Annotated in this window: 88 protein-coding genes, 1 tRNA gene and 5 pseudogenes (1 of these 94 cut by a window edge); 75 read left to right on the forward strand and 19 right to left on the reverse strand. The window is 69.5% G+C overall.

Features of this window, described 5'->3' with window-relative positions:
* From ACIQFU_RS03865 to ACIQFU_RS03885, 5 genes are all read left to right on the forward strand, one after another.
* Positions 1–82, forward strand: the 3' portion of a protein-coding gene (locus tag ACIQFU_RS03865) for a TetR/AcrR family transcriptional regulator (protein WP_402548759.1). It extends 524 nt beyond the left edge of the window; only the last 82 of its 606 coding nucleotides appear in the window; the start codon falls outside the window, past its left edge; its stop codon occupies positions 80–82.
* Positions 83–151: 69 nt separating this feature from the next.
* Complete coding sequence (locus ACIQFU_RS03870) at positions 152–730, forward strand: TetR/AcrR family transcriptional regulator (RefSeq protein ID WP_402548760.1); 579 nt, start codon at positions 152–154, stop codon at positions 728–730.
* A gap of 114 nt (positions 731–844) precedes the next feature.
* On the forward strand, positions 845–2326 hold the full coding sequence (locus ACIQFU_RS03875; RefSeq protein ID WP_402548761.1) for an MFS transporter: 1482 nt from the start codon (positions 845–847) through the stop codon (positions 2324–2326).
* Between the two features lie 141 nt (positions 2327–2467).
* A complete protein-coding gene (locus ACIQFU_RS03880) occupies positions 2468–2848 on the forward strand; it encodes a DUF3291 domain-containing protein (RefSeq protein ID WP_402548763.1) in 381 nt (126 codons plus the stop codon).
* Positions 2849–2976: 128 nt separating this feature from the next.
* On the forward strand, positions 2977–4032 hold the full coding sequence (locus ACIQFU_RS03885; protein WP_402548765.1) for a UDP-N-acetylmuramate dehydrogenase: 1056 nt from the start codon (positions 2977–2979) through the stop codon (positions 4030–4032).
* Positions 4033–4451: 419 nt separating this feature from the next.
* Here the strand turns inward: ACIQFU_RS03885 and ACIQFU_RS03890 are convergent, their stop codons facing one another.
* Entirely contained in the window at positions 4452–5516 is a 1065-nt protein-coding gene (locus tag ACIQFU_RS03890) for an adenosine deaminase (protein ID WP_402548766.1), read from the reverse strand.
* 124 nt (positions 5517–5640) lie between these two features.
* Complete coding sequence (locus ACIQFU_RS03895) at positions 5641–6867, reverse strand: pyridoxal phosphate-dependent aminotransferase (protein ID WP_402548768.1); 1227 nt, start codon at positions 6865–6867, stop codon at positions 5641–5643.
* 239 nt (positions 6868–7106) lie between these two features.
* On the opposite strand from ACIQFU_RS03895, the gene ACIQFU_RS03900 reads away from it, so the two are divergent.
* The 15 genes from ACIQFU_RS03900 (at position 7107) to tuf (ending at position 26258) form a co-directional block, all read left to right on the forward strand.
* Positions 7107–7179 (forward strand) — tRNA-Trp (locus ACIQFU_RS03900).
* 108 nt (positions 7180–7287) lie between these two features.
* On the forward strand, positions 7288–7575 hold the full coding sequence (gene secE, locus ACIQFU_RS03905) for a preprotein translocase subunit SecE (protein ID WP_007443916.1): 288 nt from the start codon (positions 7288–7290) through the stop codon (positions 7573–7575).
* 80 nt (positions 7576–7655) lie between these two features.
* Positions 7656–8528, forward strand: coding sequence for a transcription termination/antitermination protein NusG (gene nusG, locus ACIQFU_RS03910; protein WP_402548771.1), 873 nt, complete (start codon positions 7656–7658; stop codon positions 8526–8528).
* A 180-nt stretch (positions 8529–8708) separates the two neighbouring features.
* Positions 8709–9143 (forward strand): 50S ribosomal protein L11, encoded by a 435-nt coding sequence (rplK, locus tag ACIQFU_RS03915; RefSeq protein WP_003974315.1) that lies wholly within the window; start codon positions 8709–8711, stop codon positions 9141–9143.
* Between the two features lie 77 nt (positions 9144–9220).
* Positions 9221–9946 (forward strand): 50S ribosomal protein L1, encoded by a 726-nt coding sequence (rplA, locus tag ACIQFU_RS03920; protein ID WP_402548773.1) that lies wholly within the window; start codon positions 9221–9223, stop codon positions 9944–9946.
* Positions 9947–10105: 159 nt separating this feature from the next.
* Positions 10106–10948, forward strand: a complete 843-nt coding sequence (locus tag ACIQFU_RS03925) for a hypothetical protein (RefSeq protein ID WP_402548775.1) — start codon at positions 10106–10108, stop codon at positions 10946–10948.
* A 182-nt stretch (positions 10949–11130) separates the two neighbouring features.
* Complete coding sequence (locus ACIQFU_RS03930; protein WP_402548777.1) at positions 11131–11979, forward strand: DUF1396 domain-containing protein; 849 nt, start codon at positions 11131–11133, stop codon at positions 11977–11979.
* Positions 11980–12298: 319 nt separating this feature from the next.
* Positions 12299–12829 (forward strand): 50S ribosomal protein L10, encoded by a 531-nt coding sequence (rplJ, locus tag ACIQFU_RS03935; protein WP_003974311.1) that lies wholly within the window; start codon positions 12299–12301, stop codon positions 12827–12829.
* Positions 12830–12947: 118 nt separating this feature from the next.
* Positions 12948–13328, forward strand: a complete 381-nt coding sequence (rplL, locus tag ACIQFU_RS03940) for a 50S ribosomal protein L7/L12 (RefSeq protein ID WP_087807759.1) — start codon at positions 12948–12950, stop codon at positions 13326–13328.
* A gap of 588 nt (positions 13329–13916) precedes the next feature.
* Complete coding sequence (rpoB, locus tag ACIQFU_RS03945; protein ID WP_402548779.1) at positions 13917–17402, forward strand: DNA-directed RNA polymerase subunit beta; 3486 nt, start codon at positions 13917–13919, stop codon at positions 17400–17402.
* Positions 17403–17499: 97 nt separating this feature from the next.
* Entirely contained in the window at positions 17500–21399 is a 3900-nt protein-coding gene (locus tag ACIQFU_RS03950; RefSeq protein ID WP_402548780.1) for a DNA-directed RNA polymerase subunit beta', read from the forward strand.
* 483 nt (positions 21400–21882) lie between these two features.
* Entirely contained in the window at positions 21883–22254 is a 372-nt protein-coding gene (gene rpsL, locus ACIQFU_RS03955) for a 30S ribosomal protein S12 (protein ID WP_003948652.1), read from the forward strand.
* A gap of 2 nt (positions 22255–22256) precedes the next feature.
* On the forward strand, positions 22257–22727 hold the full coding sequence (gene rpsG, locus ACIQFU_RS03960; protein WP_003974303.1) for a 30S ribosomal protein S7: 471 nt from the start codon (positions 22257–22259) through the stop codon (positions 22725–22727).
* 39 nt (positions 22728–22766) lie between these two features.
* The gene (gene fusA, locus ACIQFU_RS03965) at positions 22767–24893 is read left to right on the forward strand and encodes an elongation factor G (RefSeq protein WP_153178415.1); all 2127 of its coding nucleotides are present in this window, start codon (positions 22767–22769) and stop codon (positions 24891–24893) included.
* A gap of 171 nt (positions 24894–25064) precedes the next feature.
* Positions 25065–26258 (forward strand): elongation factor Tu, encoded by a 1194-nt coding sequence (gene tuf / locus ACIQFU_RS03970; protein ID WP_007443930.1) that lies wholly within the window; start codon positions 25065–25067, stop codon positions 26256–26258.
* Positions 26259–26444: 186 nt separating this feature from the next.
* On the opposite strand, the pseudogene ACIQFU_RS03975 reads toward tuf, so the two are convergent.
* The 3 genes and pseudogenes from ACIQFU_RS03975 to ACIQFU_RS03985 form a co-directional block, all read right to left on the reverse strand.
* Positions 26445–26963 (reverse strand): annotated as a pseudogene (locus tag ACIQFU_RS03975) (winged helix-turn-helix domain-containing protein); the annotation flags it as partial.
* 93 nt (positions 26964–27056) lie between these two features.
* Positions 27057–29525, reverse strand: a complete 2469-nt coding sequence (locus tag ACIQFU_RS03980; RefSeq protein ID WP_402548782.1) for an ABC transporter permease — start codon at positions 29523–29525, stop codon at positions 27057–27059.
* Entirely contained in the window at positions 29519–30259 is a 741-nt protein-coding gene (locus ACIQFU_RS03985; RefSeq protein WP_402548783.1) for an ABC transporter ATP-binding protein, read from the reverse strand. The genes ACIQFU_RS03980 and ACIQFU_RS03985 overlap by 7 nt, the downstream gene beginning before the upstream one ends.
* A 180-nt stretch (positions 30260–30439) precedes the next feature.
* On the opposite strand from ACIQFU_RS03985, the gene ACIQFU_RS03990 reads away from it, so the two are divergent.
* The 3 genes from ACIQFU_RS03990 to ACIQFU_RS04000 all read left to right on the forward strand — a co-directional run bounded on the left by ACIQFU_RS03990 (position 30440) and on the right by ACIQFU_RS04000 (position 33674).
* A complete protein-coding gene (locus ACIQFU_RS03990) occupies positions 30440–31735 on the forward strand; it encodes a sensor domain-containing protein (protein WP_402548784.1) in 1296 nt (431 codons plus the stop codon).
* Positions 31735–32367, forward strand: coding sequence for a response regulator (locus tag ACIQFU_RS03995; RefSeq protein WP_402549244.1), 633 nt, complete (start codon positions 31735–31737; stop codon positions 32365–32367). Before ACIQFU_RS03990 ends, ACIQFU_RS03995 begins: the two co-directional genes overlap by 1 nt.
* A gap of 167 nt (positions 32368–32534) precedes the next feature.
* The gene (locus ACIQFU_RS04000; protein ID WP_402548786.1) at positions 32535–33674 is read left to right on the forward strand and encodes a hypothetical protein; all 1140 of its coding nucleotides are present in this window, start codon (positions 32535–32537) and stop codon (positions 33672–33674) included.
* A gap of 84 nt (positions 33675–33758) precedes the next feature.
* Here ACIQFU_RS04000 and ACIQFU_RS04005 read toward each other — a convergent pair whose 3' ends face one another.
* The 4 genes from ACIQFU_RS04005 to ACIQFU_RS04020 all read right to left on the reverse strand — a co-directional run bounded on the left by ACIQFU_RS04005 (position 33759) and on the right by ACIQFU_RS04020 (position 37237).
* On the reverse strand, positions 33759–35132 hold the full coding sequence (locus ACIQFU_RS04005; protein WP_402548788.1) for an alpha-lytic protease prodomain-containing protein: 1374 nt from the start codon (positions 35130–35132) through the stop codon (positions 33759–33761).
* 123 nt (positions 35133–35255) lie between these two features.
* On the reverse strand, positions 35256–36203 hold the full coding sequence (locus ACIQFU_RS04010) for a LysR family transcriptional regulator (RefSeq protein WP_402548790.1): 948 nt from the start codon (positions 36201–36203) through the stop codon (positions 35256–35258).
* Between the two features lie 64 nt (positions 36204–36267).
* Complete coding sequence (locus ACIQFU_RS04015) at positions 36268–36492, reverse strand: WYL domain-containing protein (RefSeq protein ID WP_402549246.1); 225 nt, start codon at positions 36490–36492, stop codon at positions 36268–36270.
* Positions 36493–36637: 145 nt separating this feature from the next.
* Positions 36638–37237: a hypothetical protein gene (locus ACIQFU_RS04020; protein ID WP_402548792.1), complete on the reverse strand. Its 600-nt coding sequence runs from the start codon at positions 37235–37237 to the stop codon at positions 36638–36640.
* 297 nt (positions 37238–37534) lie between these two features.
* Here ACIQFU_RS04020 and ACIQFU_RS04025 point away from each other — a divergent pair, with 297 nt between their 5' ends.
* From ACIQFU_RS04025 to ACIQFU_RS04035, 3 genes are read left to right on the forward strand one after another with little or no spacing between them, the layout of a single operon-like run.
* Positions 37535–37807: a hypothetical protein gene (locus ACIQFU_RS04025; protein ID WP_402548793.1), complete on the forward strand. Its 273-nt coding sequence runs from the start codon at positions 37535–37537 to the stop codon at positions 37805–37807.
* Positions 37804–39168, forward strand: coding sequence for a putative T7SS-secreted protein (locus tag ACIQFU_RS04030; RefSeq protein WP_402548795.1), 1365 nt, complete (start codon positions 37804–37806; stop codon positions 39166–39168). Before ACIQFU_RS04025 ends, ACIQFU_RS04030 begins: the two co-directional genes overlap by 4 nt.
* A 26-nt stretch (positions 39169–39194) precedes the next feature.
* Complete coding sequence (locus ACIQFU_RS04035) at positions 39195–39899, forward strand: hypothetical protein (protein ID WP_402548796.1); 705 nt, start codon at positions 39195–39197, stop codon at positions 39897–39899.
* 32 nt (positions 39900–39931) lie between these two features.
* Here ACIQFU_RS04035 and ACIQFU_RS04040 read toward each other — a convergent pair whose 3' ends face one another.
* The 5 genes and pseudogenes from ACIQFU_RS04040 to ACIQFU_RS04060 form a co-directional block, all read right to left on the reverse strand.
* The gene (locus ACIQFU_RS04040) at positions 39932–40132 is read right to left on the reverse strand and encodes a hypothetical protein (protein WP_402548798.1); all 201 of its coding nucleotides are present in this window, start codon (positions 40130–40132) and stop codon (positions 39932–39934) included.
* Positions 40133–40166: 34 nt separating this feature from the next.
* Positions 40167–40517: a hypothetical protein gene (locus ACIQFU_RS04045; RefSeq protein WP_402548800.1), complete on the reverse strand. Its 351-nt coding sequence runs from the start codon at positions 40515–40517 to the stop codon at positions 40167–40169.
* Positions 40518–40605: 88 nt separating this feature from the next.
* The gene (locus tag ACIQFU_RS04050) at positions 40606–41613 is read right to left on the reverse strand and encodes a helix-turn-helix domain-containing protein (RefSeq protein ID WP_402548802.1); all 1008 of its coding nucleotides are present in this window, start codon (positions 41611–41613) and stop codon (positions 40606–40608) included.
* A gap of 253 nt (positions 41614–41866) precedes the next feature.
* A pseudogene (locus ACIQFU_RS04055) lies at positions 41867–42278 on the reverse strand (ATP-binding protein).
* Positions 42279–42718: 440 nt separating this feature from the next.
* Positions 42719–43636 (reverse strand): helix-turn-helix transcriptional regulator, encoded by a 918-nt coding sequence (locus ACIQFU_RS04060; protein WP_402548803.1) that lies wholly within the window; start codon positions 43634–43636, stop codon positions 42719–42721.
* 77 nt (positions 43637–43713) lie between these two features.
* On the opposite strand from ACIQFU_RS04060, the gene ACIQFU_RS04065 reads away from it, so the two are divergent.
* From ACIQFU_RS04065 to ACIQFU_RS04090, 6 genes and pseudogenes are all read left to right on the forward strand, one after another.
* A complete protein-coding gene (locus ACIQFU_RS04065) occupies positions 43714–44475 on the forward strand; it encodes an SDR family oxidoreductase (RefSeq protein ID WP_402548805.1) in 762 nt (253 codons plus the stop codon).
* A gap of 1 nt (position 44476) precedes the next feature.
* Positions 44477–44695: a 4-oxalocrotonate tautomerase family protein gene (locus ACIQFU_RS04070; protein ID WP_402548807.1), complete on the forward strand. Its 219-nt coding sequence runs from the start codon at positions 44477–44479 to the stop codon at positions 44693–44695.
* A gap of 268 nt (positions 44696–44963) precedes the next feature.
* Complete coding sequence (gdhA, locus tag ACIQFU_RS04075; protein WP_402548809.1) at positions 44964–46322, forward strand: NADP-specific glutamate dehydrogenase; 1359 nt, start codon at positions 44964–44966, stop codon at positions 46320–46322.
* A 205-nt stretch (positions 46323–46527) separates the two neighbouring features.
* A pseudogene (locus ACIQFU_RS04080) lies at positions 46528–47660 on the forward strand (FAD-dependent monooxygenase).
* Positions 47661–47747: 87 nt separating this feature from the next.
* Positions 47748–48077, forward strand: a complete 330-nt coding sequence (locus ACIQFU_RS04085; RefSeq protein ID WP_402548810.1) for a cupin domain-containing protein — start codon at positions 47748–47750, stop codon at positions 48075–48077.
* Between the two features lie 322 nt (positions 48078–48399).
* Complete coding sequence (locus tag ACIQFU_RS04090) at positions 48400–48603, forward strand: cold-shock protein (protein ID WP_402548811.1); 204 nt, start codon at positions 48400–48402, stop codon at positions 48601–48603.
* Positions 48604–48833: 230 nt separating this feature from the next.
* On the opposite strand, the gene ACIQFU_RS04095 is transcribed toward ACIQFU_RS04090, so the two are convergent.
* Positions 48834–49193 carry a hypothetical protein gene (locus ACIQFU_RS04095; RefSeq protein WP_402548812.1) on the reverse strand — a complete coding sequence of 120 codons (360 nt, stop codon included), beginning with the start codon at positions 49191–49193 and terminating at the stop codon, positions 48834–48836.
* Positions 49194–49246: 53 nt separating this feature from the next.
* A complete protein-coding gene (locus ACIQFU_RS04100; RefSeq protein WP_402548813.1) occupies positions 49247–49606 on the reverse strand; it encodes a MerR family transcriptional regulator in 360 nt (119 codons plus the stop codon).
* A gap of 486 nt (positions 49607–50092) precedes the next feature.
* On the opposite strand from ACIQFU_RS04100, the gene ACIQFU_RS04105 reads away from it, so the two are divergent.
* The 37 genes and pseudogenes from ACIQFU_RS04105 to truA all read left to right on the forward strand — a co-directional run bounded on the left by ACIQFU_RS04105 (position 50093) and on the right by truA (position 75112).
* A complete protein-coding gene (locus ACIQFU_RS04105; RefSeq protein WP_402548814.1) occupies positions 50093–50740 on the forward strand; it encodes a hypothetical protein in 648 nt (215 codons plus the stop codon).
* Positions 50741–50807: 67 nt separating this feature from the next.
* Positions 50808–51275, forward strand: coding sequence for a hypothetical protein (locus ACIQFU_RS04110; protein ID WP_402548815.1), 468 nt, complete (start codon positions 50808–50810; stop codon positions 51273–51275).
* Between the two features lie 230 nt (positions 51276–51505).
* Positions 51506–56035, forward strand: coding sequence for an RHS repeat-associated core domain-containing protein (locus ACIQFU_RS04115; RefSeq protein WP_402548817.1), 4530 nt, complete (start codon positions 51506–51508; stop codon positions 56033–56035).
* 21 nt (positions 56036–56056) lie between these two features.
* A complete protein-coding gene (locus ACIQFU_RS04120) occupies positions 56057–56701 on the forward strand; it encodes a hypothetical protein (RefSeq protein ID WP_402548819.1) in 645 nt (214 codons plus the stop codon).
* A gap of 433 nt (positions 56702–57134) precedes the next feature.
* Positions 57135–57443 (forward strand): 30S ribosomal protein S10, encoded by a 309-nt coding sequence (gene rpsJ / locus ACIQFU_RS04125; RefSeq protein WP_003948644.1) that lies wholly within the window; start codon positions 57135–57137, stop codon positions 57441–57443.
* Between the two features lie 16 nt (positions 57444–57459).
* The gene (gene rplC, locus ACIQFU_RS04130) at positions 57460–58104 is read left to right on the forward strand and encodes a 50S ribosomal protein L3 (protein WP_121748660.1); all 645 of its coding nucleotides are present in this window, start codon (positions 57460–57462) and stop codon (positions 58102–58104) included.
* 8 nt (positions 58105–58112) lie between these two features.
* Positions 58113–58772 (forward strand): 50S ribosomal protein L4, encoded by a 660-nt coding sequence (gene rplD / locus ACIQFU_RS04135; protein WP_402548821.1) that lies wholly within the window; start codon positions 58113–58115, stop codon positions 58770–58772.
* Positions 58772–59191, forward strand: a complete 420-nt coding sequence (gene rplW, locus ACIQFU_RS04140) for a 50S ribosomal protein L23 (RefSeq protein ID WP_007443985.1) — start codon at positions 58772–58774, stop codon at positions 59189–59191. Before rplD ends, rplW begins: the two co-directional genes overlap by 1 nt.
* A gap of 40 nt (positions 59192–59231) precedes the next feature.
* Positions 59232–60068 carry a 50S ribosomal protein L2 gene (gene rplB / locus ACIQFU_RS04145; RefSeq protein ID WP_030400225.1) on the forward strand — a complete coding sequence of 279 codons (837 nt, stop codon included), beginning with the start codon at positions 59232–59234 and terminating at the stop codon, positions 60066–60068.
* 12 nt (positions 60069–60080) lie between these two features.
* The gene (rpsS, locus tag ACIQFU_RS04150) at positions 60081–60362 is read left to right on the forward strand and encodes a 30S ribosomal protein S19 (protein ID WP_003974263.1); all 282 of its coding nucleotides are present in this window, start codon (positions 60081–60083) and stop codon (positions 60360–60362) included.
* A 42-nt stretch (positions 60363–60404) separates the two neighbouring features.
* Positions 60405–60752, forward strand: a complete 348-nt coding sequence (rplV, locus tag ACIQFU_RS04155; RefSeq protein ID WP_003974262.1) for a 50S ribosomal protein L22 — start codon at positions 60405–60407, stop codon at positions 60750–60752.
* Positions 60752–61582: a 30S ribosomal protein S3 gene (gene rpsC / locus ACIQFU_RS04160; protein ID WP_030400226.1), complete on the forward strand. Its 831-nt coding sequence runs from the start codon at positions 60752–60754 to the stop codon at positions 61580–61582. The genes rplV and rpsC overlap by 1 nt, the downstream gene beginning before the upstream one ends.
* Before the next feature lie 5 nt (positions 61583–61587).
* A complete protein-coding gene (rplP, locus tag ACIQFU_RS04165) occupies positions 61588–62007 on the forward strand; it encodes a 50S ribosomal protein L16 (RefSeq protein WP_003974260.1) in 420 nt (139 codons plus the stop codon).
* A complete protein-coding gene (gene rpmC, locus ACIQFU_RS04170) occupies positions 62007–62231 on the forward strand; it encodes a 50S ribosomal protein L29 (RefSeq protein ID WP_003974259.1) in 225 nt (74 codons plus the stop codon). The genes rplP and rpmC overlap by 1 nt, the downstream gene beginning before the upstream one ends.
* Positions 62231–62518, forward strand: a complete 288-nt coding sequence (gene rpsQ / locus ACIQFU_RS04175; RefSeq protein WP_003974258.1) for a 30S ribosomal protein S17 — start codon at positions 62231–62233, stop codon at positions 62516–62518. The genes rpmC and rpsQ overlap by 1 nt, the downstream gene beginning before the upstream one ends.
* A gap of 107 nt (positions 62519–62625) precedes the next feature.
* Complete coding sequence (gene rplN, locus ACIQFU_RS04180; RefSeq protein WP_003974257.1) at positions 62626–62994, forward strand: 50S ribosomal protein L14; 369 nt, start codon at positions 62626–62628, stop codon at positions 62992–62994.
* 2 nt (positions 62995–62996) lie between these two features.
* Positions 62997–63320, forward strand: coding sequence for a 50S ribosomal protein L24 (gene rplX, locus ACIQFU_RS04185; RefSeq protein WP_003992365.1), 324 nt, complete (start codon positions 62997–62999; stop codon positions 63318–63320).
* A complete protein-coding gene (rplE, locus tag ACIQFU_RS04190; RefSeq protein ID WP_003974255.1) occupies positions 63320–63877 on the forward strand; it encodes a 50S ribosomal protein L5 in 558 nt (185 codons plus the stop codon). The genes rplX and rplE overlap by 1 nt, the downstream gene beginning before the upstream one ends.
* A 5-nt stretch (positions 63878–63882) precedes the next feature.
* A complete protein-coding gene (locus ACIQFU_RS04195; protein ID WP_003948630.1) occupies positions 63883–64068 on the forward strand; it encodes a type Z 30S ribosomal protein S14 in 186 nt (61 codons plus the stop codon).
* A gap of 211 nt (positions 64069–64279) precedes the next feature.
* Positions 64280–64678, forward strand: a complete 399-nt coding sequence (rpsH, locus tag ACIQFU_RS04200; protein WP_026248232.1) for a 30S ribosomal protein S8 — start codon at positions 64280–64282, stop codon at positions 64676–64678.
* Between the two features lie 24 nt (positions 64679–64702).
* Entirely contained in the window at positions 64703–65242 is a 540-nt protein-coding gene (gene rplF, locus ACIQFU_RS04205; RefSeq protein WP_003974253.1) for a 50S ribosomal protein L6, read from the forward strand.
* A gap of 3 nt (positions 65243–65245) precedes the next feature.
* On the forward strand, positions 65246–65629 hold the full coding sequence (rplR, locus tag ACIQFU_RS04210; RefSeq protein ID WP_402548823.1) for a 50S ribosomal protein L18: 384 nt from the start codon (positions 65246–65248) through the stop codon (positions 65627–65629).
* A 43-nt stretch (positions 65630–65672) separates the two neighbouring features.
* The gene (rpsE, locus tag ACIQFU_RS04215) at positions 65673–66278 is read left to right on the forward strand and encodes a 30S ribosomal protein S5 (RefSeq protein ID WP_003974251.1); all 606 of its coding nucleotides are present in this window, start codon (positions 65673–65675) and stop codon (positions 66276–66278) included.
* Between the two features lie 2 nt (positions 66279–66280).
* Positions 66281–66463 (forward strand): 50S ribosomal protein L30, encoded by a 183-nt coding sequence (gene rpmD, locus ACIQFU_RS04220; protein WP_003974250.1) that lies wholly within the window; start codon positions 66281–66283, stop codon positions 66461–66463.
* 2 nt (positions 66464–66465) lie between these two features.
* The gene (gene rplO / locus ACIQFU_RS04225; RefSeq protein WP_023547373.1) at positions 66466–66921 is read left to right on the forward strand and encodes a 50S ribosomal protein L15; all 456 of its coding nucleotides are present in this window, start codon (positions 66466–66468) and stop codon (positions 66919–66921) included.
* Between the two features lie 256 nt (positions 66922–67177).
* Positions 67178–68491, forward strand: a complete 1314-nt coding sequence (gene secY, locus ACIQFU_RS04230) for a preprotein translocase subunit SecY (RefSeq protein ID WP_402548825.1) — start codon at positions 67178–67180, stop codon at positions 68489–68491.
* A complete protein-coding gene (locus ACIQFU_RS04235; RefSeq protein ID WP_356855190.1) occupies positions 68491–69144 on the forward strand; it encodes an adenylate kinase in 654 nt (217 codons plus the stop codon). The genes secY and ACIQFU_RS04235 overlap by 1 nt, the downstream gene beginning before the upstream one ends.
* 147 nt (positions 69145–69291) lie before the next feature.
* Positions 69292–70128 (forward strand): type I methionyl aminopeptidase, encoded by an 837-nt coding sequence (gene map, locus ACIQFU_RS04240; protein WP_402548827.1) that lies wholly within the window; start codon positions 69292–69294, stop codon positions 70126–70128.
* 104 nt (positions 70129–70232) lie between these two features.
* Positions 70233–70391 (forward strand): annotated as a pseudogene (locus ACIQFU_RS04245) (type I methionyl aminopeptidase); the annotation flags it as partial.
* Between the two features lie 104 nt (positions 70392–70495).
* Positions 70496–70654: pseudogene (locus tag ACIQFU_RS04250) on the forward strand (type I methionyl aminopeptidase); the annotation flags it as partial.
* Between the two features lie 164 nt (positions 70655–70818).
* A complete protein-coding gene (infA, locus tag ACIQFU_RS04255) occupies positions 70819–71040 on the forward strand; it encodes a translation initiation factor IF-1 (RefSeq protein ID WP_003948620.1) in 222 nt (73 codons plus the stop codon).
* 68 nt (positions 71041–71108) lie between these two features.
* A complete protein-coding gene (gene rpmJ / locus ACIQFU_RS04260) occupies positions 71109–71222 on the forward strand; it encodes a 50S ribosomal protein L36 (protein ID WP_003974245.1) in 114 nt (37 codons plus the stop codon).
* A 221-nt stretch (positions 71223–71443) separates the two neighbouring features.
* The gene (gene rpsM / locus ACIQFU_RS04265; RefSeq protein WP_003974244.1) at positions 71444–71824 is read left to right on the forward strand and encodes a 30S ribosomal protein S13; all 381 of its coding nucleotides are present in this window, start codon (positions 71444–71446) and stop codon (positions 71822–71824) included.
* A gap of 66 nt (positions 71825–71890) precedes the next feature.
* Positions 71891–72295: a 30S ribosomal protein S11 gene (gene rpsK / locus ACIQFU_RS04270; RefSeq protein WP_007443997.1), complete on the forward strand. Its 405-nt coding sequence runs from the start codon at positions 71891–71893 to the stop codon at positions 72293–72295.
* A gap of 131 nt (positions 72296–72426) precedes the next feature.
* Positions 72427–73449 carry a DNA-directed RNA polymerase subunit alpha gene (locus ACIQFU_RS04275; protein WP_003966937.1) on the forward strand — a complete coding sequence of 341 codons (1023 nt, stop codon included), beginning with the start codon at positions 72427–72429 and terminating at the stop codon, positions 73447–73449.
* Between the two features lie 161 nt (positions 73450–73610).
* Positions 73611–74117 carry a 50S ribosomal protein L17 gene (gene rplQ / locus ACIQFU_RS04280; RefSeq protein WP_402548828.1) on the forward strand — a complete coding sequence of 169 codons (507 nt, stop codon included), beginning with the start codon at positions 73611–73613 and terminating at the stop codon, positions 74115–74117.
* A gap of 140 nt (positions 74118–74257) precedes the next feature.
* A complete protein-coding gene (truA, locus tag ACIQFU_RS04285; RefSeq protein ID WP_402548829.1) occupies positions 74258–75112 on the forward strand; it encodes a tRNA pseudouridine(38-40) synthase TruA in 855 nt (284 codons plus the stop codon).
* Positions 75113–75131: 19 nt separating this feature from the next.
* Here truA and ACIQFU_RS04290 read toward each other — a convergent pair whose 3' ends face one another.
* Entirely contained in the window at positions 75132–76040 is a 909-nt protein-coding gene (locus ACIQFU_RS04290; RefSeq protein WP_402548831.1) for a hypothetical protein, read from the reverse strand.
* 74 nt (positions 76041–76114) lie between these two features.
* On the opposite strand from ACIQFU_RS04290, the gene ACIQFU_RS04295 reads away from it, so the two are divergent.
* From ACIQFU_RS04295 to glmM, 4 genes are all read left to right on the forward strand, one after another.
* Complete coding sequence (locus ACIQFU_RS04295) at positions 76115–77320, forward strand: glycosyltransferase 87 family protein (protein WP_402548832.1); 1206 nt, start codon at positions 76115–76117, stop codon at positions 77318–77320.
* 207 nt (positions 77321–77527) lie between these two features.
* On the forward strand, positions 77528–77971 hold the full coding sequence (rplM, locus tag ACIQFU_RS04300) for a 50S ribosomal protein L13 (protein WP_402548833.1): 444 nt from the start codon (positions 77528–77530) through the stop codon (positions 77969–77971).
* Positions 77972–78013: 42 nt separating this feature from the next.
* Entirely contained in the window at positions 78014–78526 is a 513-nt protein-coding gene (rpsI, locus tag ACIQFU_RS04305; protein ID WP_402548834.1) for a 30S ribosomal protein S9, read from the forward strand.
* Positions 78527–78749: 223 nt separating this feature from the next.
* Positions 78750–80108 carry a phosphoglucosamine mutase gene (gene glmM / locus ACIQFU_RS04310; protein ID WP_402548836.1) on the forward strand — a complete coding sequence of 453 codons (1359 nt, stop codon included), beginning with the start codon at positions 78750–78752 and terminating at the stop codon, positions 80106–80108.
* Between the two features lie 84 nt (positions 80109–80192).
* On the opposite strand, the gene ACIQFU_RS04315 is transcribed toward glmM, so the two are convergent.
* Complete coding sequence (locus ACIQFU_RS04315; protein ID WP_402548838.1) at positions 80193–81134, reverse strand: DUF389 domain-containing protein; 942 nt, start codon at positions 81132–81134, stop codon at positions 80193–80195.
* A gap of 28 nt (positions 81135–81162) precedes the next feature.
* Positions 81163–82152: a type I pantothenate kinase gene (gene coaA / locus ACIQFU_RS04320; protein WP_385348319.1), complete on the reverse strand. Its 990-nt coding sequence runs from the start codon at positions 82150–82152 to the stop codon at positions 81163–81165.
* A 197-nt stretch (positions 82153–82349) separates the two neighbouring features.
* Here coaA and ACIQFU_RS04325 point away from each other — a divergent pair, with 197 nt between their 5' ends.
* Complete coding sequence (locus ACIQFU_RS04325; protein WP_402548839.1) at positions 82350–83138, forward strand: hypothetical protein; 789 nt, start codon at positions 82350–82352, stop codon at positions 83136–83138.
* Positions 83139–83248: 110 nt separating this feature from the next.
* The gene (gene glmS / locus ACIQFU_RS04330; protein WP_402548841.1) at positions 83249–85096 is read left to right on the forward strand and encodes a glutamine--fructose-6-phosphate transaminase (isomerizing); all 1848 of its coding nucleotides are present in this window, start codon (positions 83249–83251) and stop codon (positions 85094–85096) included.
* The last annotated feature ends 506 nt before the right edge of the window (positions 85097–85602 follow it).

The following is an 85602-nucleotide window of genomic DNA, read 5'->3' on the forward strand; positions in this document are numbered from 1 at the left end:
GGGCCGTCCGCCGGCCGCGGCGGCCGTCGGCAAGCTGGTCGACACGGTGATCGCCGACGTCGTACAGCGGCGCCCGCGCTGACGCGTCGTCGCCCGCCGGGCGGACGTATCGCCCTTGACGTAGTTAGTGATTGAGTACTAACTTCCTCTCATGGTCAGGATGAGCGCAGAGGAACGGCGTGAAAGCGTCATCCGCGCGGCGACGAGCGAGTTCGCCCGTGGCGGCTATCACGGCACGTCCACGGAGGACATCGCCAAGCGCGTGGGTGTTTCGCAGCCGTACCTCTTCCGGCTCTTCCCGGGCAAGAAGGCGATCTTCCTCGCGGTGGCGGAACGCTGCCTCCGGGACACTCGCGAGGTCTTCGAGAAGGCGTCCGAGGGTCTGCGCGGCGAAGAAGCCCGGCACGCCATGGCCGAGGCCTACTCGCGGCTGATCGCGGACCACCCCGAGAAGCTCCAGATGCAGTTGCAGGTGTACGTCACCGTCGCCGCCGCCGAGGCGGCCGGGGACCACGAGTTCGGCGAGATGGTCCGCAAGGGCTGGCTCGAAATCCGGGACACCGTGCACCTGCCTCTGGGGGCCGACGTCGGCGAGACGACGACCTTCCTGGCGTACGGCATGCTGATCAACACCCTGGTCGGTATGGGGTTCCCGCCGGGGCACCGCGTCTACGGCGGCATCTACGAGTCGGGGCAGGCCAAGCCGGGCCAGGAAGACGCGGACACGTAGGAGAACGCGGGCGGCACGCGGAGCGGTGGCCGTCGGCCGCTTCCGCATGCCCCGCAAAGTTAGTCATCAATTACTAATTGAATCCACGTCGAGTGCACACCCTCTGGGGGAGAGATGTCACAGCACGGAGCACGTCAGAACGCACGGGGCGGGGGAGCGGTCTGGGCCCTCGTCATCACCAGCGTCGCCGGTTTCATGGCGGCCCTGGACAATCTCGTCGTCACCACCGCCCTGCCCTCCATCCGTGAAGACCTGGGCGGCGCGCTGCACGACCTGGAATGGACCGTGAGCGCCTACACGCTCACCTTCGCCGTCCTCCTGATGTTCGGTGCGGCCCTCGGTGACCGCTTCGGCCGCCGCAGGCTCTTCCTCGTCGGCCTCACCGTCTTCACCGGGGCCTCCGCGGCCGCGGCCCTGTCGCCCGGCATCGACTCGCTCATCGCCGCCCGAGCGGTGCAGGGCGTGGGCGCGGCGATCATGATGCCGCTGACGCTGACCCTGCTCACGGCCGCGGTACCCGCCGAACGCCGCGGAATGGCGTACGGCATCTGGGGTGCGGTCAACGGACTCGCCGTGGCCTCCGGGCCACTGGTCGGCGGCAGCCTCACCGAGCACATCTCGTGGCAGTTCATCTTCTGGCTGAACGTCCCGCTGGGCCTGGCCCTGCTGCCCCTCGCCCGCCTCCGCCTCGCCGAGTCGCACGGCACCGGCGCCCCGCTCGACATACCCGGCACCCTGCTCGCCAGCGGCGGACTCTTCGGCATCGTCTACGGCCTGGTCCGCGGACCCGTCGACGGCTGGACCGGCACCGTGGTGCTGACCGCTCTGTTCGCGGGGGCCGCGCTCCTCGTCGGCTTCGTCCTCTACAGCACCCGGGCCAAGAACCCGATGCTCCCCATGCGGCTGTTCCGCTCCCGTGCCTTCTCCGGCATCAACGCGGCGAGTCTGCTGATGTTCCTGGGGATGTTCGGCTCGATCTTCCTGCTCAGCCAGTACATGCAGGGCGTGCTCGGCTACTCGCCGACCGAGGCGGGCCTGCGCATGCTGCCCTGGACCGGCATGCCGATGCTGGTCGCGCCGATCGCCGGCATCCTCTCGGACCGGCTCGGAGGCCGCCCGGTCGTCGCGACCGGACTCTTCCTCCAGGCGGCCGGCCTCGGTTACCTGGCCTACGTGATCACGGCCGACGCCTCCTACGCCGTCCAGCTGCCCGGTCTGATCATCAGCGGGATCGGTATGGCCCTCTACTTCGCCCCCGCCTCCGCGCTGGTGATGTCCAGCGTCGCCGCGAAGGAGCAGGGCATCGCGTCCGGCGCCAACAACGCACTGCGCGAGGTGGGCGGCGCGCTCGGCATCGCGGTCATGTCGTCGATCTTCGCGGCGCAGGGCGGTTACGAGTCCGCGCAGTCCTTCGTCGACGGACTGCGGCCGGCGGTGGCGGTGGGCGCCGGGATGGTGGCCCTCGGCGGTGTCGCGGTCCTGCTGATCCCGGCCCGCCGGACCGGAGGCGCCGGCCCCGCGGCCGGACCGGACGCCGAGCCGGGCACCGTCCCGGTCCCCGAGCCTGAGCTCGCCACGGCGCCGTCCGCGCCCTGACCCAAGAACGCGCGACGCACGGCACGCAGCGCACGGCACGCAGCGCACGGCACGCAGTACACGCCACGACGCACACGGCACGAACCGCACGACACAGAACGCACAGGACACAGAACGCACACGACACGAGAGGAGTACGTCATGCCCTCCCTTCCCTGGACGGTGCCGAACCGGCCGCCGCGGGCCACCGAGGTCCACGTCTTCGCCTCCCGCTTCGAGACCCGCACCCTGTGGGGAGCGCTCAAGTTCCTCGCGCGCACGCCGGGCGTGTGGCGGCAGGTCAGGAGCGCCCCGGGAGCGTACGGCGCCTCCCTGAAGGCGGAACCGTTCAAGCGGACCTTCTGGACGCTCTCCGCCTGGGAGTCGCCCGAGGCCCTCAAGACCTTCGCCCGCTCCGGCACCCACGCGCCGGCCTCCCGCGGGCTGTCGGCGCAGATGAGGGGGTCGAAGTTCGCCTCCTGGCCGGCGTCGAGCGGCGAGCTTCCGGTTGACTGGGCGGAGGTCCGCAAACGCCTGGCATGAGGCGCATCCGGGCACCGGCCCGGCGTGCACCGGAGCACGCGCCCGGCAACGCCCCGGCCTCCGGTCCGGGGCGTTCCCGTGTTTCCCTCCGCCCCGGCCCGCCGGTGCCGTCTCGTAGTCTTGAGCGCGTGCAGGAACTCCACGACGCCCCCCTCGCCCCGCTGACCACCTTCCGCCTGGGCGGCCCCGCGACCCGGCTGGTCACGGCCACGACCGACGCCGAGGTGATCGCCGCCGTCCGCGAGGCCGACGACACCGGGACCCCGCTGCTGCTCATCGGCGGCGGATCCAACCTGGTCATCGGCGACAAGGGCTTCGACGGCACCGCCCTGCACATCGCCACGCGCGGCTTCCGCCTCGACGGCACGACGCTCGAGCTGGCGGCCGGCGAGATCTGGACCGACGCGGTCGCCCGTACCGTCGAGGCGGGCCTTGCGGGCGTCGAGTGCCTGGCCGGCATCCCCGGCTCGGCCGGCGCGACCCCGATCCAGAACGTCGGCGCGTACGGCCAGGAGGTGTCCGCCACGATCACCGAGGTCACCGCCTACGACCGCAGGAGCCGCGAGACGGTCGCCCTCTCGGGCGCCGACTGCGCCTTCTCCTACCGCCACAGCCGCTTCAAGGCCGAGCCCGACCGGTACGTCGTCCTGCGTGTCCGCTTCGAGCTGGAGGACGCCGGAGGTCTCTCCGCGCCGCTGCGCTACGCCGAGACGGCCCGGGCCCTCGGTGTCGAGGCGGGCGACCGGGTGCCGCTGACGGCCGCCCGGGAGACGGTGCTGAAGCTGCGCTCGGGGAAGGGCATGGTGCTGGACCCCGAGGACCACGACACCTGGTCGGCCGGGTCGTTCTTCACCAACCCGGTCCTCACGGACGTGGAGTTCGCCGCGTTCCGCTCACGCGTCGCCGAGTGCCTCGGCGACGCCGTCGAGCCGCCCGCCTTCCCGGCCGGGGAGGGCCGACTCAAGACCTCGGCGGCCTGGCTGATCGACAAGGCGGGCTTCACCAAGGGCTACGGCACCGGTCCCGCCCGTATCTCCACCAAGCACACCCTCGCCCTCACCAACCGCGGTGGGGCGACCACCGAGGACCTGCTCGCGCTCGCCCGCGAGGTCGTCGCCGGGGTCCACGAGGCGTTCGGCGTCACCCTGGTCAACGAACCGGTGACGGTGGGCGTCGCCCTCTAGCGGGGGCCGGCGCGGGGGTGGGGTGCGCGGCCCGGCGCTGACGGGGTGCCGCTGCGCCCACCCTCCCCCACTCTCGGCTTCGCTAGAGCGGGGGCCCCATCGCCCCAGCGGCACGACCGCCCGCAGCCACGGCGGTGTGGTGGCGGGCCGCAGCGACGGCGGCGTGGCGGCTGCCCGCAGCTGGGGCGACGCGGCGGGAGAGGCGCGTACGGCGGGAAGGGGGCGGGTCGGGGGTGTCCCGCCCGCAGCGGTTGGCGCGTCGACGGAGTCCACTTCTGTGGTCGACCGATTCCGCGCCGTTCCGAGGACGGACACCCCCCGACCCGGCCCCGGCCCCGGCCCACCCACCGAACCCAGGGCGCTACGCGCACCCCCGCCGAACCCGCACAGGCGCCGCAGGCATCCCGCACCCGCACCACCTACACCGCAAGCCAGTCGTCCACCCCCGCCAGCAGCTTGCCCTTCGTCTCCTCCGGCGCCGCGGATCCCCGCACCGACTGCCGTGCCAGTTCCGCCAGCTCCGCGTCCGTGAACCCGTGGTGCTCGCGCGCGATCTCGTACTGGGCGGCCAGCCGCGCCCCGAACAGCAGCGGGTCGTCCGCGCCCAGCGCCATCGGCACGCCCGCCTCGAAGAGCCTGCGCAGCGGCACGTCCTCCGGCTTCTCGTACACGCCCAGCGCGACGTTCGACGACGGGCACACCTCGCACGTCACCTGCCGGTCCGCCAGCCGCTTCAGCAGCCGGGGATCCTCCGCCGCCCGCACGCCGTGCCCGATCCGGTCGGCCTCCAGGTCGTCCAGGCAGTCCCGCACCGACGCGGGACCGGTCAGCTCACCCCCGTGCGGCGCGGACAGCAGCCCCCCGTCCCGCGCGATAGCGAACGCCCGGTCGAAGTCGCGGGCCATCCCGCGCCGTTCGTCGTTCGACAGCCCGAAGCCGACCACGCCCCGCTCCGCGTACCGCACGGCCAGCCGCGCCAGCGTCCGCGCGTCCAGCGGATGCTTCATCCGGTTCGCGGCCACCAGCAGGCGCATCCCGATCCCGGTGTCCCGCACGGTCGTCTCCACCGCGTCCAGGATGATCTCCAGCGCCGGAATCAGCCCGCCCAGCCGCGGCGCGTACGAGGTCGGGTCGACCTGGATCTCCAGCCACCCCGACCCGTCCTTCAGGTCCTCCTCCGCGGCCTCCCGCACCAGCCGCTGGATGTCCTCCGGGGTCTGCAGGCACGACCGCGCCGCGTCGTACAGCCGCTGGAAGCGGAACCAGCCCCGCTCGTCCGTCGCCCGCAGCTTCGGCGACTCCCCGCGGCCCAGCGCCTCGGTCAGCGTCTCGGGCAGCCGCACCCCGTGCCTGTCGGCCAGTTCCAGCAGGGTGGTGGGCCGCATCGACCCGGTGAAGTGCAGGTGGAGATGGGCCTTGGGCAGTTCAGAGACATCACGTACACGCGGGGGGTTCGGGGGGTGTCCCCCTGAAGAGCACTGCATTCCGTGATCCTGCCGCACGACACGCCCGGCCGGACAGCACTTTCCCCGTACGTGGTCTTGCTCGCACAAACAAACAGGGCCACCCCTCAACGTCGAGGGGTGGCCCCGCGGGACAACGGGACGGTCAGTCCCGCGCCTCCGCCAGCAGCTTCTGGATCCGGCTCACGCCCTCGACGAGGTCCTCGTCCCCGAGCGCGTACGACAGCCGCAGATACCCCGGCGTGCCGAACGCCTCACCCGGCACCACCGCGACCTCGGCCTCCTCCAGGACGAGCGCGGCCAGCTCGACCGAGTCCTGCGGACGCCTGCCGCGGATCTCCTTGCCGAGCAGCGCCTTCACCGACGGGTAGGCGTAGAACGCGCCCTCGGGCTCCGGGCACAGCACGCCGTCGATCTCGTTGAGCATCCGCACGATGGTCTGGCGGCGGCGGTCGAAGGCCTCCCGCATCTTCGCCACGGCGTCCAGGTCGCCGGAGACCGCGGCCAGCGCCGCCGCCTGGGACACGTTGGCGACGTTGGACGTGGCGTGCGACTGGAGGTTGGTCGCGGCCTTGACGACGTCCTTCGGGCCGATGACCCAGCCGACCCGCCAGCCGGTCATCGCGTACGTCTTCGCCACGCCGTTGACCACGACGCACTTGTCGCGCAGCTCGGGCAGCAGCGCGGGCAGGGACACGGAGACGGCGTCGCCGTACACCAGGTGCTCGTAGATCTCGTCGGTCAGCACCCACAGTCCGTGCTCGACGGCCCAGCGGCCGATCGCCTCGGTCTCGGCCTCGCTGTACACGGCACCCGTCGGGTTCGACGGCGACACGAAGAGGACGACCTTGGTCTTCTCGGTGCGCGCGGCCTCCAGCTGCTCCACCGTCACCCGGTAGCCGGTCGTCTCGTCGGCGACCACCTCGACGGGGACACCGCCGGCCAGCCGGATCGACTCGGGGTACGTGGTCCAGTACGGCGCCGGGACGATGACCTCGTCGCCCGGGTCGAGGATTGCGGCGAACGCCTCGTAGATCGCCTGCTTGCCGCCGTTGGTGACGAGGATCTGCGACGGGTCGACCTCGTAGCCGGAGTCGCGCAGCGTCTTCGCGGCGATGGCGGCCTTCAGCTCGGGCAGCCCGCCGGCCGGCGTGTAGCGGTGGAACTTCGGGTTCTTGCACGCCTCGACGGCGGCCTCGACGATGTAGTCCGGCGTCGGGAAGTCGGGCTCACCCGCGCCGAAGCCGATCACGGGACGCCCGGCGGCCTTGAGGGCCTTGGCCTTGGCGTCCACGGCGAGGGTCGCGGACTCGGAGATCGCGCCGACTCGGGCGGAGACCCGGCGCTCGGTGGGAGGGGTTGCAGCGCTCATGGCCCCATCGTTCCAGACCGGAAACCTCCCGGGCACAGGGGTTTCACGGACTGAACCGGACCGGTCCAGGACCTGAACGCCAGTCCGGTCTGCGGCCTGAACATCAGTCCGGACACGCTTTCTGTTCGACGCCCGGCCCCCGAGCACGTACACTCTCACCTCGTTGGCCTTCAGCGGCCCGCGATCACCCGGTGCACACCAAGCATCCGGGCGAATGCGGTACGTTGGGGGACGAACAAAGGGTCGTAGCTCAATTGGTAGAGCACTGGTCTCCAAAACCAGCGGTTGGGGGTTCAAGTCCCTCCGGCCCTGCTACACACACCATCGCCAGGATGTGTGCGCATGTACGTACAGCAATGCACCGCCGTGCGGCTCCAACCGGGCGCGGCGCGGCCACGACCCGGAATCAGGTGAGGACGAGTGACGGACGCCGTGGGCTCCATCGACATGCCTGATGCCCAGGACGAGGCGCCGGACTCCAAGAAGAAGTCCCGCAAGGGCGGCAAGCGAGGCAAGAAGGGCCCGCTGAAGCGACTCGCGCTCTTCTACCGCCAGATCGTCGCGGAACTGCGCAAGGTCGTCTGGCCCAGCCGCAACCAGCTGACGACGTACACCACCGTGGTGATCATCTTCGTGGTCATCATGATCGGCCTGGTGACTCTGATTGACTATGGCTTCTCTCACGCCGCCAAGTACGTCTTCGGCTGAGTCGAGAGCGAAGGGCGCCGAGGTACCCGGCGCCCCTTTCGCGTGTTCCACCCCTATGTATCCAGGAAGAAGCAGCCACAGTGTCTGACCCGAACGTGAACGACGCCATCGAGCCGGTCGAGTCCGTCGAGGACGAGCTCGGCACCGTCGAGGGCGCCGACAACGAGGACACCGAGGCCTCCGCCGAGGCCGAGGCTGCCGACGACACCGTCGTCGCGGAGGCGGACGAGACGGTCGCGGACGAGACCGTCGCGGACGAGACCGCCGAGACGGCCGGTGAAGCCGAGACCGACGCCGAAGCCGGTGAGGCCGAGGCCGAGGCGGACGAGCCCGACGTCGACCCGATCGAGAAGCTCCGCCAGGAGCTGCGCGTCCTGCCCGGCGAGTGGTACGTCATCCACACCTACGCCGGTTACGAGAACCGCGTGAAGACCAACCTCGAGCAGCGCGCCGTCTCCCTCAACGTCGAGGACTACATCTTCCAGGCCGAGGTGCCGCAGGAAGAGGTCGTCCAGATCAAGAACGGCGACCGCAAGACGATCCGCCAGAACAAGCTCCCCGGCTACGTGCTGGTCCGCATGGACCTCACCAACGAGTCCTGGGGCGTCGTCCGCAACACCCCCGGCGTCACCGGCTTCGTCGGCAACGCCTACGACCCGTACCCGCTGACGCTGGACGAGATCGTCAAGATGCTCGCCCCGGAGGCCGAGGAGAAGGCCGCCCGCGAGGCCGCCGAGGCCGAGGGCAAGCCGGCTCCGCAGCGCAAGGTCGAGGTCCAGGTGCTGGACTTCGAGGTCGGCGACTCGGTCACCGTCACCGACGGCCCCTTCGCCACCCTCCAGGCCACGATCAACGAGATCAACGCCGACTCGAAGAAGGTCAAGGGCCTCGTCGAGATCTTCGGCCGCGAGACCCCGGTCGAGCTGAGCTTCGACCAGATCCAGAAGAACTAGTACCTCACCGGTACTTCTCTGGACGTACTGCTTCCGACCAGGTCAGGCGACCGCTCGCGCGGCGTCTGACCTGGTCGGTTTTTGGCCGCGCATCCATACCCGTTATCGTTGTGCGGTATGCCTGTGTCCGGGTAGCTCCCGAACGCGGGCAGGACCCGAATCGAAAGGACCCGGAGAGCTATGCCTCCCAAGAAGAAGAAGGTCACGGGGCTCATCAAGCTCCAGATCCAGGCCGGTGCCGCGAACCCGGCTCCGCCGGTCGGCCCCGCGCTGGGTCAGCACGGCGTCAACATCATGGAGTTCTGCAAGGCCTACAACGCCGCGACCGAGTCGCAGCGCGGTTGGGTCATCCCGGTGGAGATCACGGTCTACGAGGACCGCTCCTTCACCTTCATCACCAAGACGCCGCCGGCCGCCAAGATGATCCTCAAGGCCGCGGGCGTGGAGAAGGGCTCCGGCGAGCCGCACAAGACCAAGGTCGCGAAGATCACGCGTGACCAGGTCCGTGAGATCGCCACCACCAAGATGCCCGACCTCAACGCCAACGACCTGGACCAGGCGGAGAAGATCATCGCCGGTACCGCCCGTTCCATGGGCGTCACGGTCGAGGGCTGAACCCCACCTTCCAGCAGCAGAAGTGGCGGGGCCTGCTCGGCCCGGACCACGACTCCTAAGAAGCCACAGGAGCAGTAGTGAGCAAGCGCAGCAAGTCTCTCCGCGCTGCGGACGCCAAGATCGACCGGGACAAGTTCTACGCCCCGCTCGAGGCCGTCCGCCTCGCCAAGGAGACCTCCACGAGCAAGTTCGACGGCACCGTCGAGGTTGCCTTCCGTCTGGGTGTCGACCCGCGCAAGGCCGACCAGATGGTCCGTGGCACCGTGAACCTCCCGCACGGCACCGGTAAGACCGCCCGGGTCCTGGTCTTCGCGACCGGTGACCGTGCCGAGGCCGCGCGTGCCGCGGGCGCCGACATCGTCGGCGCCGACGAGCTGATCGACGAGGTGTCGAAGGGGCGTCTGGACTTCGACGCCGTCGTCGCCACCCCGGACCTCATGGGCAAGGTCGGCCGCCTCGGCCGCGTGCTCGGTCCCCGTGGTCTCATGCCGAACCCCAAGACCGGCACCGTGACCCCGGACGTCGCCAAGGCTGTCAACGACATCAAGGGCGGCAAGATCGAGTTCCGCGTCGACAAGCACTCGAACCTGCACTTCATCATCGGCAAGACGTCGTTCGACGACACCAAGCTGGTGGAGAACTACGGCGCGGCGCTGGAGGAGATCCTCCGTCTGAAGCCGTCCGCCGCCAAGGGCCGCTACATCAAGAAGGCCGCCATCAGCACCACGATGGGTCCCGGCATTCCGCTCGACTCCAACCGCACCCGCAACCTCCTCGTCGAGGAGGACCCGGCCGCGGTCTGAGCGAGCAGCTCGCCCCACCGGTTCACGGGCCCCGCACCTTCCGAGGTGCGGGGCCCGTCCCTTTTGGCCCGTCCCCTTTTCCGGCGCCCTGCGTTAGCGTGCGGGCACCGGACCCGCGCATGGGGCGCAGGAGCCGTACGGGGCGCAAGGGGTGGGCGGATGACGGGCACGAAGGCACGCCGTACGGTCGTCTCGGTCGCGGTGTCGGCGGCACTGGCGTGCGGCACCGCGTGCACCTCCGGCGAAGCGCCCGCGTCTCCGTCGCCCGCCTCCGCTCCACCGGGCTCCGCCGCACCGTCGTCCCGGCCCCCGGCCCCCACCGGCCCCGCGGCGGACGCCCTGCGGTCGGTCGAGCGGGCCACCGGGCGGGCGGGGTCCGCGCGGGTGGAGTCCACGACCGTGATGGGCCGGGAGCTCTCCCTGGAGGCCGAGGGCGCTCTCGGCTGGCGCGACGACGGCCTCACCGGCACCCTGACGATCACCTACACGGGCGGCACGACCGCCGAGACCATGCGCCGCCTCGGCACCACCGCGATGGAGGCCCGGTACCTGCCCGACGCCTACTACGCCGAGATGGGCGACGAGTTCGCCGGCCGAGTGGGCGGCAGGCACTGGATCAAGTACGTGTACGAGGACCTGGAGGACCTCGGCGCCGGCGCGGGCGCCGGGTTCGCCGAGCAGATGCGCAACACCACGCCCAACCAGGCGGTGAAACTGCTGCTGTCGGCCCGGGACGCGCGCAAGGTGGGTGAGGAGACGACGCGCGGCCGGCGCACCACCCACTGGTCCGGCACGGTCGGCGGGGACGGCCCCCAGACCGTCGACATCTGGGTCGACGACCGGGACCTGCTGGTCAAGAAGGTCGAGCGGGGACACACGAAGACCGGGGAGCTGACCCAGACCGCCTACTACAGCGACTACGGCGTCAGGGTCTCGGCCGAACGCCCCCCGGCCGCGGACACGGCGGACTTCAAGGAGCTGCTGGCATCGCAGGCGCGGTAGCCCCCCCAGGACCGGGGCCGGTCCGGGCCGGGGAGAAATCACAAGATCGTTCGAACCGTTTCGGATACGCTCGCGTCCTTGTTGTGGAGAACTGCTGTGGAGCAGCGGTGCGTCTCCTGTGTCCCGCGCGCTCCCGTGTGCTCGTGCTCCGTGTGCTCCTTGAATCCCGTGGGGGGATACCGATGAAGACTTCCGTACGCGTGCCCGTGGGCGCCGGCCTCGCCGCACTGCTGCTCGCCGCCGGGGCGGTGGGCTGTGCCAAGGAGGACAAGGCCTCCGAGTCCCCGGCGATGACGCCCGCGGCCGCCGTCGCCGAGGCGGCGAAGAATTCCCAGGACATCGACTCCCTCCACTACCGCCTGACCGGCAAGGTCCCCGAGGAGGGCCGGGTCGAGGCGGAGGCGAAGATGCGGATCAAGCCGACGCTCGCGATGAGCATGAAGATGACGGCGCTCGACCAGGGTGCCGAGGGCACCGCGGAGATCCGGCTCGTCGACAAGGCCATGTACATCGGCGGCAGTCCCGAGGCGGCCAAGGAGCTGGACGGCAAGCGCTGGATCAAGTTCGACCTCTCCGGCACGGGCGCCGACGAGCAGCTGAACCAGCTGGGCGGCGCCTCCCAGGCCGACAAGAACCCGGCGACCGAGTCCACCTTCCTCACCGGGGCCAAGGACGTCGAGAAGGTCGGCACCGAGACCGTCGACGGTGTGAAGACCACCCACTACAAGGGCACCGTCACCCTGGCCGACCTGGAGAAGTCCATCGGTGACGAGGGCGAGGCCACCCGCGCGCAGCGCGAGAAGAGCCTTGAGCAGTACGAGAAGATGGGCGTCGACAAGCTCACCATGGACATGTGGGTCGACGGCGACGACCAGACCAAGCAGTTCCGCATGCGGGCCGACGCGGACAAGGGCCCGCTGGACATGACCTTCACCTTCCTCGGCGTCAACGAGCCGGTGGAGGTCACCGCCCCGCCGGCCGGGGAGGTCGCCGACCTGGCCGAGATGATGAAGGAGGCCCAGCAGGGCTGAGGCGCGGGGCGCCCGGCCCGTCCGGGTCGCCGGGGGGGGCGGATTTGCTTGACACTGCCCCGTTCACGTACGCTTCCACAGAAGCCAAAGACCGCTGGTCGTTGCCGTGTGTTCGAAAGAGGACACGGTGGCCGAAGGATCCGCTGAACTGCGGACGACCCGCGCAGGTGACTGTGGATGAGCTCCCGGAAGTCCCCGCCCCGTGCGGATGGCGAACGGTCGAGCCACGCCCCGTGCGCCTGCGCCGGGGCGTTTCGTTTTCCCCAGTCCTCCTTCGGGTCCGCGCGGTCCGAATCACCCGGAAGGAGGCCGAGGCTCTATGGCGACGCCCGAAAAGGCTGCCGCGGTTGCCGAGCTGACGGACAAGTTCCGCAGCTCCAACGCCGCCGTGCTGACCGAGTACCGCGGTCTCACCGTGGCGCAGCTCAAGACGCTGCGCCGGTCGCTCGGTGAGAACGCCCAGTACGCCGTGGTGAAGAACACGCTGACCAAGATTGCGGCCAACGAGGCCGGGATCACGCTCGACGACCAGCTCTTCGCTGGTCCGACGGCGGTCGCCTTCGTCACCGGTGACCCGGTGGAGTCGGCGAAGGGTCTGCGCGACTTCGCCAAGGACAACCCGAATCTCGTCATCAAGGGCGGTGTCCTTGACGGCAAGGCGATGTCCGCCGACGAGATCAAGAAGCTTGCGGACCTCGAGTCCCGCGAGGTTCTGCTCTCCAAGCTGGCGGGTGCCTTCAAGGGCAAGCAGTCCCAGACTGCTCAGCTCTTCCAGGCGCTTCCCTCGAAGCTCGTCCGCACCGTGGACGCGCTCCGTGCCAAGCAGGACGAGCAGGGCGGTGCCGAGTAACTCGGCTCGCTTTCTGATCCGGGCCGCCTGAGCGCGGCACGGGTCGCAGCGGGCCCGACGTACGCCCGCCACACCCCGTACATCCGGCACCTGCCGAATTAGTGGAAGGACCGCCATCATGGCGAAGCTCAGCCAGGACGACCTGCTCGCCCAGTTCGAGGAGATGACCCTCATCGAGCTCTCCGAGTTCGTGAAGGCCTTCGAGGAAAAGTTCGACGTCACCGCCGCCGCCGCGGTCGCCGCCGCCCCGGCCGCCGCCGCCGCTCCGGCCGAGGCCGCTGCCGAGCAGGACGAGTTCGACGTCATCCTCACGGGTGCCGGCGACAAGAAGATCCAGGTCATCAAGGTCGTGCGCGAGCTGACCTCCCTGGGTCTGAAGGAGGCCAAGGACCTCGTGGACGGCGCCCCGAAGCCCGTCCTCGAGAAGGTCGCCAAGGACGCCGCCGAGAAGGCCGCCGAGTCCCTCAAGGGCGCCGGCGCCTCCGTCGAGGTCAAGTAAGACCGCACCGGCACGACGGATCCGTCAGGGTCTGTAACGCCGTAGCACCGAAGAGCGATCATCCATCCGGGTGGTCGCTCTTCGGCGTACCGGGGGTCCGGCGGCGGCTGCCTTGCACGTGTGACGGTGAAGAGTAGGGTGATCTTCGTCGTGCCGTCTCCGGGGCCCTGAGAGCCGCTGGAGACAACCGGTTCGGGCCAAGGGGGGCCTTGACGAACCGCACGCAGCGCGCAATTCTCAGGGCGTCGTCAAAGGATCCGAATCCGAGGCATGGATCGACGGCGAAGAGGGCAGTATCTGGGTGCGTTGAGGGCGAGGCCTTGCCGCACAGGTGGTGAGAACAACGAGGAGCGAACACGGTCCCCGAGAACCGCACTGGACATCAGTGTGCCAAGTGGCTACACTGACCCTTTGCGCTGCCTGTTAGCTGCCCCCTGCCCGTCACCAGGGGTCTGCCCTCGCCCGAGCACTGACGACCAGAGCATGCCCGACCTGGCTCTTTAGCCACATCAGGCACCCCCTGTCTCCGTGCACGGAAGAGGGGCCGGTACGCGCGTAGTGAGTCCGAGCCCTCGGAAGGACCCCCTCTTGGCCGCCTCGCGCAATGCCTCGACCGCGAATACGAACAACGCTGCCAGCACCGCCCCGCTGCGCATCTCCTTTGCAAAGATCAAGGAGCCCCTCGAGGTTCCGAACCTTCTCGCGCTGCAAACCGAGAGCTTCGACTGGCTGCTCGGCAACGACGCCTGGAAGGCTCGCGTCGAGTCGGCTCTGGAGTCCGGTCAGGACGTCCCCACCAAGTCCGGTCTGGAGGAGATCTTCGAGGAGATCTCCCCGATCGAGGACTTCTCCGGGTCGATGTCGCTGACGTTCCGCGACCACCGCTTCGAGCCCCCGAAGAACAGCATCGACGAGTGCAAGGACCGCGACTTCACGTACGCGGCGCCGCTCTTCGTCACCGCCGAGTTCACCAACAACGAGACCGGCGAGATCAAGTCCCAGACGGTCTTCATGGGCGACTTCCCGCTCATGACCAACAAGGGCACCTTCGTCATCAACGGCACCGAGCGTGTCGTCGTGTCGCAGCTGGTCCGTTCGCCGGGCGTCTACTTCGACTCCTCCATCGACAAGACGTCCGACAAGGACATCTTCTCGGCCAAGATCATCCCGTCCCGGGGTGCCTGGCTGGAGATGGAGATCGACAAGCGCGACATGGTCGGTGTGCGCATCGACCGCAAGCGCAAGCAGTCCGTGACCGTCCTCCTCAAGGCCCTCGGCTGGACCACCGAGCAGATCCTCGAGGAGTTCGGCGAGTACGAGTCCATGCGCGCCACCCTGGAGAAGGACCACACCCAGGGCCAGGACGACGCGCTGCTCGACATCTACCGCAAGCTGCGTCCGGGCGAGCCCCCCACGCGTGAGGCAGCGCAGACGCTGCTCGAGAACCTCTACTTCAACCCGAAGCGCTACGACCTCGCCAAGGTCGGCCGCTACAAGGTGAACAAGAAGCTCGGTGCGGACGAGCCGCTGGACGCCGGCGTCCTCACCACCGACGACGTCATCGCCACCATCAAGTACCTGGTGAAGCTGCACGCCGGTGAGACCGAGACGGTCGGCGAGTCGGGCCGGGAGATCGTCGTCGAGACCGACGACATCGACCACTTCGGCAACCGCCGCATCCGCAACGTCGGCGAGCTGATCCAGAACCAGGTCCGTACGGGTCTCGCCCGTATGGAGCGCGTCGTGCGCGAGCGCATGACCACCCAGGACGTCGAGGCGATCACGCCGCAGACCCTGATCAACATCCGGCCGGTCGTCGCCTCCATCAAGGAGTTCTTCGGCACCAGCCAGCTGTCCCAGTTCATGGACCAGAACAACCCGCTGTCGGGGCTGACGCACAAGCGCCGTCTGAACGCCCTGGGCCCGGGTGGTCTCTCCCGTGAGCGGGCCGGCTTCGAGGTCCGCGACGTGCACCCGTCGCACTACGGCCGCATGTGCCCGATCGAGACGCCCGAAGGCCCGAACATCGGTCTGATCGGCTCGCTCGCCTCGTACGGCCGGATCAACCCCTTCGGTTTCATCGAGACGCCGTACCGCAAGGTCGTCGACGGCCAGGTCACGGACGACGTGGACTACCTGACCGCCGACGAGGAGGACCGCTTCGTCATCGCGCAGGCCAACGCCGCGCTGGGCGACGACATGCGGTTCGCCGAGGCCCGCGTCCTGGTCCGCCGCCGTGGCGGCGAGGTCGACTACGTCCCCGGTGACGACGTCGACTACATGGACGTCTCGCCGCGCCAGATGGTGTCGGTCGCGACCGCGATGATCCCGTTCCTGGAGCACGACGACGCCAACCGTGCCCTCATGGGCGCGAACATGATGCGTCAGGCCGTGCCGCTCATCAAGAGCGAGTCCCCGCTCGTCGGCACCGGCATGGAGTACCGCTCCGCAGCCGACGCCGGTGACGTGGTCAAGGCCGAGAAGGCGGGTGTGGTCCAGGAGGTCTCCGCGGACTACATCACCACGACCAACGACGACGGCACGTACATCACGTACCGCCTGGCCAAGTTCTCCCGGTCCAACCAGGGCACCTCGGTCAACCAGAAGGTCATCGTCGCCGAGGGCGACCGGATCATCGAGGGCCAGGTCCTGGCCGACGGTCCGGCCACCGAGAACGGCGAGATGGCGCTCGGCAAGAACCTGCTGGTCGCGTTCATGCCGTGGGAGGGTCACAACTACGAGGACGCGATCATCCTGTCGCAGCGCCTCGTGCAGGACGACGTCCTCTCCTCGATCCACATCGAGGAGCACGAGGTCGACGCCCGTGACACCAAGCTCGGCCCCGAGGAGATCACCCGGGACATCCCGAACGTCTCCGAGGAGGTCCTCGCCGACCTCGACGAGCGCGGCATCATCCGCATCGGTGCCGAGGTCGTCGCCGGCGACATCCTCGTCGGCAAGGTCACGCCCAAGGGCGAGACCGAGCTGACCCCCGAGGAGCGCCTGCTCCGTGCGATCTTCGGTGAGAAGGCCCGTGAGGTCCGCGACACCTCGCTGAAGGTCCCGCACGGCGAGATCGGCAAGGTCATCGGCGTCCGCGTCTTCGACCGCGAGGAGGGCGACGAGCTTCCCCCCGGTGTGAACCAGCTGGTGCGCGTGTACGTGGCGCAGAAGCGGAAGATCACCGACGGTGACAAGCTCGCCGGCCGTCACGGCAACAAGGGCGTCATCTCCAAGATCAACCCGATCGAGGACATGCCGTTCCTGGAGGACGGCACCCCGGTCGACATCATCCTGAACCCGCTGGGTGTCCCGTCCCGAATGAACCCGGGACAGGTCCTGGAGATCCACCTCGGCTGGCTCGCCAGCCGCGGCTGGGACGTCTCCGGCCTCGCGGAGGAGTGGGCGCAGCGCCTCCAGGTGATCGGCGCCGACAAGGTCGAGCCCGGCACCAACGTCGCCACCCCGGTCTTCGACGGTGCGCGCGAGGACGAGCTGGCCGGCCTGCTCCAGCACACCATCCCGAACCGCGACGGCGAGCGCATGGTGCTCCCGTCCGGCAAGGCGCGGCTGTTCGACGGCCGCAGCGGTGAGCCGTTCCCGGAGCCGATCTCGGTCGGCTACATGTACATCCTCAAGCTCCACCACCTGGTCGACGACAAGCTGCACGCCCGCTCGACCGGCCCGTACTCGATGATCACCCAGCAGCCGCTGGGTGGTAAGGCCCAGTTCGGTGGCCAGCGCTTCGGTGAGATGGAGGTGTGGGCGCTGGAGGCTTACGGCGCCGCGTACGCCCTCCAGGAGCTGCTGACCATCAAGTCCGACGACGTGACCGGCCGCGTGAAGGTCTACGAGGCCATCGTCAAGGGCGAGAACATCCCTGAGCCCGGCATCCCCGAGTCCTTCAAGGTGCTCATCAAGGAGATGCAGTCCCTGTGCCTCAACGTGGAGGTGCTGTCCTCGGACGGCATGTCCATCGAGATGCGTGACACCGACGAGGACGTCTTCCGCGCGGCGGAGGAGCTCGGCATCGACCTGTCGCGGCGCGAGCCGAGCAGCGTCGAAGAGGTCTGACGGGAGTCAGGCGGGGCCTGTCACCCACAGGCCCCGCCGATCCCGCGACCCCCGTTTCAGACCACAGACTTACAACCCTGAGAGGGATTGACGCATAGTGCTCGACGTCAACTTCTTCGACGAGCTCCGGATCGGTCTGGCCACCGCTGACGACATCCGTCAGTGGAGCCACGGCGAGGTCAAGAAGCCCGAGACCATCAACTACCGCACCCTCAAGCCCGAGAAGGACGGACTCTTCTGCGAGAAGATCTTCGGTCCGACCCGGGACTGGGAGTGCTACTGCGGCAAGTACAAGCGCGTCCGCTTCAAGGGCATCATCTGTGAGCGCTGCGGCGTCGAGGTCACTCGCGCCAAGGTGCGCCGTGAGCGGATGGGCCACATCGAACTGGCCGCTCCCGTCACCCACATCTGGTACTTCAAGGGTGTCCCGTCGCGTCTGGGCTACCTGCTCGACCTGGCGCCGAAGGACCTCGAGAAGGTCATCTACTTCGCCGCGTACATGATCACCTTCGTGGACGAGGAGCGCCGCACGCGCGACCTGCCCTCGCTGGAGGCCCACGTCTCCGTCGAGCGCCAGCAGATCGAGCAGCGCCGCGACTCCGACCTGGAGGCCCGCGCCAAGAAGCTCGAGACGGACCTTGCCGAGCTGGAGGCCGAGGGCGCCAAGGCCGACGTGCGCCGCAAGGTGCGCGAGGGTGCCGAGCGCGAGATGAAGCAGCTGCGCGACCGTGCGCAGCGCGAGATCGACCGCCTCGACGAGGTGTGGAACCGGTTCAAGAACCTCAAGGTCCAGGACCTGGAGGGCGACGAGCTGCTCTACCGCGAGCTGCGCGACCGCTTCGGCACCTACTTCGACGGCTCGATGGGCGCCGCCGCGCTGCAGAAGCGCCTGGAGTCCTTCGACCTCGACGAGGAGGCCGAGCGCCTCCGCGAGATCATCCGCACCGGCAAGGGCCAGAAGAAGACCCGTGCGCTCAAGCGCCTCAAGGTCGTCTCCGCGTTCCTGCAGACCAGCAACAGCCCCAAGGGCATGGTGCTCGACTGCGTGCCGGTCATCCCGCCGGACCTGCGTCCGATGGTGCAGCTGGACGGTGGCCGCTTCGCGACCTCCGACCTGAACGACCTGTACCGCCGTGTCATCAACCGCAACAACCGCCTGAAGCGGCTTCTCGACCTCGGCGCGCCCGAGATCATCGTGAACAACGAGAAGCGCATGCTCCAGGAGGCCGTCGACGCGCTCTTCGACAACGGCCGCCGCGGCCGCCCGGTCACGGGCCCCGGCAACCGTCCGCTGAAGTCGCTGTCCGACATGCTCAAGGGCAAGCAGGGCCGCTTCCGTCAGAACCTGCTCGGCAAGCGAGTCGACTACTCGGCGCGTTCCGTCATCGTCGTCGGCCCGCAGCTGAAGCTGCACCAGTGCGGCCTGCCCAAGGCCATGGCGCTGGAGCTCTTCAAGCCGTTCGTGATGAAGCGCCTGGTCGACCTGAACCACGCGCAGAACATCAAGAGCGCCAAGCGCATGGTCGAGCGCGGCCGCACGGTCGTGTACGACGTGCTCGAAGAGGTCATCGCGGAGCACCCGGTTCTGCTGAACCGTGCGCCCACCCTGCACCGCCTCGGCATCCAGGCCTTCGAGCCGCAGCTGGTCGAGGGCAAGGCCATCCAGATCCACCCGCTCGTGTGCACCGCGTTCAACGCGGACTTCGACGGTGACCAGATGGCCGTGCACCTGCCGCTGTCCGCGGAGGCGCAGGCCGAGGCCCGCATCCTGATGCTGTCCTCGAACAACATCCTGAAGCCGGCCGACGGCCGTCCGGTGACGATGCCGACCCAGGACATGGTCCTCGGTCTGTTCTTCCTCACCACCGACGGCGAGGGCCGGGACCTCAAGGGTGAGAACCGTGCCTTCGGTTCCGCCGCCGAGGCGATCATGGCGTTCGACGCGGGCGACCTGTCGCTCCAGTCGAAGGTCGACATCCGCTTCCCGGTGGGCACCATCCCGCCCCGCGGCTGGGAGCCCCCGGCCCGCGAGGAGGGCGAGCCGGAGTGGCAGCAGGGCGACACCTTCACCCTGCGCACCACGCTGGGTCGCGCGCTCTTCAACGAGCTGCTGCCCGAGGACTACCCGTTCGTCGACTACGAGGTCGGCAAGAAGCAGCTCTCCGAGATCGTCAACGACCTCGCCGAGCGCTACCCCAAGGTCATCGTGGCGGCGACGCTCGACAACCTGAAGGCGGCCGGCTTCTTCTGGGCGACCCGTTCCGGCGTCACCGTGGCCATCTCCGACGTCGTCGTTCCCGAGGCGAAGAAGGAGATCGTCCGCGGCTACGAGGCGCAGGACGAGAAGGTCCAGAAGCAGTACGAGCGCGGTCTGATCACCAAGGACGAGCGCACGCAGGAGCTCATCGCGATCTGGACCAAGGCGACCAACGAGGTCGCCGAGGCGATGAACGACAACTTCCCGAAGACCAACCCGATCTTCATGATGGTGAACTCGGGCGCACGAGGCAACATGATGCAGATGCGTCAGATCGCCGGTATGCGTGGTCTGGTGTCGAACGCGAAGAACGAGACGATCCCGCGTCCCATCAAGGCCTCCTTCCGTGAGGGCCTGTCCGTGCTGGAGTACTTCATCTCCACGCACGGTGCCCGTAAGGGTCTGGCGGACACCGCTCTGCGTACCGCCGACTCGGGTTACCTCACGCGTCGTCTGGTCGACGTCTCCCAGGACGTCATCATCCGCGAGGAGGACTGCGGCACCGAGCGCGGTCTGCGGCTGCGGATCGCCGAGCGCGGCGCCGACGGCGTGCTGCGCAAGGCGGAGGACGTCGAGACCAGCGTCTACGCCCGCATGCTCGCCGAGGACGTCGTCATCGACGGCAAGGTCATCGCGCCGGCCAACGTCGACCTCGGTGACGTGCTCATCGACGCCCTGGTCGCCCACGGCGTCGAGGAGGTCAAGACCCGCTCGATCCTGACCTGTGAGTCGCAGGTCGGCACGTGCGCCATGTGCTACGGCCGCTCGCTGGCCACCGGCAAGCTGGTCGACATCGGTGAGGCGGTCGGCATCATCGCCGCCCAGTCCATCGGTGAGCCCGGCACCCAGCTGACGATGCGCACCTTCCACACCGGTGGTGTGGCCGGTGACGACATCACGCAGGGTCTGCCGCGTGTCGTCGAGCTCTTCGAGGCCCGTACCCCGAAGGGTGTCGCCCCGATCTCCGAGGCCTCCGGCCGCGTCCGGATCGAGGAGACCGAGAAGACCAAGAAGATCGTCGTCACCCCCGACGACGGCAGCGACGAGACGGCGTTCCCGATCTCGAAGCGTGCCCGTCTGCTGGTGGGCGAGGGCGACCACGTCGAGGTGGGCCAGAAGCTCACCGTGGGTGCCACCAACCCGCACGACGTGCTGCGCATCCTGGGTCAGCGTGCCGTCCAGGTCCACCTGGTCGGCGAGGTCCAGAAGGTCTACAACTCGCAGGGCGTGTCGATCCACGACAAGCACATCGAGATCATCATCCGGCAGATGCTGCGCCGCGTGACGATCATCGAGTCCGGCGACGCCGAGCTGCTGCCCGGCGAGCTGGTCGAGCGGACCAAGTTCGAGACCGAGAACCGTCGTGTGGTCCAGGAGGGCGGTCACCCGGCCTCCGGCCGTCCGCAGCTGATGGGTATCACCAAGGCCTCGCTGGCGACGGAGTCCTGGCTGTCGGCCGCCTCCTTCCAGGAGACGACCAGGGTCCTGACGGACGCGGCGATCAACGCCAAGTCCGACAGCCTCATCGGCCTCAAGGAGAACGTCATCATCGGTAAGCTCATCCCGGCCGGTACGGGCCTGTCCCGCTACCGCAACATCCGGGTGGAGCCGACCGAGGAGGCCAAGGCCGCGATGTACTCGGCCGTCGGCTACGACGACATCGACTACTCGCCGTTCGGCACGGGCTCCGGCCAGGCCGTTCCGCTGGAGGACTACGACTACGGTCCGTACAACCAGTAGGCGGGTCGCCTGACAAGGCCGCCACGACCGAAGGGCGGTCACCCGAGCCGGGGTGGCCGCCCTTCGGCGTCGCCGTGCCCGCATGGCGACAGCCGTGCCGGCGGGACGGCGTAGGTGCCCGTAGGACCGCCGTACGCGGCCGCTGGGGGCCGCGTACGGGCCGGAGCGCGGCGGCCGGCACCGCCCACCGTCTGATTCGTCACCCTGCCGATCACGACAAAGGCGGGTGAAACGGGCGCGGAGGTCGGTGTCGCCCATTTGTTTTGACCGCAGCGAATGCGATAGGTACGCTCAGACCTTGTGCCTGGGGTGTGCCCTGGCCTCGTGCGTGCCTACAACCGCACCGGGGCCGTATGTGGCCACCGTATTTCGCGTCTCCTACCGCCTCGCGGGCGGAGCTCGCGGTTTCGACACACCCGACCGCGTGGGTCGGTGGCGTTCCAGGTTAGCTTCACCATTCGGCACACAGAAACCGGAGAAGTAGTGCCTACGATCCAGCAGCTGGTCCGGAAGGGCCGGCAGGACAAGGTCGAGAAGAACAAGACGCCCGCACTCGAGGGTTCCCCTCAGCGTCGTGGCGTCTGCACGCGTGTGTTCACGACCACCCCGAAGAAGCCGAACTCGGCCCTGCGTAAGGTCGCGCGTGTGCGTCTGACCAGCGGGATCGAGGTCACCGCTTACATTCCGGGTGAGGGGCACAACCTGCAGGAGCACTCCATCGTGCTCGTGCGCGGCGGCCGTGTGAAGGACCTGCCGGGTGTTCGCTACAAGATCATCCGCGGTTCGCTTGACACCCAGGGTGTGAAGAACCGCAAGCAGGCCCGCAGCCGCTACGGCGCCAAGAAGGAGAAGTAAGAATGCCTCGTAAGGGCCCCGCCCCGAAGCGCCCGGTCATCATCGACCCGGTCTACGGTTCTCCTCTGGTGACCTCCCTGATCAACAAGGTGCTGCTGAACGGTAAGCGCTCCACCGCCGAGCGCATCGTCTACGGCGCCATGGAGGGTCTGCGCGAGAAGACCGGCAACGACCCGGTCATCACGCTCAAGCGCGCTCTCGAGAACATCAAGCCGACCCTCGAGGTCAAGTCCCGCCGTGTCGGTGGCGCGACGTACCAGGTGCCGATCGAGGTCAAGCCCGGTCGTGCCAACACCCTGGCGCTGCGCTGGCTCGTCGGTTACTCCCGCGCCCGTCGCGAGAAGACCATGACCGAGCGTCTGCTCAACGAGCTCCTCGACGCCTCCAACGGCCTGGGTGCCGCTGTGAAGAAGCGCGAGGACACGCACAAGATGGCCGAGTCCAACAAGGCCTTCGCGCACTACCGCTGGTAGTCGCTACCCACATCGAGACCGAGAGAAGACTGAAGCCTTATGGCTACCACTTCACTTGACCTGGCCAAGGTCCGCAACATCGGGATCATGGCCCACATCGACGCGGGCAAGACGACCACCACCGAGCGGATCCTGTTCTACACCGGCGTCTCCTACAAGATCGGTGAAGTCCACGACGGCGCCGCCACGATGGACTGGATGGAGCAGGAGCAGGAGCGTGGCATCACGATCACGTCTGCTGCGACCACCTGTCACTGGCCGCTCGAGGACAACGACTACACGATCAACATCATCGACACCCCGGGGCACGTCGACTTCACCGTCGAGGTGGAGCGTTCCCTGCGTGTGCTCGACGGTGCCGTGACCGTGTTCGACGGTGTCGCCGGTGTCGAGCCGCAGTCCGAGACGGTGTGGCGTCAGGCCGACCGTTACGGCGTGCCCCGCATCTGCTTCGTGAACAAGCTGGACCGTACCGGCGCCGACTTCCACCGCTGTGTGGGGATGATCTCGGACCGTCTGGGCGCCCAGCCGCTGGTCATGCAGCTCCCGATCGGTGCCGAGGCCGACTTCCACGGCGTCGTGGACCTCGTCCGCATGAAGGCGCTGGTCTACTCCGCCGAGGCCGCCAAGGGCGAGATGTACGACGTCCTCGACGTGCCGGCCGAGCTCCAGGAGCTGGCCGAGGAGTACCGCGGCAAGCTGATCGAGGCCGTCGCGGAGAACGACGAAGAGATCATGGAGCTGTTCCTGGAGGGCCAGGAGCCCACCGAGGAGCAGCTGTACGCCGCGATCCGTCGTATCACCATCGCGTCCGGCAAGTCCGACGAGACCACGGTCACCCCCGTGTTCTGCGGCACCGCGTTCAAGAACAAGGGCGTCCAGCCCCTGCTCGACGCGGTCGTGCGCTACCTGCCGACCCCGCTCGACGTCGAGGCCATCGAGGGCCACGACGTCAAGGACCCCGAGGTCGTCGTCTCGCGCAAGCCGTCCGAGGACGAGCCGCTGGCCGCGCTCGCGTTCAAGATCATGAGCGACCCGCACCTCGGCAAGCTCACCTTCGTCCGGGTCTACTCGGGCCGCCTGGTGTCCGGCACCGCCGTGCTGAACTCCGTCAAGGGCAAGAAGGAGCGCATCGGCAAGATCTACCGCATGCACGCCAACAAGCGTGAGGAGATCGAGTCGGTGGGCGCCGGCGACATCGTCGCCGTCATGGGCCTGAAGCAGACCACCACCGGTGAGACGCTGTCCGACGACAAGAACCCGGTGATCCTGGAGTCCATGGACTTCCCGGCGCCGGTCATCGAGGTCGCGATCGAGCCCAAGTCCAAGGGCGACCAGGAGAAGCTGGGTGTCGCCATCCAGCGTCTCGCGGAGGAGGACCCCTCCTTCCAGGTGCACACCAACGAGGAGACCGGCCAGACCGTCATCGGCGGCATGGGCGAGCTTCACCTCGAGGTGCTGGTCGACCGGATGAAGCGCGAGTTCAAGGTCGAGGCCAACGTCGGTAAGCCGCAGGTCGCTTACCGCGAGACGATCCGCAAGACCGTCGAGCGCGTGGACTACACCCACAAGAAGCAGACCGGTGGTACCGGTCAGTTCGCCAAGGTGCAGATCGCGATCGAGCCGATCGAGGGCGGCGACGCCTCGTACGAGTTCGTGAACAAGGTCACCGGTGGCCGCATCCCCAGGGAGTACATCCCTTCGGTGGACGCCGGTGCGCAGGAGGCCATGCAGTTCGGCATCCTGGCCGGCTACGAGATGACGGGCGTCCGCGTCACGCTCATCGACGGTGGCTACCACGAGGTCGACTCCTCCGAGCTCGCCTTCAAGATCGCCGGTTCGCAGGCCTTCAAGGAGGCCGCGCGCAAGGCTTCGCCCGTGCTCCTGGAGCCGATGATGGCCGTCGAGGTCACCACGCCCGAGGACTACATGGGTGAGGTCATCGGCGACATCAACTCCCGCCGTGGCCAGATCCAGGCCATGGAGGAGCGTGCGGGCGCCCGCGTCGTCAAGGGCCTCGTGCCCCTGTCGGAGATGTTCGGCTACGTCGGCGACCTCCGCAGCAAGACGTCGGGTCGCGCAAGCTACTCGATGCAGTTCGACTCCTACGCCGAGGTTCCCCGGAACGTCGCCGAGGAGATCATCGCGAAGGCCAAGGGCGAGTAACGGGCTACTCCGTTTAACGGACCCCGTTCACACGCTTTAGGCTTGACCCCGGAGCCTGCAAGGGGCATTCCGCCGCCAATCCGGCGGAATGCCCCGGGCCCGGGTTTCCCAGCAAAGATCACCTGGCGCCGATGAGTAAGGCGTACAGAACCACTCCACAGGAGGACCCCAGTGGCGAAGGCGAAGTTCGAGCGGACTAAGCCGCACGTCAACATCGGCACCATCGGTCACATCGACCACGGTAAGACGACCCTCACGGCCGCCATTACCAAGGTGCTGCACGACGCGTACCCGGACCTGAACGAGGCCTCGGCCTTCGACCAGATCGACAAGGCTCCCGAAGAGCGCCAGCGCGGTATCACCATCTCGATCGCGCACGTCGAGTACCAGACCGAGGCGCGTCACTACGCCCACGTCGACTGCCCCGGTCACGCGGACTACATCAAGAACATGATCACGGGTGCGGCGCAGATGGACGGTGCCATCCTCGTGGTCGCCGCCACCGACGGCCCGATGCCGCAGACCAAGGAGCACGTGCTCCTGGCCCGCCAGGTCGGCGTTCCGTACATCGTCGTCGCCCTGAACAAGGCCGACATGGTGGACGACGAGGAGATCCTGGAGCTCGTCGAGCTCGAGGTGCGTGAGCTCCTCTCCGAGTACGAGTTCCCGGGCGACGACGTTCCGGTCGTCAAGGTCTCCGCTCTGAAGGCCCTCGAGGGCGACAAGGAGTGGGGCAACTCGGTCCTCGAGCTCATGAAGGCCGTGGACGAGGCCATCCCGGAGCCCGAGCGCGACGTCGACAAGCCGTTCCTGATGCCGATCGAGGACGTCTTCACCATCACCGGTCGCGGTACGGTCGTCACCGGCCGCATCGAGCGTGGTGTCCTCAAGGTCAACGAGACCGTCGACATCATCGGCATCAAGCAGGAGAAGACCACCACCACGGTCACCGGCATCGAGATGTTCCGGAAGCTCCTCGACGAGGGCCAGGCCGGTGAGAACGTCGGTCTGCTGCTCCGCGGCATCAAGCGCGAGGACGTCGAGCGCGGCCAGGTCATCATCAAGCCGGGCTCGGTCACCCCGCACACCGAGTTCGAGGCCCAGGCCTACATCCTGTCGAAGGACGAGGGTGGCCGTCACACCCCCTTCTTCAACAACTACCGTCCGCAGTTCTACTTCCGTACGACGGACGTGACCGGCGTCGTGACCCTCCCCGAGGGCACCGAGATGGTCATGCCGGGTGACAACACCGAGATGAAGGTGGAGCTCATCCAGCCCGTCGCCATGGAAGAGGGCCTGAAGTTCGCCATCCGCGAGGGTGGCCGGACCGTGGGCGCCGGCCAGGTCACCAAGATCAACAAGTAAGCTCCGCTTGCTTGTCGGTCGACCCGACCTGACATGGGCTGATGCCTGAGAGGGCCCGTACGACTTCGGTCGTACGGGCCCTTTCGTCATGTGCGGTCGGGGCCGGCCGCTTTCCGGGCGGTGGCCGTGAAGGCGCGGAGTCGACGCCGTGATCGTCCGGCGGACGGTGCCCGGCCGATGATGGGACACCGGGGCGCCGGCGTCGTCCCGCCAGAGTGCCGCGGCCGTGCGCAGCCGGGCCACCGCCTCTTCCCGGCGGCCCTCGTGGCCGAGCCGTCTGGCCCCGGCCACGAGGGCGGTGAAGAGTACGGCGTCCACGTTGCCGGGCTCCGTGGTGAGGACGTAGCCGGAGGGCCGGGTCGCGACGGTCGCCGGGCGGGCCGCCCGGCCGAGGAGGGTGCGCAGCCGGGAGACGCAGATCTGCACCTGGGCGCGAGCCGTCTTCGGCGGGGCGTCGCCCCAGACGGGATCCACCAGGTGGTCCGTGCCGGCGACCTGATTGGCGCGCAGGAGCAGGGCGGCGAGGATGACCTGCTGCCGTCCCGGCGTCACGTGGAGCGGGCCGTCGGGTCCGTGCGCCTGCAGCGGTCCGAGAAGGGTGAGGGCGGGGCGCTCCGCGTCCGACGCCGCTCCTGGTGATTCCCCGACCACGCGTCCCCCCAACGCTCCCCGCGACACACCGGGAGCGACCGTCCGTTCGATCACTGCTTTCCCTGTCCGCCGTTTCCCGAGTGTTCGCCTCCCCCCGCCCCCTCGCTGCCTGCGCCGTGCTGCCGCCGCACCGCCCGTTCCGCCGTGTCACCCGCCGTGCCGCCGCAGCGCCATCGCGGCCGGGACGACCGACGCGGTGGCCGCGAGCACCGCGCAGACACCCGCGACCGTGCCGGCGGCCGCCCACGGCATTACCGGCGGGGCGGACACCGAGAGAAGGGCGAGCGCCGCCCACATCCCGGCCAGGTCGAGCCCGGCGACGGCCAGGCCCAGGACGGTGCCGACCGCGACCACCGTCAGGGACTCGGCGGCCACCACGCGCAGCACCTGCCCGTAGGTGGCCCCGGCGAGGCGCAGGACCGCCTGCTCGCGGGCCCGGGCGGGCGCCGCCATCAGCACGGTGTTGACCACCGAGATCCCCGTGTAGAGCAGCGCGATGCCGAGGACCAGGAGGAGGCCCGCCCGCGTCGCGCCCTCGGAAGCCGGGGACGCCGCGTCGGCCCACGCGTGCCCGCTCGACACCCGCCCGCCGGACGGCGCGACCGCCGCCCGCAGCCCGGCGGCGACCGCGTCCGGGTCGGCGCCGTCGGCGAGCGCGACGTCCACCCGGTCGACGGGGGCGCCGGCCGCGTTGGCCGCGGTGACGTAGACGCCGTTGTCACCGGTGCCGGTGTCCATCACGGCGGCGATGCGCAGCACCCGCTCGGTGCCGTCCCCGAGCCAGACCCGCACGCTCCGGCCGACCGTGTGCTCCCGCCACTCCTCGTTCACGATGATCGAGCGGTCGTCGAGGTCGGCGACCCGGCCCTCCGCCACCGGCAGCCGGCTGGTCGCCGCGAGGGCCCCGGGGTCGCCGACGGCTCGGGCTTCGGACCGGACGAGGGCCACGCCGTCCTCCAGGACGTACACCTCGCCCGCCGCGCTCGGGGAGATCCGCGCCCCGGGGACCGCGCGCAGGCGGTCCAGCGTCGCCGGGTCGAAGCCCGCGTCGGACGGCGCCGCGGCCACGAACGCCGCAGTGGTCCGGGCCCGGGTCTCGGCGGCCTTCGCCCCGTCCAGCGTCGCGACGGCGCCGAGCAAGGAGCCCGTGAGCGCGACCGTGACCAGCACGGGCGCCGCGAGGGCCGCGGTGCGGCGGACCCCGGTCGCGGTGTTCTCCCGGACCAGCAGGCCCGTGGCGCCCGGCAGGCGGGTCGGCAGCCGGGTGAGCAGCCGCGTCAGCGGGCGCACCACGACCGGTGCGAGCAGCGCGACCGCGGTGATCAGCAGCATCGGCCGGGTGACGTAGGTCTTGCGGTGCAGCAGGTCGCCGGGGTCGGACGCGAGCGCGAGGACCAGCGTCACCAGCGCGGTCAGCAGCAGCGCCAGCCCGGACAGCCACCGCCCCCGGGTCGTCGCCCCGGCGTCCGCCGCCGCTTCCCGCAGCGCTTCGACGGGGCCGGTGCGCCCGGCCCGCCAGGAGGCGGCGGTCGCCCCGCACAGGGCGACCAGGAGCCCGGTCCAGAAGGCGAGGTGATAGGGCCAGGTGTGGTCGCCGAGGGTGAACCAGGCCGGGGCGAGGCCCTCGCCGACGACCCGGCGGGTCAGCGGCGGCGCCGCGTACGCGCCCAGCACGCAGCCGGTGCCGGAGGCGAGTACGCCGACCACCGCGGCCTCGGCGAGCACCGTCCGCCGCAGCTGGCCCGGCGTCGCGCCCGCGGTGCGCAGCAGCCCGAACTCCCGGCGGCGCTGGGCGACCGCGAAGGCGAAGGTGGAGGACACGACGAACACCGACACGAAGGCGGAGACGCCGCCGGCCGTGCCGAACAGGGCGTTGAGGGCGGTCAGCGCCTCCTCGTCCCGGTGCGGGTCGGCGTCCGCGTACCGCCGCTCGGCGCCGGTGAGCACCCGGACGCCCGCACCGTCCGGCACCCTGTCCCGTACGGCCTCCCGCACCGCGTCCCGTACCGCGGAGGCCTCCGCGTCCACCGCCAACTGCACGCTGAGCGGGGCGAGGTCGGCGGCCCGTGCGTCGGTGAAGAAGACCGCGTCCTCGAAGCCGAGGCCGGGTACGGTCCCCACCACCCGCAGGGTGCCCCGGTCCGTGCGCAGCCGCTCGCCCGGCGCGGCCCAGCCGCCGGTGACGACGACCTCGTCGGCGGCGCGGGGCGCACGGCCGGCGTCGAGCCGGTACGGAGCGAACGCGGCGGTGGACCAGGGGTGGCCGACCAGCCCGCCGGGCCCGCCCTCGCCCCGCACGCGCACCGGGAAGGACCCGTCCTCGACGACGGTGCCGAGCCGCTCCAGCCGGGCCACGACCGCAGCCGGCACGGGGCGAACCCGCGCCTGCTCCGCCGTACGGTCGCCGGAGGGCGTCGGCACCCGCAAGGTGTCCTGCCCCCGGACCACCACCGGCGCCGCGGCGAACCGTTCCGGTGCCCGCTCGGGCGAGTCCAGCGAGGCCGCCAGGGCCCGGCCCGTCACGGCCAGCAGCGCGACCCCCAGCGCCAGCGCGACGAAGCTTCCGGTGAAGGTGACCCAGCGGGTGCGCAGCGTGCACAGGGCGACGGTCAGCACGGCGCGGCCTCCAGGCGGGTCATGCGGGTGGCGATGCCGTCCGGTCCGGCGCCGGTCAGTTCGTCGTGGACCCGGCCGTCGACGAGGAACAGCACGCGGTCGGCGTAGGAGGCGGCCACCGGATCGTGGGTGACCATGACGACCGTCCGGCCCTCGCCGTCGGCCATGGCGCGCAGCAGGGCCAGCACCTCCCGGCCGGCGCGCGAGTCCAGCGCCCCCGTCGGCTCGTCGGCGAACAGCACCTCCGGGCGGGTGATCAGCGCGCGGGCCAGGGCGACGCGTTGCTGCTGGCCGCCGGAGAGCTCGGCCGGCCGGTGCCGGGCGCGGTCGGCCAGCCCGACCTGGCGCAGCGCCTCGCGCACCCGGCCCCGCGGCGGGCGGCGTCCGGCCAGCCGCAGGGGGAGCGCCACGTTCTGCGCTGCCGTCAGCGACGGCAGCAAATTGAACGCCTGGAAGACGAAGCCGACGCGTTCCCGGCGCAGCAGGGTCAGCCGCCGCTGGCTCAGCCCGGTCAGCTCCGTGCCGCCGAGGACGACCGATCCCGACGTGGGCCGGTCCAGTCCGGCGGCGCACTGGAGCAGTGTCGACTTGCCCGAGCCCGAGGGGCCCATGACGGCGGTGAAGCTGCCGCGGCGCAGGGAGAGGGACACGTCGTCGAGGGCGGTCACGGTGCCGTCGCCCGCGCCGTACCGTCTGCTGACGGAACTCAGTCGGATCGCGTCGTCGCTGGTCATCAGTCTCCACTTCCAGATGTCCGAGCTGTTCGATGGGGCGCCCGGTGCACCAACGAAACCGTGCGGGGCGGCACCGGCGCAGTGCGGCAGGGGCTAGAGCGGGGGTATGGCCTGCCCTACCTCCGTTGCTCCGCCTGAGCCGATGGCCGCGCCGCCCGTGGCGGTCCTACGGTGAGCCGCATGCGCTCTCGCGACCTGTGGCAGGCCCTGTCCGCCCGCCGCTATCTGCTGTCCGCCTGGCCGTGGCGGGCGACCGCCTACCTGGTGACCGGGGCGGTGGCCGGCGCCGCGACCCTGATGGGGCTGGCGGTCGCCCTCGTCGTCGGGGGTGTCCTCACCGTGGTGCTGGTGGGGCTGCCGCTGCTGGTGCTCACCGCCCTCGCCGGTATCCCCCTGGCCCGCCTGGAGCGGCGGCGGCTGCGCCTGATCGACCGCGCTCCCGCTCCCGCCCGGCCGGTACGGCAGCCGCCCGCCACCGGGCCGTGGCCCTGGCTGATCACCCGGCTGCGCGAGCGGGCGACCTGGCGGGAGCTGGGCCACGCGCTGCTGTTCGCCCTCGTCCTGTGGCCGCTGGACGCCCTGGCCGTCGCCCTCGCTCTGGGGGTGCCGCTCCACCTGGCCGGCACGCCGCTGGTGATGGCCACGGCGGGCGGGGGAGAGGAGGCGAAGGTCCTCAAGCAGTGGACGGTCACCACCTGGCCGGCCGCGTCCGGCGTCGCCGTACTCGGGCTGCTGCTCCTCGTCCTGGGCGGCTACGCGCTGGGCCTGGCGGCGGGCGTGCGGGCCGAGCTGGCCCGGGTGCTCGTGGGCGCCCAGGGCGAGGGCGATCCGGAGGCCAGGGTCGTCGAACTCACCCGCTCACGGGCCCGGTTGGTGGACGCCTTCGAGGCCGAGCGGCGCCGCATCGAACGCGACCTGCACGACGGCGCCCAGCAGCGCCTGGTCGCCCTGACGATGGCTCTGGGCCTGGCCCGCCTGGACGCGCCGCCCGGTCCGCTGGCCGACCAGCTGGCCAAGGCGCACGGGGAGGCGGGCCGGGCCCTGGAGGAACTGCGCGAGCTGATCCACGGCATCCATCCCAAGGTCCTCGCCGACTACGGCCTGCCCGCGGCGGTCGCCGACGCCGCCGACCGCTCCGCCGTGCCCGTCGACGTCGCCCTGGAACTGCCCGGACGGCTGCCCCGGGCGGTGGAGGCCGCCGCCTACTTCGTGGTCTGCGAGGCCCTCGCCAACGTCGGCAGGCACAGCGGCGCCGACCGCGCGGAGGTGACCGGCGGCCACCGCGACGGGCAGCTCCTCCTCTGCGTCCGCGACGACGGCCGGGGCGGGGCCGACGTCGCGGCGGGCAGCGGGTTGACCGGACTCGCCGACCGGGTGTCGGTCCTGGATGGCAGACTCTCCCTGTCCAGCCCGCCGGGCGGACCGACCCTGCTGAGCGTGGAGATTCCTTGCGAGTGGACCGAACGCTTCGCGTAGTGCTCGCCGAGGACAGCGTGCTGCTGCGGGATGGCCTGACCGGCCTGCTGGCCCGCTTCGGCCACGAGGTGGTGGCGGCCGTCGGCGACGCGGAGGCACTCGTCGCCGCGGTCGCGGAGCACGTCCCGGACGTCGTCGTCACCGACGTGCGCATGCCGCCCGGCTTCCATGACGAGGGCCTGCACGCGGCGGTGCGGCTGCGCGGGGAGCGGCCTGCCCTGCCCGTGCTGGTCCTCAGCCAGTACGTGCAACGGGCCTACGCGGCCGAGCTGCTGGACTCCGGAGACGGCACCGGCGTCGGCTATCTGCTCAAGGACCGCGTCGGCCAGGTCGAGGAGTTCGTCGACGCGCTGGCCGAGGTGGCGGCGGGCGGCACGGTCGTCGACCCGGAGGTGGTACGCCAGTTGCTGCGCCGCCGCCGGGACCCGCTGGAGCGGCTCAGCCCGCGCGAGCGCGAGGTGCTCGCCCTGATCGCGCAGGGCCGGTCCAACGCGGCGATCGCCCGTCAACTCGTCGTCTCCGAGGCGGCCGTGGGCAAGCACATCGGCAGCATCCTCACCAAGCTCGACCTGCCCCCGGCGACCGAGACGCACCGCAGGGTGCTGGCGGTGCTGACGTATCTGCGGGGCTGACGCGGTTCCGCGTCGCGGGACGGACGAAGGTGTACGGATTTGGTCACGAATCCTGCACGGGACGGCACTTCACCTCCACACGGCGGCACGATTGATCGCCGCATGCCCCGCCCCGGCGGTGGTCCCGGCCCGTACCCACTCGGCACCGCTACCAGGAAAGTGAGCCCGTGAGTTCCGTCCCGCCTCCCGACCGTTCCGACGACGAACCGGCCCCCTCGATCTCCGACGAGCAGTTGGCGGCGTTCCTGCGGGAGGCCGCCGACGGCGGTGGTGGCTCCGCTCCCAAGGAGCCGTCGGCGCGGGCGCGGATGGTGGCCCGGCGGTTGCGCGAGGAGGCGGAGCCGACGCCCTGGCGGGCCCCGCAGGGCAACCCGAAGGGCGACGGCCGCGGCCGTTGGCGCCTGGTGGGCACGGTGGCCGGCGCGGTGGTGCTGGCGGCGCTCGCCGTCGTCGCCGTACGGCCCTCCCTGGTCCTGGACCGGCTGCCCGGCGGGGACGACGCCTCCGCGACGCCCACCCTGGCGGCCGAGTCGGCGCAGCCGACCGGCGCCCCCGGGGAGGCGGCCGGGGCGGAGCGCGCCACGCGCGAGCACCCGTTCCGCGGCTCGCCCGCCGAGCGGTGGGCCGAGGGCGCCGACGCCATCGAGGTACCGGCGGCGAAGCCGCTGTCCGGCATGAGCAAGGACGACGTGGCGTTCGCGCTGCGCCGCACCAAGGAACTCCTGGTCGCCGCCAACCTGGACCCCGCGGTCCTGCGCGGGGAACGGCCGGACGAGGCGCTGGACGTGCTCGACCCGAAGCAGCCGGAGCTGCTGCCCAAGCTGCGCCGCTCGCTGAGCGCCCCCGACGCGGACCACGATCCGCTCCGGCTCTTCACCCGCTTCGACCCCGACGAGACCCGCCTGGCCGGCGACGTCGTGAAGGTCCGCGGCCGCATGACGCTCGCCGCGGGCGAACCGGGCGTGGTGAAGGTCGACGCGGACTACACCTTCGTCTACCCGCTGGTGCGGGCCGACGACGCCGACGGGCCGGTCGCCCGCACGATCATCCGCCGCGTGCTCACCCTGACCCTGAACGACCCGGCGAAGTGGAACGTGACCGAGGGCAAGCTCCTGGTGGAGAAGTACTTCTCCGAGTACGGCAACACCGACTGCGACGTCTACGACGGCTACCTGCACCCCGGCTTCCCCGACGACGACGGTCCCGGCGGCGCGCGGCCCACCGGCCCGCCGACCGACCCCTACGACCGGAGCCGCCCCCTCACCGGTTCCGGTTCGGAAGGCTGCGGCCAGGTCACCCGTACCTGACGCGGACGTGACCGGGCCCGGGCGCTCTCCCTCACGCACGCCCGGACCCGTCCCCCGTTGTCCCCTGTGGGGGTCAGTGGGGTGTCACACTCGCTGCCACAGCGCGGGAACGTTCGACGGCTCCCAGCCCGGCTGGGCCTGGTGGCCCTGCAGGCAGCGGTAGGTGGCGCCGCCGTACGTCACGGTGTCGCCCGGCTGGTAGACGGTGCCGGCCGCCCAGGTGCCGCCGGGCTCCTCGCCGCCGCCGGGCTCCTCGCCGCCGTCGTCGCCGCCGGTGGTCTTGAGCGTGAGCCCGTAGTTCTGGAGCAGGGCGTTGATCGGCTGGAAGAAGGTCTCGCCGCCGGACCGGCAGTCGCCGGAGCCGCCCGAGGTGACGCCCTGCGCCTGGCTGCCGGAGATGTAGGAGCCGCCGGAGTCCCCGGGCTCGGCGCACACCGTGGTCTTGGTGACCGGGGAGATGGTGCCTTCCTGGTAGGTGACGCTGGTGTTCAGCTGCGTGACGGTGCCGCAGTGCCAGCCGGTCGTCGACCCGGAGCGGCAGACCGACGCGCCGACCGGAGCCGCCGTGGAACCGGTGACCTGGACACTCTGGCCGCCCGCGCCGTTGACGTACGGGGTCGCCGTCCAGCTGGAGTTGGTGGCCACCCACGCCATGTCGCGGCCGGGGAAGATCGAGCCCTGGAAGGTGCCCTGGGCCACCTGGTTGGAGCCCGTGGTGCCGGCGCCGGCCCGGCCGCAGTGGCCCGCGGTGGCGAAGCCCTGCTGGGTGCCCTTGGTGATCGGGAAGCCGATCGAGCAGCGGCTGCTGTTGTTGATGTAGTACGCCTCGCCGCCGCGCAGGTCGTAGAAGGTGCGGGGCCGCTCGGTGCGGCTCTCGACGCGGGCGAGGGAACGGTCGACACCGGCCGCCGCCAGCAGCGAACGCGCCGCCGCCGGGCGTATCGCCTCGACGACGACGGTGTTGGTGCGCGTGTCGACGTACCAGACGGGCGCGTCGGCGGTGTCGCGCTTCGCCGCCGCGCGGTCCAGGCGGGCCTTGGCCGCGTCCAGGTCGGCGAGCGAGTGGCGCACGACCTTCGCCTCGGCGCCCCGGGCCTCGATCGCGGAGACGTCGCCCGCGTCGGTCGTCGCGACGGTCAGCGTGCCGGACTCGGCACCGGTCACCCACGCCCCCGCGAAGTCGCCGCCGAGCGCGGCGCGCAGGCGGGCCGCCGTGGCACCCGCCTCGGCCTCGTTGCCGAGGCGGCGCTCGGCCTGCCCGCGGTCGAGGCCGAGGTCCCGCTGCATGGCCTTGAGCAGAGCGGGCGGCGCGGCGTCGGTGCGCAGGGTCTCGGCGGCGGTGGGGGCGGGGTCGACGGGTGCCGTCCCGGCGCTCGCGGAGCCGCTGAGCCCGGCCACGAGCAGGGCCGCGGTCGCGGCGACGGCGGCACCCATGGCTCTGTGGTGTCGGTGGTGCATGGGGGATCTCCTCGGTCTCGGTGGGGAGGTGCCGAAACCGTAGGGAGGGACGACCGGCCGTCATAAGAGCTCAGCCGTCCCTCTCCCCGGTGTTATGGAATGCCGGGGGGAGGGGAGGACGCGTCAGGGAACCCGGTGTGCCGACATCCACTCCGTGTAGCTGTCGCTGCTCGCCGCCACGCTCGCGTGCGCCATGCGCGCCTGGGAGAGCACGGCGCCCGCCGTGTCCTGCCGCTGCGTCGCCGCGTGCCAGCCCAGCAGGTGCCGCCAGGTCAGCGGGGTGCCGGTGAGCGGCCGGGTCACGATCCGGGGCGTGGTCGGGAAGGTCGCCCGGCACAGCCCGACCGCCCGCCCCACCTGCACCAGGTGGACCAGGGACGCGGTGTCCGTCTCGTACATGCGGCGCGGGGTGAAGCCGGCGCGGGCGCAGGACGCGGTGAAGCAGTCGCCGAAACAGCCGTCTCCGGGTACGCAGGCCCACTCCTCGTCCGCCAGCTCGGTCAGGTCCACCTCGGCACGGTCGGCGAGCGGGTGGCCCTCGGGCACCATGACGAACACCGGGTCCACGGCGACCTCCCGCCACACCAGCCCCTCGCCGCCGGGCGGTGACGCGGTGCCGCAGGTCCCGGCCAGGGCGAAGTCCAGCCGCCCCTCCGCGAGCTGACCGGCCAGCTCGCGCTCGGACCAGGAGGTGCAGGTCGTCATCCGGGCGTCGGGCGCCACACCGGCCAGCCGGTCGAGGAGGGCACCCAGTAAAGGACCGTGGGTGCCGCCGATCCGCAGCCGTTCCGTGGTGCGCGGCGCGCGGGCGAACCGGGCCGCCTCCTGCTGCAGCTCGGTCACCGCCGGGAGCACGATCCGGCTGCGCTCCAGCACCAGTTCGCCCAGCGCGGTGGCCCGCACGCCGTGCCGTCCCCGTACGAACAGCGCGCCGCCCAGGGCCCGTTCGATCCGCTTGAGCTGTGCGCTCAGCGCGGGCTGCGCGAGACCGAGAGCCGTCGCCGCCCTGGTGAGGCTCCCGGCGTCGGCGATGGCCCGGACCGTCTTGAGATGCCGCAACTCCAGCTCCATGAGGGGAGCTTGCGACGCGGTGAAGGCGGGGGCAAGAGGTTGGTACGGACCTCTGGAGGAAACTTCAAGTACTTGCGTCGTCGTTCGCGGCGAGCAGCTCCCGCGTCCGGCGCAACAGCGCCGCCCGTACAGAGTCCGGAGCCAGGACGCGCAACGGAGTGGCGAGGCTGAACAGGTACCGGGCCAGCCCCTCCGCGCTCGACCCACCGACCTCGACGACCGTGGCGTCCGGTCCGTCGGCCCGGTGCAACCCGACCGTGGCGGAAATGGACCGCAGCGCCTGTTCCATGGGCACCGGCGCTGAGCAGGACGTGGTCGTGCAGGAGATCCAGGCCATCAACCGGTAGGACGGTCGGTCACCGACCGATTGGTTTGCCTCGCCCCTTCAGTGAACATGGCAGCTGCTCCGTCCAGCGAGCGCTCAGCGCCAGGGGTCAGCTCTCCGGTGTGGTCCAGCCCGCGGATTTCAGGATCCGCGCGTACTTGGCATACCTGCGCCGAGCGAGCCACAGCCCCATGAAGTACAGGCCGAAAACAGCGAGCCAAACCCCCGTTCCGACGGTCGCACTCGTCACCGTGAATCCCACTTTGGCCAGGACGATGACGATGACGATCGGCACGATGAAGAGGTAGGGCAGCGTGCGCTTCCTCTGCACATCGCCACTGAGGTCGACTTCAATGCGCGCGCGCAGAAGATCGACGGCGGGTCGAGCTTCCGGCAGCGGCCGCAGCCCGCTCGCCACCGGTTTCATGCCCGGCGTGGGGCCACCGCGGGGTGCGGACGCGTACCGGGCGTGAGTTTCCGCAGCGCGCTGATGCGCCTCTGGGCTCCGGTCGCGTCTGAAGAGGAACACCGGGCGGGCGCTGCCCGACAGCGTTGGCTCAAGACCGCAGTAGAGGTAGCCGTACTGTTCGGCGATGTAGGCGAACGACGCGAACTTCCGCTTCGAGTTCCAGGGGCTCTGGAGGGTGAAAGTCTCTGCGCCGCGTGCGTCTTCGCTCAACAGAGCCCTGATCTGCCGCTCGACGCCCATCTCGCCTCCCGTCATCCGGTGACCACCGGAGGCGATTGGCCGCCTTCCGGCTGTCCGGCCCGTGATCCGTGCGCAACATCATATGGCGTACCCGTCGGGTCGGATCAGTCGCGAATGCAATTCCGAAGCCTCGGCCCTGTGGCGCGTTCCAGCCCAGCCGATCTGGCGTCGGTGATCGCACCAGCGATACCTTCCGACTGACAGGACCAGTCAACGCTGGATAGCAAACGGGGCAATCCGGCATAAGGGGGGGCAGCGGTGTCGTTCCTGCGATTCGCCGGCGCCGAGGTCAGAGAGATGGCACGCAAGCTTGAGACCGGCGGCGGCCATATGAAGGGCGCCTCCAAGAAGATGGCGACTACCGACGCGACCCAGATCGGCCACGGCGATCTTCAGAAGGCGTGTGACGACTTCTCGGACTCCTGGGACTACGGCTTCGGCCAGCTTTCGAAGATGACGAAGGGCGTCTCGAAGTTCGCCAAGCACGCGGCGGACACGTTCGATGAGCTGGACCAGAAGTTGCGGGACGACCTGAAGAACGCCGGCAAGAAGGGGAAGTACGGCAAGTGAGTAAGCACGGCTACCCCAATCTGGGCTTCGATCCCGCCCCTGGCGACCTGGAAGCCATCAACGACCTCGTTCTCGCAGTCGGCACGGTCAGTAGCGACGGCACCACGACGAAGACGGAACTGGACAAGATAGGCACGGACGACGGCCTGTGGGTCGGCAAGGCGGCCAACGCTTTCACGGATACCTACAGCGAGGTGCCGCCATACCTCAAGACTGCCCTGTCGGCGATGGAAGAGGCGTCACGTGCCCTGAACACCTGGCACAGGGAGGTCAGCAACTTCCAGGCACGTGCCCGACGACTTGAGGAAGAGGCGGCTGCGGCGGCCAGGAAGGCGGGCAGCGCAAGGAGTACGCTCGACGGCCTTCCCAGCGAAACGACCTCCATGTCCGCCAAGGAGCTCGAAGAGCACGACAAGGACAAGAGGGAGAAGAAGAAGGCCTGCGAAGCGGCCGAGGACGAGTTGGCCTCCATCCGCAACCGTGCCCATTCGCTGAACGACGAGTTCAATACGTCGGCAGCGCACGCCGCGTCGCAACTCAGGAAGGCCACCGACTACGCACCCCCCGAACCGGGACTCTTCGACCAACTCGTCGGAATCGCCAGTGACATGCTCGAAGGAGCATGGGACTGCGTCACCGACCCCGACTGGTGGAAAGCGCTGGGCGACGTGCTCGCAGACATTGCCATGGTTATCGGTGTGATCTGTTTCATCACCATCTTCACCGGGGGCCTGGGCTGGTTGGCCGTGGCCGGTTGCATCGTCGCCGCCGGGGCCCTCGCTTCCCATGCGATCGCCATGAAGATGGGCGCGGACGTCACATGGGAGACGTTGGCCTGGGACGCGGCGGGCCTCTTTGCCGCCGGTACCGGCCTCGCAGGCGCAAAGCTGGCAGGGGCGGGACGAGGGCTGGTGGCCGCCGGCCGGGAACTGAGGGCAGCCGAGGGACTGGTGAGCCGCTTCAGCGGGATGGGATTGAACCCCAGGACCTGGATCTATCCGCTCTCCGCACCTTCCGGGGCTGTGAGGTCTCTCGAAGGCTTCGTGATGAGCGGAGGCGGACGCGTCGCGGCCGGCGTGGGCGAGGTGATCGACAAGCTCAGCAACGGATCCGGCCTGACGTTGGCCGGGGGTTCCAACATCGAGCGCTGGTTCGGCGACAGCCTCAGCAAGCAGGACATACCCGTTCTCGGGCCGATCCTCGACTACATGAACCCGCCGGACAAGTACGACGACAACTACGACGACACCGACCTCGTCGGCCCTCCGAAGAAGGTCGATCCTCCGGTGATGCTCAGTTCCGCCGGCGACAGCTTCCTCAACGGCCTCAAGCCGGCCAGTGGTGGGGTAGTGGTCGCATGAGTCCGCACGCCTACGAGCCCCGCGGGGTGTCCGGCAAGGCGGTGGCCGGGGAGCATTTCAGGTACGCCTTCAAGTACGAGGTGCCTCAGGCGTTCGTACGCTTTCCGGAGGCGTCGGACGAAGCGGGCTGGGCAACCGCCATGGACGAGCTCATGCCCGGCAGCGACGAACAGGCCCGCCTCAACGCCACGGCGCAGATGCGCACCGTACTTCCGCTGATGACCCAGCCCAACACGATCGAGACGTCGGCGTGTCTCGGCATGGAAGATGACGCGATCTCGATGGGATTCCTCATCGTGTCGGTCCAGCACACCGGGCATGACAACCGACTGCTGGCGGCAGAGGGCATATTCCGCGCCAAGGAACAGCACTACTTCGCCCAAGACTCGGCCACAGAGGACGTCGACCATGAGCTGGGGAAGGGAACAAGGGGCGCACAGGATCTTCTGCTCGCAACACAGTTGCCCTGTGGGCCCGGAATCACTTCCGTGTCGATGCGCTCACTGACGCTGCCCATGGGTGACAGCGGAATGAAAGCCCCCATCATGGCCATCGGCCTGCTCCAGTTGATCATTCCTGCCCCGCACGATTACTGCGTCTACGTAACTCTCGCGGTCCCCACGATCTACCACCTGGACGCATACAGCGCACGATTGGCCCACATCGCCCGCACGATGTCGTTCGACGTCCCTCGGGAGGAGAGCGTCGCCCCCGCCGCAACGACGACCTGACCACGCTCGCCGGCTGGGACTCGGCTCCGCGCTCACTGCCCGGCACGTATGGCGCTGAACTTCGTCACCAGGGTGGAGTGGGGGGCCTTCGACACTACGACGAAGTCCACGGCCTGGTCGGCGCGTAAGCGGTCCCGTACGGCGAGCGCGCACTGGACCCCCAGGGAACGGTGGTGGTCGACGAGCGCCGACAGGGAGCGGGCGAAGTCGCGCCGGGCGAGGTCGTCCTGCAAGCAGATGAACAGCCACCGCGCTTTCAGGCCCAGCTCAAGCGTGTACTGCTTTCATCGCCTCGTCCAGGACAGCACTCAGCTCTCGCAGGGCTTCATGGGCCACGTCCGCGTCGTCGTGTTCCAGGTTGTTCTTGGCCCTGGAGTGGCGGGCCGCGAGGTCGGGGCGGCGGGCGATCTCGATGTCACGGGCTGCCCACGCCAGGGCCCAGCCGCGTACGGGGCTGAGCGACTGCCATTCCAGGGCCTTGGCGAACACCTCTTCCTTGGTCTGCTGCATCCCCGGCAGACGCCCGGGCGCGACGACGGCGAGAGCGGCGCGCAGAGCGTCCGGCGTCTGCTCGGGGCGGGGGACCAGCTCGTGTCCGTGGTCGGCCTGAGTGCTCATGAAGTCCTCCCGAGAGTGCACTGGCCAGGGTAGTCGTCCGGGATGGCCGGGGAATCGGGACGCGAACATCGAGGTGCGTTTCTCCTGGTCAACGTGTGTGTGAAGGGACATGCCCAGGGGGTGTGCCGGGCGGTGCGTCGCTTGTGGTCGTACGGCAGTCGCGGCAGCGGTCCTCGGTCTCGGGGGCGCGGAAGCCGCGGTCGCAGCCGTCGCAGTTGCGTACCTCGTAGCGGGGCGGTGGGGGACCGGCCGGGGCGGCTTTGAACGGTGGCGGGGGTGGCAGCTGCGCGGTGAGGCGGTGGGCGAGGAGGGCCGCGGGGCGGCGCAGGGGTTCGTCGGGGAGGTCGGTGGTCAGGGCGTGGCGTACGGCGGTGGGGGCGACGTCCCGTTCCAGCCAGGCGGCGACGCCGGGGGTCAGGTGGGTGGCGTCGGTGGCGGAGAGGAGGAGGCGGGGGTCGTGTCGGCGCAGGGTGGCGAGGAGGTCGGTGGCCTGTTGGAGTAGGGCGGGGGCGGTGCAGCTGGGCTGTGGGACGGCGGGGAGGGCTTTGCGGGGGCGAGGGGCGGGTCGGGTGCCGGTTCCGGCGCGCTGCGGGTGTGCCTGGGGTGCTTGTTCCGGTCGTGCGGGAAGTTGTTCCGCCGAGTGGGGTTGGCGGTCCGGGGCGGCGCCTTGGCGGTCCGGGAAGCCGTCGGTGTCGGCCGGCTCGCGGCGGGCGGCCGTGTGCGGCTGGTTGCAGGAGACCGTGCGGCTGACGATGCGGCCGGTGGTCGTGCGGTGGCGTTCGCGGCGCAGATAGCCGTGGGCCTCGAGTTCGCGCAGGGCGGCGGCGATGCGGGTGGGGCCCTTGGGGAAGCGGGCGGTGAGTGTCTTGATGTCGGCGCCTGCACCGGTGGGCAGCGACTGGAGGTGGCAGCTGAGGCCGATCGCGAGGAGGGACAGCTCCTTGTGCTGGGCCAGGTGGTTGCCGATCACGACGAAGCGGGTGGTGTGGCGGGTGTTCTCGTGGACGATGCCGCCGCCGTGGCGACGCGTACGGGTCGGATTGTCGGCGGGGGCTGACTGGGCGCGCGGGGGCGCGCTAGTGTTTTGGGTATCCATCGGGAAGGTGCTTTCTTCCTTGTTGGTTAGGCCCTCGCACCGGGATTGCAGTCCCAGCGGGGGCCGAAGTCTGTTTGGGGTGGTGTGTGTTCGCTTGCGCTGAGAGTAGGGGAGTTGGGGGCCCGGAAATCCAGCCGAGCCGGTGATGTTCACCCGCCCGGGTGACGAGCGCCTCGGGCGGGAGGGGTGGGGCTTGGTGGGGTTCTTTCGCCCCGAGTTCTTTCCTTGGTTAGGCGCCGACGGCACCGCAGCCTCAGGACGTGGGTTGCGGTGGCGTGACGTGCAGTTCGGCCCAGACGGTTTTGCGCGGAAAGCGGCCCTCGGCTACTCGCCAGCGATCGGCCAGCGCCTCGATGAGCAGCAGGCCACGGCCGGACTCGGCGTCGGGGGAGCTCCTGGCCACGGGTGTCGGTGACCTCGATGCGGAGGATGGCGCCGACGACGTAGAGAGTGAGCCGGAAATCGCGGCCGGGGACGCGGCCGTGGTCCGCCGCGTTGTTGGACAGTTCGGCGACGAGGTGGCGTGCCGGGTCCAGGGGCAGACCCCAGGAGCGGAGTTGCTCGGTCGCGAGCAGACGGGCGAGACGGGCACCGCGTGGCGTGGGAGAGAGCTGCACACTGAAGTTGCGGACAGCGGTGGTGAGTTCGGCGGAGGTCTGGTTCACGTCACTCAGCGTGGCGGTGCGTGCGGACCGTGAGAAGTGACTTGGCTGCTACGTAGGGTGACTGTCCGGCGTTGTCGGGTGGTGTCGGTGCTGTCGGGCCTCGACCGGCGGCTTCACATGCCGCGCGCCCCGCTCCTGGTCGCGCGCGAGGAGCGGGGCGATTCGTTGTCAAGCGGCCTGAGAAGTGAAAGTGACCGAGAGGTCGTTGTTGGGTGTGATGTCCAGGTGCAGGGTGGAGTCGAGAGCGGCGGCCAGACGTTCGAGAAGGGGAGACCACCGACGGACCTCGTCTGGGGCTCACACTTGGTGCGTGGTCGAACTTCGTGACGTACGCCGCTGAGAGCTGACGTTGCTGTCATCGTGCTTCGCTTCAATTCAGTGGCGCGAAGCACGATGAGGAATAACCCTGCGTTGCAGGCCTGCCGACACGAAGGAAAAGGCTAGAATCCCCGCCGCCTGGGCGACGTTCCTGCCGTACGCGTCGCAGCGCTGACCGTCGGCTCCACGACCTCCTGCGTCCCCACCACCGCCAGCAGCTCCAGCAGCCCCGCGCTCCGCGTCCCCACCGCCGGGGTGAACCAGAGGAGCCGCTGACGGCCGTCCTCGCTGAAGAGGTTGAGGCAGTTCAGCTCGATGACGCCGATCGTGGGGTGGACGATCCGTTTACGGTCGTTGCGCCGGAACGCCACCTCGTGATCGGCCCACAGCGCGGCGAACTCGGGGGAGACGTCGAGCAGCGTACGGATCATCGTGCCGGTCTCCGGGTCCTTCGCGTCCCGCCGGGCGGCGGCGGCCCGCAGGTCGGCGACGAAGGCGCGGGACTGGATCGGATGATCGGCCTCCGGATACAGCCGCCGGGCCGCCGGCTCGGTGAACCACCGGTACACGAAGCTGGCCCGGGGCCCGCGGTACGCCAACTGCTCCCCGAGCAGCGCCGCGGCCAGCGGATTCTGCACGAGGGTGACGTGCAGGTCGGTGATCACCTGCGCGGGCGTCGACGGCATCCGGTCGAGCAGGTCCAGCATGCCGGGGTGCACGTGCGAGGCGGGCCCGCCCTGCACGGGCACCGGCCGGTCGGCGAGCCGGTACAGGTAGTCCCGCTCGTCGGCGGACAGCCGCAGCGCCCGTGCCAGCGCGGCGATCATCTGCTCCGACGGCTGGGACCCGGCGCCGCGCTCCAGCTCGTTGTAGTAGTCCACGGAGGCCCCGGCGAGCTGGGCGACCTCCTCGCGGCGCAGCCCCGGCACCCGGCGGCGCGACCCGGCCGGAAGACCGACGTCGGCGGGGCGGATGCGCTCGCGGCGCGATCGCAGGAACGCCCCCAGCTCGGCGTACTTCACAGCGCTCATGCCGTCCATTCTGCGCCGGGCCGGGCCCGTGACCCAGGGGATGGCATCCCCTGGCTCCGAGGGCGGCCCGGGCGCACTGTGGACCCATGACCACGAACACGAACACGAGCACAGTGGTGGGCACCCGCGTAGCGATCGTCACCGGCGGATCGCGCGGCATCGGCCGCGCCGTCGCGCAGAAGCTCGCCGAGGACGGCCTGGCCGTCGTCGTGAACTACGCCCACGGCGCCGCGGCCGCCGAAGAGACGGTGACGGCGATCACCGGGGCCGGCGGCCGCGCCGTCGCCGTACAGGCGGACGTGGCGGAGGAGAAGGAGGTCGCGGCGCTGTTCGACCGGGCGGAGAAGGAGTTCGGCGGGGTCGACGTCGTCGTGAGCGCGGCCGGGCGGATGACCCTGGCGCCGATCGCCGACCTGGACCTGGCGGCGCTGGACGCCATGCACCGCACCAACATCCGCGGCACCTTCGTCGTCGCCCAGCAGGCGGCGCGGCGGCTGCGTGCGGGGGGCGCGTTCATCGGCTTCTCGACCTCCGTGGTGGGTGCGCAGTTCCCCACGTACGGCGGTTACGCGGCGAGCAAGGGTGCCGTGGAGGCGATGACGATGATCCTGGCGCGGGAACTGCGCGGCCGGGACATCACCGTGAACACGGTCGCCCCCGGTCCGACGGCCACCGAACTGTTCCTCGACGGCAAGACGCCCGAACAGATCGACCGGCTCGCGAAGACGCCGCCGCTGGAGCGGCTGGGCACCCCGCAGGACATCGCCGCCGTGGTCGCCTTCCTGGGCAGCCCCGCCGGCCACTGGGTGAACGGCCAGATCCTGCGCGCCAACGGTGGGCTGGTCTGACATGCCCTTCGCCCATTTCCAGGTCCCCGCGGGCACCCTCACCCCGGAGGACAAGAAGAAGCTGATCGAACGCACCACCGACCTCTACGCCGAGATCTACGGCGAACGGGCCCGCCCCACGACCGTCGTCCTCGTCGACGAGGTGCCCGACGGCGGCTGGGGCGTCGCGGGCAAGGTCCTCACCGCCGCGATGCTGGGCGGTGCGGTCGGCGGGGACTGACGCGCGGATCATCTTCCTCCGTGCGCGCTATCACCCGATATGCGAAAACTATGTCTCACATAGTGGTCGCCCCCTGCGCCGGGTGCTGGCGTGGATGTTTACATGCGCGTAACACTTAAGTGTCCCGCGCGCGGCAACGGCGCCGAGCGCCCACCACCGGACCGGCCGAACCGACCGGACAGGACGTGCCACCCCCCCCGTGTCACCCCCTGTACTCCTGTCCCGATCGTCCCGGTCTCCGGTGTCAGCCGTGCCAGAAAGGGCCCCCGTGACGACGCGAAGCGAGACGCAGACCACCCTCGACCACCTCCTCACCGAGATCGAGCACCGCAACCCCGCCCAGCCCGAGTTCCACCAGGCCGCCCACGAGGTCCTGGAGACCCTGGCCCCGGTCGTCGCCGCCCGCCCCGAGTACGCCGAGCCGGGCCTCATCGAGCGGCTGGTCGAGCCGGAGCGCCAGGTCATCTTCCGGGTGCCGTGGCAGGACGACCAGGGCCGCGTCCACGTCAACCGCGGCTTCCGCGTCGAGTTCAACAGCGCGCTGGGCCCGTACAAGGGCGGCCTGCGCTTCCACCCGTCGGTCAACCTGGGCGTCATCAAGTTCCTGGGCTTCGAGCAGATCTTCAAGAACGCGCTGACCGGCCTCGGCATCGGCGGCGGCAAGGGCGGCAGCGACTTCGACCCGCACGGGCGCAGCGACGCGGAGGTCATGCGGTTCTGCCAGTCGTTCATGACGGAGCTGTACCGCCACATCGGCGAGCACACCGACGTCCCGGCCGGTGACATCGGCGTCGGCGGACGCGAGATCGGCTACCTCTTCGGCCAGTACCGCCGGATCACCAACCGCTGGGAGGCCGGCGTCCTCACCGGCAAGGGCCAGGGCTGGGGCGGCTCGCTGATCCGCCCGGAGGCGACGGGCTACGGCAACGTGCTCTTCGCGGCGGCGATGCTGCGCGAGCGCGGCGAGGACCTGGAGGGCCAGACCGCGGTCGTCTCCGGCTCCGGAAACGTGGCGATCTACACCATCGAGAAGCTGACCGCCCTCGGCGCCAACGCCGTCACCTGCTCGGACTCCTCCGGCTACGTCGTCGACGAGAAGGGCATCGACCTCGACCTGCTCAAGCAGATCAAGGAGGTCGAGCGCGGCCGGGTCGACGCGTATGCCGAGCGCCGGGGCGCCTCGGCCCGCTTCGTCCCCGGCGGCAGCGTCTGGGACGTCCCGGCCGACCTGGCCCTCCCGTCGGCCACGCAGAACGAACTCGACGAGAACGACGCGACCGCGCTGATCCGCAACGGTGTGAAGGCGGTCTCCGAGGGCGCCAACATGCCGACGACCCCCGAGGCCGTCCACCTCCTCCAGAAGGCCGGCGTCGCCTTCGGCCCCGGCAAGGCGGCCAACGCGGGCGGCGTCGCGGTCAGCGCCCTGGAGATGGCGCAGAACCACGCCCGTACGTCGTGGACGTCGGAGCGCGTGGAGGAGGAACTGGCATCGATCATGACCAACATCCACACCACCTGCCACGAAACCGCCGAGCGCTACGGCGCCCCCGGCGACTACGTCACCGGCGCGAACATCGCCGGCTTCGAGCGGGTGGCCGACGCGATGCTGGCGCAGGGCGTCATCTGACGCAGGCCGCACGCCGTCCGGCTCCGGGCCGACCGTGCCCGTCCCGTACGACGCTCCCGAACGGGGCGTGCGGGGCGGGCACTTGTCCGTAGGCGGACGCGCCGGATGTCTGTCGGCGGACGCATCGGACGGGCATGATCGCAAGCCGGGCGGCCTCGTCGTCCTGTCCGAGCCCTCGTCCACCCCACATCCTGGAGACCCCGACATGGCCTCACCCCTGCGCGTACTGATCCACGGCGGCGGCATCGGCGGTCTCACGCTCGCCGCGGCGCTGGCCCGAAGCGGGCACACCGCCGAGGTCGCCGAGCTGCGCCCCGGGCTGGAGGCGCTGGGCGTCGGCATCATCCAGCCGTCCAACGCCCTGCACGTCATGGGCGGCATCGGCGTCCTCGACGCCTGTCTCAAGGCGGGCTACGAGTGGGAGGTCCTCACCATCGCCGACCCCGCGGGGAACACGCTGGCCGCCATCCCCCAGCCCCGCATGGGCGACGCGCCCCCCGCCAACGGCATCCCCCGTCCCGCGCTGGCCGGGATACTGGGGGACGCCGCCGTCGCCGCCGGTGCGACCCTCCGGTTCTCCGCCACGATCACGGAGCTCACCGACGACGGCGACGGCGTCGACGTCACCCTCTCGGACGGGGGCGGCGGGCGTTACGACCTGGTGGTGGGCTTCGACGGCATCGGATCCGCGCTGCGCACCCGACTGCACGGCGCGAAGTACGCCCCCGAGTACACCGGCTTCGCCAACTGGAGGGTCACCGTGCCCAGGCTGCCGGAGGTCCGCGGGGTCGTCATGAGCACCGCGGGCGAGTCGGCGAAGGCACTGCTCACGCCGATCACCGACGAGAGCATGTACCTGGGTGCGGTGTTCGCCGAGGCGCCGGACTTCCGCCCGGACCCCGCGCGGGCCCACGAGCAGCTCGCGGAGCGGCTGACGATGTTCTCCGGCCCCGTGGCCGCCGCCCTCGCCGCGGTCACCGACCCGTCCGCCGTGGTGTACTCCCGCATCTCCCAGGTGACGGTCGAGGAGCCGTGGCACCGGGGCCGCGTCGTCCTGGCCGGCGACGCCGCCCACGCCTGCACCCCGCACATCGCGCAGGGTGCGGCCATGGCCGTCGAGGACGCGGTGGTCCTCGCCGAGTCGCTCGACACCGAGCGGGACGTCCCGGCCGCCCTCACCGCCTGGGAGGCCCGGCGGCGTCCCCGGGCCATGTGGGTCCAGGCGATGTCCCGGGCGTGCTCCGCCAGGAGACCGGCGCGCCCACCACCGCCGAGGAGGACGAGCTCCTCGGGACCGGCATCCCGGGGGCGGCGCACGTCCTGGTCCAGCCGTACTGAGACCCGGGGGTGGAGCGCGGCCGACCGTGCCCCGTATGGGCCACACGGCCCTGGCGCCCCCCGCGTCCGCCCGCGAGACTGGCGCCCATGCGGAAACTCTCCCTCGACGCCCTTGCCCGAGAGCACCTCGAACGCGCCGCCGCCTCCTCCAACGGCCGCAGCGCCACCACGGTCCACGGCGGCCACGAGCTGGTCCTGCGCCAGACCCTCCTCGCCCTGACCGCCGGCACCACCCTCGCCGAACACGAGAACCCCGGCGAGGCGACCGTCCAGGTCCTGCGCGGCCGGGTCCGCCTCACCAGCGGCGACAACTCCTGGGACGGCCGCACCGGCGACCTCGTCCTGATCCCGCCGGCCCGCCACAGCCTGGAGGCGCTGGAGGACTCGGCGGTGCTGCTGACGGTGGCGAAACGCTGACGGAACGCCTCCGCAAAACAATCCCTGCGGAATGTGCACCCCAAAAACTGTATCCGCGGTACAAGGGTTTGACGGAACGTGCGGACAGTTTCCCTGCGGCGGCGAACGGAGTGGAATTACCGAACGTACACGGGTCCCGGCAGCGTGCTACTGTCGTTATCAGTTGCGGTTGTGGTTCCCGAATTTAAAGCTCATTCCAACCGGTCCGTGTGCCGTTGGAAGTGCTCTTTGACACCGGTCTTCTCCGGTCGGGGTGATCAACGCGGCGAAACGGCGTCCGTACAGTGCGGACGCCGGTGCACTGCCCCGAAGGAGACAAGACATGGCTACTGGCACCGTGAAGTGGTTCAACGCGGAAAAGGGTTTCGGCTTCATCGAGCAGGACGGTGGCGGCGCGGACGTGTTCGCCCACTACTCGAACATCTCCGCCCAGGGCTTCCGTGAGCTGCTCGAAGGCCAGAAGGTGAACTTCGACATCGCGCAGGGCCAGAAGGGCCCGACGGCCGAGAACATCGTCCTCGCCTGACGCCGGCGTGCCCACGGGCGCGCACTTCGCAGCTGGGGCCCGCATCCTTCGGGGTGCGGGCCCCAGCTGTATCTGCCACATCCACGAATTCGTGTACGCGGATTCCGCGCGCTATTCGGCCTGTTCTGCGTTTCTCCGCGCTTCTCCGCAGCGGCAATTCGTCGATACGCGTGTCATCGCGGCAGCCTGGAACCGCCCTGTTCGGAAAGCCGGCCTCGCCCGCTCCTGCTTCAGTGGTCGGAGTAGCTGAAGTCCCCCACGGTCCAGGCGCTGACGTCCTCGATCGCCACGCGGTACATCCCGCCCGTCTCCGGGATCCCCATCGTGCCCTGGAGGATCCGGGCGACATGGAAGTGCAGGTGGGTGGGTGTCCCTTCCCTCTCCGCCGGAGCGTCGAACACGGCGGAGAAGGCGCCCAGGTCCGTGGAGTCGGTCAGCACCTCCGACACCCTTTGCCGCCACACGGACTCGGGGGCCAGGCGACCGGTGATGACAGCACCGTGGGTGACCACGGTCAAGGACATCCGACTGCTCTGTGCGGACTCCACACGGGCGGCGATGTCAATGAGCAGCTCATCAGGCTTCGACATGAGAACGGATTTTATCCGCAGGCCCGCCCGTCCGGGCGGCCCGGTCGGTGGCACTACCGGGCAGGACGAGCGGCACTCCCCGGCTTGTCTCCGGATGCCACGGCGCCACCGCGTCGCAGCTCCTCGTTGATGCGCTGAGCCTCTTCGAGCTGGTCTTCCAGAATGATGATGCGGCAGGCCGCCTCGATGGACGTTCCCTGGTCGACCATCTCGCGGGCGCGGGCGGCGATGCGCAGCTGGTAGCGGGAGTAGCGACGATGGCCCCCCTGCGAACGCAGGGGCGTGATCAGCCGGGCCTCGCCGAGGGCCCGCAGGAAGGCGGGCGTGGTGCCCAGCATCTCGGCCGCCCGCCCCATGGTGTACGCGGGGTAGCCGTCGTCGTCGATCGGGTCGAGCGGTGTGTCTGCGGTCATCTGCACCTCTGTTTGCGTAATGCGTCGAGGGGCCTTGGTGCCGTACGGCACCAAGGCCCCGAGGGATTTGTAACACCATCTGCCGGCCTACTGCACTGCCGGCCTTCTGTTGCGGGATCGCGGATGCGTGACCGTGTGACCACCTTCCGTTCCGGGGTCTGCGGTACCCGGTGAGAGCGTGCTCGCCCGGGCGATCCTGATGGCGTCCTCCTCCTTCTTCTCTCTGTTCGCATGCGGGCAGTTCGTCTCTGCCTCGCCCTACGGACTTCTTGGCTACGACAGAAGAGTAACCACAGTGACAGCCGCATGTCTACAGCGGCCACTACAGGTTTTCCCCCAAACAGGTGAGTGACTTTCTGTACCGAGGGTGCGCATGCCGTGTCCGACGGGGCCCTCGCGCCGGACACCGCCGGCGTCCGGGCCACCGATCGGTGGGACGATGACGCGACAGCCGATCGAGCGACGCACGGGGAGGCCGGGCACGACATGGCTCGTTACACGGAGGCACTGACCGTCGAACGGGGCGGTTTCCGCATCAAGGTCCCGGAGTCCTGGTGGGAGTTCGACGTACGTCCGGAGTCCCGGGACGACTCGATCCGCCGCATGGTCGACGACCGAATACGCCGGTACCCGGAGCTGAAGCCCTCCCGCGCCGCGTACGTCACCTTCCTCCAGAAGGCGGCGTCCGACGCGTGGAAGTCGGGCGCGCTGTACTGCGGTTGCATGGCGGAGAGCTTCGGCGGCGACACCCCGATCACGGGCTCCGTCACCGTCTCCCTGGTCGGCGGCCGCACCTCCTCCGGCGACCCCCTCCCCACCGACCCGGCCGCCATCGCCGGCCAACTCGCCGTCAAGGAAGCCAAGAAGCCCGGCGACTCCTGGCGCGAGGTCACCACGGTCGACATCCCCGGCGTGGGCCCCGCCGCCCGCACCCAGGGCGTGGAGGACATCCCGGTCCCCGGCGACGCCCTGAACCGCACGATCCGCGCGGTCCTCATGCAGACGTACATCCCCGTCCCCGGCCAGGAGGGCAAGGTCGCCCTGGTGGCGGGCAGCAGCCAGGTCCTCGACCTCGCGGACTCCTTCTTCGACATCTTCGACGCGATCACGTCGACGTTCCGGTTCGCGGGGTGACGGGGGTGACGGGACTCGGCGAGCGGGGGAAGCACAAGCCGGTACGCGTCCCCTGGGCCGGCCGACCGTGACGAAGGACTGGAGCTGGCAGACCGGCGAACGGCTGCTGGCTCTCGACGACCCGGTGGAATGGGACGCCGCTTTCGAGCGCGGCGAGCGCAGCCTCGGCACGGCGGCCATCGGGCTCGCCTTCAACTGCTCGCTGGAGGAGGCGTCGCCCCGGATCGTCAGGGCGATGCAACTCCCGGACATCGCCCAGCGAGGCTTCGCCTTCACCGCGGCAGGAACGGCGGCCCGCCTCAACGGCGCGTTGACGCCGGAGCTGTATGCCGCGCTTAGGGCGGAGGGGCCGGGTCGCAGGAGTATCGCGGTCAACGCCATCGACGACACCCTCACCTTCGTACCGTTCCGACGGCTGCCCACGTGGCTGAAGTGCTGGAGCGTCGTATCAACGGTGCGAAACAAACTGGACGCATGGCGACTGAGCTCCTCCTACGCGGTGATCGACGCCTGGAAGGCGATGCGCAGACGATGACCCGGCGCCCTCCACACACGCGCGCCGCGTTGCCTCGCCCAGAGTCTTTCGTGGTCTTCGGCCCCGTCGGCAGACGCCATTTCCGGGCGAGGGCACCCCGAGGCAGGGCACTGACCGACTTCGCGCCTGCCCGATGGAGCCGTCTTTCTTCGAACTGCCGTGCCTTGTAAGTTCACTTGTGCGTAGGGGTGGTTGCTGGTGCGGCACGTGAGCTGACGGGGGTAACGGGGATGGTGGGCCACAGGCCGAGTGACTGGCATGTCCTGGACCTGGACAAGGACCCGACCCCGGGGGACCCGCAGCGGGTGCGGACGCTCGCGAAGACGTTGCACGACTTCGCCGACGACGTCTCGGAGGCGTTGCGTCTGGTGAAGGGAATGGCGGGGGAGTCGACCCTGGCCGAGTGGGCGGGGAAGTCGGCGACGGTCTTCAAGGACGAGTTCTCCGGGGTTCCGAAGAACTTGAAGAAGCTGGAGAAGTCGTACGCGATGTGCGGCGACGCGCTCACGGACTTCTGGCCGAAGCTGGAGCGGGCGCAGGCCCTGGCCGACAAGGCGCTGGTCAAGGCCCGCGAGGCCCGTGACGACCTGTCCTCGGCGCAGTCGAAGCTGTCCTCGGCGGACTCGTGGGTGACGCGGGCGTCGAAGGAGGCGGACAAGTACAAGGACGACCCGACCGGCAGCAAGTCGGACGCGGACAAGCCGGACGAGGCGAAGGTCCGCGCCGCCACCCGTGACGTCCAGCACGCCAAGACAGCGCAGACCAGCGCGCAGTCGTCCGTGGACTCCGCGCAGGGCGCCCTGGACGCGGCGAAGAAGATGGCGGCGGACGCGCGCAAGATGCGTGACGACGCGGCCCGGGAGGCCAAGAACAAGATCGACGAGGCGTCCGACGCCGGCATCCAGAACCGGTCCTGGTGGGAGGACATCGGCGACTGGTTCACCGACAACTGGGACAACATCGTCGCGGTCTGCAAGGTGGTCGTCGCGATCGTCGGCATCGTCGCGATGATCATCGGCGGCCCGATCCTCGGCGCGATCGTCCTGGTCGCCGCCCTCGTCGTCCTCGCGGACACGCTCAACAAGTACAGCAAGGGCCAAGCATCCCTGTGGGACGTGGGGTTCGCGGCCCTGGACTGCATACCCGGCATGAAGGGCCTCACCACCCTCGGCGGACTCGCCAAGGGCTTGAGGTCCGCGGGCAAGCTGGGGCTCAAGGGCATGGCCCTCGGCGCGCGAGGCGTCGCCAAGAACGCCAGGACAGCGGTGGCCGACGGTGCCAAGGGTGCCTACAACCGGCTGAAGAGCAAGATCAAGGGCTGTGGCGACCCGGTCGACGTCGCTACCGGAGGGACGTTCCTGGTCGAGACGGACGTGTCCCTCCCCGGGACCCTGCCCCTGACGTTCATTCGCCGCGCCGCGTCCGGCTACGGGTGCGGATGGTGGTTCGGCCCCGGCTGGTCCTCGACTCTGGACCAGCGTCTGGAGATCGACACGGACGGCGTCTTCTTCGTCACGGAGGACGGGATGATCCTCGTCTACCGCGCCGAAAGCGAGGCAGGGTCTCCGTGGCTGCCCGAAGCGGGACCCCGTATGCCCCTCAGCCGGGAGGACGACGGGTCGTATCGAGTGGACGATCCCTGGACCGGTCTCAGCCGCCGCTTCGCCCCACAGCCCGACGGCACCGCCCGTATCACCAGCATCACCGACCGCAACGCCAACAGTCTCACCTTTGATTACGACGAGTCCGGCGTTCCGCTCGGGATCCGGCACTCGGGCGGCTACCACGTCACGTTCACCACCTCCGACGGCCGTGTCACCGCCCTGCACCTGGTCGAGGCAGAGGGCGGTTCGGACACCGCTGTCAGGCGATACGGCTACGAGGACGGCAACCTCGCCGAGGTCGTCGACTCATCCGGCCTGGGCCTCGCGTTCACCTACGACGAGTACCTGCGTATGACGTCGTGGACCGATCGCAACAGCCACCGGTACACCTACGTCTACGACGATCAGGGGCGATGTGTCTCACAGGCCGGACAGGCCGGACACGTCGCCGGCACGTTCACGTACGACGAGGAACTCTCCGCCTGGCCGGGATGCCGCGTCACCAGTCACACGACGACCGACGGCGCGACCGCTCGGTTCGTCGTCAACGACAACAGCCAGGTCGTTGCCGAGATCGACCCCCTCGGCCACTGCACTCGAACCGAGTACGACGACCACCACCACCTGCTCTCCCGTACCGACCCCCTTGGGCACAGCACGCGTTACGAGGTGGACGCAGTCGGCCGGCCGACGCACGTCTCGCTGCCGGACGGCGGTGTCGTGTCCGTGGTGTACAACGCACTGCACCTGCCGACCCACGTCAACCTGCCGGACGGGACGTGTTGGCAGCACACCTACGACGCACGTGGCAACCGGATCGAGTCCATCGCACCGGACGGTGCGCGCACGCGGTTCGCCTACGACCCCCAGGGGGCGATCGCGTCGGTGACCGACCCACTCGGCGCCACGACGACCGTGCGCTGCGATGCCGCCGGCCTGCGACGCGAGACCATCAGCGCTCTGGGGGAGCGCACCACACGCACGTACGACGCCTTCGGCCGGCTCAGCGCCGTCACGAGCCCCTTGGGAGAGACCACCAGGCTGTGGTGGACCGTCGAAGGCCGCCCGACCCGTGTCCTCGGCCCCGACGGCACCCGGGAGACGTGGACCTATGACGCTGAGGGCAACTGCACGTCCCACGTGAAGCCGGACGGCGCCCTGACGACCTTCCAGTACGGTCCCTTCGACCTGCTCACGGCGCAGACGGAAGCCGATGGAGGACGGTACGAATTCGAGTACGACGCGTCGCTGAGGCTCACGTGTGCGATCAACCCCCTCGGCCTGCGTTGGGCATACACCTACGACGCGGCCGGCCGGCTCGTTGCAGAAACGGACTTCGACGAGCAGCGGACAACGTACGAGCGGGACGCGGCCGGCCGGTTGTCGAGGCGGGTGAACCCGACGAGCCAGGAAGTCGCGTTCACGTACGACCCGATGGGGCGGATACGTTCCAAGGTGGTCGGCACCGAGACCACCGAGTACGTCCACGACGCCATGGGACGGTTGGTCCGCGCCGCGGGGCCGGGCTGCGACCTGAGGCTGGAACGGGATCTCGCCGGTCGGGTCGTCGCCGAGCGGGTGAACGGCCGGTCGACGGTGTCGACGTACGACACCGCCGGCCGCCGTTCCGACCGTGTGACGCCCTCCGGTGCGCGTGCCCTGTACGGGTATGACGCCGTCGGCCGACTGATCCGTCTGAACACTTCCGGCCACGCCATCGAATTCGGTCACGATGCCGCCGGACAGGAAATCAGTCGTCTCGTCGATGCCTCGCTGCGCTTCGACCAGACGTGGGACGCGAGCGGCCGGCCTGTGGAAGAGCGGTGGACGGCTGCGGACCGGCTGGTCCAGGGCCGCGAATACAGCTACGGAGTGCAGCACGGTCCGAGCCGGGCGTCCGATGCCATCGACGGACCCGTCGTTCTGAACACCGACTCGATGGGACGCGTAAGGAGCCTGCGGGGGGAAGGCCGCTCGGAAAGCTATGACTACGACGTCGCAGGACACATCACTTCCGCTTCATGGTCCGGTTATCCGGGACTGGACGCGGCGCAAGGCGGCCGTTCCTACGCCGGAAGCCGCCTGGAGCGTGCGGGAGGAGTGCGCTACGTCCACGATGCCGCCGGACGGGTCGTGGAGCGCTGCAAGAAACGTCTGTCCCGCAAGCCCGCGGTCTGGCGGTACGTCTGGGACGCCGAGGACCGACTGACCTCCGTCAGGACCCCGGACGGCACGGTCTGGCGCTACTCCTACGACCCTCTCGGTCGCCGTATCGCCAAGGAGCGGCTCGGCGACGGCGGCCATTCGGTCGTGGAGCGGACGGATTTCACGTGGGACGGCCCGGTTCTCGTGGAGGAGACCACCAGCGACCCGGCTCTGCCGAATGAGGTCACCCTCACCTGGGACCACTCCGGCCTGCGGCCGATCGCCCAGACCGAACGCCTGACCGACTCGGCCACGCAGGAAGAAGTAGACGCTCGCTTCTTTGCGATCGTCACCGATCTGGTCGGAACTCCGACCCAACTCGTAGATCCGCACGGCGAGGTGAGCTGGCGAGCCCACCGGACGGTATGGGGTGCCACGGCCTGGCCCCGGCAGAGCAGCGCGTACACCCCGCTGCGCTTTCCCGGGCAGTACCAGGACCGAGAGACCGGGCTGCACTACAACTACCACCGTCACTACGACCCGGAGAGTGGTCGCTACACCTCGTTGGACCCACTCGGACTGGCGCCCGCTCCGGACCCCTACAGCTACGTGGCCCATCCGTGGCGGCAGACCGACCCCTTCGGCCTGATGTCGTGCGACGAGGAAAGCGTGGTTCTTTATCACGGCTCACGGGACTGGAGTGGCGGGGAATTCTCATTGGGCCGCTCGCACGACATGCGGCGCGAATACACACCGGACGCCGGCGTATACCTGACCGATGACTTCAACAGGGCCGCCACACAGTACGCCGGCCCCGACGGAGTCGTGGTCCGGACCGAAGTACCGAGATCGTTCGCTGATTCGGTGCTCCGCGAGCACAGCGGGCCCGCCGGGCGTCAGCCGGAGTACTTCGTGGACACTCAGACGGGCGTCGACATCCTGAATGCCGGTTCTCCGCGCGCACTTCCGCAGCGTGACGCGGTGATTCAGCACATGATGGGCCAGTTCTAGAGTCTTGCGAGGAGCGCGGTAGTGGCAGGTTCGATCGTTCCCATGTCGGAGAGCATGCTGGCTCGTGGCGTCTTCGGCCCGCTCGGCGGTGTCGTGGAGGTCGGGGCCGTGAACGCCACGGGTTCATGGTCCGTCCCGGACGTCTCGGTCGGCCGTTTCCTGGACGACCGGTCCGAGGACGTGGGGCGCCTGCTCAGCGCTGTCCGGTCGGTCTGCCGGTTCAGTGACTCGGGCATGGCCGTCGTCGACGAGCTGGGACGGCTGCGCGATCATGAAGTGCCCGCGGCTTTTCTGCTCCTGTGGTCAGCGGGTGTCACGGGGGTCCCCGAGCCTCTGGAGAAGCTGGAGGAGCCGGCGCTGGTTCGCCGTATGTGCCGTATGGCAGCGGACCTGCAGCTCACGCTTCTGCTTCAGGCGCTCGTCACCGCGGCCGTTGCGGCCGGCACCGAGGCCGACCGGGGCGCGGAGCAGATCGCCGAGGTGCTGACGATCGCCTGTGCCCTGGCGGACCCGAGCGGCGGGAGCACTCCCGGCCTGGTCTTTCGCATGTGGCGTGTCGCGCACCTGCCGGGCATCCTCCGGCCCGAGTCGGATGCACCGGATGAAGGGAAGGCCGGATTCCGGGCATACGACGAGATTCTGGATCAGTTGCTCGGTGTGTCCTGACGGGGTGACCGTCCGGACACGGCGCCCAGGTTTGATCTCTGTCACCCCGGGGGTATTCTCTCCGGCCCGATTGGCCAGCCCCGCGCCCCGTATGGCAGACTAGCGGGGTTGCTCGGTCGAGTGCCGATGCTGCGCGCCTCCCGCCGGGGGGACCGGAAGCGAGTCCCACAGTACTCGTCGCTCCTGCTCAGGAGCGGACGTACGGGAATCTTCCGGGAAGCGTCAGCGGGGTGCAGGCCAGGCACCCGGTGGGCCTCTCGCCCCCGGTCCGCGGTTCCGGAAGGGCCCGCACTCCCAGGCAGGGAAGTCCCGAAGAGGGACATCTGTGTCAGCGAGAGTGCGACACGCCCGACCGCGTGGGTCGGAGGGGGAGCGGAATGGACAAGGACCACCGGGTCCAGAGCGTTACGAGAGACAGGACTACTGAGTAGCCATGGCGGGACAGAAGATCCGCATCCGGCTCAAGGCCTACGACCACGAGGTCATCGACTCTTCGGCGAAGAAGATCGTCGAGACGGTGACTCGCACTGGTGCGTCGGTCGCGGGCCCGGTGCCGCTGCCCACTGAGAAGAACGTGTACTGCGTCATCAAGTCGCCGCACAAGTACAAGGACTCGCGCGAGCACTTCGAGATGCGCACGCACAAGCGCCTGATCGACATCCTCGACCCGACCCCCAAGACCGTTGACTCTCTGATGCGACTCGACCTCCCGGCCGGTGTCGACATCGAGATCAAGCTCTGAGGCCGGTGATCTGAAGATGACGAAGCAGATCAAGGGCATCCTGGGCGAGAAGCTCGGCATGACGCAGGTGTGGGACGAGAACAACCGTGTTGTTCCGGTCACCGTCGTCAAGGCCGGCCCCAACGTCGTCACCCAGGTCCGCACGAACGACGTCGACGGCTACGAGTCCGTCCAGATCGCGTTCGGCGAGATCGACCCGCGCAAGGTGAACAAGCCCCTCAAGGGCCACTTCGCCAAGGCCGACGTCACCCCCCGCCGCCACCTCGTCGAGATCCGTACGGCCGACGCCGCCGAGTACACCCTCGGTCAGGAAGTCACCGCCGAGGTCTTCGAGTCCGGCGTGAAGGTCGACGTCACCGGCAAGAGCAAGGGCAAGGGCTTCGCCGGTGTCATGAAGCGTCACAACTTCAAGGGCCTCGGCGCCGGACACGGCACCCAGCGCAAGCACCGCTCGCCCGGTTCCATCGGTGGCTGCGCCACCCCGGGCCGCGTGTTCAAGGGCCTCCGCATGGCCGGCCGCATGGGCAACGAGCGGGTCACCACCCAGAACCTGACCGTCCACGCCGTTGACGCGGAGAAGGGTCTGCTGCTCATCAAGGGCGCGGTTCCCGGTCCGAACGGCGGCCTCGTCCTGGTCCGCACTGCGGCCAAGGGGGCCTGAGGTAACCGATGAGCACTGTTGACATCCTTTCGCCTGCCGGCGAGAAGACCGGAAGCGTCGAGCTCCCCGCGGAGATCTTCGGCGTGGAGAAGATCAGCATTCCGCTGATCCACCAGGTCGTCGTCGCGCAGAACGCCGCTGCCCGCCAGGGCACGCACAAGACCAAGCGTCGCGGCGAGGTCCGTGGTGGCGGCAAGAAGCCGTACCGCCAGAAGGGCACCGGCCGCGCCCGCCAGGGTTCGACCCGTGCGCCGCAGTTCGCCGGCGGTGGCGTCGTCCACGGCCCGCAGCCGCGTGACTACTCGCAGCGGACCCCGAAGAAGATGAAGGCCGCGGCCCTGCGCCACGCCCTCACCGACCGGGCCCGCCACGACCGCATCCACGTCGTCACCGGCGTCATCGAGGGCGAGACCCCGTCCACGAAGGCCGCCCGGACGCTGTTCGGCAAGATCTCGGAGCGCAAGAACCTGCTCCTGGTCGTCGACCGCGCCGACGAGGCCGCGTGGCTGTCCGCCCGCAACCTGCCCCAGATCCACATCCTGGAGCCGGGCCAGCTGAACACGTACGACGTTCTCGTCTCGGACGACGTGGTCTTCACCCAGGCCGCTTTCGAGTCCTTCGTGTCTGGCCCCGACAAGGCCGTTGACACCGAAGGGAGCGAAGCCTGATGGCTACGCGTCACCCGAGCATCGCCTCCAAGGCGGCCAAGGCCGCCAAGGCCGCGCGCGTCGCCAAGGCGCGTCGCCACGAGGCCGAGGGCAAGAACACCGTCGTCACCCCGGCCAGCAAGGCGTTCACGGACCCCCGTGACGTGCTGCTGAAGCCGGTCGTGTCCGAGAAGAGCTACGCGCTCCTCGACGAGAACAAGTACACGTTCATCGTCGCGCCGGGCTCCAACAAGACCCAGATCAAGGAGGCCGTCCAGGCGGTCTTCTCGGTCAAGGTCACCGGGGTCAACACGATCAACCGCCAGGGCAAGCGGAAGCGGACCCGCACGGGCTTCGGCAAGCGTGCCGACAGCAAGCGCGCGATCGTGACCCTCGCCGAGGGCGACCGTATCGACATCTTCGGCGGTCCGACCTCCTGACGGAGGTCCGGATCGTCCGGAATCGGACGAGGACTGAGAAATGGGAATCCGCAAGTACAAGCCGACTACGCCGGGCCGCCGTGGCTCCAGCGTCGCCGACTTCGTCGAGGTCACGCGGTCCACGCCGGAGAAGTCGCTGGTCCGCCCCCTGCACAGCAAGGGCGGCCGTAACAACGCCGGTCGTGTGACCGTTCGCCACCAGGGTGGCGGACACAAGCGCGCCTACCGCGTCATCGACTTCCGTCGGCACGACAAGGACGGCGTGCCGGCGAAGGTCGCGCACATCGAGTACGACCCCAACCGCACCGCGCGCATCGCGCTGCTGCACTACGCCGACGGCGAGAAGCGCTACATCCTCGCCCCGCGCAACCTGCAGCAGGGCGACCGCGTCGAGAACGGTCCCGGGGCCGACATCAAGCCGGGCAACAACCTGGCGCTCCGCAACATCCCGGTCGGTACCACGATCCACGCGATCGAGCTCCGTCCCGGTGGCGGCGCCAAGTTCGCCCGCTCCGCCGGTGCCTCCGTGCAGCTGCTCGCGAAGGAGGGCTCGATGGCCCACCTGCGCATGCCGTCCGGAGAGATCCGCCTGGTCGACCAGCGCTGCCGCGCCACGGTCGGCGAGGTCGGCAACGCCGAGCAGTCCAACATCAACTGGGGCAAGGCGGGCCGCAAGCGGTGGCTGGGCGTTCGCCCGACCGTCCGTGGTGTGGTCATGAACCCGGTGGACCACCCGCACGGTGGTGGTGAGGGCCGGACCTCCGGTGGTCGTCACCCCGTGTCCCCGTGGGGCAAGAAGGAAGGCCGTACTCGTTCGCCCAAGAAGGCGTCGAACAAGTACATCGTCCGCCGCCGCAAGACGAACAAGAAGCGCTAAGGACGGGTTGAGATGCCTCGTAGCTTGAAGAAGGGACCCTTCGTCGACGACCACCTGATCAAGAAGGTGGACACGCAGAACGAAGCCGGTACCAAGAACGTCATCAAGACCTGGTCCCGTCGCTCGATGATCGTCCCGGCGATGCTCGGCCACACGATCGCGGTGCACAACGGCAAGACCCACATCCCGGTGTTTGTCACCGAGTCCATGGTCGGCCACAAGCTCGGCGAGTTCTCGCCGACGCGCACCTTCCGGGGTCACGTCAAGGACGACCGGAAGTCGAAGCGCCGCTAACAGCGGGGTGGAATGACCATGACAAACACTGAAGGGACAACCATGGAAGCCAGGGCCCAGGCGCGGTACATCCGCGTCACGCCCATGAAGGCCCGCCGCGTGGTGGACCTCATCCGTGGCATGGATGCCACGGAGGCTCAGGCGGTCCTGCGTTTCGCCCCGCAGGCCGCGAGCGTGCCGGTCGGCAAGGTGCTGGACAGCGCCATCGCCAACGCCGCGCACAACTACGACCACACCGACGCCGACAGCCTCTTCATTTCCGAGGCGTACGTCGACGAGGGCCCGACCCTGAAGCGGTTCCGTCCGCGCGCCCAGGGCCGCGCCTACCGGATCCGCAAGCGGACCAGCCACATCACCGTGGTCGTCAGCAGCAAGGAAGGAACCCGGTAATGGGCCAGAAGGTAAACCCGCACGGGTTCCGGCTCGGTGTCACGACCGACTTCAAGTCGCGTTGGTACGCCGACAAGCTGTACAAGGACTACGTCAAGGAAGACGTCGCCATCCGCCGGATGCTGACGTCCGGCATGGAGCGCGCCGGCATCTCCAAGGTCGAGATCGAGCGCACCCGTGACCGCGTCCGCGTGGACATCCACACGGCTCGTCCGGGCATCGTCATCGGCCGCCGCGGTGCGGAGGCCGACAAGATCCGCGGTCAGCTCGAGAAGCTCACCGGCAAGCAGGTCCAGCTGAACATCCTCGAGGTCAAGAGCCCCGAGACCGATGCCCAGCTGGTCGCGCAGGCCGTCGCCGAGCAGCTCTCCTCCCGCGTCTCCTTCCGTCGCGCCATGCGCAAGAGCATGCAGGGCACGATGAAGGCCGGCGCCAAGGGCATCAAGATCCAGTGCGGTGGCCGCCTCGGTGGCGCCGAGATGTCCCGCTCGGAGTTCTACCGCGAGGGCCGCGTGCCCCTGCACACGCTCCGCGCGAACGTGGACTACGGCTTCTTCGAGGCCAAGACGACCTTCGGCCGCATCGGTGTGAAGGTCTGGATCTACAAGGGCGACGTCAAGAACATCGCCGAGGTCCGCGCCGAGAACGCCGCCGCCCGCGCCGGCAACCGTCCGGCCCGTGGCGGCAGCGACCGCCCGGCCCGCGGTGGCCGCGGTGGCGAGCGTCGTGGGCGCAAGCCGCAGCAGCAGTCGGCTCCGGCCGCCGAGGCCCCCAAGGCCGAGGCGCCCGCCGCTGCCGCTCCGGCTGAGAGCACCGGAACGGAGGCCTGACCGTCATGCTGATCCCCCGTAGGGTCAAGCACCGCAAGCAGCACCACCCCAAGCGCCGTGGTATGGCCAAGGGCGGTACGCAGGTTGCGTTCGGCGAGTACGGCATCCAGGCCCTCACGCCGGCGTACGTGACCAACCGCCAGATCGAGGCGGCCCGTATCGCGATGACCCGCCACATCAAGCGTGGCGGCAAGGTCTGGATCAACATCTACCCGGACCGCCCGCTCACGAAGAAGCCGGCCGAGACCCGCATGGGTTCCGGTAAGGGTTCTCCGGAGTGGTGGATCGCGAACGTGCACCCCGGTCGGGTCATGTTCGAGCTGTCCTACCCCAACGAGAAGATCGCCCGTGAGGCGCTGACCCGTGCGGCCCACAAGCTGCCGATGAAGTGCCGGATCGTCAAGCGCGAGGCAGGTGAAGCGTGATGTCGGCCGGTACCAAGGCGTCCGAGCTGCGCGAGCTGGGCAACGAGGAGCTTCTGGCGAAGCTCCGCGAGGCCAAGGAAGAGCTGTTCAACCTCCGCTTCCAGGCGGCGACGGGCCAGCTCGAGAACCACGGTCGGCTCAAGGCCGTCCGTAAGGACATCGCCCGGATCTACACCCTGATGCGTGAGCGCGAGCTGGGCATCGAGACGGTGGAGAGCGCCTGATGAGCGAGAGCAACGTGACTGAAGAGACGAAGGCCGCGCGCGGCTTCCGCAAGACCCGCCAGGGTCTGGTCGTCAGCGACAAGATGGACAAGACCGTCGTCGTCGCCGTCGAGGACCGCGTGACCCACGCCCTGTACGGCAAGGTCATCCGCCGTACCGAGAAGCTCAAGGCTCACGACGAGCAGAACGCCGCGGGCGTCGGCGACCGTGTCCTCCTCATGGAGACCCGGCCGCTGTCCGCGACGAAGCGCTGGCGCGTCGTCGAGGTCCTCGAGAAGGCCAAGTAAGAAATCTCCTGCGGGGCATTCCTCGCAGGACAGTTCCGCCAGGCTCCGGGAGTCGTTCACCCAGGTGACCGACTCCCGGGGAACCGGCAGACATTCAGGAGATAGACGTGATCCAGCAGGAGTCGCGGCTGCGTGTCGCCGACAACACGGGTGCGAAGGAAATCCTGACCATCCGTGTGCTCGGTGGCTCGGGCCGCCGCTACGCGGGTATCGGTGACGTCATCGTCGCCACCGTCAAGGACGCGATCCCCGGTGGCAACGTGAAGAAGGGTGACGTCGTCAAGGCGGTCATCGTTCGCACCGTCAAGGAGCGCCGCCGTCCCGACGGCTCGTACATCCGCTTCGACGAGAACGCCGCCGTCATTCTGAAGAACGACGGCGACCCTCGCGGCACCCGTATCTTCGGCCCCGTCGGCCGTGAGCTGCGCGAGAAGAAGTTCATGAAGATCATCTCCCTCGCGCCGGAGGTGCTGTGAGCATGAAGATCAAGAAGGGCGACCTGGTCCAGGTCATCACCGGTAAGGACAAGGGCAAGCAGGGCAAGGTCATCGCGGCCTTCCCCCGCGAGGACCGTGTCCTGGTCGAGGGTGTCAACCGGGTCAAGAAGCACACCAAGGCCGGGCCGACCGCTCGCGGTTCGCAGGCCGGCGGCATCGTGACCACCGAGGCCCCGATCCACGTCTCCAACGTCCAGCTGGTCGTGGAGAAGGACGGCAACAAGGTCGTCACGCGCGTCGGTTACCGCTTCGACGACGAGGGCAACAAGATCCGCGTTGCCAAGCGGACGGGTGAGGACATCTGATGGCTACCACCACCACTCCGCGTCTCAAGACGAAGTACCGCGAGGAGATCGCGGGCAAGCTGCGTGAGGAGTTCTCCTACGAGAACGTCATGCAGATCCCCGGCCTCGTGAAGATCGTGGTCAACATGGGTGTCGGCGACGCCGCCCGTGACTCGAAGCTGATCGAGGGCGCGATCCGCGACCTGACCACCATCACCGGTCAGAAGCCGGCCGTCACCAAGGCCCGCAAGTCCATCGCGCAGTTCAAGCTGCGTGAGGGCCAGCCGATCGGTGCCCACGTCACGCTCCGTGGCGACCGCATGTGGGAGTTCCTGGACCGCACCCTGTCGCTCGCGCTGCCGCGCATCCGCGACTTCCGCGGTCTGTCCCCCAAGCAGTTCGACGGCCGTGGCAACTACACCTTCGGTCTCACCGAGCAGGTCATGTTCCACGAGATCGACCAGGACAAGATCGACCGCACCCGGGGTATGGACATCACCGTGGTGACCACGGCGACCAACGACGCTGAGGGCCGCGCGCTCCTCCGTCACCTCGGCTTCCCCTTCAAGGAGGCGTGAGCGAGATGGCGAAGAAGGCTCTGATTGCCAAGGCTGCTCGCAAGCCCAAGTTCGGTGTCCGCGGCTACACGCGCTGCCAGCGCTGCGGCCGTCCGCACTCCGTCTACCGCAAGTTCGGCCTGTGCCGCGTGTGCCTTCGTGAGATGGCTCACCGTGGCGAGCTGCCGGGCGTGACCAAGAGCTCCTGGTAATCCGGTAATCCCGGGTTATTCAGACTCTCGGTAAGCATCTGGGTCGGCAGAGGCCCGCCTCCGCATGCCGTAGGCTTGCGGGGTTGGGCGTCTGTCGCGCCCGTACGACTTACTACGCCGTAGGTCCACCGCGCCGCACCCGTCCCGTCTCGGATCGGGGAGAGGGATGGCGCACCAGGAAACCACGGCGAGAGAGGCCGAAGGCCAATTCATGACCATGACTGATCCGATCGCAGACATGCTTACGCGTCTGCGGAACGCGAACTCGGCGTACCACGACTCCGTGACGATGCCGGCGTCCAAGATCAAGTCTCACATCGCGGAGATCCTCCAGCAGGAGGGCTTCATCACGGGCTGGAAGACCGAGGACGCCGAGGTCGGCAAGAACCTCGTCCTCGAGCTGAAGTTCGGCCCGAACCGTGAGCGCTCCATCGCGGGCATCAAGCGGATCTCCAAGCCCGGTCTCCGGGTGTACGCGAAGTCCACCAACCTGCCCAAGGTGCTGGGCGGCCTCGGCGTGGCGATCATCTCCACGTCCCACGGGCTCCTCACCGACAAGCAGGCCGGCAAGAAGGGCGTAGGCGGAGAAGTCCTCGCCTACGTCTGGTAACGGAAGGGAACGGAGGAAACAGCTATGTCGCGCATCGGCAAGCTCCCCATCGCGGTTCCCGCCGGCGTGGACGTCACCATCGACGGCCGTACGGTCTCGGTCAAGGGCCCCAAGGGCTCGCTGACCCACACCGTCGTGGCGCCGATCGACATCGCCAAGGGTGAGGACGGCGTGCTGAACGTCACCCGCCCCAACGACGAGCGTCAGAGCAAGGCCCTGCACGGCCTGTCCCGCACGCTGGTGGCGAACATGATCACCGGCGTGACCCAGGGTTACGTGAAGAAGCTCGAGATCAGCGGTGTCGGTTACCGCGTGCTCGCCAAGGGTTCGAACCTGGAGTTCTCCCTCGGCTACAGCCACCCGATCCTGGTCGAGGCCCCCGAGGGCATCACCTTCAAGGTGGAGAACCCGACCCACTTCTCGGTCGAGGGCATCGACAAGCAGAAGGTCGGCGAGGTTGCGGCCAACATCCGCAAGCTGCGCAAGCCCGACCCGTACAAGGCCAAGGGCGTCAAGTACGAGGGCGAAGTCATCCGCCGCAAGGTCGGAAAGGCGGGTAAGTAAGCCATGGCATACGGACAGAAGATCCTCAAGGGCGACGCCTACAAGCGCGCCGCGATCAAGCGCCGCCACATCCGGATTCGCAAGAATCTCTCGGGTACGGCGGAGCGTCCCCGTCTGGTCGTTACCCGCTCGAACCGCCACATCGTGGCCCAGGTGATCGACGACATCAAGGGTCACACCCTGGCGTCGGCGTCCACCCTGGACACCTCGATCCGTGGTGGCGAGGCCGACAAGTCGGCGCAGGCCAAGCAGGTCGGCGCCCTGGTCGCCGAGCGTGCCAAGGCCGCCGGTGTCGACGCCGTCGTGTTCGACCGTGGCGGCAACCAGTACGCCGGGCGCATCGCCGCCCTGGCGGACGCCGCCCGCGAAGCCGGTCTGAAGTTCTGAGCCGGTTCCGTATCGCTAGCGGAAACAGAGAGAGGTAATTCCAATGGCTGGACCCCAGCGCCGCGGCAGCGGTGCCGGTGGCGGCGAGCGGCGGGACCGGAAGGGCCGTGACGGTGGCGCAGGTGCCGCCGAGAAGACCGCTTACGTTGAGCGCGTCGTCGCGATCAACCGCGTCGCCAAGGTTGTGAAGGGTGGTCGTCGCTTCAGCTTCACCGCGCTGGTCGTGGTGGGCGACGGTGACGGCACCGTGGGTGTCGGATACGGCAAGGCCAAGGAGGTGCCGGCCGCCATCGCCAAGGGTGTTGAGGAGGCCAAGAAGCACTTCTTCAAGGTCCCCCGCATCCAGGGCACCATCCCGCACCCCATCCAGGGTGAGAAGGCTGCCGGCGTCGTGCTGCTCAAGCCCGCGTCCCCCGGTACCGGTGTTATCGCCGGTGGTCCGGTGCGCGCCGTGCTCGAGTGCGCCGGTATCCACGACGTGCTGTCGAAGTCGCTCGGCTCCGACAACCAGATCAACATCGTGCACGCGACCGTGGAGGCCCTCAAGGGCCTGCAGCGTCCCGAGGAGATCGCGGCCCGCCGTGGTCTGCCGCTCGAGGACGTCGCCCCCGCGGCTCTTCTCCGTGCGCGCGCCGGGGCGGGTGCGTAATCATGGCGCAGCTCAAGATTACGCAGGTCAAGTCCTACATCGGCAGCAAGCAGAACCACCGTGACACCCTGCGCTCCCTTGGTCTCAAGGGGATCAACACGCAGGTCGTCAAGGAGGACCGCCCCGAGTTCCGCGGCATGGTGCACACCGTCCGCCACCTCGTGACGGTCGAGGAGGTCGACTGATCATGGCGGAGCAGAACCCGCTCAAGATCCACAACCTCCGTCCCGCCCCGGGCGCCAAGACCGCCAAGACCCGTGTCGGTCGTGGTGAGGCGTCGAAGGGTAAGACGGCCGGTCGTGGTACCAAGGGCACGAAGGCCCGTTACCAGGTTCCGGAGCGCTTCGAGGGTGGCCAGATGCCCCTCCACATGCGTCTCCCGAAGCTGAAGGGCTTCAAGAACCCGTTCAAGACCGAGTTCCAGGTCGTGAACCTCGACAAGCTGGCCGCGCTGTACCCCGAGGGTGGCGAGGTCACCGTCGAGGGCCTGGTGGCCAAGGGTGCCGTTCGCAAGAACAGCCTCGTCAAGGTCCTCGGCCAGGGCGAGATCTCCGTGGCGCTGCAGGTGACGGTCGACGCCGTCTCCGGCTCCGCCAAGGAGAAGATCACCGCCGCCGGCGGTACCGTCACCGAGCTCGTCTGAACCCTTCAGGCGTCTCGATGACTTGAGCGATCCCGACCGGGGATACCCCACAAAAGGGGTATCCCCGGTTGGTCGTTCCAAGGGCATAGGTCCCGCCGGTAAGGTGGCCTGCGCTGCCCTCTTTCACGGGTGCCTCACATGAGGCACTCTGGGCGGCGGTTCAGCGTTACTCACTTAGCCGTCCACTTATCAGTCGTCAGTCGAACCTCAAGACCGTCACCCTTGACGCAGTAGCGCGGGGGTCGCAGGAGGCACCGTGCTCACCGCGTTCGCCCGGGCGTTCAAGACGCCCGACCTGCGCAAGAAGCTGCTCTTCACGCTCGGCATCATCGTGGTGTACCGCCTCGGTACCCACATTCCCATTCCAGGCGTCGACTACAAAAACGTCCAGGAGTGCGTGGACCAGGCGTCCGGCAACCAGGGGCTCTTCGGCCTGGTCAACATGTTCAGCGGTGGCGCCCTGCTGCAGATCACGGTCTTCGCGCTCGGCATCATGCCGTACATCACGGCGAGCATCATTCTGCAGCTGCTGACCGTCGTGATCCCGCGTCTGGAAGCCCTCAAGAAGGAGGGCCAGGCCGGCACGGCGAAGATCACGCAGTACACCCGCTACCTGACCGTCGCGCTCGCCATCCTGCAGGGCACCGGCCTGGTGGCCACCGCCCGCAGCGGCGCCCTCTTCTCCGGCTGCACCGTCGCCGGTCAGATCGTGCCCGACCAGGCGATCTTCACCACCGTCGTCATGGTCATCACCATGACCGCCGGTACGGCCGTCGTCATGTGGCTCGGCGAGCTGATCACCGACCGCGGCATCGGCAACGGCATGTCGATCCTGATGTTCATCTCGATCGCCGCGACCTTCCCCTCCGCTCTGTGGGCCATCAAGAAGCAGGGCGACCTGGCGGGCGGCTGGATCGAGTTCGGCACGGTGCTGCTGGTCGGCTTCGTCATGGTCGGCCTGGTCGTCTTCGTGGAGCAGGCCCAGCGCCGCATCCCGGTGCAGTACGCGAAGCGCATGATCGGACGCCGCTCCTACGGCGGCACCTCGACGTACATCCCGCTCAAGGTGAACCAGGCGGGCGTCATCCCCGTCATCTTCGCCTCGTCGCTGCTCTACATTCCGGCGCTGATCGTCCAGTTCTCCGGTTCGACCGCGGGCTGGGCCAGCTGGATCCAGAAGAACCTCGCCGACACGGCCGCGACGCCGCACATCGTTCTGTACTTCTTCCTGATCGTGTTCTTCGCCTTCTTCTACGTGGCCATCTCGTTCAACCCCGAGGAAGTCGCGGACAACATGAAGAAGTATGGTGGCTTCATCCCGGGCATCCGGGCTGGCCGACCGACCGCTGAGTATCTGAGCTACGTACTCAACCGGATCACCTGGCCGGGTTCGCTGTACTTGGGTCTGATCGCTCTCGTCCCGACAATGGCGTTGGCTGGTTTCGGGGCAAACCAGAACTTCCCGTTCGGTGGCACCAGCATCCTGATCATCGTGGGTGTCGGTCTCGAGACGGTGAAGCAGATCGAGAGCCAGCTCCAGCAGCGCAATTACGAAGGGTTCCTCCGCTGATGCGAATCGTCCTCGTCGGGCCTCCGGGTGCCGGAAAGGGAACGCAGGCCACCCGCCTTGCCGAGACGCTGCACATTCCGCACATCTCCACGGGCGACCTGTTCCGCGCGAACATCAGCCAGCAGACCGAACTGGGCAAGCTCGCGAAGTCCTACATGGACGCCGGCAATCTCGTGCCGGACGAGGTCACCATCGCGATGGCGAAGGACCGCATGGAGCAGCCCGACGCCGAGGGCGGCTTCCTGCTGGACGGTTTCCCGCGCAACGTCTCCCAGGCCGAGGCGCTGGACGAACTGCTCGAGACCGAGGACATGAAGCTCGACGCGGTGCTGGACCTGGAGGCCCCGGAGGACGAGGTCGTCAAGCGGATCGCCGGCCGACGCGTCTGCCGCAACGACTCGGCCCACGTCTTCCACGTGACATACACCCCGCCGAAGAAGGAAGGCGTCTGCGACGTCTGCGGCGGCGAGCTGTACCAGCGGGACGACGACTCCGAGGAGACGGTCCGCAAGCGGCTGGAGGTCTACCACACCCAGACCGAGCCGATCATCGACTACTACAAGTCGCAGGGCCTGGTCGCCACCATCGCGGCGACGGGACCCGTGGACGAGGTCACCCGCCGTGCGCTGGAGGCGCTCAAGCGCGACAAGTAGTACTCCGCACGGCTCGCAGCCGCGGTCCCCGGCCCAGGGGTCCGCGGCTGTGCTGTGGGGTGGGACGGCTCCGCCCCGTATCGTGGGAACCGTTCTCCTCCGCCCCTCCTCACCGGTCCAGTCCCGTCCAGAAAGGCCGCAGCCCCCATGGTGCAGATCAAGAACCCCGAGCAGATCGCCAAGATGCGTGAGGCGGGGCTGGTCGTCGCCGCCATCCACGCGGCCACCCGTGAGGCCGCCGTTCCCGGCGCGACGACCAAGGACCTGGACCAGGTCGCCCGCAAGGTCCTCGCGGAGCACGACGCCAAGCCGAACTTCCTCGGGTACGGCGGCTTCCCCGCCACCATCTGCACCTCGGTGAACGAGGTCGTCGTCCACGGCATCCCGTCCGACGACGTGGTCCTCAAGGACGGCGACGTCATCTCCATCGACTGCGGCGCGATCATCGACGGCTGGCACGGCGACGCCGCCTACACGGCCTTCGTCGGCTCCGGCCACTCCCCGGAGCTGATCGAGCTCTCCCGGGTGACCGAGGAGTCGATGTGGGCGGGCATCGCCGCCATGAAGCAGGGCAACCGCCTGGTGGACGTCTCCCGTGCCATCGAGACCTACATCCGCCGCCAGCCCAAGCCCGGCGGCGGCAAGTACGGGATCATCGAGGACTACGGCGGCCACGGCATCGGCACCGAGATGCACATGGACCCGCACCTGCTGAACTACGTCGAGCGCAAGCGCGGCAAGGGTCCGAAGCTCGTCCCCGGCTTCTGCCTCGCCATCGAGCCGATGGTCTCCCTGGGCACCCCGCGCACCGAGGTCCTCTCCGACGACTGGACGGTCATCACCACGGACGGCACCTGGTCCTCCCACTGGGAGCACTCGGTGGCCCTGACGGAGCAGGGTCCGCTGGTCCTGACGGCCCCCGACGGGGGCAGGGCGAAGCTGGCGGAACTGGGAATCACGGCGGCGCCGGAGCCGCTGGCGTGACTGCGGCCCGCACCACGGCCGACGGCCGGAGGCCGGCGCAGCCGCTCGAAGCCTGTGAGGCGCCCCTGGCGCCGAGCCCGCGAGAGGGGCGTGGAGGATTGGTCGACTGGACGGTCATCACCACGGACGGCACCTGGTCCTCCCACTGGGAGCACTCGGTGGCCCTGACGGAGCAGGGTCCGCTGGTCCTGACGGCCCCCGACGGGGGCAGGGCGAAGCTGGCGGAACTGGGAATCACGGCGGCGCCGGACCCGCTGGCGTGACTGCGGCCCGCACCACGGCCGACGGCCGGAGGCCGGCGCAGCCGCTCGAAGCCTGTGAGGCGCCCCTGGCGCCGAGCCCGCGAGAGGGGCGTGGAGAATTGGTCGACTGGACGGTCATCACCACGGACGGCACCTGGTCCTCCCACTGGGAGCACTCGGTGGCCCTGACGGAGCAGGGTCCGCTGGTCCTGACGGCCCCCGACGGGGGCAGGGCGAAGCTGGCGGAACTGGGAATCACGGCGGCGCCGGACCCGCTGGCATAACGATCTCGCATCCGGGGCAGACTTCCTCGTTTCGCCTTTCCGGGGTCGCTGACGTAGACTGACTCGTCGGCTCTCGTGCACACGCATGTCCAGTGGGTTGCAACCTGACTTGATCTTCGTTGCACTCGGGAGCCGATCAAGGTAGTCGATTCGAAGGGCGAAGCGTGGCCAAGAAGCAAGGTGCCATCGAGATCGAGGGCACTGTCGTCGAGTCTCTTCCGAACGCCATGTTCAAGGTCGAGCTCCAGAACGGCCACCAGGTCCTGGCACACATCAGCGGCAAGATGCGCATGCACTACATCCGCATCCTCCCTGACGACCGGGTCGTGGTGGAGCTGTCTCCGTACGACCTGACGCGTGGCCGGATCGTCTACCGGTACAAGTAGATCTTGCCCACGTCCCGTGCGTTCCGCGCGCGGGTCCGCCGGCAACTGACCCGGAGAACCTCACACCCATGAAGGTCAAGCCGAGCGTCAAGAAGATCTGCGACAAGTGCAGGGTGATCCGCCGTCACGGTCGGGTCATGGTCATCTGCGACAACCCGCGCCACAAGCAGCGCCAGGGCTGAAGCCTGACCGTTCCCTCCGCGATTCGCATGACTTCGCGCGACGCGAGCTGAACATGTTCATACGCAGGACCCGGGCGAGCGATCGTCCGACACCCCCGGTTCGGAGGCCGGGGACCCGAGCCGTACCAAGCCTTTGGCTGTGTCTTTTGAACAGCGTGAAGGTGCCGGCGGCCGGGGATCGGTTCTGTGGAAGACCTCCGACAATCAACTGGAGCCATTGAATGGCACGCGTTTCCGGTGTTGACATCCCGCGCGAAAAGCGCGTCGAGATCGCCCTCACCTACGTGTTCGGCATTGGCCGGACCCTCTCGCAGCAGACGCTCGCCGCCACCGGCGTGGACCCGAACACCCGTGTTCGGGACCTCTCCGAGGAGCAGCTCGTCGCGATCCGCGAGTACGTCGACAACAACATCAAGACCGAGGGTGACCTCCGTCGCGAGGTGCAGGCCGACATCCGCCGCAAGGTCGAGATCGGCACCTACCAGGGTCTGCGCCACCGTCGCGGTCTGCCCGTCCGCGGTCAGCGCACCAGCACGAACGCCCGTACCCGCAAGGGCCCGCGTCGCGCCATCGCCGGCAAGAAGAAGCCGGGCAAGAAGTAGTCCGCAGCGGACTCGCCGTCCAGCGGTCTTCGCTGTAGGACCGACCACCTCCCGTAGGAGAACGACATGCCCCCCAAGGGACGTCAGGGCGCGACCAAGAAGGTGCGCCGCAAGGAAAAGAAGAACGTCGCTCACGGCCACGCGCACATCAAGAGCACGTTCAACAACACGATCGTGTCCATCACGGACCCGACCGGCAACGTGATCTCCTGGGCCTCCGCCGGCCACGTTGGCTTCAAGGGCTCCCGGAAGTCCACGCCGTTCGCCGCGCAGATGGCCGCCGAGTCGGCTGCCCGTCGCGCGCAGGAGCACGGCATGCGCAAGGTCGACGTGTTCGTCAAGGGCCCGGGTTCCGGTCGTGAGACCGCCATCCGCTCCCTGCAGGCGACCGGCCTCGAGGTCGGCTCCATCCAGGACGTCACGCCCACCCCGCACAACGGGTGCCGTCCGCCGAAGCGCCGTCGCGTCTGATCCCGCTTCACCGCGGCATCGCTTCACCAGGGTTTTCCGGGCGGTACGGCTCTTTCGGGTCGTATCGCCCGTACCCTTGCAGTACTAGTCGGGCGTCAAATAGCGGGCGCCCCTGACTGAAGGATCACCACATGCTGATCGCTCAGCGTCCCTCGTTGACCGAAGAGGTCGTCGACGAGTTCCGCTCCCGGTTCGTCATCGAGCCGCTGGAGCCGGGCTTCGGCTACACCCTCGGCAACTCCCTCCGCCGCACCCTCCTCTCGTCGATCCCCGGCGCTGCTGTCACCAGCATCCGCATCGACGGTGTCCTGCACGAGTTCACCACCGTGCCGGGCGTCAAGGAGGACGTCACCGACCTGATCCTCAACATCAAGCAGCTGGTCGTCTCCTCGGAGCACGACGAGCCGGTCGTGATGTACCTGCGCAAGCAGGGCCCGGGTCTGGTCACCGCCGCCGACATCGCGCCCCCGGCCGGTGTCGAGGTGCACAACCCCGACCTCGTCCTCGCCACGCTCAACGGCAAGGGCAAGCTGGAGATGGAGCTGACCGTCGAGCGCGGTCGCGGCTACGTCTCCGCCGTGCAGAACAAGCAGGTCGGTCAGGAGATCGGGCGCATCCCGGTCGACTCGATCTACTCGCCGGTTCTCAAGGTCACGTACAAGGTCGAGGCCACGCGTGTCGAGCAGCGGACCGACTTCGACAAGCTGATCGTCGACGTCGAGACCAAGCAGGCGATGCGTCCGCGCGACGCCATGGCCTCCGCCGGCAAGACGCTGGTCGAGCTGTTCGGTCTCGCCCGCGAGCTGAACATCGACGCCGAGGGCATCGACATGGGTCCGTCCCCGACGGACGCCGCGCTCGCCGCCGATCTGGCGCTGCCGATCGAGGAGCTGGAGCTCACCGTTCGGTCGTACAACTGCCTCAAGCGCGAGGGCATCCACTCCGTGGGTGAGCTCGTGGCCCGGTCCGAGGCGGACCTGCTCGACATCCGCAACTTCGGCGCGAAGTCGATCGACGAGGTCAAGGCGAAGCTGGCCGGCATGGGCCTGGCCCTCAAGGACAGCCCGCCCGGATTCGACCCGACCGCCGCGGCGGACGCGTTTGGCGCGGACGACGACGCGGATGCGGGCTTCGTCGAGACCGAGCAGTACTAAGAGCTCGGGTCCGACGGTTCGTTTTCGACTGCCGGCCCGCTGTGGCTGGTCGCGCAGTTCCCCGCGCCCTTCGGGGCGCGGGGTCTCCGACAGGCGACCGCCTGCTCGGATACTGACTCCGGTACCTGATACGGCCGGGGCAGACACCTAGGAGAAACACCATGCCGAAGCCCACCAAGGGTGCCCGTCTGGGCGGCAGTGCCGCGCACGAGAAGCTGCTCCTCGCGAACCTGGCGAAGAGCCTCTTCGAGCACGGCCGGATCACCACCACCGAGGCGAAGGCGCGCAAGCTGCGTCCGTACGCCGAGCGTCTGGTCACCAAGGCGAAGAAGGGCGACCTTCACAACCGCCGTCAGGTGCTCCAGGTGATCACGGACAAGAGCATCGTCCACACGCTCTTCACCGAGATCGGCCCGCGCTACGAGAACCGTCCCGGTGGCTACACCCGGATCACCAAGATCGGTAACCGCCGTGGCGACAACGCGCCCATGGCCGTCATCGAGCTGGTCGAGGCGCTGACCGTGGCGCAGCAGGCCACCGGCGAGGCCGAGGCCGCGACGAAGCGCGCCGCCAAGGACGCGGAGGGCTCCGCCGAGGTTTCGGAGGCCAAGGTCGACACGGCCAAGGCCGACGACGAGGCTGCGGCCGAGGAGTCGAAGGACGCGTAAGCGTTCTGCCGGGGGCTGTGTGATGGCGGCTGCGGCTTCGTCGTGGCTGGTCGCGCAGTGCCCCGCGCCCCTTAACGGCGTTTGCGGGTCCGTCCTTTTCAAGGGCGGGCCCGCTTTCGTTCGGCTGAGAGGATCTCTGGGTGAGTGACGAAGTTGAGGCCGGGTTCGTGCGGGTGCGGTTGGACCTGTCGTACGACGGTTCCGAGTTCTCCGGGTGGGCCAAGCAGGCCGGGGGGCGGCGGACCGTGCAGGGGGAGATCGAGGACGCGTTGCGGACCGTCACGCGGTCGCCCGGGACGTACGAACTGACGGTCGCCGGCCGGACCGACGCTGGCGTGCACGCGCGAGGCCAGGTCGCCCATGTCGATCTGCCGCGTGAGGTGTGGGCCGAACATCACGTGAAGCTGCTCAAGCGGCTCGCGGGGCGGCTGCCGAGGGACGTGCGGGTCTGGGCGCTGCGCGAGGCGCCCAGTGGCTTCAACGCCCGGTTCTCGGCGGTCTGGCGGCGCTACGCCTACCGGGTCACCGACAACCCCGGCGGCGTCGACCCGCTGCTGCGCGGGCATGTGCTGTGGCACGACTGGCCGCTCGACGTGGACGCCATGAACGAGGCCGCCCGGGGGCTGCTGGGGGAGCACGACTTCGCCGCCTACTGCAAGAAGCGGGAGGGGGCGACCACCATCCGGACGCTGCAGGAGCTGAGCCTCGTGCGGGGCGAGGACGGGATCGTCACCGCCACCGTGCGCGCCGACGCCTTCTGCCACAACATGGTGCGCTCCCTCATCGGGGCGCTGCTGTTCGTCGGCGACGGTCACCGCGGCCCCGACTGGCCGGCGAAGGTGCTCGCCGCGGGCGTACGGGACTCGGCCGTGCACGTCGTGCGGCCGCACGGGCTGACGCTGGAGGAGGTCGGCTACCCGGCCGACGAGCTGCTGGCCGCCCGGAACAAGGAGGCGCGCAACAAGCGGTCGCTGCCGGGAGCCGGTTGCTGCTGACCGGGGGCGGGGGCCGCCGTCAGCCGGTCTCCGCCGCCGCCGACGCCTGGGCCTCGCCGCGGCGGCGGATCTGCCGGAAGGCGAACTCGGCCAGGTCGTCACCGGCCCGGAACACGCCCGTGGACTTCTCCGTGACGTCCTTGCCGCCCGTGAAACCGGCCACGGTGAAGTAGGCGTAACGGCCGTAGGAGTTGGTCGTGGAGCGGCAGACGGCGCCTGTGCAGAAGGACTTGACGCCACCGCCGGACAGAGAGCGGATGATGCTCTTCTTGTCGGCTTCCTTCTTCGCCTTCGCGGCCTGCGCCTCGCTGTCGAAGACGGCCACGCCGACGGTGACGGCGGTGTCGCCCTTGGTGTAGGTGACGCGGATCAGGCGTGTGCACTTGTTGGCGTCGAGGACCTTGGGCAGGGTGCCCTGGGCGGCGGAGCCGCAGGTGCGGGTGTCGGCCGTGGGGCCCTTCTTGTAGACCGTCTCGCCCATGGTCAGCTGGGTGCCGGGGAAGAGCAGGTCCGGGCTGAGCGGGGCCTTGTCCTTCTTGGCGGTGGAGACGAAGTCCTTCGGGTCCAGCGGCGGCGGGGCGCTGGTCGGGGCGAAGGACGGCCGGGTGGCCGTCGCGCTCGGTATGTCCGCCGTCGAGGGGAGCTGCGAGGAGGGGCCGTCGGAGGCCTGGCCGGAGCCGTTCGCCGAGACGACGGCCACGGCGACGGCGCCGGCTATCGCCACGGTGGCCAGCGCGCCGCCGCCGATGAAGAGCAGCCGGCGCCGCTTGGCCCGGGCCTCGGAGGCCTCGGCGAGGGCAGCCCAGTCCGGCGTGTTGTCACTGCTGCCGCTGTTCCAGGGCTGCTGCGACTGCGGTTGCTGAGGCTGCTGCGATTGCGGTTTCCAGGGATCCCACTGCGACTGAGGTCCCCCCTGCCCAAAGCTCATGGGCGGCATCTTAGACGGGCCTGTGGGCGTGCTGGTGCCGGGACTTGGGGGCGGCAGGGCCTAGCGTTCCGTTCATGCGGACGGGCAAAAGCGACATCTCCGGGTGGTTGGTGCGGCCGGCGGGCGGGCATCTGTGGGCGGTGCTCGTGACGGTGCTGGCGGCGTCCGCCGCGCACGCGTCGCGGGTGACCTCGGACGGAGGCATGGACAACGCGATCGTCGTGCGGGCGGCCCGCACCTGGCTGGCCGGTGGCTCCCCGTACGACGATCCGCACTTCCTCTACCTGCCGAGCGCCGTCCTGGCCGCCGTCCCGCAGGCGCTGCTGCCCGCGCCGGTGCTCCGGGTGCTGGTGCCGTGTGCGGTGACGGCCCTGCTGGCGCTGGCCTGGGCCTGCGCGCTGCTCCTGCACCGCGTGCCGCTCGGCAGCCGGCTCGCGGCCCTCGGGCTGACCGGGCTCGCGCTGGGCTTCGCGCCGTTCGGGCACCTGGTGCGGCTCGGCAACTGGACCGTGACGGCGACGGTGGCGCTGCCGCTGGCCCTGCTGCTGGCGAGCCGGGGCCGCTGGACCGCTGCGGGCGCGGTCATCGGGGCGGCCGTGGCGCTCAAGCCGCTGCTCGCGCCCGTCGTCCTGCTCTTCCTCTTCGCCGGCCGGTGGCGGGCGCTGGCGGCGGCCGTCCTGGTGCCCGCGCTGGCCTCCGCCGCGGCGGCGCTGGCGATGCCCGACCCGGCAGGCTTCTTCACCCGCACCCTGCCCTTCCTGCTGCACGGCGACGACGGCTTCGTACGGCTCTACGAGGCCTCCCCGGCGGCCGTGCTGCCCCGGCTCGGGGTGCCGGCGGCGCTCGCGCAGGGGCTCGCGGTGGCCGCGGCGTGCGCCGGGGTGCTCTGCGCGTACCGGCGCTGGCGGCGCGCCGACCCCGGCCCGCTGCGGCTCGCCGAGACCGGCGCGGGGCTGATGCTGTCGGCGTTCCTGGTGTCCCGGCCGTCCTACGACCACTACCTCCTGGTCGCCCTGCCGCTGCTGCTCGCCGGACTGCCGTACGCCGGTTCGGTGGCCCGCGGGGTGTGGTTCTGGATCGCCCTGGTGCCCCAGGTGCCGGGGCTGACCTGGCCCTGGCTGGAGGGGGAGCGGCGGCGGGCCTTCCGGGACGCGTTCACGCTGTGTGTGCTGGCGGTGACGGTCGCCCGGCAGTCCACGACGGGTGGGGCGGGCGCGGGCGGAGGGGTGCCGCCCGGCCGGGCGCCGGAGCCCGAGCGGGCCTCCGCGGCCCCGTTTTGACCGGGCCGCCGGGGCCCGGGTATTCTGCACAGCTGTATGTGTATTGGCTTGCTCATTCTCACGTGAGGGGCCCTTACACCGGTCCACCGGGACCGATGACCAGCGACCTGCACGCGGTATGCGTCACCGCGGTGCGGTCAGGGCTGTCGTGATCGTCTTCGGTGACCATGTCAGGACCACTCACTGAAGAAGCGAAGGCTACGAACCGTGCGTACGTACAGCCCCAAGCCCGGCGATGTGACGCGCCAGTGGCACGTCATCGACGCTCAGGACGTCGTCCTGGGTCGTCTCGCCACCACTGCCGCCACCCTGCTGCGCGGCAAGCACAAGCCGATCTACGCCCCGCACGTCGACACTGGTGACTTCGTCATCATCATCAACGCCGACAAGGTGCACCTCTCCGGCAACAAGCGGACCCAGAAGATGGCGTACCGTCACTCCGGCTACCCGGGCGGTCTGCGCTCCGTGCGCTACGACGAGCTCCTGGACAAGAACCCGGAGAAGGCCGTCGAGAAGGCCGTCAAGGGCATGCTCCCGAAGAACTCCCTGGGCCGTCAGATGCTCTCGAAGCTGAAGGTCTACAAGGGTGACCAGCACCCGCACGGCGCGCAGCAGCCGCAGCCGTTCGAGATCACCCAGGTCGCGCAGTAAGTCCGGCCACCCCCTAAGACTGAAGAGAATCTGAGGAGCATCGTGGCCGAGACCACTGCCGAGCAGCCGCTCGAAGAGCTTGACATCGACAGCTACACCACCGAGTCCGAGGTCCCCGTCGAGGGCGAGTACACCTCGGAGTCCATGGCCTCCGCCTTCGGCGAGCCCCAGCCGGCCGCCGGCCTGGGCCGTCGCAAGAACGCCATCGCCCGTGTCCGGATCGTCCCGGGCACCGGCAAGTGGAAGGTCAACGGGCGCACGCTCGAGGACTACTTCCCGAACAAGGTGCACCAGCAGGAAGTCAACGAGCCCTTCAAGGTGCTCGAGCTCGACAACCGTTACGACGTCATCGCCCGCATCTCGGGCGGCGGCGTCTCCGGTCAGGCCGGTGCGCTCCGTCTCGGTGTCGCCCGTGCGCTGAACGAGGCGGACGTCGACAACAACCGCGGCCCGCTCAAGAAGGCCGGTTACCTCACCCGTGACGACCGTGCGGTCGAGCGGAAGAAGGCCGGTCTGAAGAAGGCCCGCAAGGCCCCGCAGTACAGCAAGCGCTAAGTCGTACCGGCTCGGTACCGGCTGTACCCCGAACGCCCCGGCGGCACGCCACTGTGCTGCCGGGGCATTCGTTTATCCCTGCCGTTGGGCGTATAACGGCACAAGACGTTCTAAGGCTTATGTGATCGATGGCCGGGCGCTGCGCCGGGCCTTCGGGAGCCGACTGCGTGGGCCGCACTCATCGGCAGCCGCTTCCGGATTTGACGTTTCCTCAGGAGGACAAGTGGGACGACTCTTCGGCACGGACGGCGTGCGCGGTGTCGCCAACGCGGATCTGACGGCCGAGCTGGCGCTGGGCCTCTCCGTAGCCGCGGCGCACGTACTGGCCGAGGCGGGCACCTTCGCCGGGCACCGGGCGACCGCGGTGGTCGGCCGGGACCCGCGCGCCTCCGGGGAGTTCCTGGAGGCCGCGGTGGTCGCGGGCCTGGCCAGCGCCGGTGTGGACGTGCTGCGGGTCGGCGTGCTGCCGACGCCCGCGGTGGCCCACCTCACCGGCGCGCTCGGCGCGGACCTCGGCGTGATGCTGTCCGCCAGCCACAACGCCATGCCCGACAACGGCATCAAGTTCTTCGCCCGCGGCGGGCACAAGCTCGCCGACGAGCTGGAGGACCGCATCGAGTCCGTCTACGCCGACCACCGCACCGGTGCCCCCTGGGACCGCCCGACCGGCGCCGGCGTCGGCCGCGTACGCGACTACGACGAGGGGCTCGACCAGTACGTCGCCCACCTCGTCGGCGTCCTGCCGAACCGCCTCGACGGTCTGAAGATCGTCCTCGACGAGGCGCACGGAGCGGCCTCCCGGGTCTCGCCGGAGGCGTTCGCGCGGGCCGGAGCCGAGCTGGTCACCATCGGTGCGGTGCCCGACGGCCTCAACATCAACGACGGCTGCGGCTCCACCCACCTCGACCTGCTCAAGGCGGCCGTGGTCGAGCACGGCGCCGACCTCGGCATCGCCCACGACGGCGACGCCGACCGCTGCCTGGCCGTGGACCACACCGGTGCGGAGGTCGACGGCGACCAGATCCTCGCGGTGCTCGCGCTCGCGATGCGGGAGCGGGAGGCGCTGCGGTCCGAGACCGTCGTGGCCACCGTCATGTCCAACCTGGGCTTCAAGCTCGCCATGGAGCGCGAGGGCATCCGGTTCGTGGCGACCTCGGTCGGCGACCGGTACGTCCTGGAGGAGATGAAGGAGCACGGCTACGCCCTCGGCGGCGAGCAGTCCGGCCACGTCATCATCCTCGACCACGCCACCACCGGCGACGGAACGCTGACCGGCCTGATGCTGGCGGCGCGGGTCGCGCAGACCGGCCGTACGCTGCGGGACCTCGCGTCCGTGATGGAGCGGCTGCCGCAGGTGCTGGTGAACGTGCCGGACGTGGACAAGTCGCGGGTGACGAGCTCTGCCGAGCTGGCCACGGCGGTGGCCGAGGCGGAGCGGGAGCTGGGCAGCACCGGGCGGGTGCTGCTGCGCCCCTCGGGGACCGAGCCGCTGGTGCGGGTGATGGTCGAGGCGGCGGACATCGAGCAGGCTCGGTCGGTGGCGGGGCGGTTGGCCGATTCGGTGAAGTCCGCGCTGGGATAGTTTTCGGTGCCGGGTTCGGGGCCGGGGTTCTGTGCGACGCGGGCTGCCGGTTCGTTGTGGCCGGTCGCGCAGTTCCCCGCGCCCCTAGGCGGGTCTGCTCATCCGGCTTCGTTGGGTTGACCACAGGGCCTTCTGGACCAACAGCGTGAGGGTTCCGGCGACCACGATGCCTGCCAGGTTGAGCAGGAGTTGTTCGGTGGAGCCCACCGTCTGTTTCGTGTCGCCGAAGCTCAGGGCGACGGCCGCGTTCGCGGCGGCCGGGACCGTGGTGACGGAGATGGCCACGCCCACCAGGGCGCCGGACTTCGCCGACGTCAGGGACAGGGTGCCCGCGACGCCGGCCAGGATCGCCACCACGAAGGAGAAGGCGTCCGGGGCGTAGACGAAGCCGGTGTTGGGCCGGTCGCCCTCCAGCAGGCCCTCGCTGAACTGGCCGAACCCGGTCATGATCCAGCTGAAGCCCACCGTCACCGCGATCGCCACCGCGAAGCCCACCAGCAGGGCGGTCAGGGAACGCAGGGCGAGGCGCGGGGCGCGCTGCACGATCGCCGTGGAGGTCCCGGCGAGAGGGCCGAAGTCCGGGCCGACGGCCATCGCGCCGACGATCAGGACCGCGTTGTCGAGGACCACGCCGCAGGCCGCGATCATCGTGGCGATCGTGATGAAGGCGACGTAGGTGATGGAGAGCGTCGACTCCTCGTTCGTCGCCTCTTCCAGCTCCTCCCACAGCACCGCGTCGGCCGGCTCGCCGGGCGCCTCCCGCTCCGCCCGGTCGGCGTGCTCGGACAGCGACAGGTCGATCCGCTCGGCGGTGATAGCGCCGCGGCTGTCGATGTCCAACGCCCTCAGGCCGTTGATGAGTTCGTCACCGGCCTCGCGGGCCACGTCGCACATGACGACATCGCCCGCGGGTTCGCGGGCGGCGCCCGGCAGGACGACGAGGTGGGTGGTGCCAACCGTACGGTCGATCAGGCGGACCACCTCGTCGGTGCGGTCCGCCGGGGTGATCAGGCGCAGATGCAGCATCCGGTATTTCTACCGCGCGGCGCCCGCTTCACAGCTTGCGCAGGCTCAGGCGTTGCACCTTGTGGTCGGGGCCCTTGCGCAGCACCAGGGTGGCCCGGCCGCGGGTGGGGGCCACGTTCTCCACCAGGTTGGGCTTGTTGATGGTGCGCCAGGTGGTGCGGGCGTAGTCGAGGGCCTCCTCCTCCGACACCTGCGTGTACTTGCGGAAGTACGACGACGGGTTCTGGAAGGCGGTCGCGCGCAGCTTGCGGAAGCGGTTGAGGTACCAGCGCTCGATGTCCTCGGCGCGCGCGTCGACGTACACGCTGAAGTCGAAGTAGTCGGCGAGTCCGACCCTGGTGCGGCCGTCCTTGCCGGGCAGCGCGGGCTGGAGCACGTTGAGGCCCTCCACGATCAGGATGTCGGGGCGGCGGACGACGAGCCGCTGGTCCGGGACGATGTCGTAGATGAGGTGGGAGTAGACCGGGGCGGTCACCTCCGCCTTGCCCGCCTTGATGTCGGCGACGAAGCGGGTCAGCGCCCGGCGGTCGTACGACTCGGGGAAACCCTTCCGCGACATGAGGCCGCGCGCCTCCAGCTCCCGCGTCGGCAACAGGAAGCCGTCGGTCGTCACCAGCTCCACGCGCGGGTGCTCCGGCCAGCGGGAGAGCAGCGCCTGGAGCAGCCGGGCGACCGTGGACTTGCCGACCGCGACCGAGCCGGCGACCCCTATGACGAAGGGGGTGCCGGACTGGGAGCCCTGCTCGCCGAGGAAGGTGTTCAGCGCGCCGCGCAGGCCGTCGGTGGCGCCGACGTAGAGGTTGAGCAGCCGGGAGAGCGGGAGGTAGATGTCCCGCACCTCGTCGAGGTCGATGACGTCGCCGAGGCCGCGCAGCTTCTCCACCTCCTCGGCGGTCAGCGGCAGCGGCGTCTTGTCGCGCAGCGCGCTCCACTCGGGGCGGGTGAGGTCGACGTAGGGAGTCGCCTCCGGCCGCTGCCGGTGGGCGCTCCGGGGAATCGAGGGGACCGGAGAGATCACAGTCCATTGTTAACGGAGTACGAACGGGGCGGCAGGTGGGCTGCGTCACGTCCGCCCGAGGGCGGTCGCCGACGAGGTCACGCGGGCGTCACGGTCGGATACCGGGTGCCGCAGCCTTGATCATCTGTGAGGCGACTGTGCGTACAGTCTTCGCACGTTTGTGCGGAACTCCCGCCACCTGGAAGAAAGAGTCCGACGTGAGACTGTCATCTGTCCGCCGTACCGCCCTCGCCTCGCCCGTGGCCGTCCTGGCCCTGGCCGTCACCGCGTGCGGCTCCTCGCAGGGCGACGGCGACAAGGCGGCCGGCGATGACAGGGGCGGGGCCGGCAAGACCGCCTCCGCGGCCCCGGCGCCCAAGGCGCTCACCGCCGCCGAGCTGGAGAAGGCCGCCCTGGCTCAGGCGGACGTGAAGGGCGGCAAGGTCACCGAGGTGTCGGCCGCGGACGACGTCGCCAAGGGCAAGGTGAAGCCCCAGGAGGCGCGGTGCGAGCCGCTCGCCCTCGCCGAGACGGGCGTCCCGCTGGGCGAGCCCGCCGCGTCCGTCAAGCGGAGCTGGACCGAGGGGCCGAAGAAGCCGTCCGGGGACGCGAGCACCGAGGAGGCCATCGGGGCCGCGTTCGACCTGGACAAGGTCCTGGTGACCCTGGCCTCCTACGAGGACGGCGGTGCCGAGGCCGTCCTGAAGGACGTGAAGGAGGCGGCCGGCGCGTGCGCGGGCGGGTTCACCTTCACCGCGATGGGTGAAACGGCCCGCATCGCCAAGGTGGCCGAGGCCCCGGCATCCGGCGGCGCCGACGAGGCGGTCGCGATGACGATGACGATGACCGGCGACGACGGCGACACGTTCCCGGTCAAGGTCTGCGTCACCCGCAAGGGCGCCACCGTGGCCTCCTTCACCGTGCTGAATCTCGCCGCCGCCAGTACCGGCGAGGACTTCCCCTTCCCCACCGAGATCAGCGACGCGCAGCTCGCCAAACTCGGCTGACGCGGGGGTGGCCGGAGGCGTTCCTTCCCCGGCGGGAATTTCCGATTTCGGGCACAGAGGGCCGGCTTTCCGGCCGCCTCGCGATCGATTCTGCTCGTAGGCTGCCGCTTATGTGCGGAATCGTGGGATACGTGGGGCCTCAGTCGGCACTCGATGTCGTGATGGCCGGACTGAAGCGGCTCGAGTACCGGGGATACGACTCGGCGGGCGTCGCCGTGCTCGCGGACGGCGGCCTCGCCACCGCCAAGCGGGCCGGCAAGCTCGTCAACCTCGACAAGGAACTGTCCGAACATCCGCTGCCGGCCGCCGCCACCGGCATCGGCCACACCCGCTGGGCCACCCACGGCGGCCCCACCGACGCCAACGCCCACCCGCACCTGGACAACGCGGGCCGGGTCGCCGTGGTCCACAACGGCATCATCGAGAACTTCGCGCCGCTGCGGGCCGAACTGGCGGAGCGCGGCCACGAACTGCCCTCCGAGACCGACACCGAGGTCGTCGCCCACCTGCTCGCCGAGGAGTACTCCGGCTGCGCCGACCTCGCCGAGGCGATGCGGCTGGTGTGCCGGCGGCTGGAGGGCGCGTTCACGCTGGTCGCCGTGCACGCGGACGCGCCGGACGTGGTGGTGGGCGCGCGCCGCAACTCGCCGCTCGTGGTGGGCGTGGGGGAGGGCGAGTACTTCCTCGCCTCGGACGTCGCGGCCTTCATCGCCCACACCCGGGACGCCGTCGAGCTGGGTCAGGACCAGGTCGTCGAACTGCGCCGGGACGGCGTCACCGTCACCGCGTTCGACGGCACCCCGGCCGACGTCCGCTCCTACCACGTCGACTGGGACGCCTCGGCCGCCGAGAAGGCCGGCTACGCCTCCTTCATGCTCAAGGAGATCGCCGAGCAGCCGAAGGCCGTCGCCGACACCCTCCTCGGCCGCATCGACGGCTCCGGCACGCTGAGCCTGGACGAGGTGCGCATCCCTCCGGAGGTGCTGCGGGAGGTCGGCAAGGTCGTCGTCGTGGCCTGCGGTACGGCGTACCACGCCGGGCTCATCGCCAAGTACGCCATCGAGCACTGGACGCGGATCCCCTGCGAGGTGGAGCTGGCCAGCGAGTTCCGCTACCGCGACCCGATCCTCGACCAGCAGACCCTGGTCGTCGCGATCTCCCAGTCCGGCGAGACCATGGACACCCTGATGGCCCTGCGCCACGCCCGCGAGCAGGGCGCCCGGGTCCTCGCCATCTGCAACACCAACGGTTCGACCATCCCCCGCGAGTCCGACGCCGTGCTCTACACCCACGCGGGCCCCGAGGTCGCCGTCGCCTCCACCAAGGCCTTCCTCACCCAGCTGGTGGCCTGCTATCTGGTCGCCCTCTACCTGGGCCAGGTGCGCGGCACCAAGTACGGCGACGAGATCCGCGACGTCGTCCGCGACCTGTCCGGCATCTCCGGCGCGGTCGAACGGGTGCTGGGGACCATGGACCCCGTGCGGGAACTGGCCCGCTCCCTCGCCCACAAGAACACGGTGCTCTTCCTCGGCCGCCACGTCGGCCACCCTGTCGCCCTCGAAGGCGCCCTCAAGCTGAAGGAGCTGGCGTACATGCACGCCGAGGGCTTCGCGGCGGGCGAGCTGAAGCACGGGCCGATCGCGCTGATCGAGGAGGACCTGCCGGTCGTCGTGATCGTGCCGTCCCCGCGCGGGCGCTCGGTCCTCCACGACAAGATCGTGTCCAACATCCAGGAGATCCGCGCCCGCGGCGCCCGCACCATCGTCATCGCCGAGGAGGGCGACGAGGCGGTGGCCCCCTACGCCGACCACCTCGTGCGCGTGCCGGCCACCCCGACCCTGCTGCAGCCCCTGGTGGCCACGGTGCCGCTGCAGGTCTTCGCCTGCGAACTGGCGACGGCCCGGGGCAACGAGGTGGACCAGCCGCGGAACCTGGCGAAGTCGGTGACGGTGGAGTAGCTCCGGAGGCACCCGGCGGCCTCACCACCGCCGGGCACGGGCCCACCGTACGGGTGAGCCCGGCGCCCGGTCGTGGTTCAGTCGTTGCGCACGTCGCGCCAGGCCCGGGGGGGCGACTCTGCCACGTCGTGTGACCCGGCCGGTGCGCCTTGTGCCGTGAGGCGGGCCCGTGCGGCGGGTGGGGGTTCGGGTCCGTGCGGCGGCCGGTGTGGGGCGGTCTTGCTGTCGGCGGGGCGTGTGGTCGCCGTAGGGGTGGGCACCGCGCTGGTTCAGTCGTCTCGCACGTTCCGCCAGGTCTGGGGGACCGCGCGGCTCCGCCGTCGGCGGGTGCGGGCTCACCGTACGGGTGAGCCCGGCGCCCGGTCGTGGTTCAGTCGTTGCGCACGTCGCGCCAGGCCCGGGGGATCGCCTCTGCCACGTCGTGTGACCCGGCCGGTGCGCCTTGTGCCGTGAGGCGGGCCCGTGCGGCGGGTGGGGGTTCGGGTCCGTGCGGCGGCCGGTGTGGG

It is taken from the genome of Streptomyces sp. NPDC093065, from assembly GCF_044754585.1.
GTDB lineage: Bacteria > Actinomycetota > Actinomycetes > Streptomycetales > Streptomycetaceae > Streptomyces.

What these genes read in the sequence shown, in the direction of transcription:
- rpsM (WP_003974244.1), top strand. Translation starts at nt 71,444, where the DNA reads ATGGCACGCGTTTCCGGTGTTGACATCCCGCGCGAAAAGCGCGTCGAG.
- ACIQFU_RS04235 (WP_356855190.1), top strand. Translation starts at nt 68,491, where the DNA reads ATGCGAATCGTCCTCGTCGGGCCTCCGGGTGCCGGAAAGGGAACGCAG.
- ACIQFU_RS04010 (WP_402548790.1), bottom strand. Translation starts at nt 36,203, where the DNA reads ATGGAGCTGGAGTTGCGGCATCTCAAGACGGTCCGGGCCATCGCCGAC.
- ACIQFU_RS04105 (WP_402548814.1), top strand. Translation starts at nt 50,093, where the DNA reads ATGGCTCGTTACACGGAGGCACTGACCGTCGAACGGGGCGGTTTCCGC.
- ACIQFU_RS04045 (WP_402548800.1), bottom strand. Translation starts at nt 40,517, where the DNA reads ATGAGCACTCAGGCCGACCACGGACACGAGCTGGTCCCCCGCCCCGAG.
- rplB (WP_030400225.1), top strand. Translation starts at nt 59,232, where the DNA reads ATGGGAATCCGCAAGTACAAGCCGACTACGCCGGGCCGCCGTGGCTCC.
- ACIQFU_RS03895 (WP_402548768.1), bottom strand. Translation starts at nt 6,867, where the DNA reads ATGAGCGCTGCAACCCCTCCCACCGAGCGCCGGGTCTCCGCCCGAGTC.
- ACIQFU_RS04275 (WP_003966937.1), top strand. Translation starts at nt 72,427, where the DNA reads ATGCTGATCGCTCAGCGTCCCTCGTTGACCGAAGAGGTCGTCGACGAG.
- rplL (WP_087807759.1), top strand. Translation starts at nt 12,948, where the DNA reads ATGGCGAAGCTCAGCCAGGACGACCTGCTCGCCCAGTTCGAGGAGATG.
- rplW (WP_007443985.1), top strand. Translation starts at nt 58,772, where the DNA reads ATGGCTACGCGTCACCCGAGCATCGCCTCCAAGGCGGCCAAGGCCGCC.
- ACIQFU_RS04085 (WP_402548810.1), top strand. Translation starts at nt 47,748, where the DNA reads ATGCGGAAACTCTCCCTCGACGCCCTTGCCCGAGAGCACCTCGAACGC.
- ACIQFU_RS04020 (WP_402548792.1), bottom strand. Translation starts at nt 37,237, where the DNA reads ATGGGCGTCGAGCGGCAGATCAGGGCTCTGTTGAGCGAAGACGCACGC.
- ACIQFU_RS04195 (WP_003948630.1), top strand. Translation starts at nt 63,883, where the DNA reads ATGGCGAAGAAGGCTCTGATTGCCAAGGCTGCTCGCAAGCCCAAGTTC.
- ACIQFU_RS04115 (WP_402548817.1), top strand. Translation starts at nt 51,506, where the DNA reads ATGGTGGGCCACAGGCCGAGTGACTGGCATGTCCTGGACCTGGACAAG.
- rplK (WP_003974315.1), top strand. Translation starts at nt 8,709, where the DNA reads ATGCCTCCCAAGAAGAAGAAGGTCACGGGGCTCATCAAGCTCCAGATC.
- ACIQFU_RS04015 (WP_402549246.1), bottom strand. Translation starts at nt 36,492, where the DNA reads ATGGAACAGGCGCTGCGGTCCATTTCCGCCACGGTCGGGTTGCACCGG.
- rplE (WP_003974255.1), top strand. Translation starts at nt 63,320, where the DNA reads ATGGCTACCACCACCACTCCGCGTCTCAAGACGAAGTACCGCGAGGAG.
- rplQ (WP_402548828.1), top strand. Translation starts at nt 73,611, where the DNA reads ATGCCGAAGCCCACCAAGGGTGCCCGTCTGGGCGGCAGTGCCGCGCAC.
- rplX (WP_003992365.1), top strand. Translation starts at nt 62,997, where the DNA reads ATGAAGATCAAGAAGGGCGACCTGGTCCAGGTCATCACCGGTAAGGAC.
- glmS (WP_402548841.1), top strand. Translation starts at nt 83,249, where the DNA reads ATGTGCGGAATCGTGGGATACGTGGGGCCTCAGTCGGCACTCGATGTC.
- rpsG (WP_003974303.1), top strand. Translation starts at nt 22,257, where the DNA reads ATGCCTCGTAAGGGCCCCGCCCCGAAGCGCCCGGTCATCATCGACCCG.
- ACIQFU_RS04095 (WP_402548812.1), bottom strand. Translation starts at nt 49,193, where the DNA reads ATGTCGAAGCCTGATGAGCTGCTCATTGACATCGCCGCCCGTGTGGAG.
- rpsE (WP_003974251.1), top strand. Translation starts at nt 65,673, where the DNA reads ATGGCTGGACCCCAGCGCCGCGGCAGCGGTGCCGGTGGCGGCGAGCGG.
- ACIQFU_RS03890 (WP_402548766.1), bottom strand. Translation starts at nt 5,516, where the DNA reads ATGCAGTGCTCTTCAGGGGGACACCCCCCGAACCCCCCGCGTGTACGT.
- ACIQFU_RS04050 (WP_402548802.1), bottom strand. Translation starts at nt 41,613, where the DNA reads ATGGATACCCAAAACACTAGCGCGCCCCCGCGCGCCCAGTCAGCCCCC.
- rplC (WP_121748660.1), top strand. Translation starts at nt 57,460, where the DNA reads ATGACGAAGCAGATCAAGGGCATCCTGGGCGAGAAGCTCGGCATGACG.
- rplR (WP_402548823.1), top strand. Translation starts at nt 65,246, where the DNA reads ATGGCATACGGACAGAAGATCCTCAAGGGCGACGCCTACAAGCGCGCC.
- rpsJ (WP_003948644.1), top strand. Translation starts at nt 57,135, where the DNA reads ATGGCGGGACAGAAGATCCGCATCCGGCTCAAGGCCTACGACCACGAG.
- ACIQFU_RS04090 (WP_402548811.1), top strand. Translation starts at nt 48,400, where the DNA reads ATGGCTACTGGCACCGTGAAGTGGTTCAACGCGGAAAAGGGTTTCGGC.
- rpsH (WP_026248232.1), top strand. Translation starts at nt 64,280, where the DNA reads ATGACCATGACTGATCCGATCGCAGACATGCTTACGCGTCTGCGGAAC.
- rpmJ (WP_003974245.1), top strand. Translation starts at nt 71,109, where the DNA reads ATGAAGGTCAAGCCGAGCGTCAAGAAGATCTGCGACAAGTGCAGGGTG.
- ACIQFU_RS03985 (WP_402548783.1), bottom strand. Translation starts at nt 30,259, where the DNA reads ATGACCAGCGACGACGCGATCCGACTGAGTTCCGTCAGCAGACGGTAC.
- ACIQFU_RS03870 (WP_402548760.1), top strand. Translation starts at nt 152, where the DNA reads ATGGTCAGGATGAGCGCAGAGGAACGGCGTGAAAGCGTCATCCGCGCG.
- ACIQFU_RS03990 (WP_402548784.1), top strand. Translation starts at nt 30,440, where the DNA reads ATGCGCTCTCGCGACCTGTGGCAGGCCCTGTCCGCCCGCCGCTATCTG.
- ACIQFU_RS04005 (WP_402548788.1), bottom strand. Translation starts at nt 35,132, where the DNA reads ATGCACCACCGACACCACAGAGCCATGGGTGCCGCCGTCGCCGCGACC.
- rplD (WP_402548821.1), top strand. Translation starts at nt 58,113, where the DNA reads ATGAGCACTGTTGACATCCTTTCGCCTGCCGGCGAGAAGACCGGAAGC.
- rpmC (WP_003974259.1), top strand. Translation starts at nt 62,007, where the DNA reads ATGTCGGCCGGTACCAAGGCGTCCGAGCTGCGCGAGCTGGGCAACGAG.
- ACIQFU_RS04025 (WP_402548793.1), top strand. Translation starts at nt 37,535, where the DNA reads ATGGCACGCAAGCTTGAGACCGGCGGCGGCCATATGAAGGGCGCCTCC.
- ACIQFU_RS03925 (WP_402548775.1), top strand. Translation starts at nt 10,106, where the DNA reads ATGACGGGCACGAAGGCACGCCGTACGGTCGTCTCGGTCGCGGTGTCG.
- rplJ (WP_003974311.1), top strand. Translation starts at nt 12,299, where the DNA reads ATGGCGACGCCCGAAAAGGCTGCCGCGGTTGCCGAGCTGACGGACAAG.
- ACIQFU_RS04295 (WP_402548832.1), top strand. Translation starts at nt 76,115, where the DNA reads ATGCGGACGGGCAAAAGCGACATCTCCGGGTGGTTGGTGCGGCCGGCG.
- ACIQFU_RS04100 (WP_402548813.1), bottom strand. Translation starts at nt 49,606, where the DNA reads ATGACCGCAGACACACCGCTCGACCCGATCGACGACGACGGCTACCCC.
- ACIQFU_RS04315 (WP_402548838.1), bottom strand. Translation starts at nt 81,134, where the DNA reads ATGCTGCATCTGCGCCTGATCACCCCGGCGGACCGCACCGACGAGGTG.
- ACIQFU_RS03930 (WP_402548777.1), top strand. Translation starts at nt 11,131, where the DNA reads ATGAAGACTTCCGTACGCGTGCCCGTGGGCGCCGGCCTCGCCGCACTG.
- rpmD (WP_003974250.1), top strand. Translation starts at nt 66,281, where the DNA reads ATGGCGCAGCTCAAGATTACGCAGGTCAAGTCCTACATCGGCAGCAAG.
- ACIQFU_RS04070 (WP_402548807.1), top strand. Translation starts at nt 44,477, where the DNA reads ATGCCCTTCGCCCATTTCCAGGTCCCCGCGGGCACCCTCACCCCGGAG.
- ACIQFU_RS04060 (WP_402548803.1), bottom strand. Translation starts at nt 43,636, where the DNA reads ATGGACGGCATGAGCGCTGTGAAGTACGCCGAGCTGGGGGCGTTCCTG.
- rplP (WP_003974260.1), top strand. Translation starts at nt 61,588, where the DNA reads ATGCTGATCCCCCGTAGGGTCAAGCACCGCAAGCAGCACCACCCCAAG.
- ACIQFU_RS04065 (WP_402548805.1), top strand. Translation starts at nt 43,714, where the DNA reads ATGACCACGAACACGAACACGAGCACAGTGGTGGGCACCCGCGTAGCG.
- ACIQFU_RS03880 (WP_402548763.1), top strand. Translation starts at nt 2,468, where the DNA reads ATGCCCTCCCTTCCCTGGACGGTGCCGAACCGGCCGCCGCGGGCCACC.
- fusA (WP_153178415.1), top strand. Translation starts at nt 22,767, where the DNA reads ATGGCTACCACTTCACTTGACCTGGCCAAGGTCCGCAACATCGGGATC.
- map (WP_402548827.1), top strand. Translation starts at nt 69,292, where the DNA reads ATGGTGCAGATCAAGAACCCCGAGCAGATCGCCAAGATGCGTGAGGCG.
- rpsQ (WP_003974258.1), top strand. Translation starts at nt 62,231, where the DNA reads ATGAGCGAGAGCAACGTGACTGAAGAGACGAAGGCCGCGCGCGGCTTC.
- rplO (WP_023547373.1), top strand. Translation starts at nt 66,466, where the DNA reads ATGGCGGAGCAGAACCCGCTCAAGATCCACAACCTCCGTCCCGCCCCG.
- rpsS (WP_003974263.1), top strand. Translation starts at nt 60,081, where the DNA reads ATGCCTCGTAGCTTGAAGAAGGGACCCTTCGTCGACGACCACCTGATC.
- ACIQFU_RS03875 (WP_402548761.1), top strand. Translation starts at nt 845, where the DNA reads ATGTCACAGCACGGAGCACGTCAGAACGCACGGGGCGGGGGAGCGGTC.
- rplV (WP_003974262.1), top strand. Translation starts at nt 60,405, where the DNA reads ATGGAAGCCAGGGCCCAGGCGCGGTACATCCGCGTCACGCCCATGAAG.
- rplF (WP_003974253.1), top strand. Translation starts at nt 64,703, where the DNA reads ATGTCGCGCATCGGCAAGCTCCCCATCGCGGTTCCCGCCGGCGTGGAC.
- rpsC (WP_030400226.1), top strand. Translation starts at nt 60,752, where the DNA reads ATGGGCCAGAAGGTAAACCCGCACGGGTTCCGGCTCGGTGTCACGACC.
- rpsK (WP_007443997.1), top strand. Translation starts at nt 71,891, where the DNA reads ATGCCCCCCAAGGGACGTCAGGGCGCGACCAAGAAGGTGCGCCGCAAG.
- ACIQFU_RS04290 (WP_402548831.1), bottom strand. Translation starts at nt 76,040, where the DNA reads ATGAGCTTTGGGCAGGGGGGACCTCAGTCGCAGTGGGATCCCTGGAAA.